The sequence below is a fragment of the Streptomyces sp. NPDC006925 genome, assembly GCF_042869575.1.
Lineage (GTDB): Bacteria > Actinomycetota > Actinomycetes > Streptomycetales > Streptomycetaceae > Streptomyces.
In genome coordinates this window covers 1-89,927 of record NZ_JBIAGB010000028.1, presented here as the reverse complement: position 1 = coordinate 89,927, position 89,927 = coordinate 1, and the positions used below count along the sequence as shown (strand labels likewise).

76 protein-coding genes and 2 pseudogenes are annotated in these 89,927 nt (G+C 73.2%); 29 read left to right on the top strand and 49 right to left on the bottom strand.

Annotation, left to right across the window (positions count from 1 at the left end):
* Window positions 1-253 precede the first annotated feature (253 nt).
* The gene (locus ACFYNS_RS27830; protein ID WP_388605561.1) at window positions 254-2,011 is read right to left on the bottom strand and encodes a histidine kinase; all 1,758 of its coding nucleotides are present in this window, start codon (window positions 2,009-2,011) and stop codon (window positions 254-256) included.
* 110 nt (window positions 2,012-2,121) lie between these two features.
* On the opposite strand from ACFYNS_RS27830, the gene ACFYNS_RS27825 reads away from it, so the two are divergent.
* A complete protein-coding gene (locus ACFYNS_RS27825) occupies window positions 2,122-2,892 on the top strand; it encodes a VTT domain-containing protein (protein WP_360300590.1) in 771 nt (256 codons plus the stop codon).
* On the opposite strand, the gene proC is transcribed toward ACFYNS_RS27825, so the two are convergent.
* The 11 genes from proC to ACFYNS_RS27770 all read right to left on the bottom strand — a co-directional run bounded on the left by proC (window position 2,889) and on the right by ACFYNS_RS27770 (window position 14,258).
* The gene (proC, locus tag ACFYNS_RS27820; RefSeq protein ID WP_360300593.1) at window positions 2,889-3,692 is read right to left on the bottom strand and encodes a pyrroline-5-carboxylate reductase; all 804 of its coding nucleotides are present in this window, start codon (window positions 3,690-3,692) and stop codon (window positions 2,889-2,891) included. The two genes, ACFYNS_RS27825 and proC, sit on opposite strands and share 4 nt — an antisense overlap.
* Before the next feature lie 228 nt (window positions 3,693-3,920).
* Window positions 3,921-4,658, bottom strand: coding sequence for an ABC transporter permease (locus ACFYNS_RS27815; protein ID WP_360300596.1), 738 nt, complete (start codon window positions 4,656-4,658; stop codon window positions 3,921-3,923).
* The gene (locus tag ACFYNS_RS27810; RefSeq protein ID WP_388605568.1) at window positions 4,655-5,467 is read right to left on the bottom strand and encodes an ABC transporter ATP-binding protein; all 813 of its coding nucleotides are present in this window, start codon (window positions 5,465-5,467) and stop codon (window positions 4,655-4,657) included. The genes ACFYNS_RS27815 and ACFYNS_RS27810 overlap by 4 nt, the downstream gene beginning before the upstream one ends.
* 179 nt (window positions 5,468-5,646) lie before the next feature.
* Entirely contained in the window at window positions 5,647-7,857 is a 2,211-nt protein-coding gene (locus ACFYNS_RS27805; protein WP_388605559.1) for an MMPL family transporter, read from the bottom strand.
* Window positions 7,858-8,077: 220 nt separating this feature from the next.
* Window positions 8,078-8,368: a hypothetical protein gene (locus ACFYNS_RS27800; protein WP_019355696.1), complete on the bottom strand. Its 291-nt coding sequence runs from the start codon at window positions 8,366-8,368 to the stop codon at window positions 8,078-8,080.
* Window positions 8,365-8,793 (bottom strand): winged helix-turn-helix domain-containing protein, encoded by a 429-nt coding sequence (locus ACFYNS_RS27795; RefSeq protein ID WP_360300605.1) that lies wholly within the window; start codon window positions 8,791-8,793, stop codon window positions 8,365-8,367. The genes ACFYNS_RS27800 and ACFYNS_RS27795 overlap by 4 nt, the downstream gene beginning before the upstream one ends.
* Before the next feature lie 190 nt (window positions 8,794-8,983).
* Window positions 8,984-9,484 carry a hypothetical protein gene (locus tag ACFYNS_RS27790; protein ID WP_388605556.1) on the bottom strand — a complete coding sequence of 167 codons (501 nt, stop codon included), beginning with the start codon at window positions 9,482-9,484 and terminating at the stop codon, window positions 8,984-8,986.
* A 132-nt stretch (window positions 9,485-9,616) separates the two neighbouring features.
* On the bottom strand, window positions 9,617-11,470 hold the full coding sequence (gene ilvD / locus ACFYNS_RS27785) for a dihydroxy-acid dehydratase (protein ID WP_388605554.1): 1,854 nt from the start codon (window positions 11,468-11,470) through the stop codon (window positions 9,617-9,619).
* Window positions 11,471-11,654: 184 nt separating this feature from the next.
* Complete coding sequence (locus ACFYNS_RS27780) at window positions 11,655-12,347, bottom strand: TetR family transcriptional regulator (RefSeq protein ID WP_360298945.1); 693 nt, start codon at window positions 12,345-12,347, stop codon at window positions 11,655-11,657.
* A complete protein-coding gene (locus ACFYNS_RS27775) occupies window positions 12,344-13,231 on the bottom strand; it encodes a sugar phosphate isomerase/epimerase (RefSeq protein WP_360298948.1) in 888 nt (295 codons plus the stop codon). The genes ACFYNS_RS27780 and ACFYNS_RS27775 overlap by 4 nt, the downstream gene beginning before the upstream one ends.
* Before the next feature lie 94 nt (window positions 13,232-13,325).
* The gene (locus ACFYNS_RS27770; protein WP_360298951.1) at window positions 13,326-14,258 is read right to left on the bottom strand and encodes a Ppx/GppA phosphatase family protein; all 933 of its coding nucleotides are present in this window, start codon (window positions 14,256-14,258) and stop codon (window positions 13,326-13,328) included.
* Window positions 14,259-14,440: 182 nt separating this feature from the next.
* Here ACFYNS_RS27770 and ACFYNS_RS27765 point away from each other — a divergent pair, with 182 nt between their 5' ends.
* Window positions 14,441-15,403, top strand: a complete 963-nt coding sequence (locus tag ACFYNS_RS27765; protein WP_360298954.1) for a hypothetical protein — start codon at window positions 14,441-14,443, stop codon at window positions 15,401-15,403.
* Between the two features lie 93 nt (window positions 15,404-15,496).
* Here ACFYNS_RS27765 and ACFYNS_RS27760 read toward each other — a convergent pair whose 3' ends face one another.
* Window positions 15,497-17,134, bottom strand: a complete 1,638-nt coding sequence (locus ACFYNS_RS27760; RefSeq protein ID WP_388605552.1) for a hypothetical protein — start codon at window positions 17,132-17,134, stop codon at window positions 15,497-15,499.
* A 286-nt stretch (window positions 17,135-17,420) separates the two neighbouring features.
* Here ACFYNS_RS27760 and radA point away from each other — a divergent pair, with 286 nt between their 5' ends.
* Together radA and disA are read left to right on the top strand one after the other, a co-directional pair.
* Entirely contained in the window at window positions 17,421-18,809 is a 1,389-nt protein-coding gene (gene radA, locus ACFYNS_RS27755; protein ID WP_388605551.1) for a DNA repair protein RadA, read from the top strand.
* Window positions 18,810-19,010: 201 nt separating this feature from the next.
* Window positions 19,011-20,132, top strand: coding sequence for a DNA integrity scanning diadenylate cyclase DisA (disA, locus tag ACFYNS_RS27750; protein ID WP_360298960.1), 1,122 nt, complete (start codon window positions 19,011-19,013; stop codon window positions 20,130-20,132).
* 168 nt (window positions 20,133-20,300) lie between these two features.
* Here the strand turns inward: disA and ACFYNS_RS27745 are convergent, their stop codons facing one another.
* A complete protein-coding gene (locus ACFYNS_RS27745; RefSeq protein WP_360298963.1) occupies window positions 20,301-21,164 on the bottom strand; it encodes a hypothetical protein in 864 nt (287 codons plus the stop codon).
* Window positions 21,165-21,465: 301 nt separating this feature from the next.
* On the opposite strand from ACFYNS_RS27745, the gene ACFYNS_RS27740 reads away from it, so the two are divergent.
* Window positions 21,466-22,437, top strand: coding sequence for an A/G-specific adenine glycosylase (locus ACFYNS_RS27740; RefSeq protein WP_075002867.1), 972 nt, complete (start codon window positions 21,466-21,468; stop codon window positions 22,435-22,437).
* Window positions 22,438-22,667: 230 nt separating this feature from the next.
* Here ACFYNS_RS27740 and ACFYNS_RS27735 read toward each other — a convergent pair whose 3' ends face one another.
* Window positions 22,668-24,410 carry an MDR family MFS transporter gene (locus ACFYNS_RS27735; protein ID WP_388605550.1) on the bottom strand — a complete coding sequence of 581 codons (1,743 nt, stop codon included), beginning with the start codon at window positions 24,408-24,410 and terminating at the stop codon, window positions 22,668-22,670.
* A gap of 110 nt (window positions 24,411-24,520) precedes the next feature.
* On the opposite strand from ACFYNS_RS27735, the gene ACFYNS_RS27730 reads away from it, so the two are divergent.
* Window positions 24,521-25,129, top strand: coding sequence for a TetR/AcrR family transcriptional regulator (locus tag ACFYNS_RS27730; RefSeq protein WP_360298969.1), 609 nt, complete (start codon window positions 24,521-24,523; stop codon window positions 25,127-25,129).
* 114 nt (window positions 25,130-25,243) lie between these two features.
* On the opposite strand, the gene ACFYNS_RS27725 is transcribed toward ACFYNS_RS27730, so the two are convergent.
* A complete protein-coding gene (locus ACFYNS_RS27725; RefSeq protein ID WP_388605566.1) occupies window positions 25,244-25,981 on the bottom strand; it encodes a M23 family metallopeptidase in 738 nt (245 codons plus the stop codon).
* Window positions 25,982-26,395: 414 nt separating this feature from the next.
* On the opposite strand from ACFYNS_RS27725, the gene ACFYNS_RS27720 reads away from it, so the two are divergent.
* Window positions 26,396-29,596 carry an NACHT domain-containing protein gene (locus ACFYNS_RS27720; RefSeq protein WP_388605549.1) on the top strand — a complete coding sequence of 1,067 codons (3,201 nt, stop codon included), beginning with the start codon at window positions 26,396-26,398 and terminating at the stop codon, window positions 29,594-29,596.
* 161 nt (window positions 29,597-29,757) lie between these two features.
* Window positions 29,758-32,334: an NACHT domain-containing protein gene (locus tag ACFYNS_RS27715; protein ID WP_360300946.1), complete on the top strand. Its 2,577-nt coding sequence runs from the start codon at window positions 29,758-29,760 to the stop codon at window positions 32,332-32,334.
* 188 nt (window positions 32,335-32,522) lie between these two features.
* On the opposite strand, the gene ACFYNS_RS27710 is transcribed toward ACFYNS_RS27715, so the two are convergent.
* The 12 genes from ACFYNS_RS27710 to ACFYNS_RS27655 all read right to left on the bottom strand — a co-directional run bounded on the left by ACFYNS_RS27710 (window position 32,523) and on the right by ACFYNS_RS27655 (window position 44,769).
* A complete protein-coding gene (locus ACFYNS_RS27710) occupies window positions 32,523-35,048 on the bottom strand; it encodes an ATP-dependent Clp protease ATP-binding subunit (protein ID WP_276478461.1) in 2,526 nt (841 codons plus the stop codon).
* A gap of 597 nt (window positions 35,049-35,645) precedes the next feature.
* Window positions 35,646-35,984, bottom strand: coding sequence for an Lsr2 family protein (locus tag ACFYNS_RS27705; RefSeq protein WP_019355671.1), 339 nt, complete (start codon window positions 35,982-35,984; stop codon window positions 35,646-35,648).
* Between the two features lie 159 nt (window positions 35,985-36,143).
* Entirely contained in the window at window positions 36,144-36,668 is a 525-nt protein-coding gene (locus ACFYNS_RS27700) for an amino-acid N-acetyltransferase (protein WP_360300943.1), read from the bottom strand.
* A gap of 9 nt (window positions 36,669-36,677) precedes the next feature.
* Window positions 36,678-37,088 carry a BlaI/MecI/CopY family transcriptional regulator gene (locus tag ACFYNS_RS27695; protein WP_075002861.1) on the bottom strand — a complete coding sequence of 137 codons (411 nt, stop codon included), beginning with the start codon at window positions 37,086-37,088 and terminating at the stop codon, window positions 36,678-36,680.
* Between the two features lie 98 nt (window positions 37,089-37,186).
* The gene (locus ACFYNS_RS27690; protein ID WP_360300940.1) at window positions 37,187-37,357 is read right to left on the bottom strand and encodes a hypothetical protein; all 171 of its coding nucleotides are present in this window, start codon (window positions 37,355-37,357) and stop codon (window positions 37,187-37,189) included.
* A gap of 448 nt (window positions 37,358-37,805) precedes the next feature.
* Entirely contained in the window at window positions 37,806-38,531 is a 726-nt protein-coding gene (locus ACFYNS_RS27685) for a hypothetical protein (RefSeq protein WP_388605548.1), read from the bottom strand.
* Window positions 38,532-38,795: 264 nt separating this feature from the next.
* On the bottom strand, window positions 38,796-39,593 hold the full coding sequence (locus ACFYNS_RS27680) for a type III pantothenate kinase (RefSeq protein WP_360302979.1): 798 nt from the start codon (window positions 39,591-39,593) through the stop codon (window positions 38,796-38,798).
* Window positions 39,593-40,609, bottom strand: coding sequence for a carboxylating nicotinate-nucleotide diphosphorylase (nadC, locus tag ACFYNS_RS27675; RefSeq protein WP_360302977.1), 1,017 nt, complete (start codon window positions 40,607-40,609; stop codon window positions 39,593-39,595). The genes ACFYNS_RS27680 and nadC overlap by 1 nt, the downstream gene beginning before the upstream one ends.
* Entirely contained in the window at window positions 40,606-42,459 is a 1,854-nt protein-coding gene (locus tag ACFYNS_RS27670) for an L-aspartate oxidase (RefSeq protein ID WP_360302975.1), read from the bottom strand. Before ACFYNS_RS27670 ends, nadC begins: the two co-directional genes overlap by 4 nt.
* Entirely contained in the window at window positions 42,456-43,319 is an 864-nt protein-coding gene (panC, locus tag ACFYNS_RS27665; RefSeq protein WP_360302973.1) for a pantoate--beta-alanine ligase, read from the bottom strand. Before panC ends, ACFYNS_RS27670 begins: the two co-directional genes overlap by 4 nt.
* A complete protein-coding gene (locus ACFYNS_RS27660; protein ID WP_388605564.1) occupies window positions 43,316-44,353 on the bottom strand; it encodes a Rossmann-like and DUF2520 domain-containing protein in 1,038 nt (345 codons plus the stop codon). Before ACFYNS_RS27660 ends, panC begins: the two co-directional genes overlap by 4 nt.
* A gap of 143 nt (window positions 44,354-44,496) precedes the next feature.
* Window positions 44,497-44,769, bottom strand: coding sequence for a hypothetical protein (locus tag ACFYNS_RS27655; RefSeq protein ID WP_360303509.1), 273 nt, complete (start codon window positions 44,767-44,769; stop codon window positions 44,497-44,499).
* Window positions 44,770-44,933: 164 nt separating this feature from the next.
* Here ACFYNS_RS27655 and ACFYNS_RS27650 point away from each other — a divergent pair, with 164 nt between their 5' ends.
* The gene (locus ACFYNS_RS27650) at window positions 44,934-46,055 is read left to right on the top strand and encodes a DUF5937 family protein (RefSeq protein ID WP_388605547.1); all 1,122 of its coding nucleotides are present in this window, start codon (window positions 44,934-44,936) and stop codon (window positions 46,053-46,055) included.
* 82 nt (window positions 46,056-46,137) lie between these two features.
* Here the strand turns inward: ACFYNS_RS27650 and ACFYNS_RS27645 are convergent, their stop codons facing one another.
* Together ACFYNS_RS27645 and ACFYNS_RS27640 are read right to left on the bottom strand one after the other, a co-directional pair.
* Window positions 46,138-46,818, bottom strand: coding sequence for a response regulator transcription factor (locus ACFYNS_RS27645; protein ID WP_360303505.1), 681 nt, complete (start codon window positions 46,816-46,818; stop codon window positions 46,138-46,140).
* A gap of 186 nt (window positions 46,819-47,004) precedes the next feature.
* Window positions 47,005-48,246: a sensor histidine kinase gene (locus tag ACFYNS_RS27640; protein WP_360303503.1), complete on the bottom strand. Its 1,242-nt coding sequence runs from the start codon at window positions 48,244-48,246 to the stop codon at window positions 47,005-47,007.
* Window positions 48,247-48,474: 228 nt separating this feature from the next.
* Here ACFYNS_RS27640 and ACFYNS_RS27635 point away from each other — a divergent pair, with 228 nt between their 5' ends.
* Both ACFYNS_RS27635 and ACFYNS_RS27630 read left to right on the top strand, forming a co-directional pair.
* Entirely contained in the window at window positions 48,475-49,482 is a 1,008-nt protein-coding gene (locus tag ACFYNS_RS27635; RefSeq protein ID WP_388605546.1) for an SAM-dependent methyltransferase, read from the top strand.
* Window positions 49,483-49,683: 201 nt separating this feature from the next.
* Window positions 49,684-51,075: a dihydrolipoyl dehydrogenase family protein gene (locus ACFYNS_RS27630; RefSeq protein WP_388605545.1), complete on the top strand. Its 1,392-nt coding sequence runs from the start codon at window positions 49,684-49,686 to the stop codon at window positions 51,073-51,075.
* 164 nt (window positions 51,076-51,239) lie between these two features.
* On the opposite strand, the gene ACFYNS_RS27625 is transcribed toward ACFYNS_RS27630, so the two are convergent.
* Window positions 51,240-52,421, bottom strand: a complete 1,182-nt coding sequence (locus tag ACFYNS_RS27625) for a betaine/proline/choline family ABC transporter ATP-binding protein (protein ID WP_360302884.1) — start codon at window positions 52,419-52,421, stop codon at window positions 51,240-51,242.
* A 315-nt stretch (window positions 52,422-52,736) separates the two neighbouring features.
* On the opposite strand from ACFYNS_RS27625, the gene ACFYNS_RS27620 reads away from it, so the two are divergent.
* Genes ACFYNS_RS27620 through ACFYNS_RS27605 form a run of 4 tightly spaced genes read left to right on the top strand, consistent with a single transcriptional unit; the run spans window position 52,737 to window position 56,196 of the window.
* Complete coding sequence (locus ACFYNS_RS27620) at window positions 52,737-53,498, top strand: ABC transporter permease (protein WP_360302882.1); 762 nt, start codon at window positions 52,737-52,739, stop codon at window positions 53,496-53,498.
* Window positions 53,499-53,502: 4 nt separating this feature from the next.
* The gene (locus ACFYNS_RS27615) at window positions 53,503-54,192 is read left to right on the top strand and encodes an ABC transporter permease subunit (RefSeq protein WP_360302880.1); all 690 of its coding nucleotides are present in this window, start codon (window positions 53,503-53,505) and stop codon (window positions 54,190-54,192) included.
* 36 nt (window positions 54,193-54,228) lie between these two features.
* Window positions 54,229-55,224: an ABC transporter substrate-binding protein gene (locus ACFYNS_RS27610; RefSeq protein ID WP_388605544.1), complete on the top strand. Its 996-nt coding sequence runs from the start codon at window positions 54,229-54,231 to the stop codon at window positions 55,222-55,224.
* A gap of 51 nt (window positions 55,225-55,275) precedes the next feature.
* Window positions 55,276-56,196: a hypothetical protein gene (locus tag ACFYNS_RS27605; RefSeq protein ID WP_360303362.1), complete on the top strand. Its 921-nt coding sequence runs from the start codon at window positions 55,276-55,278 to the stop codon at window positions 56,194-56,196.
* A 142-nt stretch (window positions 56,197-56,338) separates the two neighbouring features.
* Here ACFYNS_RS27605 and ACFYNS_RS27600 read toward each other — a convergent pair whose 3' ends face one another.
* A complete protein-coding gene (locus ACFYNS_RS27600) occupies window positions 56,339-57,487 on the bottom strand; it encodes an NADH-quinone oxidoreductase subunit D (protein WP_388605562.1) in 1,149 nt (382 codons plus the stop codon).
* A gap of 70 nt (window positions 57,488-57,557) precedes the next feature.
* Here ACFYNS_RS27600 and ACFYNS_RS27595 point away from each other — a divergent pair, with 70 nt between their 5' ends.
* From ACFYNS_RS27595 to ACFYNS_RS27565, 7 genes are all read left to right on the top strand, one after another.
* Window positions 57,558-58,169, top strand: coding sequence for a PH domain-containing protein (locus tag ACFYNS_RS27595; protein WP_360303358.1), 612 nt, complete (start codon window positions 57,558-57,560; stop codon window positions 58,167-58,169).
* Window positions 58,166-59,656, top strand: a complete 1,491-nt coding sequence (locus ACFYNS_RS27590; protein WP_388605543.1) for a PH domain-containing protein — start codon at window positions 58,166-58,168, stop codon at window positions 59,654-59,656. Before ACFYNS_RS27595 ends, ACFYNS_RS27590 begins: the two co-directional genes overlap by 4 nt.
* Before the next feature lie 87 nt (window positions 59,657-59,743).
* Window positions 59,744-60,673 carry a dihydropteroate synthase gene (folP, locus tag ACFYNS_RS27585; RefSeq protein ID WP_360296117.1) on the top strand — a complete coding sequence of 310 codons (930 nt, stop codon included), beginning with the start codon at window positions 59,744-59,746 and terminating at the stop codon, window positions 60,671-60,673.
* Complete coding sequence (locus tag ACFYNS_RS27580) at window positions 60,670-61,194, top strand: nuclear transport factor 2 family protein (protein ID WP_388605542.1); 525 nt, start codon at window positions 60,670-60,672, stop codon at window positions 61,192-61,194. Before folP ends, ACFYNS_RS27580 begins: the two co-directional genes overlap by 4 nt.
* Window positions 61,195-61,485: 291 nt before the next feature.
* Window positions 61,486-61,845 (top strand): dihydroneopterin aldolase, encoded by a 360-nt coding sequence (gene folB / locus ACFYNS_RS27575; RefSeq protein ID WP_019355644.1) that lies wholly within the window; start codon window positions 61,486-61,488, stop codon window positions 61,843-61,845.
* Window positions 61,842-62,438: a 2-amino-4-hydroxy-6-hydroxymethyldihydropteridine diphosphokinase gene (gene folK, locus ACFYNS_RS27570; RefSeq protein WP_360296111.1), complete on the top strand. Its 597-nt coding sequence runs from the start codon at window positions 61,842-61,844 to the stop codon at window positions 62,436-62,438. The genes folB and folK overlap by 4 nt, the downstream gene beginning before the upstream one ends.
* Before the next feature lie 95 nt (window positions 62,439-62,533).
* On the top strand, window positions 62,534-63,022 hold the full coding sequence (locus ACFYNS_RS27565) for a DUF3180 domain-containing protein (protein ID WP_360296108.1): 489 nt from the start codon (window positions 62,534-62,536) through the stop codon (window positions 63,020-63,022).
* Between the two features lie 162 nt (window positions 63,023-63,184).
* Here ACFYNS_RS27565 and folE read toward each other — a convergent pair whose 3' ends face one another.
* The 6 genes from folE to dacB all read right to left on the bottom strand — a co-directional run bounded on the left by folE (window position 63,185) and on the right by dacB (window position 71,138).
* Entirely contained in the window at window positions 63,185-63,790 is a 606-nt protein-coding gene (gene folE, locus ACFYNS_RS27560) for a GTP cyclohydrolase I FolE (RefSeq protein WP_360296105.1), read from the bottom strand.
* Between the two features lie 158 nt (window positions 63,791-63,948).
* Window positions 63,949-65,970, bottom strand: coding sequence for an ATP-dependent zinc metalloprotease FtsH (ftsH, locus tag ACFYNS_RS27555; protein WP_020699826.1), 2,022 nt, complete (start codon window positions 65,968-65,970; stop codon window positions 63,949-63,951).
* Window positions 65,971-66,152: 182 nt separating this feature from the next.
* Window positions 66,153-66,692, bottom strand: coding sequence for a hypoxanthine phosphoribosyltransferase (gene hpt / locus ACFYNS_RS27550; protein WP_019355637.1), 540 nt, complete (start codon window positions 66,690-66,692; stop codon window positions 66,153-66,155).
* Between the two features lie 97 nt (window positions 66,693-66,789).
* The gene (tilS, locus tag ACFYNS_RS27545) at window positions 66,790-68,025 is read right to left on the bottom strand and encodes a tRNA lysidine(34) synthetase TilS (protein WP_360296101.1); all 1,236 of its coding nucleotides are present in this window, start codon (window positions 68,023-68,025) and stop codon (window positions 66,790-66,792) included.
* A 202-nt stretch (window positions 68,026-68,227) separates the two neighbouring features.
* Window positions 68,228-69,367 (bottom strand): zinc-dependent metalloprotease, encoded by a 1,140-nt coding sequence (locus ACFYNS_RS27540; RefSeq protein ID WP_360296098.1) that lies wholly within the window; start codon window positions 69,365-69,367, stop codon window positions 68,228-68,230.
* A 67-nt stretch (window positions 69,368-69,434) separates the two neighbouring features.
* Window positions 69,435-71,138, bottom strand: a complete 1,704-nt coding sequence (gene dacB / locus ACFYNS_RS27535) for a D-alanyl-D-alanine carboxypeptidase/D-alanyl-D-alanine-endopeptidase (RefSeq protein WP_388605541.1) — start codon at window positions 71,136-71,138, stop codon at window positions 69,435-69,437.
* A gap of 132 nt (window positions 71,139-71,270) precedes the next feature.
* Here dacB and ACFYNS_RS27530 point away from each other — a divergent pair, with 132 nt between their 5' ends.
* Complete coding sequence (locus tag ACFYNS_RS27530; protein WP_019355633.1) at window positions 71,271-71,762, top strand: inorganic diphosphatase; 492 nt, start codon at window positions 71,271-71,273, stop codon at window positions 71,760-71,762.
* Window positions 71,763-71,846: 84 nt separating this feature from the next.
* On the opposite strand, the gene ACFYNS_RS27525 is transcribed toward ACFYNS_RS27530, so the two are convergent.
* The 6 genes from ACFYNS_RS27525 to ACFYNS_RS27500 all read right to left on the bottom strand — a co-directional run bounded on the left by ACFYNS_RS27525 (window position 71,847) and on the right by ACFYNS_RS27500 (window position 78,635).
* A complete protein-coding gene (locus ACFYNS_RS27525) occupies window positions 71,847-73,499 on the bottom strand; it encodes a threonine/serine exporter family protein (RefSeq protein WP_360296092.1) in 1,653 nt (550 codons plus the stop codon).
* Between the two features lie 218 nt (window positions 73,500-73,717).
* A complete protein-coding gene (locus tag ACFYNS_RS27520) occupies window positions 73,718-74,545 on the bottom strand; it encodes a MerR family transcriptional regulator (protein ID WP_388605540.1) in 828 nt (275 codons plus the stop codon).
* Window positions 74,546-74,706: 161 nt separating this feature from the next.
* A complete protein-coding gene (locus ACFYNS_RS27515) occupies window positions 74,707-75,312 on the bottom strand; it encodes a PadR family transcriptional regulator (protein WP_360296086.1) in 606 nt (201 codons plus the stop codon).
* 79 nt (window positions 75,313-75,391) lie between these two features.
* Window positions 75,392-75,988, bottom strand: a complete 597-nt coding sequence (locus tag ACFYNS_RS27510; RefSeq protein ID WP_360296083.1) for a DinB family protein — start codon at window positions 75,986-75,988, stop codon at window positions 75,392-75,394.
* Between the two features lie 227 nt (window positions 75,989-76,215).
* Window positions 76,216-77,673, bottom strand: coding sequence for an aldehyde dehydrogenase family protein (locus ACFYNS_RS27505; RefSeq protein ID WP_360296080.1), 1,458 nt, complete (start codon window positions 77,671-77,673; stop codon window positions 76,216-76,218).
* 56 nt (window positions 77,674-77,729) lie between these two features.
* The gene (locus ACFYNS_RS27500; RefSeq protein ID WP_360296077.1) at window positions 77,730-78,635 is read right to left on the bottom strand and encodes a helix-turn-helix transcriptional regulator; all 906 of its coding nucleotides are present in this window, start codon (window positions 78,633-78,635) and stop codon (window positions 77,730-77,732) included.
* Between the two features lie 278 nt (window positions 78,636-78,913).
* Between ACFYNS_RS27500 and ACFYNS_RS27495 the strand changes: the two are divergent.
* A pseudogene (locus tag ACFYNS_RS27495) lies at window positions 78,914-79,384 on the top strand (ATP-binding protein); the annotation flags it as partial.
* A 180-nt stretch (window positions 79,385-79,564) separates the two neighbouring features.
* Window positions 79,565-79,822 (top strand): annotated as a pseudogene (locus ACFYNS_RS27490) (ATP-binding protein); the annotation flags it as partial.
* Here ACFYNS_RS27490 and ACFYNS_RS27485 read toward each other — a convergent pair.
* Window positions 79,785-80,024 carry a DUF397 domain-containing protein gene (locus ACFYNS_RS27485; protein WP_019355625.1) on the bottom strand — a complete coding sequence of 80 codons (240 nt, stop codon included), beginning with the start codon at window positions 80,022-80,024 and terminating at the stop codon, window positions 79,785-79,787. The pseudogene ACFYNS_RS27490 and the gene ACFYNS_RS27485 overlap by 38 nt on opposite strands.
* Window positions 80,025-80,214: 190 nt before the next feature.
* On the opposite strand from ACFYNS_RS27485, the gene ACFYNS_RS27480 reads away from it, so the two are divergent.
* On the top strand, window positions 80,215-82,140 hold the full coding sequence (locus ACFYNS_RS27480; protein WP_360296074.1) for an ABC transporter ATP-binding protein: 1,926 nt from the start codon (window positions 80,215-80,217) through the stop codon (window positions 82,138-82,140).
* Window positions 82,141-82,355: 215 nt separating this feature from the next.
* Complete coding sequence (locus ACFYNS_RS27475; RefSeq protein ID WP_360296071.1) at window positions 82,356-83,489, top strand: rod shape-determining protein; 1,134 nt, start codon at window positions 82,356-82,358, stop codon at window positions 83,487-83,489.
* A gap of 139 nt (window positions 83,490-83,628) precedes the next feature.
* On the opposite strand, the gene ACFYNS_RS27470 is transcribed toward ACFYNS_RS27475, so the two are convergent.
* Entirely contained in the window at window positions 83,629-84,099 is a 471-nt protein-coding gene (locus ACFYNS_RS27470) for a cyclic nucleotide-binding domain-containing protein (protein ID WP_360296068.1), read from the bottom strand.
* A gap of 115 nt (window positions 84,100-84,214) precedes the next feature.
* On the opposite strand from ACFYNS_RS27470, the gene ACFYNS_RS27465 reads away from it, so the two are divergent.
* Entirely contained in the window at window positions 84,215-84,427 is a 213-nt protein-coding gene (locus ACFYNS_RS27465; RefSeq protein ID WP_019355620.1) for a DUF2277 domain-containing protein, read from the top strand.
* 103 nt (window positions 84,428-84,530) lie between these two features.
* Here the strand turns inward: ACFYNS_RS27465 and ACFYNS_RS27460 are convergent, their stop codons facing one another.
* From ACFYNS_RS27460 to ACFYNS_RS27450, 3 genes are all read right to left on the bottom strand, one after another.
* Entirely contained in the window at window positions 84,531-85,109 is a 579-nt protein-coding gene (locus tag ACFYNS_RS27460) for a MarR family winged helix-turn-helix transcriptional regulator (protein ID WP_388605539.1), read from the bottom strand.
* 400 nt (window positions 85,110-85,509) lie between these two features.
* Window positions 85,510-86,907 carry a carbohydrate-binding protein gene (locus ACFYNS_RS27455; protein ID WP_388605538.1) on the bottom strand — a complete coding sequence of 466 codons (1,398 nt, stop codon included), beginning with the start codon at window positions 86,905-86,907 and terminating at the stop codon, window positions 85,510-85,512.
* 252 nt (window positions 86,908-87,159) lie between these two features.
* Window positions 87,160-88,131 carry a LysR family transcriptional regulator gene (locus ACFYNS_RS27450; RefSeq protein ID WP_360303651.1) on the bottom strand — a complete coding sequence of 324 codons (972 nt, stop codon included), beginning with the start codon at window positions 88,129-88,131 and terminating at the stop codon, window positions 87,160-87,162.
* Window positions 88,132-88,279: 148 nt separating this feature from the next.
* Between ACFYNS_RS27450 and ACFYNS_RS27445 the strand changes: the two genes are divergently transcribed.
* Window positions 88,280-89,707 (top strand): ANTAR domain-containing protein, encoded by a 1,428-nt coding sequence (locus ACFYNS_RS27445; RefSeq protein ID WP_388605537.1) that lies wholly within the window; start codon window positions 88,280-88,282, stop codon window positions 89,705-89,707.
* The last annotated feature ends 220 nt before the right edge of the window (window positions 89,708-89,927 follow it).

Genomic DNA, 89,927 nt, shown 5'->3' with positions numbered 1-89,927 from the left:
AGGGAGGGTGCTCAGTAGTAGAGGATCCGCCGGAACGGCGGGAGGAGTCATCAGAAGCCGTGACCGGCCGCTGACAACCCGAGGAACCTTACGGACCGATGGCCACCGTGTCAACTGCCGATTTCGTCTCCGTTGCCCCGTGCGCCCCGTCCGTCTCTCCAGCCGCTGTTCCGCGTCTCCGCCGCAGGCTCTCCTGCCCGGCCTCACAGCCCTGGTCCTCCTCCCCCTCCCCCGCCCCCGGCCCCGACCTCCGTCAGCGGTCGTCCCGGTCCCGGTTGGTGCGCTCCCGGGTGACGCGGTCCTTGGTGGAGAGCCTGCCGTCCCGGAAGCAGAGCCGGTACAGCGGCGAGTCGGCGAAGGTGGCGGTGCGGTAGAAGCGGCACTCGTCGGTGTCGGCGGGGTCCGGGGGGACGCCGGACGGCCGGGTTTCCTCGTCGTACTGGTACCCGGGCAGCCGCTGCGTCACGGAGCTCTCCGGGGTGCCGATGCGCAGCGTGTCGTAGGTGCCGCGGGACAGCACCGACTCGTGCGAGGTGTAGATCTGGAAGCCGTACATGAGGACCGCCAGCGCCGCGGTTGCGGCTGCCGGGATCCACAGCACGTTGACCACGCCGCGGTGTACGCGTCTGCGGGCCTGGGCCAGTTCCTCCTGCGAGCGGGACGGGCCGATCAGCGTGTCCGAGGGGGCACGCGGGAGCGGCCCGGGGGTGAGCGGGAGACGGGCCGCCACCTCGAAGCCGTCCCGGGTGGGACGGGCCCGGAAGGTACCGCCGAGTTGGCGGACGCGTTCGTCCAGGCTGATCAGCCCGGTGCCGGAGCCGCTCTCCAGTGCGGGCGGCACGCCGTCCGGCGGCGCGTCCGCTGCTGCGGAGTTGCGTACGCGCACGCTCAGGCTGTCGTCCTCCCGGCGCAGTTCGACGGCGATGCGGGAACCGGGCGCGTGCTTCGTCGCGTTGGTCACCGCTTCCCGCACCACCCGGTGGACGGCCCGGTCGACCATCGGGGGCAGGGGGACGGACCGGGCCCCGGGAGCGTCGGGCGCCGCGTCGTTGCCGTGCCGGTGGAGGACGATGTCGACTCCGGAGGCGGCGGTGCGCCCGACCAGTTCCGGGACGGTCTCGGAGCTGGTCTCGGGGGTGTCCTGCGGGAGCCCGGTGGTGTCCTGGCGGAGGAGACCGATGATCCGGTGGAGGCGTTCGGTGGCGTCGGCGGCGGCCTGCCGGAGTTCGGCGGCCGAGGCGCGGGCGTCCTCGTCCACTCCCCGGGAGACCTGAAGCCCGGCGGCCCGGACGGCGATGAGGCTGAGATCGTGCCCGAGGGAATCGTGCATGTCCCCCGCGATCCGGGAGCGTTCGCGCAGCCGGGTGCGCTCGGCGACCAGTTGCTGTTCCCGTTCCATGCGGGCGGCCAGCTCCCAACCCGCGCTCTGGAGTTCGTACTGCTGGCGGCGGAAGCGGCCCAGCAGCCATGGCAGGACCGCGGCGAAGACGACCGTCGTGACCAGGGTGAACCAGTCCCACAGGTCGGCGCCCGGGAGCGTGAGCGCGGAGACGAGTCCCGCCGCGCACAGCACTGCGGCGGCGACGATCGAGGCCCGCACGTGCTCCGCGCGGCGGCCGAGCAGAAAGCAGAGCGCGACCAGGGCCGGGGAGAAGGTGGTGGTGAACAGTTCCGGGGTGGCGGCGAGGCTGAGCGCGGCGGGTACGGCCGCGGCCGCGAGGGGCGCCCGGCGGCTGAGGGCTGCCGCGAGGGCGAGCAGCGGGGCGGCCGGCACCCGCAGCAGGAGCGGGACGTCGTGCACCGTGGCCAGGGGCCAGGCGATGAGCAGCCACAGGGCGGCATCGTTCAGCGCCGCGCGGGTCTTCGGACGGCGCAGGACCTCGCGCGGGGTTTTGCGTGGGACTCTGCGCGACACTTCGCGCGCGTTGTCACGCAGGCCCGCGCCCGGTCCCTTGCGTCCGACGTTCCGCAGCCGGTCCCTGCGGCGGGGGGCGCGTGCGGGGGAGTTCACGCCGGTCACGGTACGCGGCGGGTGGGGAGCGCACCTCTGTCGAAAGTGCAGGGCATCCGGCGACGATCGTGCGCTGCGGGCAGGCGGTGTCGCTCCGTACGTTCCGGGCCATGAATGACGCGACAATGCATGCGGTCGAGGGCTTCGTCAGTACGCCGTGGGTCTACGTGGCGCTGTTCGGGATCGCGATGCTGGACGGGTTCTTCCCGGTGGTGCCGAGCGAGACGCTGGTGATCACGCTGGGGGTGTTCGCCGCGGCGCAGGGCGAGCCGGTGCTGGTTCTGGTGATCCTGGTGGCGGCGCTCGGCGCGTTCACCGGGGATCACATCTCGTATGCGATCGGACGGCGCTCGGGGGCCCGGGTGCAGGCGCGGTTGAGGGAGGGGAGCCGGGCGCGGCGGGTGTACGAGCGGGTGGGGCGGATGCTGGCCGAGCGGGGCGGGCTCGTGCTGGTGGCGGCGCGCTACATCCCGGGAGGGCGGACGGCTGCCACCCTCACCACCGGCGCGACAGGATTCCCGCGCCGGTCGTTCACGCGATACGCCGCCGTCGCAACGGTGAGCTGGGCGGTCTACTCGGCCTGCCTGGGGTATGCGGGTGGCGCGGCGTTCGAGGAGACGCCGCTGTACGGGGTGGCGCTGGGGCTGGCCCTCGCGTTCACGATCACGCTGGTGCACGAGGGGGTCCGCGGTGTCCGGCTGCGGCTGCGGGGCCGGGCCCGTACGGCCTCACCAGATGCGGCGGGCCCGGGACGGGCGGGTCCGGGACAGGCGGGTCCGGGACAGGCGGACCCGGACCCGGCGCGGGCGGCCGAGCCCGGGGACGGCGCTGCTGGCCCCCTGCGGCCCGCCTCCGCCGGGGCCGGTCACTGCCCGGACTAGCCGCCGAGTTCGCGGCTGCGGTCGCGCGCTGCCTCGATGGCGTCGATGAAGGCGGCGCGGACGCGGTGGTTCTCCAGTTCGCGGATGGCGTTGATGGTGGTGCCGCCGGGCGAGGTGACGTTCTCGCGGAGGGTGACGGGGTGTTCGCCGCTGTCCCGGAGCATGGTGGCGGCGCCGACGGCGGCCTGGACGATCAGCTCGTGCGCCTTGTCGCGCGGGAGGCCGAGCTGGATGCCCGCGTCGGTCATGGCCTCGACCAGGAAGAAGAAGTAGGCGGGGCCCGAGCCGGAGAGGGCGGTGGCCGCGTCCTGCTGGTTCTCCGGTAGGCGGAGGGTCTTGCCGACGCCGCCGAAGATCTCGTCGGCGAGCTTGAGATGGTCCTCGGTGGCGTGGGTGCCGGGGGAGATGACGGACATGGCCTCGTCGACCAGGGCCGGGGTGTTGGCCATCACGCGGATGACCGGGGTGCCCTCGGCGAGGCGCTGCTCCAGGGAGCGGGTGGTGATGCCGGCCGCGCCGCTGATCACCAGGCGGTCGGCGGGGACGTGCGGGGCGAGTTCGTCCAGCAGCGCGGCCATGTCCTGCGGTTTGGGGGTGAGGATGAGGGTGTCGGCGCGCGCGGCGGCCTCGGCGTTGCCGACGGTCTCCACCTCGTAGCGGCGGCGCAGTTCCGCGGCGCGCTCCGGGCGGCGGGCGGTGACCAGCAGACGGGCGGGTGACCAGCCGCCCCTGAGCATGCCGGAGAGCAGCGCTTCGCCGATCTTGCCGGTGCCGAGGACCGCGACGTTCTGGGGGGTCATGGGTGCTTCACCTCGTGCCTCGTTGCGCGCGTCGGGCGGGCCCGTCTGCGTCCGCCCTGTCCACGTTCGTGGACGCGGTGCCCATCCTCGCACCGGCTCGCGCTCCGTAGCGGGGCCGTTCCACAGCGCGGACGGCCCCGGCTGGCGGGCGGCCCGCACGGCCGGCCAGGTCGGGCCGGGCCAGGTCGGGCCAGGTCGGGCAGGGCCAGGCCGGGTCGCGCGGCCCGGTCAGGTCGTGCGGCGGCGGAGGGTGGCGGCGCCGAGGAAGAGGACGAGGAGGGCGCAGCCGGCGACGACGGCCACGTCGCGGACGAAGTCCCCGGTGACGTCGGGGTGCTTGAGCACCTCCGTCATGCCGTCGACGGCGTAGGACATGGGCAGCACGTCGGAGATCGCCTCCAGGGCCGGCTGCATGCTGCTGCGGGGGGCGAACAGGCCGCACAGCAGGAGCTGCGGGAAGATCACCGCGGGCATGAACTGGACCACCTGGAACTCGGACGCGGCGAACGCGGAGACGAAGAGCCCGAGCGCCGTGCCGAGCAGCGCGTCGAGCAGGGCGACGAGCAGCAGCAGCCAGGGCGAGCCGGCGATGTCGAGGTCCAGCAGCCCGACCGCGACGCCGGTGGCGGCGGACGCCTGGAGGACGGCGAGGGCACCGAAGGCCAGGGCGTAGCCGAGGATCAGGTCGGCCTTGCCCAGGGGCATCGTCAGCAGCCGCTCCAGAGTGCCGGAGGTGCGCTCGCGCAGCGTGGCGATGGAGGTGACCAGGAACATCGTCACCAGCGGGAAGATGCCCAGCAGCGAGGCCCCGATGCTGTCGAAGGAGCGCCGGTCGGCGTCGAAGACGTAGTAGAGCAGTACCAGCAGCAGGACCGGGACGAGCAGCAGCAGTGCGATGGTGCGCGGGTCGTGGGCGAGTTGGCGCAGGACCCGGCGTGCGGTGGCGAAGGTACGGGCGGCGTTCACGGGGTGCCTCGCAGGGGGTGGTCGGCCGGCTCGGGGCGGGCGGATTCGACGAGTCGGAGGAAGGCGTCCTCGACGGTGTCGCTGCCGGTGGCCTCGCGGAGAGCCAGCGGAGTGTCGGCGGCGAGCAGGGTGCCGTCCCGGACGAGGAGCAGGTGTTCGCAGCGGTCGGCCTCGTCCATCACGTGCGAGGAGATCAGCAGGGTGGTGCCGTGTGCGGCCAGGCGGTGGAAGAGGTTCCACAGGTCGCGGCGGAGCACGGGGTCGAGGCCGACGGTGGGTTCGTCCAGGACGAGCAGCTCGGGGGTGCCGAGCAGGGCGACGGCGAGGGAGACGCGGGAGGACTGGCCGCCGGAGAGGTTGCCCGCCAGGTCGTCGGCGTGGGAGGTGAGGTCGACGTCGGCGAGGGCCCGGGTGACGGCGGCGGCGCGTTCGGCGCGCGGGATGCCGAGGACCGCGGCGTAGTAGTCGAGGTTCTGCCGGGCGGTGAGGTCCGCGTAGACGGAGGGGGACTGGGTGACGTAGCCGACGCGGGAGCGCAGCGGCGCGGAGCCCGCGGGCCTGCCCAGGACATCGAGGGTGCCGGTGACCTTGGCCTGGGTGCCGACGATGGCCCGGATGAGGGTGGATTTGCCGCTGCCGGAGGGTCCGAGGAGGCCGGTGACGGTCCCGGGGGCGATGTCGAAGGAGAGCTGGTCGAGGACCCGGCGGCGGCCTCGGATCACGGTCAGGCCGCGGGCGTGGACGGCGGGCGGGTCCGCGGCCGGGTCGGCGGTGGGCGGCTCGGCGGAGCCGGAGGAAGTTTTATTCATCACGTGATGAATTATGGGACGGTGATACGGGAGCGTCAAGCGGCCGGACGGAAAACGGCTGCCGGACGAAAAACGGCGGTGCCGGACGGAAAACGGCGGTGCCGGACCCCTGCGTGGCAGCAGAGGTCCGGCACCGCCGGTGGGACGGGTGCGCCGCTCTCGGTCGGCGGCCGGTCCGGTCAGACGCGCTCCAGCGACCGGTCGCCCGGGCTCTCGGGGCTCCCGGTCTCCCCGGCGCCGCCCTCCTGCGGGGTGCGGGGCCCGGCGGGCGGCTGCGGGGCGCGGCCCAGCCGGCTCGGCCACCAGATGCGGGCCCCGATGTCGAGTGCCAGCGACGGCACCAGCACGGTGCGGACCAGGAAGGTGTCCAACAGGACGCCGACCCCGACCAGCACCCCGAGCTGGGCCATCGACACCAGCGGCATGGAGGCGATGACCGCGAAGGTGGCCGCCAGCACGATGCCCGCCGAGGTGATCACACCGCCCGTGGAGCTGAGCCCGGTCAGCACGCCCGCGCGGTGGCCCCGCAGCACCACCTCCTCGCGGACCCGGGTCATCAGGAAGATGTTGTAGTCGATGCCCAGCGCCACCAGGAACACGAAGCCCATCAGCGGGAGGGAGTTGTCCACGGCGGGGAAGTCCAGCAGGTACGCGAAGACCAGATGCGAGGCCCCCAGCGCGCCGAAGTAGGACAGCACCACCGTGGCCAGCAGCACCAGCGGAGCGAGCAGCGAGCGCAGCAGCGCCACCAGGACGAGCAGGACGACGGCGAGCACGACCGGGATGACGACCTTCAGATCGCTCTCCGCCGCCCGCCGGGTGTCCAGCGACTCCGCCGTCGTGCCGCCCACCAGGGCCTCGGCCCCGTCCACCCGATGCACCGCGGTACGCAGCCGGTCGACGGTGCGCTCGGCGGCCGCGCTGTCCGGCGCGTCCCGCAGGACGACCGACAGGGAGGTCAGCGACCCGTCGGCGGTGCGGTCGGCGGTCTCGACGGACTCCACCCCGGGGACCGCGGCGGCGGCCCGCTCGGCCCCGGCCCGCGCCGCCGTCCGCACGACCACGGTGGCCGGGTCGGAGGAGCCGGACGGGTAGTGCGCGGAGAGCTTCTCCTGGGCGACCACCGACTCCGGCTTGTCCTGGAACATCTCCGCGTTCGTCAGGCCCATGGTGATCCCGGTCGCACTCAGCGCCAGCACGGCGGTGACGGCCACGGACATCAGCCAGGACCAGCGCGGACGGCGGGCCAGCAGCGCACCGATCCGGGTCCAGACGGTACGGGTGGCGTCCTGCCCGGACTCCGCCGCCGCCGGATCCCCGGTGCAGCGCGGGACGAACGGCCAGAACATCCAGCGGCCCGTCACCACCAGCAGGGCGGGCAGCACGGTGATCATCGCCAGCAGGGCGCAGACCACGCCGACCGCTCCGACCAGGCCCAGCGAACGCGAGGAGTTGATGTCCGCGAAGGCCAGGCAGGCCAGCCCGACGGCGATGGTGCCGGCCGAGGCCACGATCGCCGGGCCGGAGCGGCGCAGCGCCAGCCGCATCGCGTCGTGCCGGTCCTCGTGGCGGTGCAGCTCCTCCCGGTAGCGGGCGATGAGCAGCAGCGCGTAGTCGGTGCCGACCCCGAAGACCAGCACCATGAGGATGCCCGCGCTCTGCGGATCGACGGGCAGCGCGGCGTACTTGGCCAGCGCGAAGGTGACGACCTGGGTGAGGACCGCGGCGAAGCCGACCGACAGCACCGGGACGAGCCACAGCAGCGGACTGCGGTAGGTGAGCAGGAGCAGGAGCGTGACGACGGCGCCGGTGGCCAGCATCAGCGTGGAGTCGAGGTTGTCGAAGACCTTGATGCTGTCGATCAGCGACCCGGCCGGGCCGCCGACCTCGACGTCGAGGCCGGGCGGCGCGTTGGCCGCCGCGACCGAGCGGATCTTCTCCACCTCACCGGAGACGTCGTCCCCGGCGGTGGAGAGCGGCACCACCAGCATCAGCGCCTTGCCGTCCGCGGACGGGACCGGCCCGCCGATCTGCTCGCCCCGGGCCACCAGCGGCGCGAAGTCGGCGCGGTCGGCGCGGGCCTCGGCGGCGTCGGCCGGGGTGGTGGCGGACCCGCGGGAGTAGACGACCACGGCGGGGATGATCTCGTCCTCGCCGCGGAACTTCTCCAGTTCGGTGTTGACCTGGGCCGATTCTGCGCTGCCGGGCAGGAACGCGTTGGAGCTGCTGTCCTCGACCTCGCCGAGCTTGCCGGCCAGCGGGCCGAGGGCCGCGACGAGGATCAGCCAGGCCGCGAGGACCAGCCACTTGGCGCGCCTGCCGCCGGGGGCCGTGGCCAGCCGGCGCAGCACGGGGGTTCTCCCGGCCGGGGGTCGGGGACGGGCAGGCATGGGTAACCTCCATGAGTGTGGGTGCGGGACGCGAGGGGCTCGCGGAATGCTCGCGCTCACAGGTACGGCCGGGAGTTGCCGCTCCCGGCCGTACGAGCGCCGGTGGCCGCCGAGGTGCGGCGGATGTGACGTCGTACGGGGCCGTACGGGGGTTCTGGAGTTCCTGGAGTTCCTGCAAGTCCTGCAAGTCCTGGAAGTCCGTACGGGGTGCTGCGGGGGTCTATTCGACTTCGCGCATCATCTTCTCCATCGAGGCGATCGACTGCCTGGCCTGCGTCAGCTCGTCCAGGGTGCGGCGGTGCAGCTCGACGTTGTCCTCCAGGAGCTGCGCGTACTTGTCGGTCAGTGCCTTGTACTGGTCCTCACGGGCGGCCAGCATGCGGGCCCGCCAGGTGGCGGCGATCTGCCAGACGATGACGATCAGCAGGACGAAGACGCCTCCGGTGCCGAGCGCCGCCGCCCAGATCCCGGCCGGATCGACCTCTGCCGCGGTCGTGAGCTGCTCGTTCACTGCGTTTCCTCTTTCTCGTCCGGGGCTTTCCCGTCCTGCGCTGTGCCGTCCTGCGCTTTCCCGTCCCGCGCTCCACCGCCGGGGGGTGCGGCGGGTTTCCCGTCCGGCGCCCGGTCCGTGAGGGTGCGCGCCGCCTCCGCGACGGCCTGCGGGGTCAGGGCGTAGCCGAACGGCGCCACCTCGAAGAACTTCATCGCCTTGCCGCTGTCCGACAGCTCCAGCGTGCCGACCACGAGGCCGGCGGCCTCCAGCCGCTGGAGGTGCATGTGCAGCAGCGGACGGCTCATGCCGATCTCGCGGGCGAGTCCGCTGACGTAGTTGCGGCCCCCGGCCAGCGCCGCGACGATCCGCATCCGGTGCGGATTGCCGAGCGCCGCCAAAACCTTCAGCAGCTCGTCTCCGGAAGGGGCCTCGATCGCGCCCACCGCGGCCCCTCTCCCTCGGGTGTGTAAGAAGAATCTGACACGTGGCGGAACGGCGTGTCGAGCCCAACCACCCGCAGTCCGGGGCAGTTCAGGGTTCCCCCTGAGACGGCTGCGGGAGGACCCTCGGGGTCCTCCCGCAATCAGGAGGCGTCAGGGAGTATCGGGGAGCTTCGGGCGCTTCGGAGCGGACTCAGCGCTTGCCCTTCCGGCGGCGGGCGGCGGGGTTTCCGGTGCGGGCGCTGCGCTGCCGTTCGTGGCGGGCGCGGGCCGCCTCGTACTCGGCGCGGTGCAGCTTCTCGCCGGGGGCCTCGACGCAGCTGCGCAGCGCGTAGGCGAGCAGCACCCCGATGAAGCCGATGAGCCGGATGCTCCGCATCGACGACTCGGCCGCCGCGTCGCGCTCGTCGGGGCGGCGGCTGTAGGAGGTGAGAGTGCGGGAGAACGCGAGCGCGCTGCACACCGCGAAGGCGGCGACCAGCAGCAGGCTCGCCCAGCTGCCGATGTCGGCCAGCACCACGCCCTGGTACGCGAAGCGCAGCACGACCGCGCCCGCGGCGGCCGCCAGCACCGCGCCCACCCCCAGGGCGGCGCGGCGCAGCGCGTAGCCGCCGGAGTGGTCGACCCACGTAGTGCCGTAGAAGCGGAGCGATTCGGGGGCCGGTGCGTCGGGGTTTCCGTGGTCGTGGGGCACGTCTTGATTATGGCCCGGGGGCGGCGCCGCGCTCCCGGGCCCCTCCGGCCCGCGGCCCGGCACTCCTCCGGGCCACCGTCCTCGGACCACGTCCTCGGGCCGCCGTTCCCCGGGTCGCTGTTCTTCGGGAGGTCAGCGCTCCAGCTGGGTCACGTCGCGGACGGCACCACGGTCGGCGCTGGTGGCCATCGCCGCGTAGGCGCGCAGCGCGGTGGAGACCTTGCGCTCGCGGGCGACGGGCGCGTACCGGCCGGCCAGCGCCTCCCGGCGGGCGGCGAGCGTCTCCTCGGGGACGTCCAGGCGCAGCTGCCGTTCGGGGATGTCGATGACGACCGGGTCGCCGTCCTCCACCAGCGCGATCGTGCCGCCGCCCGCCGCCTCCGGCGAGATGTGGCCGATGGACAGCCCCGAGGTGCCGCCGGAGAACCGGCCGTCGGTGATCAGCGCGCAGGCCTTGCCCAGCCCGCGGCCCTTGAGGAAGGAGGTGGGGTAGAGCATCTCCTGCATGCCGGGGCCGCCCTTGGGGCCCTCGTAGCGGATGACGACGACGTCGCCCTCCTTGACCGTCTTGTCGAGGATCTTCTGGACGGCCTCCTCCTGGGACTCGCAGACCACGGCGGGGCCGTTGAAGGTGAGGATCGACTCGTCGACACCCGCGGTCTTCACCACGCAGCCGTTCTCGGCCAGGTTGCCGTACAGCACCGCCAGCCCGCCCTCGGCGGAGTAGGCGTGCTCGACGTCGCGGATGCAGCCGCCCGCCGCGTCCGTGTCCAGCGACTCCCAGCGCTCGGACTGCGAGAAGGCCTCGGCGGAGCGCTTGCAGCCGGGCGCGGCGTGGAAGAGCTCCACGGCCCGCGGCGCGGGCGAGTCGCCGCGGATGTCCCAGGTCTTGAGCCACTCCTCCAGCGAGTCGGCGTGCACGGTGCGCACGTCCTCGTTGAGCAGCCCGCCGCGGTGGAGTTCACCCAGGATGGCGGGGATCCCGCCGGCCCGGTGCACGTCCTCCATGTAGTAGGTGCCGCCCGGTGCCACGTTCGGGGCGACCTTGGCCAGGCACGGCAGGGCGCGCGAGAGCTGGTCGATGTCGTGCATCGTGAACTCCAGCCCGGCCTCCTGGGCCGCGGCCAGCAGGTGCAGGATCGTGTTGGTGGAGCCGCCCATGGCGATGTCCAGGGCCATGGCGTTCTCGAAGGCGGCGCGGGAGCCGACGTTGCGCGGCAGGACGCTCGCGTCGTCCTGGTCGTAGTAGCGCCGGGCGATCTCCACCACCGTGCGGCCCGCCGTCTCGTAGAGCTCCTTGCGGGCGGTGTGGGTGGCCAGCACCGAGCCGTTGCCGGGCAAGGCCAGGCCGAGGGCCTCGGTGAGGCAGTTCATGGAGTTCGCGGTGAACATGCCCGAACAGGAGCCACAGGTCGGACAGGCGTTCTCCTCGATACGGAGGATGTCCTCATCGGAGACCTTGTCGTTGACGGCCTCGGACATCGCGTCGACCAGATCGAGCTTGCGGACGGTGCCGTTCACCAGCGTCGCCCGGCCGGCCTCCATGGGCCCGCCGGAGACGAAGACGGTGGGCACATCGAGCCGCATCGCGGCCATCAGCATCCCGGGGGTGATCTTGTCGCAGTTGGAGATGCAGATCAGCGCGTCCGCGCAGTGCGCCTCGACCATGTACTCGACGGAGTCGGCGATCAGGTCCCGGGAGGGCAGCGAGTAGAGCATGCCGCCGTGGCCCATGGCGATGCCGTCGTCCACGGCGATCGAGTTGAACTCGCGCGGGATGCCGCCCGCGGCCTTGACCGCCTCGCTGACGATCCGGCCCACCGGCTGCAGGTGGGTGTGGCCCGGCACGAACTCGGTGAAGCTGTTGGCGACCGCGACGATCGGCTTGCCGAAGTCCTCGCGCGCTACACCGGACGCCTGCATGAGGGCGCGCGCCCCCGCCATGTTGCGTCCGTGGGTGACGGTGCGGGACCTCAGCTCGGGCATGGCTGCCCCTCCCTTGGTGCGGGCGGCCACCACGGCGGGGCCCGGCGACCGCTGCGGTACGTATCCGAGATGATCCGAGATGCACAGTGCCGTACGAGGGAATCGTGCGGTACGTGGAACCTCCGAGCGTACGCCTACCGCTCAGGATCCGGACAGGGGGTCCGGATGGTGGACGGAATCGGGTTCAGCCAGTGGTCCGCAGCCCGCGGCCGCCCCCCGGACCCGGATCGTCCGCCGGGTCCGGCCCGGTGAGATGGTGCTGGATCACCGGCGCCAGCCGCGCGGTCACGGCCGCCAGCGGCTCGGATGCCAGCGGCTCGATGCAGATGAGATACCGCAGCATGGCCGCACCGACCAGCTGGGACGCCGCCAGCGAGACCCGCAGCTCCGCGTCCGGCTCACGGAGCTGGACCGCCAGCCGGCTCAGCAGATTGCGGGTCAGCAGCCCCCGGAAGACGGCCGCCGCCCGCTCGTTGTTGACCGCCGAGCGGACGATCGCCAGCAACGGCTCCCGGGTCGCGGGGTCGTCCCAGGTCTCCAGAAACCTGCGGGTGACCGTCTCCCCCACGGCCTCCAGCGCGGTCTCCCGGACCAGCTCCGGGACGATGAGCACCGGTGCGATGGCACCCTCGACCGCGGCGGCGAACACCTGCTCCTTGGTGCCGAAGTAGTGGTGGACCAGCGCCGCGTCCACCCCGGCGCCACGCGCGATGGCCCGGACGGAGACCTTGTCGTAGCCGTGCTCGGCGAACTCGCCCCGGGCCGACGCCAGGATGCGCTCCCGCGTCCCGGGCCCGTCCTCGGCGGTACGCCGCGCCGGGCGGCCCCGCCTGCGGGGTGCGGGCGCCGGCTCCCCGGCGGCGGAGCTCCCGCTCATGCCTTCCTCCGGCCCATGCGGCGCCCGGCGGCCCTCCGGCCGCCCTGCTCGCCGCCGGTTCCGTCGGCCGGAGCGGCGCCGGGGGCCGCGAGGTGCAGCCGGGTGTAGGCCAGGGCCTCCGCCAGGTCCTCCTCGCGCTCGGCCGCCGACATGGCACGCCGCGTGTTCACCTCGACGACCACATGGCCGTCGAATCCGCGGGCGGCCAGCCGCTCCAGCACCTCCGCGCAGGGCTGTGCGCCCCGCCCCGGGACCAGGTGCTCGTCCTTGGCCGAGCCGCTGCCGTCGGCGATGTGCACGTGCCCCAGGCGGTCGCCCATCCGGTCCACCATGGCGAGGGTGTCGTTGCGGGCCGTCGCCGTGTGCGAGAGATCGATCGTGAAGTGCCGGTAGTCGTTCCGGGTGGGGTCCCAGTCGGGTGCGTAGGCCAGCATCTCGCGATCCCGGTAGCGCCAGGGGTACATGTTCTCGACCGCGAACCGCACGTCGGTCTCGTCCGCCATCCGCCACACTCCGCGCTCGAACTCCCGCGCGTAGGTGCGCTGCCAGCGGAACGGCGGATGCACCACGACGGTGGAAGCGCCGAGCGTCTCGGCCACCGCCCTGGCCCGGACCAGCTTCGCCCACGGATCGGTGGACCAGACACGTTGCGTGATGAGCAGGCACGGTGCGTGCACGGCGAGGACGGGCACCCCATGGAAGTCGGACAGCCGCCGCAGCGCCTCGACGTCCTGGCTGACCGGGTCGGTCCACACCATGACCTCGACGCCGTCGTAGCCGAGGCGCGCGGCGATCTCGAAGGCCGCGGCCGTCGACTCGGGGTACACCGAGGCCGTCGACAGCGCGACCTTCGCCTGGGGGACCCGCACGCTTTCGATGCCCACCCAGCCACCCTAAGCGCGGTTCGCCGCCCATGAGGGACCGGCCCCCGCCGCCCGGCCCCCGGCCCGGCACACCGACGGCTGCCGCCGGCGGGCCTCACACCGTCCGGAGGCGGTCCAGACGGCGCAGGATGATGCCCTCGCGGAGCGCCCACGGGCAGATCTCGACCTCGGAGACGGCGAACAGGTCCAGGGCCGCCTCCGCCACCAGGGCGCCCGCCAGCAGCTGGCGGGCCCGCCCCTCGGAGACCCCGGGCAGGGCCGCGCGCTCCTGCGCGGGCATCACCGCGAGCTTGGGCACCCACTCCTCCAGCGCCCCCCGGCCCAGCACCCGGCGGGCGTAGAGGCCCTCGGCGCTGCGCGGGGCACCCGCCATCCGGGCGAGCTGCTTGAAGGTCTTGGAGGTGGCCACCACGTGGTCGGGCGGGCTGAACCGGTTGAACTCCCCCACCGTGCGGGCGATCTCCGCGCGCACATGCCGCCGCAGGGCCCGAACGTCCTCCGGGTCGGGCGGGTCCCCCGGCAGCCAGCCGGAGGTGAGCCGTCCGGCGCCCAGCGGCAGCGACACCGCGGCGTCGGGGTCCTCGTCCAGCCCGTAGGCGATCTCCAGCGAACCGCCGCCGATGTCCAGCACCAGCAGCCGCCCCGCCGACCAGCCGAACCAGCGCCGCACCGCGAGGAACGTCAGTCGCGCCTCGTCGGCACCCGAGAGCACCTCCAGCTTGACGCCGGTCTCCGTGGCGATGCGGTCCAGCACCCGCTCCGCGTTGGCCGCCTCGCGCACCGCGGAGGTCGCGAACGGCAGCAGCGCCTCGACCCCCTTGTCCTCGGAGATCTGCAGCGCCTCGGTGAGCGTCGCGCAGATCCGGTCGATGCCCTCCTCGCTGATCGACCCGTCCGGCTCCAGGAGTTCGGCCAGCCGCAGCGCCGTCTTGTGGGAGTAGGCCGGGAGCGGCCGGGCGCCGGGGTGCGCGTCCACCACGAGCAGATGGACCGTGTTGGATCCCACATCGAGGACACCGAGTCTCATACCCAGCACGCTAGCCTCCTCACCGGTCCGCCGCTGCGGGTACCTCCAGGTAGGGCCCCGGGGCATCTCCCGGCCGACGGTACGGGAGTTCCCCCGGCCGCGGCAGCCCGCCGCGGCACACCGCGGGGAGCGGCGCGGCCGGGTACCGCAGCCCGCGGCCCGCGGCCCGTACGCTGGGCGGTGTGGGTAAGACGAAAGCGGCGAAGCACAAGAAGCAGGACGGCGCACGGCCGCTGCCTGCACCCCGGGCGCGCGACGAGGAGGTCGGTCTCGACGTCACCCGTGCCTGGGTGGAGTTCCCCGACCCGGCCGACGACGAGCAGGTCTTCCGCTGCGACCTGACATGGCTGACGTCCCGCTGGAACTGCCTGTTCGGCAACGGCTGCCAGGGCATCACGCCCGGCCGCGCCGCCGACGGCTGCTGCACGCTGGGCGCCCACTTCTCGGACGAGGAGGACGAGCAGCGCGTCGCCGAGCACGTGGCCCGGCTGACGCCCGAGACCTGGCAGTTCCACGACGTGGGCACCGGCGCCCTGGGCTGGGCCGAGGTCAACGACGACGGCGAGCGGCAGACCCGCCGCTGGCAGGGCGCCTGCATCTTCAACAACCGGGCCGGTTTCGAGGGCGGCGCCGGGTGCGCACTGCACACCCTCGCGCTGCGCGAGGACCGCGAGCCGCTGGAGACCAAGCCGGACGTCTGCTGGCAGGTGCCGATCCGGCGCAGCTACGAGTGGGTGGAGCTGCCGGACGGCGAGGAGGTGCTGTACGTCACCGTCGGCGAGTACGACCGGCGCGGCTGGGGGTCGGGCGGACACGACCTGCACTGGTGGTGCACCTCGGCGCCGTCGGCACACGGAGCCGGGCAACCGGTCTACGAGTCCTACCGCGCCGAGCTGACCGAACTGATGGGCAAGCCCGGCTACGACCGGCTGGCCGAACTGTGCGCCGAGCGGCTGGCCGGTCAGCTTCCGCTGCTTGCCGAGCACCCGGCCACGGCCCGCGCGGCGGCCGACCGCGCCGCCGCGGACCGGGAGACAGCCGACCTCGCCGGTGCCGGTCTCGAGGCGGCCGACCCGGACGGCACCACAGCCGACCCGGGGCACACGGGAGCCGACCCGGGGCGCACGGAGCCGCCCGGGCTCTGACAGCTGGGGCCTGACGGCCGCGCCGTGCTGCCCGGACGGTGGCTCCGGCGGCCCGCCGGCGGGCGGGCCGGGCGGCGCGGGCCCCGCTCCCGCTCAGGACGGGGACCGGCTCGGCGCCCGGGGCGGCCCGGAGGGCGCGATGTCGGCGAACGCGGGCCGGCTCGTCGCGGGTGGCGGCTCCGCCGCGGACGGGGTGGCGGCCGACGCCACAGAGCTGCTCCCGGAGGGCGGACCGCTGTCGGCAGGCGAATCGCCGGACGGGGCGGACGCCGCGATGCTCGGCTCGGCCGCCGCGGGCCGCGAGACCGGCACCGAACGGTGCGGCGCGGCCGCCGGTTCCGACGCGGGCCGCTGCACCGTCGGCGCGGACGGCGCACCGGGTTCGCGCACGGGCGGTTCCAGGGCGTGCGAACGGGACGGCGCAGCCCTGCCCGCCGGGCCTGCGACGGCACCGTCCGGGGCCGCCCGCCGTGCGTGTGACCCGGTCGGGGGAGCCAGGGTGCCGGGCCCGCCCGCGCCGCCGCCCCGGCCGTCGTCCGCGGTGTCCGGTGCGGTGGCCGACCGGTCGGCCTGCGCCTCGCCCGTGGCGGGAGCCCCCCGGTAGGCGGCCCACAGCGCGACCACCGGCGCCGCCAGCACCGCAGCGACGACCGTGGAGGTCAGCGCGCGACTGCGCAGCCTGTCCCGGCGGGCCGGACGCACCTGCTCGCGCTGGGGGTAGCCCGCGCGGTCGAAGCGCGGTGTGCGCTGGGCTCTCGCCCGCCGCGCCAGCGCGACCGCCGCCTCGACGGCGGGCCGCGGGACCGCCACCACGGCCAGCGCGGCGGAGGCGGGCGCGGTACCCGGCCAGGAGACTCCGGCCATGGCGCGCTCGGCGGCCCGGCGGCACTGCGGGCAGTCGTCCACGTGCTCCACCAGTTCCCGGCGCAGCGCGGTGCCCAGCAGCAGCCGCTCGTCCCCCGCGAGCCGGGCCACGGCCGCGCAGCCGCCGGACTCCACGACGTGCAGCGCCGCCCTGGTCCGCTCGACCTCGCAGGCGGCGTGCAGCAGCAACTCCTCGGCCGCAGTGGGTGACAGCGAGAGGACTGCCGCGATCTGGGCGGCGGAGAGCCCGTGGCGGACGGAGAGTTCGAGGGCCTCGCGCTGCACGGAGGAGGTGCCTGCGGCCTCCGGCCAGGCCAGTGCGGCCAGTTCGCGGCGGCGCCGGACGCCGGAGGGGAGGTGTCCGGCGCCGGGGCGGCCGTCACCGAGCAGTGCGGCCCGCTCGGCGGTGGGCGAGGCGGGCGGGACGGGCGGAGACGCGGCGGGGGCCGGGGGTCGGCCGGCCGCCCGGGTGCCTGCCCCCCGCCGCGCGACGGCGGGACCAGCGGCGCACTCATGCGCGGCGGACGCCCCGCGCTCCTCGCGTTCCCTGGCCCGCTGGTCGGCGAGCCGCCGGGCACAGGCCCAGCGGGCCAGTGCATAGAGCCAGGGCCGGAGGGCATGCTCGCCCTCGGGGGCGCGTCCGCGGCCGCGTTGGCGGTCCGCGAGGGCGAGCGCCTCACCCAGTGCTGCGAGGGCGGATTCGTGCTCGCACAGCACCGCGAGGCAGTAGGTGAACAGGCCGTTCAGGTCCGCGTCGGCGCACTCCGCCGCGGTGTCCGCGACGTGGTGGTGCGTCGTCCTGCCCGCCCGGTGCGCTGGGGATGCGCCGGGGGCGTTCGTCGGGTGCTCGCGCCTGCTGGTCATCACCCCGGCGACGGTAGGCGGATGATGGCGCTTTACTGAGGGCAGCGACAGTTGATTCCTTCCTTCGGGTGAAGAGCGTCGTCAAAACAAGACACGTCCGGTGGGTTTGGCGACACCAAGGGCACAAAGGGGCGCACGGCAGGCGCACATCCTGGGCCCGGCCGACCGCGCACGTTCCGGAGGGCGGGCCGGCCCGCGTTCCGGACACCGCAACGGTGCCGCCGGTGAGCGGCGGGGGCGACACCGCGACGGCGGGCCGGCTGTCGGTGGCCCCCTATACGGTGAGGCCATGGCTGCCCGTAAGACGTCCGCCAAGGACCGCCCCACCTACCGCTGCACCGAATGCGGCTGGCAGACCGCCAAGTGGCTCGGCCGCTGCCCCGAGTGCCACGCGTGGGGCACCGTCGAGGAGGTGGGCGGCACCCCGGCCGTACGGACCACCGCGCCCGGCCGGGTCTCGGCCTCGGCGCTGCCCATCGGCGAGGTGGACGGCAAGCAGGCCACCGCGCGCCCCACCGGCGTGCCCGAACTGGACCGGGTGCTGGGCGGCGGGCTGGTCCCCGGTGCCGTGGTGCTGCTGGCCGGTGAACCGGGCGTCGGCAAGTCGACGCTGCTGCTGGACGTCGCCGCCAAGGCCGCCTCCGGCGACCACCGCACGCTCTACGTGACCGGTGAGGAGTCCGCGGGCCAGGTGCGCCTGCGGGCCGACCGCATCGACGCGCTCGACGACGACCTGTATCTGACCGCCGAGACCGACCTGTCCGCGGTGCTCGGCCACCTGGACGAGGTCAAACCCTCGCTGCTGGTGCTGGACTCGGTGCAGACGGTGGCCTCCCCGGAGATCGACGGAGCACCCGGCGGCGTCGCCCAGGTGCGGGAGGTGGCAGGGGCGCTGATCCGCGCCTCCAAGGAGCGCGGCATGTCCACTCTGCTGGTCGGCCACGTCACCAAGGACGGCGCCATCGCCGGTCCGCGGCTGCTGGAGCACCTGGTGGACGTGGTGCTGCACTTCGAGGGCGACCGGCACGCGCGGCTGCGCCTGGTGCGCGGCGTCAAGAACCGGTACGGCACGACGGACGAGGTCGGCTGCTTCGAGCTGCACGACGAGGGGATCACGGGCCTGGCCGACCCCTCCGGGCTGTTCCTGACCCGGCGCGCCGAACCCGTCCCCGGCACCTGTCTGACGGTGACGCTGGAGGGCCGCCGCCCGCTGGTCGCGGAGGTGCAGGCGCTCACCGTCGACAGCCAGATCCCCTCCCCCCGCAGGACCACCTCCGGACTGGAGAACTCGCGCGTCTCGATGATGCTCGCGGTGCTGGAGCAGCGCGGCCGGATCAGCGCCCTCGGCAAACGGGACATCTACAGCGCGACGGTCGGCGGGGTGCGGCTCTCCGAGCCCGCTGCCGACCTCGCCGTGGCGCTCGCGCTGGCCAGCGCGGCCAGCGACACCCCGCTGCCGAAGAACCTGGTGGCGATCGGCGAGGTCGGCCTCGCCGGGGAGGTCCGCCGGGTGACCGGCATCCAGCGGCGGCTGTCGGAAGCCGCCCGGCTGGGCTTCACCCACGCGCTGGTGCCGGGCGACCCGGGCCGCGTCCCGGACGGGATGCGGGTGCTGGAGGTCGCCGACATCGGGGAGGCGCTGCGCGTGCTCCCGGCCCGCCCGGCCCGCACCGGCTGAGGCCCGGGCACCCGGCGGGGAGCGCACGCGGCGAGGGGTCCGCTCGACGCGCCGGTAGACTTTGCCCCGGTCTCGACCGACCACGAGCACCACGGGGGCTGTGCGCGGCACCACGAGGGGGCGGGTACGGCCCGCGCCCGGTGCGGTGGGTCCGGCGGTCGAGAGAATGCCGACAGGCACCCGCACGACCGAAGGAGTGCAGTGGCAGCCAACGACCGGGCAGCGGTCCCCGGCAGGGCCGAGGGGGCGTCCGGCCTGATGCGCGCCTCACTGAGCGCGGTCGCGCCCGGAACGGCGCTGCGCGACGGGCTGGAGCGTGTCCTGCGCGGCAACACCGGCGGGCTGATCGTCCTCGGCATGGACCGGAGCGTCGAGCACCTGTGCACCGGCGGCTTCGTCCTCGATGTGGACTTCAGCGCGACCCGGCTGCGCGAGCTGTGCAAGCTGGACGGCGCGCTCATCCTCGACAAGGACATCTCCAAGATCGTCCGCGCGGGTGTGCAGCTGGTCCCCGACGCGTCCATCGAGACGGAGGAGACCGGCACCCGGCACCGCACCGCGCAACGGGTCTCGATCCAGACGGGCTACCCGGTCGTCTCGGTCAGCCAGTCCATGCGGCTGATCGCCCTCTACGTCGACGGGCAGCGGCGCGTGCTGGAGGACTCGGCGGCGATCCTCTCCCGCGCCAACCAGGCCCTGGCCACCCTGGAGCGCTACAAACTGCGGCTGGACGAGGTCGCCGGGACGCTCTCCGCGCTGGAGATCGAGGACCTGGTCACGGTGCGGGACGTCACTGCCGTGGCGCAGCGGCTGGAGATGGTGCGCCGGATCGCGACGGAGATCGAGCAGTACGTCGTCGAGCTGGGCACCGACGGACGGCTGCTCTCGCTCCAGTTGGACGAGCTGATCGCGGGGGTGGAGCCGGAGCGCGAGCTGGTGGTCCGGGACTACGCGCCGCAGACGGTGGGCGCGGGCCGCCGGGTGCGCTCGGTACCCGACGCGCTCAGCGACCTGGACCGGCTCACCCACACCGAGCTGCTCGAACTGGCCACCGTGGCCCGGGCACTGGGCTACAGCGGCGCCCCGGAAACCCTCGACTCGGCCGTCTCGCCCCGCGGCTTCCGGCTGCTGGCCAAGGTGCCGCGGCTGCCGGGCACCGTCATCGACCGGCTGGTGGACCACTTCGGCGGGCTGCAGAAGCTGCTCGCGGCCAGCGTGGACGACCTCCAGGCGGTGGACGGGGTCGGGGAGGCGCGCGCCCGCTCGGTCCGCGAGGGCCTCTCGCGGCTGGCCGAGTCCTCGATCCTCGAACGGTACGTCTGACGGATCCCGCACCGCACCGGCGAACGGCCCCGGGGCGGCACGTGCGTCCCGTCGTCCCCTGATCCCGGGCCCCGGTCCCGGTCCCGGATGCGGTCGGCTGCGGAACGGCACCACGGCGGACGTCCCGCTACCGGTTCGCGAACGTCCCGCTGCCGGTTCGGGGGCCGGCTACTTCACCAGGGTGAAGGACGTGCGAACCGTCTTCTTGAGCCCCTTGACCTTCACCTCGACCTCGTAGGTGCCCGGCTTGGGCGCCTCGAAGGTGGGGGTGCCGCAGTTGGCGGCGCTGGCCTTGCGGAACCAGGTGAGAGTGTGCGTCGAGCTGCCGCCGCCCGGCACCAGCCGCGGCAGCGGTTTCCTGGTCGGAGGGCAGTCGTCGGAGGCCCAGAACTTGGCGTCCTCCGGATTGTTGATCGTCACGATCGTCGCGGTGCGGCCGAGGTCGATCCGGCAGTCGCTGTCCCGCTCGTTGGTGACCTTCAGCTCGAACCGGGGCTTCTCGTCCGGGCCGTACTTCTTCTTGACGCTGCGCAGCGCCACGGTCACCGCGCCGGGCCTACAAGCCGCCAGGTCCGGCGGAGCCGGCACACCCGCCGCTCCCCCGCCGCCGTTGCCGCCCGAGCCCGAGCCCGAACCGCCGGAGCCCGAACCCTCCGAGCCCGAACCGTCGTTGTCCGACGCGTCCGAGCCGTCTCCCGCGCCCCAGCCGGTGCCGCCCGCCGAGGACCGGTCCTCCTCGTCGGAGCCTCCGGAACCGCTCGACCCGTCGGAGCCGCCGTCCTCCTCGTCCCGGCCGCCGGGGCGCTCGCTGATCGCCGGGCCGGAGTCGGTGGGGCCCGGAGTGATGGTGCCGGCGGGGCCGTTGCCCTTGCCGTCGCCCTTGCCCTCGGTCCGGGACGGGTCGCCGCCGAACGAGGTGACCGCCCAGACGACGATCAGGACCAGCAGCGCCAGGACGGCAAAGGCAACTGCCCTCCGGCGCCAGTAGATGGAGGAGGGAAGCGGCCCGATCGGATTGCGCAGAGATCCCACGCGGAAACCTTACGAGACATCAGCCACACCACAGGACCACACCCACCGCTAGGAGTACCAATTGTTGTGATGAGCGGCAGCGGGCAGGCATCCGGATGGCGACCTGGCCCGCTTCACGCCGCTTTGCCGTCTTTTTTCCCATTGTTGGGATTAAACGCCGTAATAGGCTTGTGCGGCTTCTCCGGCCTTTGCGGCATCGCGCCCGAAACACGCCGGACACGCGGGCGGGAGCAGCGGACAGGCTTTCGTACCGCGTGTGCGTTTTTCGGATGAGGGACGCCGTGCCAGGATCGGTCGTGCCATGACTGCGACCACCGAGACTTCCCAAGCCGCTTCGGCCGGCGCCCCGTCAGCGCGCGCCGCGGAATCCGAAGCCGTCGACCCCGCCCTGCGCGAGACGGCGCGCGCCCTCCATGCCCCCGTCGTCGACTGGTTCGCCACACACGCCCGCGACCTCCCCTGGCGCCGCCCGGAAGCGGGCGCGTGGGGCGTCATGGTCAGCGAGTTCATGCTCCAGCAGACCCCCGTCAACCGCGTACTGCCGGTGTACGAGGAGTGGATGAAGCGCTGGCCGCGCCCCGCCGACCTGGCCGCCGAGGCGCCCGGCGAAGCCGTACGCGCCTGGGGCCGGCTCGGCTACCCGCGCCGTGCGCTGCGGCTGCACGGCGCCGCCAAGGCCATAGCGGAACGGCACGGCGGAGAGGTCCCCGTCGAGCATGCCCAGTTGCTGGCGCTGCCGGGCGTGGGCGAGTACACGGCGGCCGCCGTGGTGTCGTTCGCGTACGGCAAGCGGCATGCGGTGCTCGACACCAATGTGCGCCGGGTCTTCGCGCGCGCCGTCAGCGGCCGCCAGTACCCGCCCAACGCGACGACCGCGGCCGAACGGAAGCTCGCCCGGGCACTGTTGCCCGAAGACGACGAGACGGCCTCGCGATGGGCGGCGGCCACCATGGAGCTGGGCGCGCTGGTGTGCACGGCACGCAGCCCCGAGTGCGGTCGCTGCCCGATCGCCGCGCAGTGCGCCTGGCAGCGCGCGGGTGCCCCCGCCCACCAGGGGCCCGCCCGGCGCACCCAGGCGTACGCCGGGACCGACCGGCAGGTGCGCGGACGGCTGCTGGCGGTGCTGCGGGCCGCCAAGGAGCCGGTGCCGCAGTCGGATCTCGACCGCATCTGGCACGAGCCGGTCCAGCGCGCACGGGCGCTGGACGGACTGGTGGCCGACGGGTTGGTCGAGCCGCTGGACGGGAAGCGCTACCGCCTGCCGCTCACCTGACCGGCTGGCCCGAGCCGACCCGGCCTGGCCCGACCTGGCCCGACCTGGCCCGACCTGGCCCGACCTGGCCCGACCTGGCCGACGAGGGTGGGCCGAGCCGCCCGAGGCGACCCCGGGCTCCACCCGACCCGCGGGGACACCGTCACGACGCCGCCCCCGCGGGTCGGGCTCCTGCGCGGGGGCGGGCGGCGGAGTGCGGGGGCGGGCGGGCGAGAGCGCCGCCCCGGCTCCTACTTCTGGGCCTCCGCGTCCTTGAGCGGGACCTCCTTGATGAACCACGCGGCCACGAAGGTGAGCAGCGCGACTCCGGTGGCCAGCAGGAAGACCCCGTGGGTGCCCCCGGCGACCGCGTGCTCGTACGCCTCCCGCACCTGGGCCGGGAGCTTCTCCAGCGAGGCTGCGTCGAGCTGGGGGCCGGTGTCGGCGAGCTGCTTCCCGCCGCCGGACCCTCCGGAGGCCGCGGCGCTCTCCCGCATGGAGTCCTCGACCCTACGGGCGAAGACCGTGCCCATCAGGGCCACGCCGAAGGAGCCCCCGATGGTGCGGAAGAGCGTCGTCGTCGAGGAGGCGACGCCCATGTCCTTGAGTTCGACGCTGTTCTGCGCGATGAGCATCGTGAGCTGCATCAGGAAGCCCATGCCCGCGCCGAGCACCGCCATGTAGAGGCCGGAGGTCAGCCTGCTGGTGCCGACGTCCATCTGCGCCAGCAGGAAGAGGCCGACCGGGATCAGCGCCCCGCCCATGATGGGGTACATGCGGTACCTGCCGGTCCGGGTGGTGGCCCGGCCGGTGACCACCGAGACGACCATCATCGGCAGCAGCACGGGGAGCAGCAGCAGCCCGGAGTTGGTGGCCGAGGCGCCCTGCACGCTCTGCTGGAAGAGCGGCAGGAAGGTCATCGAGCCGAACATCACGAAGCCGAGCACGAAGCCGATGAGGGCCATCAGCGAGAAGTTCCGGCTGTGGAAGACCCGCAGCGGGAGGATCGGCTCGGCGACCCGGCGCTCGACGAAGGGGAAGGCGGCCAGCGCGACCACGGCGAGCAGCGCGAGGCCGACGATGGTGGCCGAGTCCCAGTCGTACTCGGTGCCGCCCCAGCTCGTGACGAGCACGGCCGAGGTGATGCCGGCGGTCAGCAGCCCGGCGCCGAGGTAGTCGATCCGGCCCTTGGCGGGCTTCTTCGGCAGGTGCAGGACGGTGCCGACCATGGCGAGCGCGATGGCGCCCAGCGGCAGGTTGATGTAGAAGGCCCAGCGCCATCCGAGGTGGTCGGTGAGCGTCCCGCCGACGAGCGGGCCGCCGATCATGGCGAGGGACATCACCCCGGCCATCAGGCCCATGTACTTGCCGCGCTCGCGGGGCGGGATCAGATCGCCCATGATCGCCATGGCGCCGACCATGAGCCCGCCCGCGCCCAGGCCCTGCACGGCACGGAAGCCGATGAGCTGGCCCATCGTCTGGGCCGCGCCCGAGGCCATCGAGCCGATGAGGAAGAGCACGATCGAGGTGAGGAAGACGCCCTTGCGCCCGAACATGTCGCCGAGCTTGCCCCAGATCGGCGTCGAGGCCGCGGTGGTGAGGGTGTAGGCGGTGACGACCCAGGAGAGGTGTTCGAGGCCGCCGAGTTCGCCGACGATGGTGGGCATGGCCGTACCCACGATCATGTTGTCCAGCATGGCGAGCAGGACGGCGATCATCAGGGAGAGCAGGACCAGGCGCACGCTGCGCGGTTTGCGTCCTCCGGCCCCCGCGCCGGAGGCGGAGCCGGCGCCGTCGGCGCCCTCCGCGTCGGTGGCCGCTGCCGCGAGCGGGGCGGCTTCGGTCCCGGGGGCGGCGTCCTGGGTCGCCTCGGGAGTCGTCCCGGACGCGTCCTCGGCCGCCTTGGGGATTCCTTGGCCCGGACTCGGCCCTTCCTTGACCTGGAGATCCTCCGTTCCCCGTTTCGCCCCGTTTGTCGCGCTGCTCGCACTCATGCGCGGCCACTCCCTTTGCTCGCCACTTACTTGCCGCACGGCTAGTTCAGTACGATGGACAAAGTAGGGCGCCACTAGCCGGGCGTCAAGTAAGTTCCGAAGGGGCCGACATGAGCAGGGGAAACACCCGTCAGCGCATCCAGGACATCGCCCTGGAGCTGTTCGCTGAGCGCGGTTACGAGAAGACCTCGCTCAGGGAGATCGCCGAGCAGCTCGGGGTCACCAAGGCCGCGCTCTACTACCACTTCAAGACCAAGGAGGACCTGGTCACCAGCCTCTTCGAGGACCTGGTACTGGGCCCGGCCGACGAGGTGATCGCCTGGGCCGAGGCGCGGCAGCCGACCACTCTGGAGACGAAGCTGGAGATCCTCAACCGCTACAGCGAGTGCATCAGCAAGGCCACCCCCCTCGTCCGGTTCATCCACGAGAACCAGGCCGCGCTGCGCGAGCTGTCCGTGGGCGAGCAGATGAAGGCGCGTATGTTCACCCTGCTGAAGCTGATCAGGGACGAGGACGCCGCCCTGACCGACCAGGTGCGCTGCAGCTCGGCCCTGTTCACCATGCACTCGTCGCTCTTCACGCTGGAGAGTTCCGGCGCGGGCATCGAGGAGAAGCGCCAGGCCGCCCTGGAGGTCGCCCGGGAGCTGGTCACCTCGGCCCACCACCACGGTCCGGCGCCGCGGCCCGACACGGAGACGAGCAGCGCCCGTCACGGATGACGGGCGCTGCTGCCGACTCCGGCACGTCCCCTGGGCCGGAGCGTCCTGGGGCGGCGCGGGCCGCACGGCACCGACCGGGGGTCGGGCAGCGGGCCGCGCCACGGGAGGCGAGGGTCAGAAGGTGACGCCGACCGCCCGCATGGCCGCCACCGGGTCGACCGCCGTGCCGTAGTTCGGACCCTTGCGGACCTCGAAGTGCAGGTGCGGCCCCGAGGAGTTCCCGGTGTTGCCGGACTTGGCTATGTTCTGTCCGGTCTTGATCTGCTGACCGGGCTTGACGTCGATCTGCGACAGGTGCGCGTACTGCGAGTACGCACCGTTGTCGTGCCGGATCACGATGGCGTTGCCGTACGCCGGGCCGTCACCGGCCCCGTTCGGCCCCGCCTTGACGACGGTGCCCTTGTGCACGGCCTTGACCGGGGTGCCGACGCCCACGGCGAAGTCCTGGCCGGAGTGGTTGTGCGCCCAGCGGCCGCCCGCCTTGCCGTAGGAGGCGCTCAGCTCGTACTCGCCGCCGACCGGCTTGATCCAGGACGCCTGCAGGCGCTCGGCGTCCCGGGCCGCCTTCTGGGCCGCGCGCTTCTTCGCCTCGGCCGCGCGCTTCTTCGCCTCGGCGGCGCGCTTCTCGGCCTTCTCGGCGGCCGCGACGGCCTTGCGATGCGCGTCGGCCTGCTGCTGCGTGGACTTCGCGAGGCTGCTCGCCGTGCCGGTCGCGAAGATGTCGTGCTGGGCCGTGTTCGCCTCGGCCTTCGCGGCCGCCAGCGCCGTGCCGGCCCCCAGGGCCATCGACGCGCCCATTCCGACGGCCAGCGCCGTCGTGTAGGTACGGGCGCGGTTGGTGGTCCTCGACATCGCCATAGGGGTGCTACCTCCGGAAGGGGGTTCGTGGAGTGCGCCTCGAAGCGGACGCGCCCCCTTGGTAACCCGCCCGAAAAGGGACATCAAGGACCTCATCTACTAAACAGCCCCGTAGCAGGATGAGAGACCCAGGTCACTCCGCGGCGCCGCACCGGGTCCCGCGCACCTGCCGGGCCCGCACGGCGGCTCCCGGCCTCCTAACCGGCCTCGTAGCCCCGTCCGGCCCTGTGCCGCACCTCACGGCGGCCCCGCGCCGGACGTGGCCGGGCTCATATGGCCCCGCTCACTCGGGAGGCCCCGGCGATGCGAGGGGGCCGTCATCGACGCGGCGCACGGGTCCCTCTACGCTTGCTCGCCGTACGCGGCTCCGTACTGCGGGGAGTCGAGCGCCGAACGGGGGGGTCGGGGATGGACGCGGGGGTCATCGGGCTGCGCATCGCCTCCAGCGTGCTGGCACCGCTGGTCAAGCGGCTGTTCACCGCGGAGAGCGCGGGCGCCGGGCTGGTGGACCGGCCGGTACGCGTCTCGCGGCTGGTCTCCTTCACGGGCGAGCGCCGGGAGCTGGGCCGGCAGCAGCTGGAGAAGCTCGCCGGGGAACTGGTCGACCGGGCGGTACGGGACATCGGACCGCATGAGGCCCCCTCCCCCGGCGAGGCGGAGCGGGTCGCGGAGCGGCTCGCCGACACGCTGCACGCGCTCGGGGACATCGGCCTGAGCGACGTGGAGGCGGTCAGCCTCGGCCACACCGACTTCGCCCGCGCCCTGCACGCACAGGCCGCCATGCACGACCCGCAGCGGGACGCCGACCCCGCGGAGGAGGCGCTCTACCAGCGGGTGCTGGAGACGGCCTGCCTGCACATCCTGCACTTCCTCACCCAGCGCTCCACCTTCGTGGCCCGCACCCTGGTCGAGCAGAGCCGCAGGCTCGGGGACCTGGTCACCCTCATCGACGTCCTGATCGAGCGCGTCCCCTCCCAGTCCGCGCAGGACGCCGGGTTCGAGCAGCAGTACGCCCGCTACGTCGCCAACCGGCACCGCACCCTCACCATCTACGGCATCGACGTCCAGCAGGCCAGCGAGTGGCCGCTGGACACCGCCTATCTGAGCCTGGAGGCGACGGCCGACGGGCCGGGTACCGGCGCGTTCGACGACCTGGAGGGCATGGCAGCGGCCTCCGCCACTGCCGAGGCACACCCCGCCGACCAGGCGCTTGCCGGACACCGGCGGGTGCTGCTGCGCGGTGTGGCGGGCTCCGGGAAGACCACCCTCGTCCAGTGGCTCGCCGTCACCACCGCACGCCAGTCCGAGCTGACCGGACGACACGCCCACCTGATCGGCCGGGTGCCCTTCGTCCTGCCGCTGCGCACTCTGACGCGTGGTACGGCGGCGCTGCCGACACCCGCCGACTTCCTGTCCGGCGTCGGCTGCCCGCTGGCCGGAGCACAGCCGCACGCCTGGGCCGACCGCGTGCTGGCGGCCGGGCGCGGGGTGCTGCTGATCGACGGCATCGACGAGGTACCGGAGCAGGAGCGCGACCGCGCCCACGCCTGGCTGCGCGACCTGACGATCGCGTACCCGGACAACCTCGTCCTGGTGACCTCGCGCCCCTCCGCCGTACGGGAGGACTGGCTGGGCCGGGAGGATTTCAGCGAACTCTCCCTCTCCCCCATGCGCCCCGCCGACGTCGGCCTGTTCATCGGCCGCTGGCACGCGGCGGCGGAGGCGGACGAGGAACTGGCGGCCGCGTTGCGTGCGGCCGTACGCACCCGCTCCGACCTGTCCCTGCTGGCCACCAACCCCCTGATGTGCGGTCTGATCTGCGCCCTCCACCGGGAACGGCACGGCTTCCTGCCCCGGGGCCGCAAGGCCCTCTACGACGCCGCGCTGGCAATGCTGCTGGAGCGGCGCGACCGGGAGCGCGCCGTCTACGCCGCACATCCGGCCGGCGTCGAACTGGACGAGGCGTCCCAGGTGGAGCTTCTGCAGAAGCTCGCCTACTGGCTGATTCGCAACGGCCGCTCCGAGATGGCGCAGAGCGACGCGGTCGGCCTGGTGGAGCGGATGCTGCCGGCCATGCCGTACGTCGCCGACCAGGGCTCGGCGACGGCGATCTTCCGCTTTCTGCTCGTGCGCTCCGGCCTGCTGCGCGAGCCGGGGCCCGGGGCCGTGGATTTCGTCCACCGGACCTTCCAGGACTATCTGGGAGCCAAGGCTGCCGTGGAGGAGCGCGACTTCGGCGTACTGGTGCAGAACGCGCACCTGGACCAGTGGGAGGACGTGCTGCGGATGGCCGTCGCGCACGCCCGCCCCGACGAGCGGGCCCGCCTGTTGCGGGGCCTGGTCGAGCGGGGGGACACGGAGCCGGAGTGGCGGACCCGGTTGCACCTGCTGGCGACGGCGTGCCTGGAACACGCCACGAAGCTGGACCCGGCCGTGCGGGGCGAGGTGGAAGAGCGCGCCAGGGAACTGATTCCGCCGCAGAGCGTCGACGAGGCGAAGAAGCTCGCCGAGGTCGGCCCGGTGGTGCTCGAGCTGCTGCCGGGACCGGAGAGTCTGAAGGCTCACGAAGCCCAGGCCGTGGCCCACACCGCGGCCCAACTCGGCACCGACGCCGCGCTCGCACTCCTGACCCGGTTCCGTGACCACCCGTCCTCCGCCGTGCTGCATCAGCTGGCCGGCCACTGGGACCGTTTCGACGCGGACGCCTACGCGCAGCAGATCATCGCCCACCTTCCCGACCGGCCCGAGGTACAGGTCACGGCGAGCACGCCACAGCATCTGGCGTGGCTGCGCAGGCTGGGCGAGCGGACGAACTCACGCGTCCGTGGCGAGTTCTCCGTCGACGACATCATCCAGGCCCATGGCTCGGGCACGGAGCTGGTCGAGCTCACCCTCGCGCGCAACCCCGCACTGAGCCGGCTGGACTTCGTCCAGTCCTTCCCGCACCTGCGCACGCTCCACCTCCGTGAATGCCCGGTGGCGGACCTCGCTCCGCTGGCCGCGCTGCCCCTGGAAGTCCTGTACTTGTGGGACGTGCAGTCGCTCGCGCAGCTGGAGGGGATCGAGGCGCTCACCGGCCTCCGCCAGCTGTGTCTGCGGGAGAGCACCCCTTGGCCGGGCGTCTCCCACATCGCTCATCTCTCCGAGCTGACCACGCTGCTCCTCCCGGAGGACGCGGAGACGTTCACCGGGATATCCCGCCTCCGCGGTCTCAAGACGCTGAACGTCTTCATGACCGCGCATCCACTGCCGCCCGAGGACTGGTCCGAACTCGCCGAACTGCCCGGGTTCGAAGAGCTCACCTGCGAGCCGCACCACCTGGACAACATCAGTTGGAGCCGGACTCCACTGCCGCAGGTGACACAGATGCAGGTGGTCAGCAATGTCCCGTTCGACCTGGGCGTGCTGCCCGAGTGCTTCCCCGGCCTGCGCAGGCTCCAGCTGACACAGGCGCGTGCGTCCCTCGACCTCGCACCGCTGGCAGCACTCTCCCGACTCGAAGAGGTGACGCTGGTCCTCCCCGAGAACCCAGCGATCGCCCACCACCTCCCCTCGCACATCGAGGTCACCACCATCCCCGACCCCCGGCGGAGGCGGGCCCAACCCTGACGCAAACGCAGGGTGACCGGCACCACACGGACGGCCTACGCTGGTTCTCAACCAGTCAACAGACGACCACCAGAAACCGATCCGGGAACCGCCACCTCGCCCCTCACCCCACACCACACCCACACCCGCCCCGCACCGCCCCCGTCAGGGAGCCCTCATCCATGGACCCAGCAGTCCGACTCGCCTCGTCCGTCGCCGACCCTCTCGTGTGTCAGCTTCTGCTCCCCGTGGAGGCCACCCCAGACCAGGCCCAGTCCGAGGGGGAGCTGCTGGCGCGGCTCGTCTCCTTCCGCGGGGAGAACCCGCCGCTGTCCTACGAGGCGCTGCTCTCACTCGCCCGGGAACTGGTGGGCCTCGCCGCACCCGCCCACCGGCTGCCGCACCTGGACGAGGGGCCCGTCGCCGCGATACTCGCCCGCACCCTGTGGATCATCGGAGAGCTCGACACCACCGATGAGCAGGCGGTCCGGCTGGGGCCGCAGGACTTCGCCCGCAAGCTGCGCTCCGCGCTCCCGGGCGCCGACCGCGAACTGTCCACGGACGCGGCCTGGTTCCACGACCGGCTCCTGGTCACCGTCTGCCTGCACCTGCTGCACCACCTCATCCGCCGCTCCCCCGTCCTCTCCGACCGCATGCCGGAACGCGCCCACCGCATCCGCCAGCTGATCGACCTGAACGATGTGGAGGCCGTACGGGGCCGACCGGAGCCCTCCGCCGTGGACGCCGAGTTCGAGGCCCGCTACGCCCGTTCCATTGCCGAGCAGTACAACCGGGTGACCATCTACGGCATAGATCTGCCCAACCCCAACACCCCGGACAACTGGTCGCTGGACGCCACCTACCTCAGCCTCAGCGCCGAGTTCGACAACCCGGACCGGCGCGAGGAGGACGGGGGCAGCGGCGAACCGGTGCTCCCCGCCGACCGCGCGCTGGGCGGCCACGAGCGGGTGCTGCTGCGCGGTGTGGCCGGATCGGGCAAGACAACGCTCGTGCAGTGGCTGGCCGTCTCCGCGGCCCGCGACGTGCTGCCGCCCGAACTGGCCTCGCTGCGCGGCCGGATCCCGCTGGTGCTGCCGGTGCGCCGGTTCGCGCGCGAGGGATTCCCCTCCCCGGAGGACTTCCTGCGGGCCGTGCGCCATCCGCTGGCCGACGAGGCGCCCGACGGCTGGGTGGCCCGGGTCCTCACCGAGGAGCGGGGGCTGCTGTTGGTCGACGGCATCGACGAGGTGCCCGAGTCCGAGCGGGCAGCGCTGCGGCACCAGCTGCGCCGCCTGATGCGGATCTACTCGGGAAACTTCTGCCTGGTGACCGCGCGCCCCTCGGCCGTGGAGGCGAACTGGCTGGCCGACGAGGGCTTCGACGAACTGGCGCTGGCGCCCATGAGCCGCGACCAGGTGGCCTCCTTCATCACCGCCTGGCACACGGCGGCCGCCGACGACGAGGGCAAGGACCACCAGCGGCTGGCCGACTACCGCGACCAGCTCCTCTCCTCCATCCCGCTCTACCGCGAACTGCGCGGCCTGGCGACCAACCCGCTGATGTGCGGGCTGATCTGCGCCCTCAACCGGGACCGGTCCGGCTCGCTGCCGCAGGGGCGCAAGGAGCTGTACGAGGCCGCGATGGAGATGCTCCTGCAGCGCCGCGACCCCGAGCGCCGCGTCCTGTACGCCGACGCCGTGAAACTGCGGCGCGGCGCCCGCGAACGGCTGCTGCGCAAGCTCGCCTACCGGATGCTGGTCGCCCGACGGGCCGAACTGACCATGGAGGAGGCGCTGGAGGAGATCGCCCGGCAGCTCCCCGCCATCCCCTCCACCTCCGGCCAGGGGCAGCCAGAGGACATCTTCAACCACCTGCTGCTGCGTACCGGGCTGCTGCGCGAACAGTCCGACCACTCGGTCGAGTTCGTGCACCGCACCGTGCAGGACTACCTCGCCGCCAAGGAGTCCGTCGAGCAGGGCGCCTTCGACATGCTGCTCGACCACGCGCACGAGACCGAGTGGGAGGAGGTCATCCGGATGGCCGTCGCGCACTCCCGCCCCGCCGAGTGCGCACGGCTGCTGGGCGGGCTGCTGGCGCCCGGCCGCAAGGGCATGCAGCGCAACCGGCGGCGGCTGCTGGCGGCCGCCTGCCTGGAGCATGTGACGGAGCTGGACCCGGAGACCCACGCCCGTATCCGCCGCGAGACCCGCAACATGGTGCGGCCCACCACCCTGGAGGGCGCCCGCAGTCTGGGATGGGTGGGGCCCATCGTGCTGGAGATGCTGCCGGACCCCGGCACCGTTCCCGACCGGGAGGCGCACCGGCTCGCCGTGACCACCACCCGGATCAACGACGACGCGGCCATCCACTACCTCGCCCAGCTGCGGAACCGCGCTTCGCTGGAGCTGCGCGCCGAGCTGGCCCGCGGCTGGCGGAACTTCGACACCGACCGGTACGCCGAGGAGATCATCGCGCACCTCGACCCGGAGGGGTTGTACTTCCCGGTCTCCGACCGCTTCGAGCTGGCGGCGCTGCGGAAGCTGGGCGGGCGGGCGCGGGTGCAGATCGTCGGGCCGCTCACCCCCGACGAGCTGCTGGAGGGGCTCGCCCACGAGCAGCTCACCCATCTGTGGCTCGCCTACGACCTGGGCGTGCCGATGGGGTGGCTCGCGGCCTTCCCGCACCTGACGACCCTCCGCGTCAATCCGCGGCTGCCCCGGGTCAGCGGGGTGCCCGACGGGATCCGCATCCTGTCCTGAGGGGCTTGGGGCCCTGGGGGGCTTGGGGCCCTGGGGGGCCTGGGGCCTTAGCGGTCCTGAGCGCCCCGCCGGCGGACGGCCCGAACACCGGGCCGCGCCGGGCCGGGCCGGGCCGGAAACACCGGTGGGGACCGACCCATGACAGGTCGGTCCCCACTCGGATGTTCCGGCGTGCTAGCCCTGCGGCGTCACGCCTCCTTGCTGAGGTTGGGTCCGCCGCCCGCGGCGGACTCCACCGGAGGAGCGTCCGGCAGTGCGGACTTCTCCTCGCCGCGGAAGGTGAAGGTCTTCCCCTCGCCCTCGCCCTCGGTGTCCACGACCACGATGTGACCGGGCCGCAGCTCGCCGAAGAGGATCTTCTCCGACAGGATGTCCTCGATCTGGCGCTGGATCGTCCGGCGCAGCGGCCGGGCGCCCATCACCGGGTCGTAGCCCTTCTCGGCGAGCAGCTCCTTGGCCTCGGTGCTCAGCTCGATGCCCATGTCGCGGTCCTTCAGCCGCTCGTCCACCTGCGAGATCATCAGGTCGACGATGCGGATGATGTCGTCCTGCGTGAGCTGGTGGAAGACGACGGTGTCGTCGACACGGTTGAGGAACTCCGGCCGGAAGTGCTGCTTGAGCTCGTCGTTGACCTTCGCCTTCATCCGCTCGTATCCCGCGCGGACGTCGCCCTGGGCGGTGAAGCCGAGGTTGAAGCCCTTGGAGATGTCCCGGGTGCCGAGGTTGGTCGTCATGATGATGACCGTGTTCTTGAAGTCCACGACCCGGCCCTGGGAGTCGGTCAGCCGACCGTCCTCCAGGATCTGCAGCAGCGAGTTGAAGATGTCCGGGTGGGCCTTCTCGACCTCGTCGAAAAGGACCACGGAGAACGGCTTGCGGCGCACCTTCTCGGTGAGCTGGCCGCCCTCCTCGTAGCCGACGTAGCCGGGCGGGGAGCCGAAGAGCCGCGAGACGGTGTGCTTCTCGCCGAACTCCGACATGTCGAGGGAGATCAGCGCCTCCTCGTCCCCGAACAGGAACTCGGCCAGCGTCTTGGACAGCTCCGTCTTACCCACGCCGGAGGGACCGGCGAAGATGAACGAGCCACCGGGGCGCTTGGGGTCCTTCAGGCCCGCACGGGTGCGCCGGATCGCCTGGGAGAGCGCCTTGATGGCGTCTTCCTGGCCGATGACGCGCTTGTGCAGCTCGTCCTCCATGCGCAGGAGCCGGCTGGACTCCTCCTCGGTGAGCTTGAAGACCGGGATGCCGGTGGCCGTGGCCAGGACCTCGGCGATCAGCTCCTCGTCCACCTCGGCGACGACGTCCATGTCGCCGGCCTTCCACTCCTTCTCCCGCTTGGCCTTCTCGGCCAGCAGCTGCTTCTCCGTGTCACGGAGGGAGGCGGCCTTCTCGAAGTCCTGCGAGTCGATCGCGGACTCCTTGTCCCGGCGCACGTTCGCGATCTTCTCGTCGAACTCGCGCAGGTCCGGCGGAGCGGTCATCCGGCGGATGCGCATCCGGGAGCCCGCCTCGTCGATCAGGTCGATCGCCTTGTCGGGCAGGTAGCGGTCCGAGATGTAGCGGTCGGCGAGGGTGGCCGCACCGACCAGGGCTGCGTCGGTGATCGAGACGCGGTGGTGCGCCTCGTACCGGTCGCGCAGGCCCTTGAGGATCTCGATGGTGTGCGGCAGCGACGGCTCCGCGACCTGGATGGGCTGGAAGCGGCGCTCGAGGGCGGCGTCCTTCTCCAGGTACTTGCGGTACTCGTCCAGCGTGGTGGCACCGATGGTCTGCAGCTCGCCGCGGGCCAGCATCGGCTTGAGGATGCTCGCCGCGTCGATGGCGCCCTCGGCGGCGCCCGCGCCGACCAGGGTGTGCAGCTCGTCGATGAACAGGATGATGTCGCCGCGCGTACGGATCTCCTTGAGCACCTTCTTCAGGCGCTCCTCGAAGTCGCCCCGGTAGCGGGAGCCGGCGACCAGCGCGCCCAGGTCGAGGGTGTAGAGGTGCTTGTCCTTGAGGGTCTCGGGCACCTCGCCCTTGACGATGGCCTGCGCCAGCCCCTCGACGACGGCGGTCTTGCCGACGCCGGGCTCACCGATGAGCACGGGGTTGTTCTTCGTACGGCGGGACAGGACCTGCATGACCCGCTCGATCTCCTTCTCGCGCCCGATGACCGGGTCGAGCTTGGACTCGCGGGCGGCCTGCGTGAGATTGCGGCCGAACTGGTCCAGCACCAGCGAGGTGGACGGCGTGCCCTCGGCGGGTCCGCCGGCCGTGGCGGCTTCCTTGCCACCGGAGTAACCGGACAGGAGCTGGATCACCTGCTGGCGCACCCTGTTCAGGTCGGCGCCCAGCTTGACGAGAACCTGGGCTGCGACACCCTCGCCCTCGCGGATCAGCCCCAGCAGGATGTGCTCGGTACCGATGTAGTTGTGGCCGAGCTGAAGGGCTTCGCGGAGCGACAGCTCCAGCACCTTCTTGGCACGAGGAGTGAAGGGGATGTGGCCGGACGGCGCCTGCTGGCCCTGTCCGATGATCTCCTCCACCTGCTGGCGGACAGCCTCAAGCGAGATCCCGAGGCTCTCCAGTGCCTTAGCGGCGACACCCTCACCCTCGTGGATCAGGCCCAGAAGGATGTGCTCGGTGCCGATGTAGTTGTGGTTGAGCATCCGGGCTTCTTCCTGAGCCAGGACGACAACCCGCCGCGCGCGGTCGGTGAACCTCTCGAACATCGTTAATCGCTCCTCAGAGCGGTCAGGCAGTGAGGGGACGCTCCCCTCGCTGTCCTTCCGCAGCTTAGTCCCGCAACGGGGGACCGCTCATTCCAACTGCCGACTGCGGCCCGGTCGACCCGGTCGATCATGCGCCTCCTGCCCGGACAGCCGACACCAGTTCCAACCCGATGGTGCGAGACGATGTTCCCGCAGGCCAGGCGTATTCACCTGGATCCACTACGCCGAAGGCGAACACCTCCGCACCGGCACCCTGGCCGTGCGGTGGCACCTGTCACTCAGCACCCCCGATCCGCCGCCGCCACCTGGGGCTTCCTGGCTGTCAGAGCCTTCTTACCCGCTCGGTGTGACAGTCCATGCGGCTTCCGTCGGATACGGCACCCCGCATCCGCTGAGGGCGAACAGGCGGGTGCCCTTTCCGTGGACACCGTAGGAGCGGGCACACCGAGTGACGCGGCACAGCAGCGCGTGACAGGACCGGTGCGCGACGGGACCCGCCGACCGGCGGTCGGCCGGCCCCTGGGGAGGCCGCCGCGAGGGGGCCTCCCGAACCGGGACGGCCATCGGGGTCAGGGTCGGCCCGTGAGCCGGAACGCCTCAGCCGTTGGCCTTCTCGTACGCCTCGCGAATGCTGGCCGGAACACGACCGCGGTCATTGACCTCGTACCCCTGCTCCTTGGCCCACGCGCGGATCTTCGCGGTGTCCTGGCTGCTGCTGGAACCCGATCCCGAGCGGCTCCCCTTTCCGCGCGAGGAACGGCCGCCGGTGCGCCGACCGCCCTTCAGATAGGGCTCCAGCGCGGATCGGAGCTTGTCCGCATTAGCGGTCGTGAGGTCGATCTCGTAGGACTTACCGTCCAGCGCGAACGTCACCGTCTCGTCCGCCTCGCCGCCCTCGAGGTCGTCGACAAGAAGAACCTGAACCTTCTGTGCCACCTGATACTCCCATTCGTCCTGGATAACGGATTACAGATACCGACGTGGAAAGCAAACCGCTTTTCTCTGGGAAACACAAACCCTGTGCCGAGTTTGCCCGGCGGCTCCGCTGGGATTGGCGGGATCTTTCGGACATAGTGGCGGGCCTTCGCCCCCGGTTCACAGATGCAGCAGCATCCGGCTGTTGCCCAAGGTGTTGGGCTTCACCCGTTCGAGACCCAGGAACTCGGCCACACCCTCGTCGGGGGAACGCAGCAGCTCGCTGTAGACATCCCCGTCCACCGGGGCCTCGCCGATCTCCATGAAGCCGTGCTTGGCGAAGAACTCGACTTCGAAGGTGAGGCAGAAAATGCGCCGCACCCCGATCCAGCGGGCGGTGCGCAGGAGCTTCTCCAGCAGCAGATGTCCGACGCCGGTTCCGCGCCGGGACCGGTCCACGGCCAGAGTCCGGACCTCCGCGAGGTCTTCCCACATGACGTGCAGCGCGCCGCAGCCCACGACTTCCGCGTCCGCGTCCCGTTCCGCCACCCAGAACTCCTGGATGTCCTCGTAAAGGGTCACGGTGGCTTTGTCGAGCAGGATGCGGTCACGCGAGTAGGCGTCGAGCAGCTGGCGCACCGCCGGGACATCGGCCGTGCGGGCCCTGCGGATGGTGATCTCGGATAGCGGTGCGCGTTCTGTCATGAACGGACGCTATCGACCCTCGGTCTCGCCGCCCGCAGCGGGGGGATCGAGATGGACACCGTTCAGATGTGCGACTCGCAAGGCGGTCCGCAACACCTCGGCCTGTTCCGGGGACATCATCCCGAAGAAGTCGACAAGAGCGGCGGCGGGGTTGTCACTGGCCGACCACGCCTCATGCATGAGAGCGGCCGAGTATGCGGCCCGGGTGGAGACGGCTGCATAACGATAGGCGCGGCCTTCTTGGTCCCGGCGCAGCCAGCCCTTCTGGCGCAGGTTGTCCATTACGGTCATCACCGTCGTGTACGCGACGGTGCGTTCCTTCTGGAGATCTTCGAGGACTTCCCGCACGGTGACCGGGCGGTTCCAGCGCCACACCCGGGTCATCACGGCGTCTTCCAGCTCTCCCAATGGCCTCGGCACAGAAGAACAATAGTGGAAAATGTCCGAATCGAGGAAATTACCCGGACGGTGGGCGGGGTGCACCGGAGCCCGGAGTCCGGTGCGGCGGGTACCCCGGGTCAGTTCCGGCGCTGGTGCCCGGCCGCCTCGGCGCGCGCGGCGGCGGCGTCGACGATGCCGTCCTCCTTCGCCTTGTTCGCGCCGCCCTGGGTCTTGACGATCGTCACGATGAGCGCCGTGAAGGCCACCGCCATCACGAGCGGCGGGGTCAGTGCGGCGACGTAGTCCATGCCAGGGCCTCCTCGGTGAACGGAGCCCCCAGGGTAACGCCGCCCCCCGCGGCCGGACCGGCAGGGCGGGGCGGCGGCGGGGCGGCGGCGGGGCGAAGGCCGGACGGTGGGGCGGAGCAGCAGGGGAGAGCGGCGGTGGAGAGCGGCAGGGCGGAGGAGCAGGACGAGGCGAGGCACCAGGAGGTGCGGGCCCGGCCGAGCGGACCGGCGCGGCCTCGTGCTTCCCGGGCCGGCGGTGCGCGCCCGGCGGAGGCACGCGCCCGGCGGAGACGGAAACCCGGCGGAGACGGAAACCCGGCGGAGACGGAAGCCCGTGAGGGTGCGGGGCCGGAGCGGCGGGACCGGCAGCGGCAAGCCCGCGGGACAGCGAAGGCGCGAGGCCGCGCCGGGAGGCGGTCACACGGCCCGGCGGTGCGCGACCGGTGCGCGACCGTCGGCGCGTGCCGCGTCACACGGGGACGGCGTGCGGCGGCAGAAGCGCCTGCCCAGGGCGGCCCCGGGCGGCCCGCTGCTCGGTGCCCGGCTCCGCGTCCGGCTCCGCGTCCGGCTCGCTCGGGGGCGCGGGCGGGGTCCGGCGGCGCCGGGGCGGAAAGACCTCGGCGGGGGTGGGCACGGGCCGCGACGGGGTGGCGGGGCGCTCGGCGGGAGCGGGCTCGGCCGGGCCCGAGGGCTTCCCGGGCCGCCGGGGCGCCGGTTCCGGCCCGTCGCCGTCCTCCTGCTCGCCCGCCCGCACAGCGGGTACGCGGGACGCCTGACGGCCGCCCTGCGGCCGGGGCAGCCGGGGCACGCGGGCCTCCTCGGCGCGCCGCAGCAGGCCCGTGCGGCGGGCGGCCTCTTGCGGGCCCACCGGCTGGGCGCACAACCCGCGGAGCGCGGAGAGGTCGGCGGGAGCTGGGAGGTACCCGGCGGCGAGAGCGTCCTCGAACTGCTCCAGGTAGCCGGCCGCGGCGCCCGGAAGTGCCGCGCGGTGGCGGGCGAGGTCGGCGCGCACGAAGGAGCGCAGCCGAGCGGCCTCACCGAGCGCCTCGTCCACGGCCCGGACGAGCCGCAGGTACTCCTGGACCCGCTCGGGCGCGGGGTCGGACTGGAGGGCGATGGCGAGAGCGCCGCCGAGCACACGCAGCTCGTGCGGGCCGAACGCCACGCCGCCTCGGGAACCGTATGGCGTGGGCATGCGGCGACGATAGAAGGCGCGAGAACCAAATGTACGTATTGCCTGATTTACGGCGTGGCGGCCTCCCCCGCCGCCACGCGGGACGCCGCCGCCCGGCAACACCTCCCCTGCCGACACCTGAACGACGCAGACGCGCAGACACGCAGACACGCAGACGGGCAGACACGCAGGCGGGCAGACGCGCAGCCGGCACGCACGGCGGCACGGACGCCATCGGCGCGCGGACCCCGCGGGAACCGCCCGCCCGACGCGCAGCCCCCGCGTTCAGCTCCGTTCGACGTTGCGCTCGTACACCATCCGGAGGCCGATCAGCGTCAGCCAGGGCTCGTGCTCGTCGATCACCGTCGACTCGCCCAGCACCATCGGGGCGAGCCCGCCGGTCGCGATGACGGTGACGTCCTGCGGATCGTCCGCCAGCTCCGCCGCCATCCGGTTGACGACCCCGTCCACCTGGCCCGCGAAGCCGTAGACGATGCCCGCCTGCATCGCCTCGACGGTGTTCTTGCCGATCACGCTGCGCGGCCGGGCGATCTCGATCTTGCGGAGCTGCGCGCCCCGCATGCCCAGCGCGTCCACCGAGATCTCGATACCGGGTGCGATGACGCCGCCGACGTACTCGCCGCGCGCCGAGACCGCGTCGAACGTGGTGGCCGTGCCGAAGTCGACCACCACGCACGGGCCGCCGTACAGCTCGACCGCCCCCAGCGCGTTGATGATCCGGTCGGCCCCGACCTCCTTCGGGTTGTCCATCAGGATCGGCACACCGGTCTTGACCCCGGGCTCCACCAGGACCGCCGGGATGTCCCCGTAGTAGCGCCGGGTGACCTCGCGCAGTTCGTGCAGGACGGAGGGGACGGTCGAGCAGATGGCGATGCCCTCGATGTTGTCGCCCAACTCCTCGCCGAGCAGCGGGTGCATCCCCATCAGCCCGTTCAGCAGCACGGCCAGCTCGTCCGCCGTACGGCGCGCCTCCGTCGAGATCCGCCAGTGCTCGACGATCTCCTCGCCGTCGAACAGGCCCAGCACGGTGTGGGTGTTGCCCACGTCGATGGTGAGCAGCATCAGTGCTGTTCCTCCCGCAGGTCCAGGCCGATGTCGAGCACCGGCGCGGAGTGGGTGAGCGCCCCCACCGCGAGGTAGTCGACGCCGGTGGCCGCGTACTCGGCGGCAGTGGCGAGGGTCAGCCGCCCGGAGGACTCCAGCCGCGCCCGGCCCGCCACCAGGGTGACCGCCTCGGCGGTCGTCCCCGGGGTGAAGTTGTCCAGCAGCAGCAGATCGGCCCCCTGGTCGAGCACCGGCGGGATCTGGTCGAGGCTGTCGACCTCCACCTCGATGGGGGTGTCGGGAAACTCCGCGCGCACCCGCGCGAACGCCTCGGCCACCCCGCCCGCGGCGATCACATGGTTGTCCTTGATCAGCGCCGCGTCGGACAGCGACATCCGGTGGTTGACCCCGCCCCCGCAGCGCACCGCGAACTTCTCCAGGGCACGCAGCCCCGGCGTGGTCTTGCGGGTGTCGCGCACCCGCGCTCCGGTGCCCTCCAGCGCGTCCGCCCAGGCGCGGGTCGCGGTCGCGATCCCGGAGAGCCGGCACAGCAGGTTGAGGGCGCTGCGCTCGGCGGTGAGCAGGTCGCGGGTACGGGTGCGGACCGTCAGCAGCCGCTGCCCGGCGGCCACCCGGTCCCCGTCCAGCGCGTGCCGCTCCACCTCGAACTCGTCGGTGCACACCACCGAGAGGACCGCCTCGGCGACCCGGAGCCCGGCGACGGTGCCCGCCTCCCGGGCCGTGAAGTCGCCCGTGGCGACGGCCTCCTCCGGGATGGTGGCGACGCTGGTGACGTCCACACCGCGGTCGAGGTCCTCCTCGACCGCCAGGTGGGCGATGTCCTCGACCTGCACGGGGTCCAGGCCGGAGTCGCTCAGCAGCTGCGCCAGATCGGGGTCCAGGCCGCACTCCAGCGGGTCGAGCCCGTCCGGGTCAGGCTCGGCCGAGCAGCCGCAGCCGTCGCCGCAGCCACCGCCCTCGGACGGCGCCGAGGGGCCCCGGCCGATCTGGAGGAGGGGGAGGTCGTCGGTCACTGTTGCTCCTTGGGCAAGGCGACAACCGGCGGGAAGGCGGTCGTCCGGGTGGTACGGAGAGTGAAGGGGAAAGTGTCCGGGGCGGCTTCTTCCGCTCCGGCCGCGGGGGCGCCGGTGGCCACGTCGGCGCCGGGGACCAGGTCAGCGGCAGCAGCCTCGCCGGCGCCGACAGCGGCGACGGTGGCAGCGGGGGTGGTGGCGGCAGCGGGAGCGGTGACGGTGACGACGAGGTGCCGGCCCCACCGCTCGTCGTCCCGGTCCGGGTGGTCCTCACGCCAGTGGCAGCCGCGGGTCTCCTCGCGGCGGAGGGCCGCCGCAACCAGCACCCGGGCCACCAGATGGAGGTTGGTCGTCTCCCAGGTGTCCACGCCCGGCTCGGGGCGCTTCTCGGCCGCCGCGCCGGAGAGGGCCGCCAGCCGCTCCGCAGCCCCCGCAAGGGAGGCGGCGGACCGGAGCACTCCGGCGCCCTCGGTCATCACGCGCTGGATGCGGGTGCGCGCGGAGGCGGGAAGCAGCGCCGCCCGCGCCGGACCGGCGGTGTCCGCGGGTCGCGCGGGCGCCGCGGACCCGCCGCCCGGACCCGCGGCCGGGTCGAGCACCGCCTCGGCGATCCGCTCCGCGAACACCAGGCCCTCCAGCAGGCTGTTGGAGGCCAGCCGGTTGGCACCGTGCACACCGGTGCAGGCCGCCTCGCCGCAGGCGTAGAGGCCCGGCACGGTGGTACGGCCGTGCAGGTCGGTGCGGATGCCGCCGCTGGCGTAGTGGGCCGCGGGGGCCACCGGCACGGGCTGCGTCACCGGGTCGATGCCGTGCGCCCGGCAGGCGGCCAGGATCGTGGGGAACCGGGTCTCCCACATGTCCGCGCCGAAGTGCCGGGCGTCCAGGTACATGTGGTCGGTGCCCTGCTCGGCGGCGCGCCGCATGATGCCCTTGGCGACGATGTCGCGCGGCGCCAGCTCGGCCAGCGGATGGGCGCCCCGCATGAAGCGCACCCCGGCGGCGTCGACCAGATGGGCGCCCTCCCCGCGGACCGCCTCGGAGATCAGCGGCTGCTGGCCCTCCGCGTCCGGGCCGAGGTAGAGCACCGTCGGATGGAACTGCACGAACTCCAGGTCGGAGACCTCGGCACCGGCCCGCAGCGCGAGGGCGACGCCGTCACCGGTGGAGACGGCCGGATTGGTGGTCGCGGCGAACACCTGGCCCATGCCGCCGGTCGCCACCACCACCGCCGGCGCGTGGACGGCGCCGACACCGTCGTGCTGCCCCTCGCCCATCACATGCAGCGTGACGCCCGCCGCCCGCCCCTCGGCGTCCTTGAGCAGGTCCAGGACGAGAGCGTTCTCGACGGTGCGGATGCCCTGCTCGCGGACGGCCTCGACCAGGGCGCGGGAGATCTCGGCGCCCGTCGCGTCGCCGCCCGCGTGGGCGATGCGGTTCCGGTGGTGGCCGCCCTCGCGGGTCAGTGCTATCTCCCCGGTGCCGCGGGAGGTGTCGAAGCGGGCGCCCGCCGCGATCAGCCGCCGCACGGCCGCGGGCCCCTCGGTGACGAGCGTGCGCACCGCGTTCTCGTCGCACAGCCCGGCCCCGGCCACCAGAGTGTCGTCGAAGTGCTGCTCGGGGCTGTCCTCCTCGTCCAGCGCCGCCGCGATCCCGCCCTGTGCCCAGCGGGTGGATCCGGCGTCCAGCCGGGCCTTGGTGACGACGACGGTGCGGGCTCCCCCGGCGGCGCAGCGCAGCGCCGCCGTCAGCCCGGCGACCCCGGAGCCGACCACGACGACGTCCGCCTCCAGCGTCCAGCCCGGCGGGGGTGCGGGCAGCGCGGAACCGGCCGGGACGGGTGCGGCGCTCATCGTCCCGCTCCGAGGTGCAGCGGAACGTTGTCGATCAACCGCGTCGCGCCCGCGCGGGCCGCGACGGCGAGGACGGCGTCGCCCTGCCAGTCCTCATCGGTGATCACGGTGAACCCCTCGGGGTCGGCCAGGGCCGCGTAGTCCACGTCAAGTCCCTCCTCCGCCGCGGCGTCCAGCACCCGCCGGGCGGCGTCCAGCACCGCCGCCGGCCCCTGCGGCACGGCCCGTTCCCCGGCACGCAGGGCGCGGGAGAGGGCCAGGCCGAGGGCGCGCTCCGGGCCGCTCAGATAACGGTTGCGGCTGGAGAGGGCGAGCCCGTCCTCCTCCCGCACGGTGGGAACGGCGACGATCTCCACCGGGAAGTCCAGGTCCCGCACCATCCGGCGGACCAGGGCGAGCTGCTGCGCGTCCTTCTGCCCGAAGAACGCCGCGTCGGGCGCCGTGAGGTGGAGCAGCTTGGCGACGACGGTGAGCATCCCGTCGAAGTGCCCGGGCCGGGAGGCGCCCTCCAGCACGGTGCCCGTCGGCCCCGCGGCGATCCGCACCCGCGGCTCGCCGCCCGGGTAGACCTCGGCCGCGGAGGGGGCGAAGACCACGTCCGCGCCCTCTTTCCCGGCGACCTCCAGATCGGCCTCCAGGGTGCGCGGGTAGCGCTCCAGGTCCTCACCGGCGCCGAACTGCAGCGGGTTGACGAAGACCGTCACGACGACCTGGCCCTGCGGACCCACCCGGTCCCGGGCCGCGCGCACCAGCGCGGCGTGACCCTCGTGCAGGGCGCCCATGGTCATGACGACTGCCCGGTCGCCCGCGCGTGCCAGGGCGCGCAGTTCGGCAGCCGTACCGATGACTCGCGGCGTCATGCGCCCGCCTCCCCGTCCCGGCCGTCTCCCCGGTCGTCGTCTCGACCGTCGCCCGGGTCGTCTCCCGGCGCCGGCGGGGCGTCGCCGGCAGGTCCGGCACCGCCGGACGAGTCGTCGTCCGGGGGGCCGCCGCCGGGCGCGCCCGCCGCCGCCAGCACATCCAGCAGCGCCTCGGCGGGCTCGGGCCGCAGCAGACCGTGCGCCAGGGCCCGGTCGGCGGTCGCGCGGGCCATCGCCAGATATCCGGCCACCGTCTCCGGTGCGCTGCGGCGCAGCTCCTCGACGTGCGCCGCGACGGTGCCCGCGTCCCCGCGGGCCACCGGGCCGGTCAGCGCGGCGTCACCGGAGCGCAGCGCGTTGTCCAGGGCGGCGCCCAGCAGCGGGCCCAGCATCCTGTCGGGGGCCTGCACCCCGGTGGCGCGCAGCAGGTCCATCGACTGGTTGACCAGCGTGACCAGGTGGTTGGCGCCGATGGCGAGGGCCGCGTGGTACAGCGGACGGGCTTCTTCGGCGACCCACTCCGGCTCGCCGCCCATCTCGATGACCAGGGCCTCGGCCGCCAGCCGCAGCTCCTGCGGCGCGGTCACCCCGAACGCGCACCCGGCCAGCCGCTGCACGTCCACGGCCGTGCCGGTGAACGTCATCACCGGGTGCAGCGCTAGGGGCAGCGCCCCGGCGCGCAGCGCGGGTTCCAGTACCGAGATGCCGAACCGGCCGGAGGTGTGCGCCACCAGTTGGCCGGGGCGCACGGCGCCGGTCCGCGCCAGGCCGGACACCAGGTCCGGCAGCGCATCGTCGGGCACGGTCAGCAGGACCAGCTCGGAGCGGGCCAGCACCTCGGCCGGGTCCACCAGCGGCACGCCGGGCAGCAGCTCGGCCGCCCGGCTGCGGGACGCGTCCGAGACACCGGAGGCCGCGACCGGGCGGTGCCCGGCCAGCCGGAGCGCCGCGGCCAGCGCCGGGCCGACCCGTCCGGCGCCGACGACGCCCACGGACAGCCGCGCCGGGCGGTCCTCGGCGCGGGCCGGGGCCACGGGCTCGGGCCTGCCCCCGGCGCCGGGCCGGGAGGCGCCCCCGGTGCCGTCCGGGGGAGGGGAATGGTGTGCGTTCACGAAAGCGGCCTTCCGTATGCGTTCCGGTCCGCTCAGTGGCCGGTACCGGACGAGACCCCGCCATGCTAAGCCCTCCGCGCCCGGCGCCGGAGGGGCCGGGGTGCGGTCCGGGAGGCCCACTGCCGTGCCCCGTCCCGGCCCGCGCGGGGGCCGGAGGAGGGGGCAGCGGCGCGGTCCGCGGCGCCGCCGCCGGACCCGAGCTCCTGCCCGGCCTCCCTGCGGGCCACCCACCACGCCCGCAGGAGCTTCGCCTCGTGGCTGCCGGGGGCCGGGGGCGGTGCCTGACCGTGCGAGCCGAGCCGCCAGATATCCAACGCGTACTGATCCGTGAGTGCCATGTGCACCACGGTGCGGCGCTTCCGCCACCCGAGCACGCGGGTTGACCGGGGCCGTCAATCGACCCGGCGCGGATTGACGACCCTGGTCAATCGAGGAAGAAGCCGCAGCGGAAAGCCGGGTTCCGGCAGGGGGCGGTGTCCGACCGGGAAGGCACCATAGGGGCATGAGCGTCACCATCGACATCGCCGGGCTGCCGCTGGAGCGCATCGTCTTCGCACCCTCCCCGCTGGCGGAGCTGGGCGCCGCGCTGCACACCCTCTCCGAGCCCGGGCACCATCCCCGGGCGCACAACTGGGCGACCGCCGTGAACGCCGCCCTCCCGCCGGAGTTCGCCGACCGGCTGTGCGAGGCGGACTTCCTGTGGCGTACGACGTTCTCCGACCTGCTGATGGGCTTCGCCGGGCTGGGCGACGCCGCCGTGCGGCCCGGCGCGACGCTCGCCGAGGACCTGGACGTGGTGGACAAGCTGGACGACGAGCAGTTCGTCACCACCGCGCTGGAGTTCACCTGCGGCGCCGACTACGCGGCCGCTGCCGGGCTCTCTCCGCTGTCGGACGCGGCGCTGCGCACCCGGGCGGTGGAGCTGGCCGCCGCACGGGGGCCGCAGCAGCGCCGGTTCACCGAGCGGCTGCTGGAGGACCCGCCCGCCGTACGGGCCTGGGTGCGGCGCCTGTTCGAGGACTGCGAGCAGGCGTTCTTCGCCGACACCTGGAACCGGGTGCGCGGCCAGCTCGCGGCGGACGCGCGGCAGAAGACGGAACTGCTGCGCCGCCGGGGGCTGGCGGCGACCCTGGAGTCCGTCTCCGCCGCGCTGTCGACCGACGAGCGGGGCTCGGTCATCGCCGTGGACAAGCTCGTCAGCGGGCGCACCACGGCCGTCGATCCGGCGGTGGGCCCCGGGGTGACCTTCGTCCCGTCCGTCCACCAGTGGCCGCATCTGATGGTGCTGTACCGGCACGGCTGGCGGCCCGTCGTGCACTATCCGCTGGCGTCGCGGGAGCTGTCCGGGCCGCTGTCGGTCGAGCAGTTCAAGCTGCGGATGGAAGCGCTGGCGCACCCCATGCGGATGCAGCTGTGCCGGAGCCTGGCGCGCGGCCCGTACACCACCGGCGAACTGGCCGACCACCACTCGGTCAGCTCCCCGGAGATCTCCCGGCACCTGACCGTGCTGAAGAAGGCCGGTCTGATCACCGCGCGGCGGCGCGGCCGGTACGTCCAGTACCAACTGGACCTGAAAGTGGTGGGACGGCTGGGCAGCGACTTCCTGGAGACGGTGCTGCGCTGACCGCCCCCGGCGGTGCTGCGCCGACCGCCCCGGCGGTGTCGGCGCACCGCCCGGGGCCGTCCGCGGCTCCCCGCCGGGCGCCTCACTGGCTCCCGGCGCGCACCAGGCCCGTCTCGTACGCCAGCACCACCGCCTGCACCCGGTCCCGCAGCTCCAGCTTGGCCAGGATGCGGCCCACGTGCGTCTTGACCGTGGCCTCGGACAGCACAAGCCGAGCGGCGATCTCGCTGTTGGACAGGCCCTGCGCGATCAGGGTGAGGACCTCGCGCTCGCGGTCGGTGATGCGGCGCAGCTCCTTGGCGACCGGTTCCGAGGACGAGGCCGGCAGCACGGAGGAGAAGCGGTCGATCAGCCGCCGGGTGGTGCTGGGGGCGACGACCGCGTCCCCGCTGCGCACGGCCCGGATCGCGGCCAGCAGGTCGCCGGGCGGCACGTCCTTGAGCATGAAGCCGCTGGCCCCGGCCTTGAGCGCCGAGAAGGCGTACTCGTCCAGGTCGAAGGTGGTCAGTATCAGCACCTTGGGGTCGCCCGGCCCGCCCTCGCCGCCCTCGCAGATCCGGCGGGTGGCCTCCACGCCGTCGACGCCGGGCATCCGCACGTCCATCAGCACCACATCCACCGGCTGCTCCCGCAGCACGGCCAGCGCCTCCGCGCCGTCGCTCGCCTCCGCCACGACCTCCATGTCCCGCTGCGCGGTCAGCACCATGCGGAATCCGGTGCGCAGCAGCGCCTGGTCGTCGACGAGCATCACACGGATGGTCATGGCAGGTCCTCGGGTTCTTCTCGGCTCGGGCAGCGGCACGGCGGGTTCGGTGGGTTCTGCGGATTCTGCGGATTCGGCGGGGACGGCGGGGACGGCGGGGACGGCGGGATCAGCAGAGGCTCGGTGGGCGGTGGAGGGAGCGGGTCCGGGGCGCGGGCCGGACGGTACCCGGCGGGGTGAGCGGCCTCAGTCCGCGCCCTTGAGGGGGAGGGCGGCGCGGATGCGGAACCCGCCTCCGGAGCGGGGCCCGGCCTCCAGCGCGCCTCCCACCATGCCGACACGCTCACGCATCCCGATCAGCCCGTGTCCGAGGCCGTCGGAGCCGCCGTCCTGGTACAGCTCGCGCTGGGCGCCGCGGCCGTCGTCCTCTGCGAGCACGGACAGTTCGTCGTCCCGGTAGCGGAGCTGCACGGTAGCGCCCACGTGCGGCCCGCCGTGCTTGCGGGTGTTGGTCAGCGCCTCCTGGACGATGCGGTACGCGGTCAGCTCGACGCTGCTGGGCAGCGGGTGCGGGTCGCCCTCCACCCTGAAGTCGACCGTCAGACCGGCACCGCGCACCTGCTCGACGAGGTCGGCGATCTGCTCGACGCCGGGCTGCGGCACATACGCGTCCCCGTCCCGCTTCGCGGTGTCGCCGCTGCGCAGCACGCCCAGCAGCCGGCGCATCTCGGCGAGGGCCTGGCGGCCCGTCCCGGAGATGGTCTCCAGCGCCATCCGCGTCTGCTCGGGCGAGGCGTCCAGCACATAGGAGGCGCCGTCGGCCTGGACGACCATCACCGAGACATTGTGCGCCACCACGTCGTGCAGTTCGCGGGCTATCCGGGCGCGCTCAGCCGCGACGGCCACCTTGGCCTGGGCCTCGCGCTCCTTCTCCAGCCGCTTGGCGCGCTGCTCCAGCTCCACGTAGTAGGCGCGGCGGGTGCGCAGCGAGTCGCCGAGCACCCAGGCCAGCACGAACGCCAGGGTCATGAAGAGGGTGCCGAAGACGTCGGCGGTCGGATTGTGCGGCGAGCTGGGCCAGCGCAGCGTGTCGATGGTGGGGGCCAGCAGCGCCCCGGCCAGCGCCCAGCGGGAGGCCCAGCGGGTGTGCCGGGAGGCGACGGTGAAGAGGATGACGAGGAAGGCGAAGTTGCCGGGAAACGGCCCCACGTCGGCGATCACCTGCGTGACGCCGGTACCGGTCGCCAGCAGCAGCATCTTCTCCGGTGCCCGCCGCCGCAGCGCCACCACCAGGCTCAGCGCGAGCGAGATCGGGACGATGGCGATCAGCTGGCCGGTTCCCCGCGGCAGCGGGTCGGAGGCGTCCGGGCCCGGGGGTGTCGACACGCTCGCGACGATCCACAGCGACGACAGCATCAGCAGGAACACAGCCCAGAGGCTGTCCACCCAGGTGGGGTGCCTGCGGATGAAGTCGTAGAGCCGATTCACGTAACTAAGCGTATGCAGGGCAGGCACGTGCGGAGGTCAACCGGACGGCCGATCCCTGGCCGCCCGCCTACTCCGCAAGGTGGAGGGCAGGGGTCCGCACCAGCGGTGAGACCGGCCCGGATCCGTCGTCCCCACCCCCGGCCACCGGCCGCCGACGGGATCCGATGCGGTGCCGGTACCCGGATCCGCGAGTCGGCACGACCTCCGCGGCGGCCCTAGGGTGAGGCCGTGCACAACGAGCCGCCCGGGTGGCGCACGGCCACCGAACACGCGCTCTACGGGCCGGACGGCTTCTACGCCCACCAGGTCCCGGCGGCGCACTTCCGCACCTCGGTGCACGCCTCGCCGCTGTTCGCCGAGGCCGTGGCGCGCCTCCTGCTGCGGGTGGACGAGGCGCTGGGGCACCCCGCGCCGCTGGACCTGGTGGATGTCGGGGCGGGCGAGGGCGAACTGCTGACCGGAGTGCTGGCGGCGCTGCGGACCCGGGAGGCGGCCGGCGGCGAGGTGGCGGCCCGGCTGCGCCCGGTCGCCGTCGAACGGCGGGCGCGGCCCGCGCGGCTGGACCCGGCGATCGGCTGGCAGCAGGAGCTGCCGGAGCCGGGGACGTGCACGGGGCTGGTGTTCGCCAACGAGTGGCTGGACAACGTCCCCGTGGACGTCGCCGAGTACGACGCGGCGGGCACCGCGCGGCTGGTGCTGGTGGAGCCGGACGGCACCGAGCGGCCCGGCCCCCCGGTGTCCGGCGCGGACGCGGACTGGCTGGCCCGCTGGTGGCCGCCCGAGGGGGACGGCGCGCGGGCCGAGATCGGGCACCCGCGGGACACCGCGTGGGCGCGCGCCGCGGGCGCCCTGCGCCGGGGTGCCGCCGTCGCCGTCGATTACGCGCACCGGCGGTCCGACCGGCCGCCCTTCGGCACGCTCACCGGCTTCCGGGCCGGACACAGCTGCCGCCCGGTGCCGGACGGGTCCTGCGATCTGACCTCCCATGTCGCCCTGGACGCGGTGGCCGCCGCGGCGCCGGGCAGCAGCACGCTGCTGACCCAGCGGGCGGCGCTGCGGGCGCTGGGAGTGACCGGGCGGCGCCCGGCGCTGTCCCTGGCCTCCGGCGACCCCGCGGCCTACGTGCGGGAGCTCGGTGCGGCCGGTGCGGCCGCGGAGCTGCTGGATCCCGGCGGTCTGGGCGGATTCGGCTGGCTGGTGTGCGAGGTGGAGTGCGCCGCCGGTCCCTGGGGATGAACCGGCCCGGGCGGGTGACCCCGACCGGGCGAGAGGCGCGGCCCCTGGGGTGAACCGGTCCCCGAAGGCGGCCGCCCTCCGGGGCGACCCCGCCCGGAGTGCCGGTCGCCGCACGGGCTCTTATGCTCGCCGCAGGCCCGGCACCGCCCGGGCGGCGGGCAGCGGCGCCCGGCCGGGCCGACGAGCGGAGGAGTCCGGGGTATGGCGCGGGAATGCGATGTCGTCGTGCTGGGGATGGGACCGGGCGGCGAGGAGGTCGCGGGGCGGCTGGCCGAGGCGGGTCTCGACGTGGTGGGCGTCGAGGCGGAGCTGCTGGGCGGCGAGTGCCCGTACTGGGCGTGTGTGCCCAGCAAGATGATGGTGCGGGCCGGCGATCTGCTCGCCGAGGCACGGCGGGTGCCGGGGATGGCGGGCACCGCGCGGGTGGAGCCGGGCTTCGCTCCCGTCCATGCCCGGATCCGGGACGAGGCGACGGCCGACTGGGACGACGCGGCGGCCGTGGAGCGGTTCACCGCCAAGGGCGGCCGCTTCGTGCGCGGCCGCGGCAGGTTCACCGGAGCGGGCCGGGTCGAGGTCGATGCGGCTGCCGGAGCGGAGACGTTCGCCGCGCGCATCGGCGTCGTCCTGGCGACCGGCAGCGCCCCCGCGGCGCCGCCCGTGCCCGGCCTCGACCAGGTGCCGTACTGGACGAACCGGGAGGCGGTCTCCGCGGCGGAGGCCCCGGAGTCGCTGCTGGTGCTCGGCGGCGGCGCGGTGGGAGTGGAACTGGCCCAGTCCTACGCCCGCTTCGGCACCCGGGTGACCCTGGTCGAGGCGTCCGAGCGGGTGGTCTCCGCGGAGGAACCGGAAGCCGGCGACCTGCTGCTGGAGGTCCTGCGCCGGGAGGGGCTGACGGTGCTGACCGGAGCGCGCGCCGGTGCGGCGCGGTACGCGGACGGCGCCTTCGTCCTGACGCTGGACGGCGGCGAGGAGGTGTCCGCACAGAAGCTGCTGGTGGCGACGGGACGCCGGCCGCGGCTGGACGCGCTGGACCGCGCGGCGCTGGGCCTGGACGCGGAGGCCCGCCGGGTGGAGGTGGACGCGCACATGCGCGCGGCACCCGGTGTCTGGGCCCTGGGGGATCTGGTCGGCGAGGGCGCCTTCACCCACGTGGCGATGTACCAGGCGGACGTGGCGGTACGCGCCGTGCTGGCCGCGGCGGGCCGGGGCGAAGCGGGCCCCGGCGCCGACTACCGCGCGGTGCCCCATGTGACCTTCACGGACCCGGAGATCGGTTCCGTGGGGCTGACCGAGGCCGCGGCGCGCGAGCGGGGGCTGACGGTCCGCACCGGGACGGCCCGGGTGCCGGACGGGATCCGCGGCTGGATCCACAAGGCGGGCAACGACGGTCTGATCAAGCTGGTGGAGGACGCCGAGCGGGGCATCCTGGTGGGCGCGACGGCCGCCGGGCCGATGGGCGGTGAGGTGCTCTACGGGCTCGCCGTGGCCGTCCGCGCAGCCGTGCCCACGGCGACGCTGCGCGACATGATGTTCGCCTTCCCCACCTTCCACCGCAGCGTCCTGGAAGCGCTCGGCGACCTGGCCGCGGACTGAGAGCCCCGCCGCGGGCCGAAGCGCGGCGAAGCGCGCCGGGCCGCGCCCCGGCCGCACGGGGTGCGCCGTCGGCCGCGCGCCGTGTCCATGCGCGCTGTCGCACGCCGACCCGCCCGCGGACAGTCCGTCGGCAGGCGTGCCGGCCACCTGGCGGTTCCGCCCGCTCAGGAGCTCTCGATCGTCTCCAGTTCGACCTCCTGGCGGGCCACGGCACGGGCGTCGGCGTCGACCGAGCGGCGCAGCGCCTCGTGCAGCTTGGCCGGGGTGAGCACGCCGACGAACCGGTCCCCGGCGTCCAGCACGGCGATCCATCCGGCGTCGTGCTGGAGCATCGTGCTGAACGCCTGCTTGAGGGTGGAGCCCAGCGGCAGCCACGCCTCCATCCGCTGCGCGTGGTCGCCGACCGTCCCCGAGCCGTCCCCGCCCCGGACCGACGCCTCGACCAGGGCGGCGGCCGAGACCCAGCCGTGCAGCTCCTCGGCGCCGTCCAGGACCACGGCCCAGCGCGCGCCGTCGGTCGCCATCCGCGCGGCCGCCTCGGCGAGCCCGTCGCTCAGGTGGAGGGTCGGCGGCTGCTCCAGGTCGCCGGGCTCTATCGGGGTGACCGACAGCCGCTTGAGGCCGCGGTCGGCGCCGACGAAGTCGGCCACATATCCGGAAGCGGGAGCGCCCAGCACGGTGGCGGGGGTGTCGAACTGCTCGATCCGGCCCTCCCCGTAGACGGCGATCCGGTCGCCGAGGCGGACGGCCTCCTCGATGTCGTGCGTGACGAACAGCACCGTCTTGTGCAGCCGCGACTGGAGCCGCAGGAACTCGTTCTGCAAGTGTTCGCGCACCACCGGGTCCACGGCGCCGAAGGGTTCGTCCATCAGCAGCACCGGCGGATCCGCGGCCAGCGCCCTGGCGACTCCGACCCGCTGCCGCTGGCCCCCGCTGAGCTGCTCGGGGTAGCGGTCACCGAATACGTGCGGGTCCAGGCCCACCAGGTCCAGCAGTTCGCGGGCGCGCTCCCGCCTGCGCGCCTTGGACCAGCCCAGCAGGTGCGGAACGGTGGCGGTGTTGTCCAGCACCGTGCGGTGCGGGAAGAGCCCGGTCTGCTGGATGACGTAGCCCATCCGGCGGCGCAGCTCGACCGGTTCGGCGCGGGCGATGTCGGCGCCGTCGACCAGGATGCGCCCCTCGGTCGGTTCGATCAGCCGGTTGACCATCTTCATGGTGGTGGTCTTGCCGCAGCCCGAGGGCCCGACGAGGGTGACCAGTTCCCCGTCGGCGACCTCGAAGGAGAGCCCCTCGACCGCGACGGTCCCGTCGGGGTAGCGCTTGGCCACGTTCTCGAAGCGAATCATCTGCCCATCCTCGTCTCCGGCCCGTTCCCGGCTGTTGCCCCGGCCGCTCCGGTCGTATGCGGACAGCGAAACACAGCCCGCCGACAATCCTCCCGGCAGCCGTGCTGATCCCGCGGACAGCGGATGAACCGAACGGTTCCGGGGTACGGCACTCCGGACTGATTGTCAGTCCGCCGGGATAGGGTCGGCCGTCATCGTGGCATGACACTTCACAACGTCGTCCGAACGGCATCGTCCGAACGACATCGTCCGAACTCCGAACACAATCATCCGAAGAACGTCGTCCGAGCACCGCACAGCGCGGGGAGGTGACAGATGAGCAGCACGGCAGCAGGCGGCCCGCAGGGCTGCCTCGCGCAGAACGACTGGCTGTGCTGGACGTATGTGCGCACCCGGCAGAGCGAACTGCTCGACGCGACGGTGGAGCACGTCTGGATCACCGCGCTCTCCGTCGCGATCGCCCTGACCATCGCCCTGCCGCTGGCGGTGGCGGCCCGGCGCTGGCGCGCGGCGCGCGCCCCGGCGCTGGGCGTGACGACGATCCTCTACACGATCCCGTCGCTGGCGATGTTCGCGCTGCTGCTGCCCGTCTTCGGACTGTCGGCCGCCGTGGTGGTGACGGGCCTGGTGCTGTACTCCCTCACGGTCCTGGTGCGCAACATCCTGGCGGGGCTGGACGCGGTGCCGGGCGAGGCCCGGCAGGCCGCCGAGGGGATGGGGTACGGACCGGGCAGGCTGCTGCTGGAGGTGGAGCTGCCGCTGGCACTGCCCGCGCTGCTGGCGGGGGTACGCATCGCCACCGTCACGGCGGTCTCGCTCACCACGGTCGGTGCCATCGTCGGCTACGGCGGGCTGGGCAACCTCATCTACGACGGCATGGAGAGCTACTTCAAGGCGCAGGTGCTGACCGCCTCGGCCATCTGCGTCGTCCTGGCTGTCGTCGCGGACCTGCTGCTGCTGTGGCTCCAGCGGATGCTGACCCCCTGGACCCGAGCGGGCGCCCGCAAGCGGGCCGTGCGCGCCCCGTCCGCGCACCCCGCGCCCGCGGCGCAGGACCTCGTGGGGAAGGCGGACTGAGCACATGGGCATCCTCACCGACGTATGGACCTGGCTGACGACCGGCTCCCACTGGACCGGGACCGGCGGCGTGCTCCAGCGGCTCGGGGAGCACATCTACCTGACGGGCGTCTGCCTGCTGCTCTCCTGCGCGCTGGCACTGCCGCTCGCGCTGTGGCTCGGCCATGTGGGGCGGGGCGGCGCGCTGGCGGTGAACCTCTCCAACGCGGGCCGGGCCGTGCCCACCTTCGCCGTGCTGGTGCTGCTGTCGATGGGCCCGCTGGGCCGGTACGGCGACTGGGCGACGATCGTGGCGCTGGTGCTGTTCGCGCTGCCGCCGCTGCTGACCAACGCGTACACCGGCGTGCGCGAGGCGGACCGGGAGATCGTCGAGGCCGCCCGAGGCATGGGCATGACGGGCTGGCAACTGCTGCGCCAGGTCGAACTGCCGCTCGCCCTGCCCCTGATCATGACCGGGGTGCAGACCGCCGCCGTGCAGCTCGTCGCCACGGCGACGCTCGCCGCACTGCCGGGCGGCGGCGGCCTCGGCCGGCTGATCACCGCCGGATTCGGCAACTACGACACACCACAGGTGGTCGCGGGCGCCCTGCTCGTGGCCGCGCTGGCGCTGCTGGTCGAGCGCGTCCTGACCCTCACCGAGCGGCTCCTCGACCCGATGCGGCGGCAGCCCGCCCGCCGCACGACGCCCGTCTGACGGCCCCACCAAGAACGACACCGGACGAATGGACGCATGATGGCTCGCTCCCGCACCACCCCCGACACCACCGCCCCCCGGCGCAGAACAGCGGCCCGGCGCGGTCTCGCCGCCGTCGGCACGGCCTCCGCGCTGGCCCTGACGCTGGCCGCCTGCGGCGGCAGCGACCTGGAGGAGAAGGAGTCCGGCTCAGGCGGCGGCAAGGGCAGTCTGGTCATCGGCTCGGCAGGCTTCACCGAGTCGGAGATCCTCTCCGAGCTCTACTCCGGAGTGCTGTCCGAAGCCGGTTGGAAGACCACGGTCAAGAAGGTCAAGAACCGCGAGCTGTACGCGCCCGAGCTGGAGAAGGGCCGCATCGACGTCGTACCGGAGTACGCGGCGACGATGGCCGAGTTCCTCAACGCCAAGAAGAACGGCGCCAAGGCCGAGCCGGTCGCCTCCAGCGACGCGGACAAGACCGTCGAGGCGCTCCGCGGACTGGCCGAGCCGCGCGGTCTGAAGGTGCTGGAGGCCGGCGACGCGGTGGACCAGAACGCGTTCGCCGTCTCCGCGGACTACGCCAAGAAGCACGACCTCAAGACCCTCAGCGACCTGGGCCGCTCCAAGGAGCGCGTCACCATCGCGGCGGGCGACGAGTGCGAGACCCGGCCGTTCTGCCGCCCCGGCCTGGAGAAGACCTACGGGATCGACGTCAAGGGCATAGACCCCAAGGGGGTGGGCACCAGCCAGTCCAAGCAGGCCGTCAAGGACGGCAAGGACCAGCTCGTGCTGACCACCACCACCGACGCCACCCTCGACCAGTTCGGCCTGGTGCTGCTGGAGGACGACAAGAAGCTGCAGAACGCGGACAACATCGTGCCGGTCGTCAACGCGAAGGACGCCGGTGACAAGAAGGTGGCGGACGCGCTCGGCAAGCTCACCCGCGCCCTCACCACCGAGGACCTGACCGAGCTCAACCGCAAGGTCGACCAGGACCGGGAGAAGCCCGCGGACGTCGCCGAGGAGTTCCTGAAGAGCAAGGGACTGGCGTGACACGGTTCGTCCGGTGTCGTCCCCCCGGCGGGACACGGTAAATTCCCAGCCATGCCACGTGGACGTCATCGCCATTCCCCGCCGCTGCACCGACGCCTGCCCCCGGTGTCCGTGGCGGTGGCCGCACTGGCCTGCGCCGGCGGGGCCTGGCTGATCGGTGAGCCGGGCGTCGCCGACCTGGAGACGGTGGTGCTGCGCGCGCTCGCCGCGGCAGCGGCGGCCGCCGCCGTGACCGGCGCCGTACTGCTGCGCGGCTGGGACCGCGCTGCGGGCAAGCAGGTCGGCGACCTCAAGGCGCAGCTCGCCAGCTCGGCCTGGCGGGCCGAGGAGAAGCAGGCGGACCTGGAGGGCGAGGTGGAGGAGCTGCGCGAGCTCCGCACCAAACTGGAGGGCAGGCTGCGCGAGAAGCGCGCCGAGCTGACCGGGCTCCGCTCCGAGCACGCCGACCTGCTGCGCCGCTACGCCAACGCCCAGACGGAGCGGGCGAGTGCGCTGGAGGGGCGCAGGGTGCTGGAGCTGGAGGCGGGCACGACGGCCTCCGCCAAGGCCCTCACCACCTCGGCGACCGACCACCGGCACAGCTCCGGCGCGCCGACCCCGCTGACCTACCGGCAGGCGGCCGAGGCACTGGACGCGCTCGCCCGCAACGTGGTCCGGCAGCGGGCCGCTGCCCGGCTGTCCCACAGCCGCGCGGCCACCGTGGTGCCCCCACAGGCACCGCCGCGCTCCCGGCCGGTGGCCACGCGTGCCGCCGCGCGGCGCACGGCCGGGCCCGCCGCGCAGGACGGGTCGGCAGCCGCACCGAGCGGCTCCCGGGATCCGGAGACCGCGGACGGTCCGGAGACCGGTTCGGCCGGGGCAGCCGGGAAGGCGGAGGACGGCGCACCCGAGCCGGACGGCCGCGACGGCGGCACGAGCGGCTTCGACTTCTTCGGGCGGAGCAGGCGCCGGAGACACTCGCCGTCTTCCTGACCCGCGGCACCGGGGGCCGCACCGCGGACCCAGGGGACGCGGCGAGCCCGGGGCTCCCCGGGAGCCATGTGGCGCTGTGTGGCGCTGTGTGGCGTCACTTCGTCACTTGGCGCTGTGTGGCGTCACTTGGCGCTGTGTGGCGTCACTTGTCGATGTCGCCCACCACGAAGAAGAACGACCCGAGGATCGCGACCATGTCCGCCACCAGCGTCCCGGGCAGCAGTTCGGTGAGCGCCTGGATGTTGTTGAACGAGGCGGAGCGGAGCTTGAGCCGGTGCGGGGTCTTCTCGCCCTTGGAGACCAGGTAGTAGCCGTTGAGGCCCAGCGGGTTCTCGGTCCAGGTGTAGCTGGCGCCCTCCGGCGCCTTGAGCACCTTGGGCAGCCGCTGGTTGACCGGCCCTGGCGGCAGCTCGGCGAGCCGGTCCAGGCAGGCGTCGGCCAGATCCAGGGAGTTGTGTGTCTGGTCGAGCAGCAGCTCGAAGCGGGCCAGGCAGTCGCCCTCCGAACGGGTGGCCACCCGCAGCACGTCGGCCAGCTCGCCGTAGGCCAGATACGGCTCGTCGCGGCGCAGGTCGAAGTCGACCCCGGAGGCGCGGGCGATCGGACCGCTGACCCCGTAGGCGTGCACCAGCTCCGGGCTGAGCACGCCGACGCCCCGGGTGCGGCCCCGGAAGATCTCGTTGCCGAGCACCAGCTTGTCGAAGGTGTCCATCCGGCCGCGGACGGCGGCCACCGCCTGCCGCGCCCGGTCCCGCCAGCCCGCCGGGAGGTCGTCCTTGAGCCCGCCGACCCGGTTGAACATGTAGTGCATCCGGCCGCCCGAGAGCTCCTCCATCACGTTCTGGAGCACCTCGCGCTCCCGGAAGGAGTGGAAGACCGGCGTGATCCCGCCCAGCTCCAGCGGGTAGGAGCCCAGGAACATCAGGTGGTTGAGCACCCGGTTCAGCTCGGCCAGCAGGGTGCGGGTCCACACCGCGCGCGCCGGGACCTCCATGCCGAGCATCCGCTCGACGCCGAGCACCACACCCAGCTCGTTGGAGAACGCCGACAGCCAGTCGTGGCGGTTGGCGAGCACGATGATCTGGCGGTAGTCGCGGGCCTCGAAGAGCTTCTCGGCGCCCCGGTGCATATAGCCGACCACCGGCTCGGCACGCTCGATCCGCTCGCCGTCCAGGACCAGCCGCAGCCGCAGCACCCCGTGCGTGGAGGGGTGCTGCGGGCCGATGTTGAGCACCATGTCGGTGCTCTCCGCGGCACCGCCGATACCGACGGTCGTCTCCGTCTGAGTCATGACGCTCATCCTGTCAGCTTCCTCCTGCGGACGGACACGGGCTCCGGTCGCCCGCACGTACGCTGAACGGATGACCGACCCCACCCCGGCACCGCCCGCCCCACCGGGCCCCGGACAGCCCGGCGACAGCCCGGACGGAACCGGCCCCGCGGGGTCCGGAGCCGGCGCCGAGCAGACGGAACCCCAGGAGCCCGGCACCGGCCCGGAGGGGGCGGGGACGGGACCGGGGTGGCGCGGTGTGGAGCGGGCGCTGCTGCCGCTGCGCCGGTGCGTGCTGCTGGCCTGGCTGCTGCCGCTGGCCGCGGCGGCGGGGCTGGTACCGGCGCTGGCTGCGGGACCGGTGTGGGCACTGTGCGCGCTGCTGCCGCTCGCGGCGGCCGGCTGGGGCTGGGGAGCGCTGGCGCGCAACTGGCGCTCGTGGCGCTACCGGGAGCGGGCTGACGACCTGCTCGTCTCGCGCGGTGTGCTGTGGCGCGAGACGACGGTGGTGCCCTACGGGCGGATGCAGCTCGTGGAGGTGACCTCGGGGCCGCTGGAGCGGCGTTTCGGACTGGCCTCGCTGCAACTGCACACGGCCGCCGCGACCACCGACGCCAGCATCCCGGGTCTGACCCCCGCGGAGGCCGAACGGCTGCGCGACCGGCTCACCGAGCTGGGCGAGGCCCGATCGGCGGGCCTGTGACCGGCGATCCCGCGGCCGACGACCCCGCAGCCGAGGGGCCGGACCGGACCGGCACCCCGGCGACCCGCACCGACACCCGGGCGACCGGCACCGGCGCCGGCACTCCGGCAACCCCCGCGAAGAGCCACGGCACCCGCGGACCGCGCTTCCTGCCGCGCCGCCCCGAGGGCAACCGGCTGCACCCGGTCACCCCGTGGCGGCGGGCCTGGGCGCCGCTCGCCGGGCTGCTGGCGTTCGCCGCGCACGACCTCGACCGGGCCCGCGAGTGGTCCGAGCAGCTCACCGCCGCCTGGACGGCGCTGGGACTGGCGGTGCTGCTGCCGGTGGCCGCCGGATACGGATTCCTGTCCTGGTGGTGCACCAGCTACCTGGTCACCGAAACCGAGCTGCGCATCCGTACCGGTCTGTTCTTCCGCCGCACCGCCCACATCCGGCTGGACCGCGTCCAGGCGGTCGACATCTCCCGTCCGCTGCCGGCCCGGATCGCCGGGGTGGCCAAACTGAAGCTGGACGTCGTCGGCACCGAGGACAAGGACGAGCTGGCGTACCTGGGCGAGCGGCAGGCCGTCGCGCTCCGCGCGGAACTGCTCGCCCGCGCCGCCGGCATCGCCCCGGACGCCGCCCCCGAGGCGGGCGAGGCACCCGCCAGGGAGCTGCTGCGGGTGCCACTGCGCGCCCTGGTGGTCAGCGTGCTGCTGCGGGGCTCGGTCTGGGGCACGCTGGCCGCGCTGCTCCTCGTACCGACCCTGCTGTGGCTGGCGACGGAGAGCGTGTGGACGGTCCTGGCGACGGCCCTGCCGCTCGCGGGCGGCTGCTGGGCGGCGAGCGGCGGGCGGGTCGTCAGGGAGTTCGACTGGACCGTGGCGGAGTCCCCCGACGGGCTGCGCCTGGACGCGGGCCTGCTGGACCGGCAGCACGCCACGGTTCCGCCGGGAAGGGTGCAGGCCGTCCGGATCGCGCAGCCGCTGCTGTGGCGGCGGCGGGACTGGGTGCGGGTCGAGATGGAGGTCGCGGGCACCGGCAGCGGTACCGGGGACGGGGTGCTCGTGCCGGTGGCCACCTGGCGGCAGGCCGCCGCCGTGCTCGCGCGGGTGCTGCCCGGCGTGGACCCGGACGCCGCCCTGGCCGCGTCGAGGCCCGTGCCGCGCCGCGCCCGCTGGTGCGCACCGGTGGTCCGCCGCGGCTACGGGCACGGGGTCACCCCCGACGTCTTCGTCGCCCGCCAGGGGCTGCTGACCCGCCGCACCACCCTGGTGCCGCACGCGAAGGTGCAGAGCGTGCGGTACGCCCAGGGGCCGTGGGAGCGCCGCCACCGGCTGGCCGACGTGTGCGTGGACCTCGGCGCCGGGGGCACCGCACGGGCGCGCCTGCGGGACCAGGACGAGGCCCTGGCCCTGCTGCGCGCCCAGGCCGACCGCTCGCGCACCGGCCGCCGCTCGGCGCTCCCGGAGCGCTGGCTGACGGCGCCGGGAACCTCCGCCGACTGAGGCACCCGGCCGCAGCCCGGCAAGGAGCCGGACCGGCGGCACGGTGGCGGTCCCGGCCCGGAGAAGGCGGGCGCCTACCCTGGGCACATGGGTGCGAGAACGCGTGGCCGCGTGGACGGCCTCCCCGGATGGGACCGCTGCGCAGTAATGGGTGTGGTCAACGTGACCCCCGACTCGTTCTCGGACGGGGGACGGTGGTTCGACACCGAAGCAGCGATCAAGCACGGACTCGACCTGGTGGCGCAGGGCGCCGACCTGGTGGATGTCGGCGGCGAGTCCACCCGGCCCGGCGCCGCCCGGGTCGGCGAGGACGAGGAGCTGCGCCGGGTGCTGCCGGTGGTGCGCGGGCTGACCGGCGAGGGCCTGGTGGTCAGCGTCGACACCATGCGGGCCTCCGTGGCGGCGCAGGCGGTGGCCGCGGGTGCGGTCCTGGTCAACGACGTCAGCGGCGGCCGCGCCGACCCGGAGATGGTGCCCGCCGTCGCCGACGCCGGTGTGCCGTTCGTGGTGATGCACTGGCGGGGCCAGAGCATCGACATGAACAACCGCGCCGTCTACACCGATGTCGTCGGCGAGGTTCTCGACGAACTGCGTACCGCGGTGGAGCAGGCCGTGGCGGGCGGGGTCGACCCCGCCCGGATCGTGGTCGACCCCGGGCTGGGCTTCGCCAAGCGCGCCGAGCACGACCTCGCCCTCGTCGCGGCGCTCGCCGAACTGCGCGCCGGTCTGCCCCACCCGATGCTGGTGGCCGCCTCCCGGAAGCGGTTCCTGGGCCGGGTGCTGACCGACGAACAGGGCGCGGCCCCGCCGCCCGCCCGCGAACGCGACGCCGCGACGGCCGCCGTCACCGCGCTGGCGGCCCGCGAGGGCGCCTGGGCGGTACGGGTCCACGAGGTGCGGGCCAGCGCGGACGCCGTCCGCGTCGTCCGGGCCGTCGACGCGGCCGCCGCGGCTCTTCCCGACGCACCCCGGGTTCCGGTCACCCCCGGGACGACGAACCCGGAGGCGGCGACATGAGCGGCGCGCACACCGACAGCGAGGCGGTCGAGGCCGCCAACACCGCCCTCTACGAGGCGGTCGAGCAGGGCGACATCGAGACCCTCTCCCGGATGTGGCTGGGCGAGGAGGCGGCCGATCCGGACGACCCCGAGGGCGGTGAGGGCGAGCACGGGATCCGGGTCGTCCACCCCGGCTGGCCGGTGCTGACCGGGCGCGGCGAGGTGCTGCGCTCCTACGCCCTGATCATGGCCAACACCGAGTACGTCCAGTTCTTCCTCACCGATGTGGAGATCTCGGTGCTGGGCGACACCGCACTGGTCAGCTGCACCGAGAACATCCTCAGCGGCGGCCCGGCCGAGGCGGACGGCTCCGCGGGGCCGCTGGTCGGCGGCCTCGTGGTGGCCACCAACGTCTTCCGCCGCACCGAGCAGGGCGAGTGGAAGCTGTGGTCGCACCACGGTTCGCCGGTCCTGGTCGAACAGGACGACGAGGACGGGGACGGCGAAGGGGACCTGGGCCAGGGCGACATCGAGCTCTAGGCCCTGCGGGCACGGCAGCCCCCACAAGCGCGCCGGCGCCTCGCCCGAGGCGCCGGCGACGTCCTGTCCGGACCCGCTCCGTCCGGCCGCACCGGGCGCCTGTCGGCAACCGTTGCGCGCGGACCACCCGATCCGGCACATGACCGGGAATGTGCGCGTGACCGCGGACGCTGTGGGGTAGGCGGCGGCGCGAGCCGTCACGCTCACGGGTAGATTCGATCCGGTGCCGCGAGGGGCGGCCCGGTGCCCCGAGGGCCGGTATACGTTCGCACGACCGACGGGAGTGGTGAAGTGGATCGCGTCGCACTGCGCGGCCTCGCGGCGCGTGGGCATCACGGTGTGTTCGAGAGGGAACGCGAGCAGGGGCAGACCTTCGTCGTGGACCTCGACATGGGACTCGACACGCGGTCGGCCGCCGAGAGCGACGACCTGTCCCGTACGGTCCATTACGGAGTCGTCGCCGAAGAGGTCGTCGCGGTCGTCGAGGGGGAACCGGTCGACCTGATCGAGACGCTCGCCCAGCGGATCGCCGACACCTGCCTGCGGCACGAGGCCGTACGCGAGGTGGAGGTGGTCGTGCACAAGCCCGACGCCCCGATCGCCGTGCCGTTCGAGGACGTGACCATCACTATCAAGCGGAGCCGCGCATGACGCCGAACAGTGACCCGACCGTACAGCCGGTGCCCGCCTCCGTGGTGCAGCAGGTGGACGCCGCCGACACGACGCTGCACAACCCGAAGACCGCCGTGCTGTCGATCGGCAGCAACCTCGGCAACCGGCTGGAGTCGCTGCAGAGCGCCGTCGACGCGCTCGCGGACACCCCGGGGATGAAGGTGACGGCCGTCTCGCCGGTCTACGAGACCGAGCCGTGGGGCGTCGAGCCGGGCAGCCAGCCCGCCTACTTCAACGCGGTCGTCGTGGTCCGCACCACCCTGCCGCCCGGCTCGCTCCTCGAGCGCGGCCACGCCATCGAGGAGGCGCTGGAGCGGGTGCGCGAGGAGCGCTGGGAGCCGCGCCCCATCGACGTGGACATCGTCGCCTACCAGGGCGTCGTCTCCGACGACCCGCAGCTCATCCTCCCGCACCCCAGGGCGCACGAGCGGGCCTTCGTCCTCGTGCCGTGGCACGACGTGGACCCCGCGGCCGAGGTTCCGGGCCGCGGCAGCGTCGAGGAGCTGCTGCGGACGCTCGGCACGGAGGGCGTCACCGCCCGTCCGGACCTGGAACTCATCGTGCACGCCTGAGCGTTGGCTGCGCGTACCCCGTTGCCCGTTCCTGCCCGGCGTCCCCCCGGCCGACGCCCGCACCGTCCGGACCGCACCCGCGAGGTGGAAGCTCGATGAACCAACTCCGTATCCGCACCCTCGCGGCGCTCTTCGTCATCGCGGGGGTGCTCTCGTGGGGCGGAGCGCGGCTGTGGGACGCGCTGGGCACGCTGCCGGGGGTGCCGTTCGCCGCACCCATCGTGCTCGGCGCCATCGCGGCCGTGCTGCTGGCCACCGCCCTCTCGCTGCGCTCCCGGCTGAAGGCCCAGCGGGAGCGGGAGCCGGGCGCCAAAGGGGTGGATCCGATGATGGCGGCCCGTGCCGTCCTCTTCGGCCAGGCGAGCGCGCTGGTGGCCGGGCTGGTCTCGGGGATGTACGGCGGCACCGGACTGTTCCTGATCACCGAGCGCGCCGAGGTCCCGGCCCGTGCCCAGCAGGCGCTCTACGCAGGCCTCTCCGTGGTGGCGGGCATCGCGGTGATAGCGGCGGCCGTGCTGCTGGAGCGCATCTGCCGGCTGCCCGAGGACGAGGACGAGAACGGCCCCCCGACCGCCGCGGCCTGAGCCCGGCGGGACCTGAGCCCAGCGGAGCGGCGGATCGGCCCGGCTCGGCCCGAATCCGGCCCCTACCCGCCGGGCGCAGCCCGCATCGACGACGGAGGGCGCAGCGCCGGGCGCCCAGGCTCAGCCCCGCGCTCCGGCTCCGGCTCCGGCTCCGGCTCCGGCTCAGCGGGCCAGTATCAGGCTCATCGCCTCGGCCCGGGTGGTCGCGTCACGGAGCTGTCCGCGGACCGCGGAGGTCGTCGTCTTGGCGCCGGGCTTCCGGACGCCCCGCACCGACATGCACATGTGCTCGCACTCGATGACCACGATGACCCCGCGGGGCTCCAGGATCCGCATCAGCGAATCGGCGATCTGGGTCGTCAGCCGCTCCTGGACCTGGGGTCGGCGGGCGAAGACGTCGACCAGCCGGGCCAGCTTGGACAGCCCCGTGATCTTGCCGCTGGCGGACGGGATGTAGCCGACGTGCGCCAGACCGTGGAACGGCAGCAGGTGGTGCTCGCACTGGCTGACCACCTCGATGTCCTTGACCAGGACCATCTCGTCGTGACCCAGATCGAACGTCGTCGTCAGCACGTCCTCGGGACGCTGGTTCAAGCCCGCGAACATCTCCCGATAGGCGCGGGCCACCCGCGCCGGGGTCTCCAGGAGCCCCTCCCGGTCGGGGTCCTCGCCCACGGCGATCAGGAGCTCGCGTATCGCGTTCTCGGCGCGCTTCTCGTCGAAGGCGCTGTTGGGGCTCTCCCCGTCCAGGGTCACCGGGTCGGTCATCTGGTCCCTCGTTCCTCGACTTCCACAGCCTGCGGACCGTCACCGTGCGTGACCGGTTCCGGCTGTCGCGTACACAGCGAAAAGCCGCGCCCCTCGACAGTAACCCGAGGGGCGCGGCTGACATTCCGTGGCGCGGCTCTCACCGCGCCCACCTGCGGTTATCCGTTGTCCGGATCCACCGGCTCGACGATGGCGTCCGAGTCCCGGGGGCCGATCTCCTTGCCCAGGTTCGGGCCGGAGTTCCCGTTGGTCAGCGCCGCGGGCGGAGCCGACACCGGGGGCCGGGTGGAGGGAGTGCGCCGCGAGGACCCCGTCCAGGCGGGACGGGCCGGACGCTTGACGACAGGGTTGAAGACCTCGGCGATCTCCTCCTTGTTCAGCGTCTCCTTCTCCAGCAGGGCCAGGACGAGGTTGTCGAGGACGTCGCGGTTCTCCACCAGGATTTCCCAGGCTTCGTTGTGCGCCGTCTCGATCAGCTTCTTGACCTCCTCGTCCACCAGTCCGGCGACCTCCTCGGAGTAGTCCCGCTGGTGGGACATCTCCTTGCCCAGGAAGGGCTCGGACTGGTCGGAGCCGAACTTGATGGCGCCCAGCCGCTCGGTCATGCCGTACTGGGTGACCATCGCCCGCGCGGTCGCCGTCGCCTTCTCGATGTCGTTGGCCGCGCCCGTGGTCGGGTCGTGGAAGACCAGTTCCTCGGCCGCCCGGCCGCCCATCATGTAGGCGAGCTGGTCGAGCATCTCGTTCCGCGTGGTCGAGTACTTGTCCTCGTCGGGGAGGACCATGGTGTACCCGAGCGCGCGGCCTCTGGAGAGGATGGTGATCTTGTGAACCGGATCGGAGTTGGGTGAGGCCGCCGCGACCAGGGCGTGCCCGCCCTCGTGGTACGCGGTGATCTTCTTCTCCTTGTCGCTCATGATCCGGGTCCGCTTCTGCGGTCCGGCCACGACGCGGTCGATCGCCTCGTCCAGATACTTGTTGTCGATCAGCTTCTGGTCGCTGCGCGCGGTGAGCAGCGCGGCCTCGTTCAGCACGTTGCTCAGGTCGGCGCCGGTGAAGCCCGGGGTGCGCCGGGCGACCGCGCTCAGGTCCACGTCGGGCGCCATCGGCTTGCCCTTCTGGTGGACCTGGAGGATCTCCAGGCGGCCCTGCATGTCGGGGCGGTCGACGGCGATCTGCCGGTCGAACCGGCCCGGACGCAGCAGCGCCGGGTCCAGGATGTCCGGCCGGTTGGTGGCGGCGATCAGGATGACGCCGCCCTTGACGTCGAAGCCGTCCATCTCGACCAGGAGCTGGTTGAGAGTCTGCTCCCGCTCGTCGTGGCCGCCGCCCATACCGGCGCCGCGGTGCCGGCCGACGGCGTCGATCTCGTCGACGAAGACGATGGCCGGGGCGTTCGCCTTGGCCTGCTCGAACAGGTCGCGCACCCGGGAGGCGCCGACACCGACGAACATCTCCACGAAGTCCGAACCGGAGATCGAGTAGAACGGCACGCCCGCCTCACCCGCGACCGCGCGGGCGAGCAGCGTCTTACCCGTGCCGGGCGGGCCGTAGAGCAGCACACCCTTCGGGATCTTGGCACCGACGGCCTGGAACTTGGCGGGTTCCTGCAGGAAGTCCTTGATCTCGTGGAGCTCCTCGACGGCCTCGTCGGAGCCGGCCACGTCGGTGAAGGTCGTCTTCGGGGTGTCCTTGGTGATGAGCTTGGCCTTGGACTTCCCGAAGTTCATCACCCGGGAGCCGCCGCCCTGCATCTGGTTCATCAGGAACAGGAAGATGACGATGATCAGCACGAACGGCAGCAGCGAGATCAGCATCCCGACGAACGGGTTCTGCTTCTGCGGCGCGACCGTGTATCCCTTCGGGATCTCCTTCTGGTCGTACTTGCTCTGGAGTTCCTTGGCGATGTCGACTCCCTGGGAGTCGATGTAGCTCGCCTTGATCTTGTCGCTGTCCTCGACCTTGGCGCCGTCCTTGAGCTCGAGCTTGACGATCTGCTCGTCGCCCGTGGTGAGCTCTGCGGACTTCACCTTGTCCTGTCGGATCGCCTGTACGACCTGGCCGGTGTCCACCGTCTTGAAGCCGCCGGACGAGCCGACGACCTGCATCAACACGACCACGGCAAGGACGGCCAGCACGATCCACATGACCGGCCCGCGGAAGTATCGCTTCACGTCCATCCATACGGAGCGCGTGGGCCCCGTCCCTCCTGCCACAGTGAGTTGAAAAGCCTGACCTTCGGACGGTACCCCAGCATTGTCACCCGGCGCCGCCGAGGACGGTCAACCGCACCGCCCTCCGACCCTGCAACGAGGGACACCGGTCCTGTGTTCCCGGCCCGCACGCGCGTGCGCGACGGATGTCAGCCGCCGTACACGTGCGGGGCAAGCGTGCCGACGAACGGCAGATTGCGGTACCGCTCGGCGTAGTCGAGCCCGTAGCCGACGACGAACTCGTTCGGGATGTCGAAGCCCACCCACTTCACGTCGATCGCCACCTTGGCGGCGTCCGGCTTGCGCAGCAGGGTGCACACGTTGAGGGAGGCGGGCTCGCGGGATCCCAGGTTGGACAGCAGCCAGGAGAGCGTCAGCCCCGAGTCGATGATGTCCTCGACGATCAGGACGTGCTTCCCCTTGATGTCGGTGTCCAGGTCCTTGAGGATCCGGACCACACCCGAGGACTGGGTCCCGGCGCCGTAGGAGGACACCGCCATCCAGTCCATCGTCGCCGGGGTGGACAGGGCGCGCGCCAGGTCCGCCATCACCATGACGGCTCCCTTGAGCACCCCGACCAGCAGCAGCTCCTCGCCCGCGTACTCCGCGTCGATCCGCTCCGCCAGCTCGGCCAGCTTCGCGTCGATCTCTTCCTTGCCGACCAGCACCGACTGCAGGTCGGTGCCCATGTCTTTCTCGTCCACCCGTGCTGCTCTCGCTCGTCGCGGTCCGGTCGCCCCGGCCCGCCGCAGCCTCCGGACGGCCCGGTGCGTGCCGGGACGCCGGTCAGCTCGGTGAGCCGTGCCGGATGACCAGTCTGCCACCCTGGCGCGCGACCTCCACACGCCCGGGCAGGTTGAGGGCCCGCTGGCCGCGCCACGCGGTGATGAGGCGGTCCATCTCCTCGACGTGCCGGGCGAACAGCGACCCGGCCGGGGAGCCGGCCTCGATCGCCGCCCGGCGCAGCACCCGCCGCCGCACCGCGGGCGGCAGCGCGTACAGCCGGACCACGTCCAGCTCCACCGCTCCGTCGGCGCCGGGCGCGCCCTCCGTCCTGGCGACGGCCCGGCCGGAGGGCGCCGAACCGTCCGCCTGATCCGGCACCCCGGCGTCCTCCGGGCCGCTGCCGGGGGTGCGCACGACGGCGCGCTCGGCGTCGTCGGTCCACGCGTCGAGCGCGTCCGCGTCGTCCCGGGAGAGCTGCGCCGTACGGGCGAGTGCCTCGATGACGCCCTTGCCGAGCGCCTTCTCCAGCGCGGGCAGCGCCTCGTGGCGGACACGGGAGCGGGTGTAGGCGGGGTCGGCGTTGTGCGGGTCGTCCCAGACGGGGAGCGACTGGACCATGCACGCCTTGCGGGTGGTCTGCCGGTCGACGGCCAGGAACGGGCGGCGGTAGCGGCCACCGGGGCCGGAGACCGCCGCCATGCCGGACAGCGAGCGGGTGCCGGAGCCGCGGGCCAGCCCGAGCAGCACCGTCTCCGCCTGGTCGTCGCGGGTGTGGCCGAGCAGCACGGCGGCCGCACCGTACCGCTCCGCGATCGCGTCCAGCGCGGCGTACCGGCCCTCGCGCGCGGCGGCTTCGGGGCCGGTGTTGGTCCGCCCCACCTGGATGGCGACCGACTCGACGGGCGTCAGGCCGAGTCCGGCGAGCCGGTCGGCCACCTCCTGGGCGCGCTCGGCGGAGCCGGGCTGCAGACCGTGGTCGACCGTGACGCCGCCGGCCCGCAGGCCGAGGCGGGGGGCTTCGAAGGCGAGCGCGGAGGCGAGGGCCATCGAATCGGCGCCGCCGGAGCAGGCGACGAGGACGAGCGGTGGCGGCGCTTCGGTGGGGAGGTCGGCGGGGAGATCGGCGGGGAGGTCGGCGGGGAGGGAGCCGGCCGGCTGGGGGGTCGCCGCGAGCTGTGCGCCGCGCGCGCCGCGCGTGCTCGCGTCGTGGGCGCTGAGGTCGTGCGCGCTGAGCACGTCGTGGAGTGTGCGGCGGACCGCCAGGCGTATTGCGGCGACCGCGGGGTGGGGACCCATGTCCGATTCACTTCCTCGTCAGGAGCTGCGCAGATCGCGGAAGGAGGCTTCCGCGGATCCGGGTGGGGGTGTTGAAGTCGGCAACTACTGTCACGCTGTGTGTGTCGATGGTGACAGAGACGGACTGTGTTCCCCGAGCATCGCACGCGTACCCCGCCCGCACGGTCCCTCGGAAGGGTGATTGGCGAGGCTGCCACCCGCCTCAATCGGCCTTGCGGTGCACCCTCGCGATCCACTCGGCGGGTTCGGCGATCTCCGCCTTCGTCGGAAGGGTGTTCGGTGACGTCCACACACGGTTGAAACCCTCCATGCCCACCTCATCCACCACAGTGCGCACGAACCGCTCCCCGTCCCGGTACTGCCGCAGCTTCGCGTCCAGGCCCAGCAGCTTGCGCAGCGCAAGGTCGAGCCGTCCGGCACCGGCGGCCCGGCGCTTCTGGAACTTCTCCCGGATCTCGGTGACGGTCGGGACGACCTGCGGGCCCACACCGTCCATCACGTAGTCGGCGTGCCCCTCCAGCAGCGACATGACGGCGGTCAGCCGGCCCAGCACCTCGCGCTGCGCCGGGGTCTGCACCAGTTCCACCAGACCGGGCCGCTCCTCCGCGGCGTCCTCCGCGCCGCTCTCGCCCGACCTGCCGCCGGCCAGCGACTGGACGGCCTCCCGGAGCCGCTCCACCAGCGTCGAGGGGTCGATGTCGGTCTGCTCCAGGAAGGACTGGATCTCCATCCGCAGGTGGTCACGCAGCCAGGGCACCGCCGTGAACTGGGTGCGGTGCGTCTCCTCGTGCAGGCACACCCACAGCCGGAAGTCGTGCGGATCGACCTCCAGCTCGCGCTCCACGTGCACGATGTTCGGCGCCACCAGCAGCAGCCGGCCGCCGCCGTCGGCGCCCCCCGGCAGGTCGCGGCCGGCGGGCGCGAACGTCTCGTACTGGCCCAGCACCCGCGAGGAGAGGAAGGACAGCAGCATGCCGACCTCCACCCCGGTGACCTTGCCGCCGACCGCGCCGAGGACGGCCCCGCCGGGGACGCCGGCGCGGCGCTCGGCCACCTTGGCCAGCAGCGGGGAGAGCAGCTCCCGGAATCCGGCGACGTTGGCCCGCACCCAGCCGGGCCGGTCCACCACCAGGACGGGCGTGTCCCCCGCCTCGGCGTCGGCGGGGGCCAGCCGGGTGAAGGCGCGTACATGTTCCTCGGAGACCTTCGCGTGCCGCCGCAGCTCGGCGACGATGCCGCGGGCCTCCTCCCTGCTGACTTCCGGCCCCGGCCGTCCGAGCCGGGTCGCGGTCGTGACCGCGAGATTCCAGTCGACCATCTGCACACCACCGAGGCTCGTCATTCTTTCACCGTACGTGCAGCGCGCGCGGGGCGGGAGGAGAGCGCGAGGAGCACGCGCCGCCCGGGGATCAGCCCGCCGAGGGCGAATCCCGGCAGCCGCAGTTGGCCAGGGCCGAGGCGAGCCGGTCCAGGGACTGCTGGGCCGCGTCCCGCGCGGCGGCTCCCGTCGTCATGAACGCGAAGGCCAGCATCCGGCCGTCCGCGTCGACGACGGTGCCGGCCAGTGTGTTCACTCCGGTCAGGGTGCCGGTCTTGGCCCGCACCAGCCCCGCGCCGGGCTCGCCGCGCTCGCCGCCGTACCGGCTGCCGAGGGTGCCGGTGAACCGGGCGACGGGCAGCCCGGTGAGGACGGTGCGCAGCGCGGGCCGGTCCGGATCGGCCGCGAGGGTGAGCAGCCGGGTGAGCAGTGCCGGGGAGACCCGGTCCGCGCGGTCGAGGCCGCTGCCGTCCGCGAAGCGGGCGCCCTTCAGGGGCAGCCCGAGCCGGTCGAGGGTGTGCCGTACGGCGCGGCCCGCGCCGCGGAAGTCGGCGGGCTCGCCCGCGGCGAGCGCCGTCTGGCGCGCGAGGGCCTCGGCGAGGTCGTTGTCGCTGTGGGTGAGCATCCGCTCGACCAGCGCGCCGAGCGGCGCCGAGCGGTGCACGGCCAGCTCGGTGGCCTGCTTCCCCGCGGTGCGCTCCCGGGGTGCGCCCTCGACGGTGACGCCCTTGTCCTCGAGCGCGTCGGCGAACGCGTCGGCCGCCTCCCGGGCGGGGTCGGCGGCGCGCGGGGCCGGGCCGTGGTCGCTGCCGTCCGTGCGGCCTTCCTCGACCATCAGCGGGGTGACCCGGGCCAGGTTCTCGTTGGGCCCGATGACGTGCCGCTCGGTGCCGGTGTAGCGGGAGGTGTCGTACCGGAGCCGGACCGTGTGCGTGTCGCTCCCGTCCAGGGCCCGGGCGGTCCGCGCGGCCAGCGCCGTCAGGTCCTTCCCGGTGAGCGTGGGGTCGCCGCCGCCGACGAGGGTGACCCGGTCGTCCTCGCGGACCGCGCGGGTGGCGATGCGGTACGTCTCGCCGCGCGCGGTCAGCGCCGCGACGGCGGTGGCCAGCTTGATCGTGGAGGCGGGGGCCGAGACCGCCCGGGCGTCCCGGGAGAACAGCTGCCGTCCGGTGACGGCGTCCACGACGGAGGCGTGCCGGACGGCGCCGAGCGAGCCGTCCTCGATCAGCGGCTCCAGCGTGTCGGCGAGGGCCGAGGCGGTGGGCGGCGGCATCTGCTCCGGCCGGTTGTCGCCGCGGCCGGAGCCCTGCGGGCCGCCCTCGCCCGCGCCCTGTTCCGGGACGGGGCCGGCCGCGGCGAGCACCTGGGGGGCGGCGGGGGGTCCGGAGGGGCGACCGGGGGTGCCGGGGGTGTGGTCCGCGCCACTTCCGCGTTCCTGGCGGGCCGCCCGGACCCGCTCGGCCGTACGCTGACCCGAGTCCCACGGCCCCGCCGCGGCCACCGCCAGCAGCGCGGCCACGAGCCCCAGCGCGGTGGAGGCGGCGGTGAACCGGACCGTCAGCCGCTGCTGCGGAGAGGCCGCCCGCCAACGACGCCGGGCCCCGTCGACTGCGGCGTCCACCGCGGCGCGCCCGCGCGCGTTCGCGCGTAGGGCGGTCGTACGAGCGTGTGCCGCGAGGGCGCGCACACGGGGCGCGACGGTCCGGGTGTGCGCCGCCACCGAACGGGCCGCGCGGAGGCCGGAGCGGTATGCCCGGTTCGCGGTGCCACGCACCTTCGATCCGGTGTCATGCACCTCGACCAGCCCCTTTCGCGAGCACACATGTGCGTGGGGGACACTTAATCACCAGACTGGAGTTCTTCTGGGGGACGGCCCCCAGGGCACACGAGTGCTGATCTCATCATGATCTATACGGAGGAGCCTCCCTTGGAGTTCGACGTCACCATCGAGATCCCGAAGGGCTCGCGGAACAAGTACGAGGTGGACCACGAGACGGGCCGCATCCGCCTCGACCGGCACCTGTTCACCTCGACCGTGTACCCGGCGGACTACGGCTTCGTCGACGGCACCCTGGGCGAGGACGGTGACCCGCTCGACGCGCTCGTGCTGCTGGAGGAGCCCACCTTCCCCGGGTGCATCATCAAGTGCCGCGCCATCGGGATGTTCCGGATGACCGACGAGGCGGGCGGCGACGACAAGCTGCTGTGCGTCCCCTCCTCGGACCCGCGGATGGAGCACCTGCGCGACATCCACCACGTGAGCGAGTTCGACCGGCTGGAGATCCAGCACTTCTTCGAGGTCTACAAGGACCTGGAGCCCGGCAAGTCGGTCGAGGGCGCCGACTGGGTGGGCCGCGCCGAGGCCGAGGCCGAGGTCGAGGCGTCCATCAAGCGGCTGGCCGCCGAGGGCGGGCACTGAGAACCGTTTCTGCACGGGGCTGCGCCGCTGCCCCCGTTCGGGTGACGGAGGGGCTGCCCGGCCGCCGAGCGGCCCCTCCGCTGCTCAGAAGCCCCGGGTGCGCTTGGCGGCGCGGCGGCCGGGCAGCGGCGTCTCCTGGCCCGGGGTCTTGATGAAGAGGCGGGCCAGCTCGCCGCCCAGGTTGACCCCGATGGCGATGGCCAGGGCCAGCGCGCCGGCCGTGGCCAGGTGCTCGAACCCCTTGTTGACGTCGCCCTGGGCGATGTTCAGCAGCCCGAAGTAGGTGTTGCTACCCGGCAGCAGCGGCCCGATCGCCGCCGTGATGTACGGCAGCGACGAGGCGAACTGGTACCGGGAGAGCAGTTGGCCGAACAGGCCGACGAGCCCGGCGGCCACCACGGTGGCCGGGACCGGTGTGACGTCGGCCTTGGTCAGCACACCGAAGATCAGCCAGGCGACGCCCCCGTTCATGGTGGCCAGCACCACGGTGTGGCGCTCCTGCTGGAGCAGCACGCAGAACGCCAGCGCCAGCAGCATGGCGGCCAGCAGCTGGGTGAGCGGCCGGTCGCTGTGGTGCACGATGTCGGGCGTCAGCCGAGCGTTCAGCCGGGCGCCCACGTACAGCACCATCAGCACCCCGCAGACGATGCCGACGATGAGGTAGATGACCTCCAGCAGCCGGGCGGCGGCGGTGATGTAGAAGCCGGTGAGTCCGTCGTGCACGGCCGCGACCAGCGCCCGCCCCGGGATCAGCGCGAAGAGGCCACCGGTGATCACCGCGGACGCCTGGATGCGGGTGTCGGTGTGCTGGGCGAGCAGCGCGACGCCCACGCCCATCCCGGCCGGGGGCATGGCGGCGGCCGCGAACTGGTAGAACTCCGGCAGTCCGCGCCCGGCGCACAGCCAGGCCAGCCGGTCGCCGAGCATGGCGCCGAACGCGGCCAGCACGAAGACCAGCCCGTCGCCGCCCACCAGCAGCGAGGCCGCGCCGGACAGGGAGCCGCTGGCCACGGTCAGCGCCCACTTGGTGTAGGGGTGCCGGTTGCGGCGCATCTCCGCAAGCCGCCGGTAGGCCTCCTCCAGCGACACCTCGCCCTGGGTGATGTCGGCGACGAGCGCGAAGACGGCCGACAGCCGGGTGTAGTCGGTGCCGCGTCTGCGGACGGTCCTGCTGAGCGTGACCGGGTCGTCCACCAGCGAGGGCTGGTGGGTGATGGACAGCAGGGTGAAGGTGACCTCGGGTTCGGTGCGGTCGAGTCCGTAGGCGTGCGCGACGCCGAACATGGCCGCCTCCACGTCCTCGGCGCCCTCCCCGCCCGCGAGCAGCAGCTCGCCGATCCGGAGCGTCAGGTCGAGGACACGGGGAACGGGGGGTCCGCTCTCCGTGCCCTCGTCGCCGCGCGGGGAGCGCTCGGGCACCGGACGCTCGGCGAGCGGCATCCGGACCATGGAGCGCATCCGGTCCTGCCAGGGCGAGCCCGGCTTGGCCAGCGGCCCGACGACGGGGATGCCGTCGGGCGGTGTGAAGGCGCTGCCGGGATCGTAGGACAGCGGGCTGACCAACCCCTCCGGGATGGTGAACTCGGAGGTCGGGTGCTCCTCCTCCGGGACGGGGGGAAGCGGCACGCCCAAGGGCGCCGTGAAGGCGCTGCGTGATTCGTCGGACGCCGGTTTGGTGTCGTCCGGCTCACCACCCTGCTCCGCGGCGTCGCCGTTTCCCCGGGGCTGCCCCACCACTTTCTGTGCGCTCCTTACCCTCTCGCGCCTGATGCGCGTTACGTCTCAAGTTTCCAGCAGTGCCACACGACCGACGTGGTGTCCAACGGAAATGGTTCCACGAACCGGAAGCGTGCTACCTCACAGTGGAGCATGAGAAGTGATCCTCTCCCCAAAGGTCCCCCTGTACAGGGGAATTAAAAGTGAGAGAACACGAGGGAAGGGGGTGCGGAGGGGGCTCAGGAGGCGGAAGAACCGTCCTCGCCCCGCTCCGCGCCTACTGCGTTTGCCCCGCGTGCGCGGGCGCGGTCACGTTCGGCTGCTTCGTTGGCCGCGATCGCGTCCCGCAGGTACCGGGCCAGCCCCGGCCGGATCGCGTCATAGGTCGCGGTGAAGCGCTCGTCCTGGACGTACATCTCGCCGAGCCTGCTGTGCATCCCGTGGTCGCACGGGTAGCTGGTCCGGGAGATGAACAGCCGGTGCCGCTCGGCCAGATCGGTCACTCCGGGTGCGTCCGGAGGGTCCCCGGCCGCCATCCGGTCGGCGACCGCGCGGTGGATCCCGTCCAGCTCCCGCGTGAGCGCCTTCCAGTCCTCCTTGGTGCGGGAGGCGGCGCGGCGCTGCGACTCCCGGTACGCCTCGGTACTGCCCCAGCGGTGCTCCGCCTCCTCGGCGTGCGCCTCCGGATCGAAGTCCCCGAAGACCTCGAACCGCTCCTCGGGGGTGAGACTGATGCCCATTCTCCGTGCCTCCATGGCGCGTTCCACGGCGGTGGCCATCTCCGTGAGCCGACCGATCCGCGCCGTCAGCACGGCGTGCTGCCGGCGCAGCAGGTCGATCGGGTCCGCAGCGGGGTCGTCCAGCAGGACGGCGACCTCCTCCAGCGGGAAGCCCAGTTCCCGGTGGAAGAGGATCTGCTGCAGCCGGTCCAGGTCGGCATCGGTGTAGCGCCGGTGTCCGGCCGCCGTGCGCTCCCCGGGGACCAGCAGTCCGATCTCGTCGTAGTGGTGCAGGGTGCGCACCGTGATCCCCGCGAGAGCGGCGACCTGCCCGACGGAGTGGCTCATATCCGCCTCCTCGTTGGCTTGCGGCATCCACGGTGCTCCCTCACGTCACGTGAGGTGCAAGCCGTTCTTCCGGGCCCCGCTGCCCGGAGCTCCGGCGACCGGTTCGCAGCGGCCGCCGCGCCTGCGACCGGTTCGGAAGGGGCGCCGTCGCGGCGACCGGCTCAGAACGGGCGCCGGTCCGTCAGGACGCTGAGGTCCCGCTCGCCCTCGCCCGCCATCACGAAGGAGCCGCCCTCCAGCCGGGCGATCAGGTCGCGGGCCCACGCCGCGTCGCTCTCGGCGGTGTGCACCCACAGCTTCATGATCTCCCCGATGTGGCCCCACTCCGGCGGAGCACCGCCGTCCGGGGTCCAGTTCGAGGTGACCTCGTCGCGCCAGGACTCCAGCGCGGCGACCCGCTCCTCCAGCAGCGCGACGGCCTCGGCACGGGGCAGGTCCACGAGGAACCCGACGGCGGAGGTGAGCAGCTCCTGCTTCTCCCGGGTGGCGGTCAGCGCGTGCCGCAGCAGCCGGAAGAACTCCGCCTCACCCGCCGGGGTGATCTCGTACTCGGTGCGCGGCGGACCGCCCGCGGTGCTGGGGGCGATGTCGTGGGCGAGCAGCAGGTCCTGCTTGGCGAGCTGCTTGAGCGCGTGGTAGATCGATCCGGGCTTGGCCGCCGACCACTCGTGCGCGCCCCAGAACTCCAGATCGTTGCGGACCTGGTAGCCGTGCGCCCGCCCCCGCAGGCGCACGTCCCCCAGCACCAGCAGCCGGATCGCCGACATCGCTCCCTGCCCCAGTCACACCGCCGTGGTTCTGTCAAGCACCACCCTATGCGGGTTCGCCGGGGCGGGGGCGGCGGGATCAGTCCTGCGCGGTGTCGCCCCCACCGGGTGCGCCGCCGAAGGCCGACCAGTCCGGCTCGGGCATCGCACCCGTCTCGAACACGAGGTCGAAGGCACCCTTGCCGTCGAGGGTCTCGCGGATGATGTCGGCGTGCCCCGCGTGCCGCGCGTACTCCTCGATCAGGTGCAGCAGGCCCCAGCGCCAGGAGAACTCCCCGCCCTTGTCCCAGGGCGCGGGCGGCACGACGAAGGTCTCGTCCAGCGAGCCGAGCCCGGCGACGGCCCGCTCGGTCTCGGCGCCGACCCGCTCGCTCTCGGCGAGCAGCACCTCGACGGTCTGCGCCTCGCCGGGGGTGAAGCTGGTCTCCCACTCCGCGCGCTTGACCTCCTCACCGGCCTCGATCCCGCGGAAGGTGCGCAGCCAGCTCGTCTCCATCACGGTCACATGCTTCAGGACGCCGGCCACCGACAGTTCGCTGGCCGCGGGGGTGCTGCGGGCCTGCTCCTCGGTCAGCCCGTGCAGGGCCCGGCGGATGCCGCCGCGCTGCGCCTCCAGGAACGCCAGCAGGGCTCCGCGCTCGTCACCGGGGGTCTCTGCCTGGACGACTACCGGCATGCTGCTCGCCACCTCTCGGGTCGGTCCGGGGCCTCTCCCCGGCCGGTGAACACAAGCTATGCGGCCTCGCGGACAGGCTCTGTCCTCGTTCGCGCGCGCGAGGGGCGTGGGAATTCCGGTCGCCGCCGACCCCGGCATGGGCGAGGGGGCCGCGGCGGCACGGCGGGGCACACGGCTCGGCGAGGGCGCCGCTCGGCCCGGCCCCACGTGGGGCCGGGCCGAGCGGATCAGAACGGGAACTCGCTGCGCTCCCGCTGGATGGAGACCCAGCGGGTGGTGGTGAACGCCTCCACCACCTGCGGTCCGTTCAGCCTGCCGAGGCCCGAGAGCTTCTCGCCGCCGTACGGCACGATCGGCTCGTCGGCGACCGTGGAGTCGTTCACGTGCACCATGCCCGCCTCGATCCGGCGGGCGACGGCGACACCGCGCTCGATGTCCGCCGTGTGCACCGCGCCGGCGAGTCCGTAGGGGGTGTCGTTGGCGACCCGTACCGCGTCCTCCTCGCCGTCCGCGCCGATGATCAGCGCGACCGGTCCGAAGATCTCCTCGTGCCGCAGCGGGGAGTCCGCCGGCAGGTCCCCCAGCACGCTGGGCGAGACGAGGTTGCCGTCCGCCGAACCGTGCAGCAGCGCCGTGGCGCCCTCGGAGAGGGCCTGCTCGACGATGGCCGTCACCCGCTCCGCCTGACGGGAGTTGATCAGCGGACCGATGTGGGTCTCCGGCTTCGCCGGGTCCCCCACCACCAGCCTGCCGACCCGGTCCACGAACTTCTCGGTGAACTCCCGCTCCAGGCTGCGGTCCACGATGATCCGGTTGGCCGCCATGCACAGTTGGCCCTGGTTGACGAAGCGGCTGTAGACGGCGGCGTCCACGGCGTAGTCCACATCGGCGTCGTCCAGCACCACCAGGCCGCTGTTGGAGCCGAGCTGCAGTATCACCCGCTTGAAGCTGCGGCCGGCGACGGTGGCCACATGGCGGCCGACGCGGTCGGAGCCGGTGAAGGAGATGACCTTCGGCACCGGGTGCTCGATCAGCGTGTCGCCGATCTCCGCACTGTCGGTGATCACGACGTTCACCAGCCCCGGCGGCAGCCCGGCGTCCTCCAGCACCTTGGCGACCAGCGTGCCCCCGCACACCGGGGTCGACTGGTGCGGCTTGAGGACCGTCGCGTTGCCCAGCGCCAGCGCGGGCGCCACGGACTTGACCGCCAGCAGGAACGGGTAGTTGAAGGGGGAGATGACCCCCACGACCCCCACCGGGTCCCGGTAGACGCGGTTCTCCTTGCCGGGCACCGAGGAGGGCAGGATCTCCCCGAGCGGGTTGAGCGAGAGCTGGAGCGCCTCCCGGAAGAACTCCTTCACCATGTGGATCTCGAAGGCCGCCTTGTGCCGGGTGCCGCCCAGCTCGGCGATGATGGCCTCGGTGATCTGCGGCTCGCTCTCCTCGATGACCCGGATCGCCCGCTCGAAGACCCGTCTGCGGGTGTACGGGTTGGTGGCAGCCCAGTCGCGCTGCGCGCGTTCGGCCGCGCGATACGCCTCGTCCACCTCGTCGCGCGTGGCGACGGTGATGGAGGCGAGCTTCTCCCCGTTGTACGGGTTGAAGTCGATGATGTCCCAGGAGCCGGAGCCGGGACGCCACTCGCCGTCTATGCACTGGAGTGCCAGGTCCGTGAAGTAGGCCATGCCATTCCTTCGGGGGGTTGAAGGAGATGCTGCTGCTTGGTCATCGTACCGACGTGTCACAGGAGTTGGCGGATTCGCCACAGGTGATCCCGGGTGTCTTCGGGAGAAAGGCTGATATCCACCAGTCGCCGCAGTGCCTGGTCGTACTGTGCCACCTCATCCCGTTTGTCCAGGTACAGGGCACTGGTGAGCTGTTCGAGATAGACGATGTCGTTGAGGTCGGACTCCGGGAAGCGCAGCAGGGTGAAGGCGCCGGCCTCGGCGGCGTGCCCACCGACGGCGAACGGGACCACATGCAGGTGAACGTTGGGCTGGTGGGAGACCTCCACGAGGTGGGCGAGCTGGGCCTCCATGACGGCCGTCGAGCCGAACGGCCGGTGCAGCGCGGCCTCGTCCAGCAGGCAGACCAGCTGCGGGGCGCTCTCGCCGAGGAGGAGCTTCTGCCGTTCCAGCCGGAGCGCGACGCGGCGCTCGGCATCCTCCTCGGCCAGCGGGGTGCGGTGACCGGCGGCGACCACGGCCCGGGCGTATTCGCCGGTCTGCAGGAGGCCGTGCACGAACTGGACCTCGAACGTGCTGATGTGCGAGGCGGCGCCCTCCAGCCCGACGTAGGTCTGGAACCAGCCGGGCAGCACGTCGCTGAAGTTGTGCCACCAGCCGGCGACACTGGAGTCCCTGGCCAGCCCCAGGAGGGGTGCGCGCTCGGCGTCGTCGGTGACGCCGTAGAGCGTGAGGAGGTCCTCCACGTCGCGGGCCTTGAAGCTGACCCGGCCCAGCTCCATCCGGCTGATCTTGGACTCGGAGGCCCGGATCGAGTATCCGGCGGCCTCGCGGGTGACGCCCCGGGCTTCGCGCAATCTCCTGAGCTGCGATCCGAGCAGGATACGCCGGACCATCGAGCCGCTGGAGCTGTTCACTCCCTTCGCCGCTCCGATGTCGCTCCCTGCCGATTCTGCTGCCATTCCGATCAGCCCTCCACCCCTGCTTGAAGGGAAGTGTGCCATCCCCGCGCTCCGTTGCGTGCGCAGCCGATTACACACGATCGAAAGTCTCTCGTGCACGTGCATCTGCCCTTGCATCTGCTGTGAGCATTGGGAACCATGGGGAGGGCACAAGTGGACTCGCCGGTACGCAAGTTGGCCGCGTGGGTTGCGCTGTGGCGCCCGCACCAGACGGAGTAGCACGGCCGACAGGATCCGCACAGGATCGACACTGCCGCTGACGCCAGGAGTGGCCCTTGTTGGGGACCGAAGGATCGACGGTGCTGGAGCCCTTAAGTGAGGGGCTCCGTACGCCGGATGCCGCCTCGGTCTCCGGATCCGCTTCCTGCGCGCTCCCGCCGCGCTACGAAGCGGTCTCCAGTGCCCGGAACTTCACCCGCAGCACGCTCCGGTACTGGGACCTCGCAGAGAAGTTCGACGACGTGGCGCTGGTGGTCTCCGAACTGGTGACCAACGCCATGCGGCACGGCCTCACCCCCGGCGCCGATCACGGGGCGGCGTCGGGGGACGAGGGCGACCCGCCGGTCCGGCTGCATCTGATGCGCTGGTCGGCCCGGCTGGTCTGTGCCGTACGGGACCCCAGCGACCAGCCCCCCGATGTGACGGCCGTGCGGGACGCCGCCGCACACCGGGGGGCGCACGGGGGATGCGACGACCGCGGGACACCCGCCGGCCTTCACGACCGGTCGGCGCTCGCGGACTCCATGGAGTACGGGGGCTCCATGGATCGAGGGGGTGCCTCGGCTCTCGGGGCCCCTCTTGAACCCGGGAGGCCCCTCGGATCCGAGGGGCCTCCCGGACACGGGGGACACGGGGGCGCCGTGGAAGCCGCTGACGCGTTCGCCGCGTGCGACGCGTCGGGCGTCTCGTACTCCGAGGACGCGGAGTTCGAGACGCCCGGCTTCACGGCGGAGTCGGGCCGCGGCCTGCGCCTGGTCGACTCCTTCAGCGACGCCTGGGGCTGGCACCCGCTCTCGGGCCCGCTCGCCGGGAAGATCGTCTGGGCGCTCTTCCGGACCGGGCGCGAGGCACCGGTCCTCGGCGAAGCGCCGGCCTTCGGCGAAGCGCCGGCCTTCGGCGAAGCGCCGGCCTTCGGCGGAATGCCGGTCGTCAGCGGGCTGTCAGGTCGTCGAACTCACCGTCCTTGACGCCGAGGATCATCGCCTCCAGTTCGGCGGACGTGTAGACGAGCGCGGGCCCGTCGGGGAAGCGCGAGTTGCGCATGGCGATCTCCCCGTTGGGCAGCTTGGCGAACTCCACGCAGGCTCCCTGCGAGTTGCTGAAGCGGCTCTTTCTCCACACGACCCCCTGGAGGTCCCTGGCTGCCATGCCGTTGAACGCGTCGGGCACTTGGAACTCCTGAGGTGGTCGAATGTGCAGGACCGGGTCGCGCAGCCGTGAACTGCCAACTTCCCGGGATCATAACTTCGTTCATGTACAGATGCATGTGCCGATGCACGTGCACGACCGCGGGTCGCAGGGCCGTCACAGCTGGTCAGACCCTTGACTTAAACTTAGCTTCAAGTTCTAGCGTCACGCCATGAGCATGGAGATGACGGCATGGCAGGCGCTCTACAACGCACGCCAGGCCCACCAGGACCAGCACCCCTTCTCCGCAGCCGCGATCGGCCGCATCGTCCGCTTCGCACACCGCCACCACCGCAGAATGCTCGCGTTCATGCTGCTCAGCAGCGTGCTCGCAGTCCTCACGGTGGCCACCCCGCTGCTCGCGGGCCGGGTGGTGACCGCGATCGACCAACAGGCCGCCGCAGGCACCGTGCTGGGACTGGCCGCTCTGATCGCGGCCATCGCCCTGGCGGAGGCAGGCGTCGGCCTTCTGACCCGCTGGCTGTCCGCGCGTGTCGGGGAGGGACTCATCCTCGATCTGCGTACCGCCGTCTACGACCATGTGCAGCGGATGCCGGTGGCCTTCTTCACCCGCACCCGCACCGGCGCCCTGGTGAGCCGCCTCAACAACGACGTCATCGGCGCCCAGCGCGCCTTCTCCTCCACCCTCTCGCAGGTCTTCAGCAACGTCGTCACCCTGCTGCTGACCCTGGTGGTGATGTTCAACCTGTCCTGGCGGATCACCCTGCTCGCGCTGGTGCTGCTGCCGCTGTTCGTCCTCCCGGCCCGGCGGATGGGGACCCGGCTCGCCCGGCTGGAGCGGGAGCGGGCCGACCACAACGCGCGGATGAGCACCCAGATGACCGAGCGCTTCTCCGCACCCGGCGCCACCCTGGTCAAGCTGTTCGGACGGCCGCGCGAGGAGTCCGAGGAGTTCGCCGCCCGCGCCGACCGGGTACGCGCCATCGGAGTGCGCACCGCCATGGTGCAGGAGATCTTCTTCACCGCGCTCACCCTGGTGGCGGCCCTCGCACTCGCCCTCGTCTACGGACTCGGCGGCTACTACGCACTGCGCGGCAGCCTGGAGCCGGGCGCCGTGGTCTCCCTCGCGCTCCTGCTCACCCGCCTGTACGCCCCGCTGACCGCGCTGGCCAGCGCCCGGGTCGCGGTCATGAGCGCCCTCGTCAGCTTCCAGCGGGTCTTCGAAGTCCTCGATCTCGAACCGCTGATCGAGGAGAAGCCGGACGCGGAAGACGTGCCCGCCGGTCCCGTCTCCGTCGAGTTCGACGACGTCCACTTCAGCTACCCCTCCCCCGACAAGGTCTCCCTCGCGTCCCTGGAGGAGGTCGCCACGCTCGACACCCGGGGCGGCGAGGAGGTGCTGCACGGCATCTCCTTCCGCGCCGAACCAGGACAGATGGTCGCCCTCGTGGGCTCCTCGGGCGCGGGCAAATCCACCCTCGCCTCGCTGCTCCCCCGCCTCTACGACGTGGACAGCGGCGCCGTCCGGCTCGGCGGGACGGACGTGCGCGACCTGAGCGCCGCCACGATCCGGCAGACCCTCGGCATGGTCACCCAGGACGGGCACCTCTTCCACGACACCATCCGCGCCAACCTGCTGCTTCCCCGGCCCGGAGCCACCGACGAAGAGCTGTGGTCCGCGCTGCGCCGGGCCCGCCTGGACGGGCTGGTCGCCTCCCTGCCCGACGGGCTGGACACCCTCGTCGGGGAACGCGGCTACCGGCTCTCCGGCGGTGAGCGGCAGCGGCTGACCATCGCCCGGCTGCTGCTCGCCCGGCCCCGCCTCGTCCTGCTGGACGAGGCGACGGCCCACCTGGACTCCACCTCCGAGGCCGCCGTACAGGAAGCGCTCGCCGAGGCACTGCAGGGCCGCACCTCCCTCGTGATCGCCCACCGGCTGTCCACCGTGCGGGCCGCCGACCGGATCCTCGTCCTGGAAGAGGGCCGCATCGTCGAGCAGGGCACCCACGAGGAGCTGCTGGCCGCGGGCGGCCGCTACGAGGAACTCCACCGCACGCAGTTCCTCGCGGGCGAGCACACCCCGGAGGCGCCGACCGCGGACGCACCCGGCAGGCCAAAAGCGGTTCCCCGCGGGTGAGCGCACCGCGGAGGCGCGCACCGCGGACACCGCCCGCCCCGGAAGCACCGCAGCGCACCCGGACACGGGCCGCGGCCCGCCCGCGTCACCCCCGCGGACGCGCTCGGCGGGCGCGCCCCCTCGCAGAGGCACAGGCTGAGCCGTGGACCGTCCCTCGGCTCCGTCACGCGGCGGTCCACTGGTACACGCCAGCCTGCCGGAAGGACACGAGCGCCATGAGCTGCTCCAGCCTTGAGTCTCTGACCCGCTGCTCCGTCGCCGTCGACCTGGGGGCGGCCAGGACCCGTGTGTACGCGAAGGGTGCGGGGCTCATCGTCGACCAGCCGTCGGCCGTCGCGGTGAACACCTACTCCGGCAGCCTGATCGCGGTCGGCCAGGCCGCGGAGCGGATGGCGGGGCGCACACCGCAGCACATCGAGGTCATCCGGCCGATCGCCAACGGCCACGTGGTGGACATCGAGATGGCCCGGCGGATGGTGCGGACCCTCATCGGCGAGCAGCTGCCCCGCCTCAAACGGCGCCGGACGATGCAGCGGGCCGTGGTCACCGTCCCGCACGACGCCGACCCCCTGACGCGCCGCGCAGCCGTCGAGACCCTCTCCGGGGTGGGGGCGCGCCACGTCGAACTGGTGGAGGCCCCGATCGCCGCGGCGATCGGCTCCGGACTCCCGGTCGTCCACCCCGAAGGGGCGATGGTGTTGCTGTGCGGGACGACCAGCACCCAGATCGCGGTGGTCTCACTGGGCGCCATCGTGGCGGCGGGCACGGTCGGCCTGGGCGGAGACACCATCCACCACTCCGTGGTGCAGTACCTGCGCAACCGGCACGAGCTGCTGCTGCCCAGCCAGGACGTCCGCCCGCTCCACCTGGCCCTGCTCGGCAGCGGCGGCGTCGGCACCGGCGTCTACACCGGGACCATCGAGGTACAGGGCCGGGACGTGGTCTCGGGCCTGGCCCGCACCGTCACCATCGACCCGGAGGAGGTGCGCGGCGCCATCCAGACCCCGCTCACCGGTCTCCTGGACACGATCCGGATCGTGCTGCACCGCTGCCCGCCCGACCTGGTGGCCGACCTCGCCGAGCACGGCATGGTGCTGGCGGGCGGCACCGCGCTGCTGCCGGGCCTCGCCGACCAGCTGCGGGAGCACACCGGGATGGCCGTCCAGGTGGCGGAGGAACCGGAGCTGTGCGCGGTCAACGGGCTCGCCGCGATGATGTCCGGCCGTATCGCCCCGCACCCGACCGGCTGGGACTCCTCGGCGGCCGAGGACGCGTCCGTCCCCGCAGGCGCCGGTGCGCTCGCCGGGGGCGCGGACGCGGTGCCGGTGCCGGGGCAGGACGTCGGCTAGCCGCCGACCGGGCGCCGCCGCTGCCCGGCCGGGCAGCGCACAGCAGCAGCCGAACCCGTCCGTCCACCGGTACGGCGAGCAGCCGGCACCGCCGGTACGGCGAGCGGCCGACAGGTCAGCTGCGGTACGGCTCAGGGGTTCAGATCGGGTCCGTGGCGGCGTCGTGCGGCGCATAGGGCCCGAACAGATCCACCAGCCGGGCGCGGCAACGCTGCAGCCTGTCCGCCATCACCGCAGCCACCGACCTGGTCATCGCCAAGCCCAGCGCTTTGTCCTCGTCGCACAGCACCCGGACCGTGAGGGCGTCGAACTCCAGGGCGCGGACGGGACTGTCCGCCTGGGCCGCGAGCGACCACACATACGGCTGGAACATCCAGGACCAGCCGAGCAGCTCCCCGTGCCGGACGTGGTCGATGGCCACGTCCCGGTGTCCCGGGATGTGCATGGCCAGGGTCGCCGAGCCGGTGTGCAGTATCCAGAACCGGTCGGCTCTCGAACCCTCCTCGAAGATCCGTTCCCCGGCGTCGAAGTGCACTTCGGACCCCAAGGAGCGCACCCGCTCTCGCTGCTCGGGTGTCAGCTCGCCGAGCAGTCCCGTCGTGGTCTGCATGGCCCACCCTCCCTTCCGGGAACGGAGCGACGTATTCCCACGTCACGGCCTTTTCACCGTACCTCTCCTCACTCGAACAGGCGAGCCGGGAGAGACGCGACGTACCGTCGGCAGTATGTGCAGAAGCATCCGGACCCTCCGTCCGCCCTACGCCGAGGCCGTCACCGAGCAGGACGTGCGCGCGGCCGCACTCCAGTACGTCCGCAAGGTGTCCGGATTCCGTGCCCCGGCAGCACACAACCAGGCCGCATTCGACCAGGCCGTCGAGCGGATCACCGCGGCGACCGAGGACCTCCTGGAGAGCCTGGTGGTCAAGGGCTCCCGGTGAGCGCCGGGCGCGCGTGTGAGCGCGGAAAGGCCGACGCGGCCGGGCGCGCGTGAGCGCGGAAAGGCCGACGCACGGGAGCGCCGGGCGTCCGCCCGGGCGCCGCTCAGCGCCGGGTGCCCGCCTCCTCGCGGCTCTCCAGCAGCCGCAGCAGCTCGCCCAGCGTCCGGGCGAGCCCGTCGCGCTCCTCCTCGCCGAGGCCCGCCAGCAGCGACCGCTCGAACGCCACCTGCTCCGGCAGGATCCGGTCCACCAGCTCGCGCCCCTGCGCGGTCAGGGAGAGATGCGCGACGCGGCGGTCCCGCGCATCCGCCCGCCGCGCGACCAGCCCCCGCTCCTCCAGCGTGCGGACCCGCTTGGTGACCGCCGTCCCCGAAGCGTAGGTCTCCCGCGCCAGCCGCCCCGGAGTCAGATCCCGGTCCTCGCGGCGCAGGGCGCTGAGGATGTCGAACTCGGGGCGCGAGAAGCCCTCCCGGGCCAGCGGCGCATCGGACGACTGCCGCAGCAGCGCCGCGCACCGGGTGAGGCGGCCGATCACCCCGATCGGCTCGGTGTCCAGGTCGGGCAGCACCTGCCGCCACTGTCCCAGGACCCGCGCGACGACGTCCCCCTCGGCCGTCCAGCCGTTCTCTCCCGCCGCTCCCGCTCCGTCGGCTCTTTCGCCGGGTGCGCCTTCCGCCGGCACGCGCTGCCCCTCTCACCCGAACTCGTCTCTCCCGTACACCGCCCAATTCTGCCGCCGGGGGTGGGAGCAGTACGGGAGCGGGGGGGGGGGGGGGGGGGGGGGGGGGGGGGGGGGGGGGGGGGGGGGGGGGGGGGGGGGGGGGGGGGCGGGGGGGCGGGGGGGGGGGGGGGGGGGGGGGGGGCGGGGGGGGGGGGGTGGCCGGCGCGGCCCCGGGCCCCGCCCCGGGCCCCCCCCCCCCCCCCCCCCCCCCCCCCCCCCCGGGGGGTGGCCGACGGCCCTGCGGATCCCGCCGGTGGCGGGGCCGCCGGCCGGCCACCGCGAGCAGGAGCCGGACGGACTCGCGGTCGGGTTCAGGCACCACTCCGGGTCGGTCCGGACCCGCCTCCGCAGGGAGGCGCCGTCAGGCTCGGCTCCACAAGGACGGCGCGTCCTGCGGGTTCCAGCCCGGCTGCGCGGTGTGGGCCTGGACGCAGCGGTAGGTCACTCCGTTGTAGGTGACCTGGTCGCCCACCCGGTACGCGGTGCCCGCGGCCCAGGTGCCCTGGTCGGGCGGGTCCGTCGGGCCACCGCCGCCGTTGGTGACGAGAGTGAGGCCGTACGCCTGGAGCGCCGGGTTGACCGGGTAGAAGAACGTGGTGCCGCCCGAGGTGCAGTCGCCGGAGCCACCCGAGGTCATGCCCTGAGCCTGGCTGCCGGAGATGAACGAGCCACCCGAGTCGCCCGGTTCCGCGCACACCGAGGTCCGCGTCACCCCGGAGACGGTGCCCTGCGGGTACGTGACGCTGGTGTTGCGCTGCTGGATCGTGCCGCAGTGCCAGCCGGTGGTCGAACCGGAGCGGCACACCGACGAGCCCACGGGTGCCTCGGTGGAGCCGGCCACCGTCACATCACCGCCGCCGTAGCCGTTGACCAGCGGACGCGGCGTCCAGGAAGAGTTCGCCGCGACCCAGGCGTAGTCGCGGCCGGGGAACGTCGAGCCCTGGAAGCTGCCCTGCGCCTGCTGGTTGTAGCCGGAGGTGGAGGTGCCAGGGGTGCCGCAGTGGCCCGCCGTCACGAATCCGCCCTGGCCGCCGCGGGTGACGGAGAAGCCGATGGAGCACCGGCCGCTGCCATTCATGTAGTAGGCGTCGCCACCGCGCAGGTCGGCCAGCGGGCGGGGCTCGGCGGTAGTGCGGCGCACCGTCACCGCTTCCCGGTCCACACCGGCCCGCTTCAGCAGCGCACGCGCCGCCGAGGTGCTGCGGGCCTCCACGACGACGTCGTTGCGGACGGTGTCGATGTACCAGACGGGGACGCCCTTCGGCGCGGAGCGGGCCGCCGCGCGGTCGAGGGCCTTCTGGACCCGGTCGAGCGCGCCGAGGTCCCGTGCGACGACCCGCGCGGTGGCGCCCGCCTCGCGGATGCGCGACAGCTCGGCCGCGTCCGTGGTCGCGACCGTCAACCGCCCGGCTGTCCGGCCGCTGACGTGGGCCCCGGCGAAACTGTCGCCGAGGGCGGTGCGCAGCGCCCGGGACGTGGCAGCGGCCGCTGCCTCGTTGCCGAGCCGGGTCTCGGCCTCGGACGCGGTGAGCCCGAGATCACGGCTCATCGCCCGCACCAGGTCGGGGTCGGGGGTCGCACCCTCGCCGCTGCCGCCGGAGGCGCGGGGCCCCTCGGCGGCAGCGGCGGGGGACGGCTCGCTCAGCCCGGCCAGCACCAGGCCCGCGACGGCCAGTACGGCGGCGGCAGCGGCGGCACCCTGCCGACGCACGGAACGGGATCCGGGTGGGAGGTTTCCGGAACTCGTGGGTCTCGCCATGGAGTTCTCCTCTGTGGGGCGCTCCCGGCGGGGACGGGGAGCGGGTTGGCGAAACCGTAGACCGGACCACCATTGGTCCGGACCTCTCATCTGTCCCCCTGCCACGGTGTTATGGCGCCGATGCCATGGTGCGGGCCTCCGCGGTGCGGGGGCGCCGCGTCGTGGTGCGGGCCGCCGCGTCATGGCGGTGCCCCTCCTCGCGGAGCTGCCCTCCGCACCGAGACCGCACGGCTGCCTCCCGGGCTCTCCGTGTCACGTCGGCGCCTGCCGCAGCCGGCGCCAGTGGACGTAGCTGGGGCTGAGCGCGGCGGCGCCGGCGTGCACGGCGCGGGCGTGCGCCAGGACGCTCTCCGCGGTTTCGGCAGCCGGTGTGTCCGGATACCAGCCCAGGACGTGCCGCCACATCAGCGGCGAGCCGAGCAGGGGGCGCGTCACCAGCCCGGGAGTCGGCGGAAACGTCGCCCGGCACAGGCCCACCGCCCGCCCCACCTGCACCAGGTGCACACAGGAGGCGGTGTCCGTCTCGTACACCGCCTCCGGGGTGAACCCCACCCGCGCGCAGGCCGCCGCGAAGCACTCGGCGAAACACCCGTCCCCCGGAACGTTGGTCCAGCACGCGTCCGCCAACTCCCCCAACGGCACCTCCTCGCAGGCCGCGAGCGGATGCCCCTCGGCCAGCATCACGAACACCGGATCCACCGCGACCTCCCGCCACACCACCGCCGCACCGCTCCCGTCGGTCGGCGGACGGCTCAGCCCGCACACCCCCGTCAGCGCGTAGTCGATCCGCCCCTCGGCCAGCAGCCCCGCCAGCTCGCGGGTCGACCACGAGGTGCACGTCGTCACCGACGCCGCAGGGCAGGCCGAGGCCAGCCGGTCCACCAGGCCGCCCAGCAGCGGCCCGTGCGTCCCGCCCAGCCGGAAGCGCATCCGCCGGTCCCGACCGGCCGCCCGCTTCCGGCTGAAGCTGCGCGCCTCCTCCTGGAGCTCCGCGACCGCGGGCACCAGCACCCGGGCCCGCTCCAGCACCAACTCCCCCAGCTCGGTGGGCCGCACCCCATGCGGACCCCGGACGAACAGCTCACCGCCCAGAGCCCGCTCCATCCGCTTGAGCTGCGCGCTCAGCGCCGGCTGCGCCAGCCCCAACCCGGTCGCGGCCCGCGTCAGGCTCCCCGCCTCGGCGATGGCCGAGACGACCTTGAGGTGTCGGAGTTCCAGGTCCATTCCCATACGGTGCGGCGCCCGCCGACCGCCGACAAGAGGGCGGCACCCGGCCTTTCCGACCCGACGGGGGACCGCGCTCCCGCGCTCTCCGAGAGGTGAGTACCGTTGTCACACTGCAAATGTTCCGGGGGAGAAAGAAGGGCACCCTATGGGCGCGACGGGCGGCCCCGGCACCGCACGGGCAGAAGTCGTGCGGCTGCCGCACGGAGACGGCCTGTGGGCGGTGCGCGCGGAAGGCAGCGTGACGGACGCCGACCACCCGGCGCTCCGCGCAGCCGTGCGCCCCGCGGCCGGCTGCACCGCCGTGGTGATCGACCTCGCCCTCGTCCCGCACGTGTCCCCGGCGGGCGTCCGCGCGCTGGCCGCCTGCGCGCGGACGCTCGCCGCCGACCGCCGCGCACTCCTGCTGGCCGCCCCGAACGAGCGGCTCCGCCGCGCACTCTCCGCGGAGGGGATTCTCACCGCGGAGGATGGACCCTCCGCGGGGAGTGGGCACTCCGCGGAGAATGGGCACTCCGCGGAGAATGGGCACTCCGCGGAGAATGGGCACTCCGCGGAGGGCAGCTCCTTCGCGGAAGGCCGTCCGGTCGTGGTCCGCTCCGTCGCGGAGGCGGCCGCGGGCCGCGTGGCGAGGGCGGCCGGCTCCGTCGCGGAGGCGACCGACGCCGCCGCGGGATGCGACAGGCCCGCCGCGCAGTCGGGCGCCGCGCCACCCGGACCACCCGCGTCCGCCGCGCCCACCACCCACCCGGCGGAGCATGCGCCTTCGCCGGGCGAACTCCTCCTGCTGCGCAAGGAGATACGTCACCTGCGGGCCAAAGCCCGCACCCACCCGCTGATCTCCCGCGCCCAGGGCATCCTGGAGGAACGCTACCGACTACCGGACGACCGGGCGGCGTTCTCCCTGCTGGAAGCCAGCTCGCAACGGTTCAACGTACGGCTCCGCACCCTCGCGACCGCGCTCGTCACCACACCGGGCCCCCGCTCCTACGACAGCGTGTGGTTCCCGGCCCGGGAGCGGCGCACCCCGCCACGGCTGGCCTTCGCGCCGGGGCTGCGGACGGCCTCCGCGAACACCGCGGAGGTACTCTCCGCGGTACTGCGCCGCAGCATGGAGATCGTCGGCACGGACATGGGCAACGTCCAGCTCGTCGACCCGGTCACCGGCGACCTGCGGATCGAGAAGCACCGCGGCCTGGACGAGGACTTCGTGGAGTTCTTCGACCGCGTCGGCAAGGACGGCACCGCCTGCGCGCAGGCCTCGCAGCACGTCGCCCGCGTCACCGTCACCGACGTGGCCACCGACCCCGTGTTCGAGGAACCCGCCCGGGAGGCGATCCTGGCCGCGGGCAGCCGCGGCTGCCACAGCACACCCCTGGTGAAGCACCCCTCGGACCTGCCCGAGGGAGTGGTCTCCACCCACCACGAACGCCCGGTGCGGGCGCTCTCCGCCGCGGAGGCCCGGGCCCTGGACGAGGTGGGGGCACAGTCCGCGGCGTGGCTGGAGTGGTACCGGCACACCGTCGTCCTCGACGCCCTGGAGGACCTCCACTTCGCAGGAAGCACCTGGCGCTGACCCCTCCGGGCCCCGCCCCCTCGCGGGGCACCCCCTGGTGGCGGCCCCGCGGCCTTGGTGAGGGCACGCGTCTTCGGCTGCCGCGGGTGGGTTCGCGCCTGGTGGGGGCACGCCCCCGTGGTTTTTCGGCTGCCGCCGAGAGGTCGTGTCGGGGGGGGGGGGGGGGGGGGGGGGGGGGGGGGGGGGGGGGGGGGGGGGGGGGGGGGGGGGGGGGGGGGGG

Coding starts and splice junctions, on each gene's coding strand:
- ACFYNS_RS27810 (WP_388605568.1), bottom strand. CDS start 5,467: ATGAATAAAACTTCCTCCGGCTCCGCCGAGCCGCCCACCGCCGACCCG.
- ACFYNS_RS27740 (WP_075002867.1), top strand. CDS start 21,466: ATGACTGCGACCACCGAGACTTCCCAAGCCGCTTCGGCCGGCGCCCCG.
- ACFYNS_RS27620 (WP_360302882.1), top strand. CDS start 52,737: ATGAGCAGCACGGCAGCAGGCGGCCCGCAGGGCTGCCTCGCGCAGAAC.
- ACFYNS_RS27770 (WP_360298951.1), bottom strand. CDS start 14,258: ATGAGACTCGGTGTCCTCGATGTGGGATCCAACACGGTCCATCTGCTC.
- ACFYNS_RS27655 (WP_360303509.1), bottom strand. CDS start 44,769: ATGGCACTCACGGATCAGTACGCGTTGGATATCTGGCGGCTCGGCTCG.
- ACFYNS_RS27600 (WP_388605562.1), bottom strand. CDS start 57,487: ATGACTCAGACGGAGACGACCGTCGGTATCGGCGGTGCCGCGGAGAGC.
- folE (WP_360296105.1), bottom strand. CDS start 63,790: ATGACCGACCCGGTGACCCTGGACGGGGAGAGCCCCAACAGCGCCTTC.
- ACFYNS_RS27450 (WP_360303651.1), bottom strand. CDS start 88,131: ATGGACCTGGAACTCCGACACCTCAAGGTCGTCTCGGCCATCGCCGAG.
- ACFYNS_RS27670 (WP_360302975.1), bottom strand. CDS start 42,459: ATGAGCGCCGCACCCGTCCCGGCCGGTTCCGCGCTGCCCGCACCCCCG.
- ACFYNS_RS27540 (WP_360296098.1), bottom strand. CDS start 69,367: ATGACGAGCCTCGGTGGTGTGCAGATGGTCGACTGGAATCTCGCGGTC.
- ACFYNS_RS27605 (WP_360303362.1), top strand. CDS start 55,276: ATGCCACGTGGACGTCATCGCCATTCCCCGCCGCTGCACCGACGCCTG.
- ACFYNS_RS27710 (WP_276478461.1), bottom strand. CDS start 35,048: ATGTTCGAGAGGTTCACCGACCGCGCGCGGCGGGTTGTCGTCCTGGCT.
- ACFYNS_RS27470 (WP_360296068.1), bottom strand. CDS start 84,099: ATGCAGACCACGACGGGACTGCTCGGCGAGCTGACACCCGAGCAGCGA.
- ACFYNS_RS27825 (WP_360300590.1), top strand. CDS start 2,122: ATGAATGACGCGACAATGCATGCGGTCGAGGGCTTCGTCAGTACGCCG.
- ACFYNS_RS27700 (WP_360300943.1), bottom strand. CDS start 36,668: ATGACAGAACGCGCACCGCTATCCGAGATCACCATCCGCAGGGCCCGC.
- ACFYNS_RS27505 (WP_360296080.1), bottom strand. CDS start 77,673: ATGGCCTACTTCACGGACCTGGCACTCCAGTGCATAGACGGCGAGTGG.
- ACFYNS_RS27445 (WP_388605537.1), top strand. CDS start 88,280: ATGGGCGCGACGGGCGGCCCCGGCACCGCACGGGCAGAAGTCGTGCGG.
- ACFYNS_RS27595 (WP_360303358.1), top strand. CDS start 57,558: ATGACCGACCCCACCCCGGCACCGCCCGCCCCACCGGGCCCCGGACAG.
- ACFYNS_RS27630 (WP_388605545.1), top strand. CDS start 49,684: ATGGCGCGGGAATGCGATGTCGTCGTGCTGGGGATGGGACCGGGCGGC.
- ilvD (WP_388605554.1), bottom strand. CDS start 11,470: ATGCCCGAGCTGAGGTCCCGCACCGTCACCCACGGACGCAACATGGCG.
- ACFYNS_RS27780 (WP_360298945.1), bottom strand. CDS start 12,347: ATGAGCGGGAGCTCCGCCGCCGGGGAGCCGGCGCCCGCACCCCGCAGG.
- ACFYNS_RS27510 (WP_360296083.1), bottom strand. CDS start 75,988: ATGCCGGTAGTCGTCCAGGCAGAGACCCCCGGTGACGAGCGCGGAGCC.
- ACFYNS_RS27480 (WP_360296074.1), top strand. CDS start 80,215: ATGAGCATGGAGATGACGGCATGGCAGGCGCTCTACAACGCACGCCAG.
- ACFYNS_RS27520 (WP_388605540.1), bottom strand. CDS start 74,545: ATGAGCCACTCCGTCGGGCAGGTCGCCGCTCTCGCGGGGATCACGGTG.
- ACFYNS_RS27615 (WP_360302880.1), top strand. CDS start 53,503: ATGGGCATCCTCACCGACGTATGGACCTGGCTGACGACCGGCTCCCAC.
- radA (WP_388605551.1), top strand. CDS start 17,421: ATGGCTGCCCGTAAGACGTCCGCCAAGGACCGCCCCACCTACCGCTGC.
- folK (WP_360296111.1), top strand. CDS start 61,842: ATGACGCCGAACAGTGACCCGACCGTACAGCCGGTGCCCGCCTCCGTG.
- ACFYNS_RS27565 (WP_360296108.1), top strand. CDS start 62,534: ATGAACCAACTCCGTATCCGCACCCTCGCGGCGCTCTTCGTCATCGCG.
- proC (WP_360300593.1), bottom strand. CDS start 3,692: ATGACCCCCCAGAACGTCGCGGTCCTCGGCACCGGCAAGATCGGCGAA.
- ACFYNS_RS27645 (WP_360303505.1), bottom strand. CDS start 46,818: ATGACCATCCGTGTGATGCTCGTCGACGACCAGGCGCTGCTGCGCACC.
- ACFYNS_RS27625 (WP_360302884.1), bottom strand. CDS start 52,421: ATGATTCGCTTCGAGAACGTGGCCAAGCGCTACCCCGACGGGACCGTC.
- ACFYNS_RS27500 (WP_360296077.1), bottom strand. CDS start 78,635: ATGGCAGCAGAATCGGCAGGGAGCGACATCGGAGCGGCGAAGGGAGTG.
- ACFYNS_RS27515 (WP_360296086.1), bottom strand. CDS start 75,312: ATGTCGGCGATCCGGCTGCTGGTGCTGGGGGACGTGCGCCTGCGGGGG.
- ACFYNS_RS27735 (WP_388605550.1), bottom strand. CDS start 24,410: ATGAGTGCGAGCAGCGCGACAAACGGGGCGAAACGGGGAACGGAGGAT.
- tilS (WP_360296101.1), bottom strand. CDS start 68,025: ATGGGTCCCCACCCCGCGGTCGCCGCAATACGCCTGGCGGTCCGCCGC.
- ACFYNS_RS27690 (WP_360300940.1), bottom strand. CDS start 37,357: ATGGACTACGTCGCCGCACTGACCCCGCCGCTCGTGATGGCGGTGGCC.
- ACFYNS_RS27650 (WP_388605547.1), top strand. CDS start 44,934: ATGAGCGTCACCATCGACATCGCCGGGCTGCCGCTGGAGCGCATCGTC.
- ACFYNS_RS27465 (WP_019355620.1), top strand. CDS start 84,215: ATGTGCAGAAGCATCCGGACCCTCCGTCCGCCCTACGCCGAGGCCGTC.
- ftsH (WP_020699826.1), bottom strand. CDS start 65,970: ATGGACGTGAAGCGATACTTCCGCGGGCCGGTCATGTGGATCGTGCTG.
- panC (WP_360302973.1), bottom strand. CDS start 43,319: ATGACGCCGCGAGTCATCGGTACGGCTGCCGAACTGCGCGCCCTGGCA.
- ACFYNS_RS27475 (WP_360296071.1), top strand. CDS start 82,356: ATGAGCTGCTCCAGCCTTGAGTCTCTGACCCGCTGCTCCGTCGCCGTC.
- ACFYNS_RS27580 (WP_388605542.1), top strand. CDS start 60,670: ATGAGCGGCGCGCACACCGACAGCGAGGCGGTCGAGGCCGCCAACACC.
- ACFYNS_RS27725 (WP_388605566.1), bottom strand. CDS start 25,981: ATGTCGAGGACCACCAACCGCGCCCGTACCTACACGACGGCGCTGGCC.
- folP (WP_360296117.1), top strand. CDS start 59,744: ATGGGTGCGAGAACGCGTGGCCGCGTGGACGGCCTCCCCGGATGGGAC.
- ACFYNS_RS27685 (WP_388605548.1), bottom strand. CDS start 38,531: ATGCCCACGCCATACGGTTCCCGAGGCGGCGTGGCGTTCGGCCCGCAC.
- ACFYNS_RS27680 (WP_360302979.1), bottom strand. CDS start 39,593: ATGCTGCTCACCATCGACGTGGGCAACACCCACACCGTGCTGGGCCTG.
- hpt (WP_019355637.1), bottom strand. CDS start 66,692: ATGGGCACCGACCTGCAGTCGGTGCTGGTCGGCAAGGAAGAGATCGAC.
- ACFYNS_RS27610 (WP_388605544.1), top strand. CDS start 54,229: ATGATGGCTCGCTCCCGCACCACCCCCGACACCACCGCCCCCCGGCGC.
- ACFYNS_RS27805 (WP_388605559.1), bottom strand. CDS start 7,857: ATGCCTGCCCGTCCCCGACCCCCGGCCGGGAGAACCCCCGTGCTGCGC.
- ACFYNS_RS27730 (WP_360298969.1), top strand. CDS start 24,521: ATGAGCAGGGGAAACACCCGTCAGCGCATCCAGGACATCGCCCTGGAG.
- ACFYNS_RS27715 (WP_360300946.1), top strand. CDS start 29,758: ATGGACCCAGCAGTCCGACTCGCCTCGTCCGTCGCCGACCCTCTCGTG.
- ACFYNS_RS27720 (WP_388605549.1), top strand. CDS start 26,396: ATGGACGCGGGGGTCATCGGGCTGCGCATCGCCTCCAGCGTGCTGGCA.
- ACFYNS_RS27455 (WP_388605538.1), bottom strand. CDS start 86,907: ATGGCGAGACCCACGAGTTCCGGAAACCTCCCACCCGGATCCCGTTCC.